Here is a 114,095-nt window from a genome sequence, read left to right as displayed (position 1 = left end):
GACCGGCGTCGACTACGCGCAGTTCGTGACTGTCGACAATGCACCGCCAAAGGGCGTCGAGGCCAAGGACAAGCAGATCTGCGTCGAAGGCCTCGAACACGGCCAGCATTACGACGTCACCTTCCGCGCCGGCCTGCCGGCGGCCATCGGCGAAGTGACCGCCGCTCCCGTGGTGCTGTCGATCTATGTGCAGGACCGCGCCCCGTCCGCCCGCTTCACCGGTGACAGTTTCGTGCTGCCGGCCGGCGCGCGCCGCGGCATTCCGGTCGTCACCGTCAACATGAACGCCGCCGAAATGAAGCTCTACCGCATCGGCGACCGCTCGCTGGCGCAGCTTCTGTCGGGCTACCAGTTCCTGCACCAGCTCGACGGCTATGACATTTCCAACATTTCCGAGCAGATGGGCGCGCCTGTCTGGCAGGGCAAGCTCGACATCGTCAACGACCTCAACAAGGAGGTCACCACCTCCTTCCCGGTCGACGAAGCGCTGCCGCAGCGCAAGCCCGGCGTCTATGTGCTGACCGCGCAGGCCGTCGACGGCAAGGGCGACGACTACAATTCGCTGGCCACGCAGTGGTTCGTCGTCTCCGACATCGGCCTGTCGACCTATACCGGCCAGGATGGGCTCAATGTCTTTGCCCGTTCGCTGGGCTCGGCCAAGCCGATAGCGGGCGCCGAATTGACGCTGGTTGCCCGCAACAACGAGATTCTCGGCACCGCGACATCGGATGCCGACGGCCACGCGGTCTTCAACCCCGGCCTGACGCGCGGCGACGGCGGCATGGTGCCCGCCGTGCTGATGGCCAAGCAGGGCGACAATGATTTCGTCTTCCTCGACATGTCCAAGGCCGGCTTCGACCTGTCGGACCGTGGCGTCACCGGGCGCGCGGCGCCCGGCGCGCTCGACGTCTATGCCTGGACCGAACGCGGCATCTACCGCGCCGGCGAGGATGTCCATGTCGCCGCCCTTGCCCGCGATGGCGCCGCCAAGGCGGTAGAGAACCTGCCGCTGACCTTCATCTTCTCGCGTCCCGACGGCGTCGAGGACCGCCGCATCGTCAGCGACGGCGCTTCGGTCGGCGGCCATGCCGTCGACCTGCCGCTCGAACCCAACGCCATGCGCGGCACCTGGTCGGCGTCGATTTACACCGATCCGAAGCAGCCGGCGGTCGCCAGCCAGATGTTCCTGGTCGAGGACTTCGTGCCGGATCGCATCGAATTCGACATGAAGGCCGACAAGCAGGAGATCGAGCGCGGCGAAACCGCCAACATCCACATTGACGGCCGCTTCCTCTATGGCGCGCCGGCGGCGGGCCTGGCGCTGGAAGGCGAGCTGACGCTGTCGACGGCGCGCGACTGGGACCGCTTCCCCAACTTCTCCTTCGGCCTCGCCGATGAGCAGTCGGCTGAGCCCACGGTGACGCCTCTGACCAACCTGCCGGTGGTCGGCGATGACGGCAAGGCGACCTTCCCTGTTACCGTCGATCAGTTGCCCTCGACCACCAAGCTGGTCAACGGCAAGGTGACGGTGCGCATGCGCGAAACCGGTGGCCGCGCCATCGAGCGCTCGCTCGACATCGGCATTCGCCCGCAAGGCCATATGATCGGCATCCGTCCGGACTTCGCCGACGAAGAAGTGCCGCAGGGCGGCACGGCCAAATTCAGTCTGATTGCGGTCGATCCGGCCGGCAAGCGCGAGGCGCTGAAAGGCGCGCAGTGGACGCTGGTCAAGGTCGAACGCAATTACCAGTGGTACCGCTCCAACAATTCGTGGAGCTACGAGCCGGTGACCTTCACCAAGTCGATCGCCAATGGCCAGATCGACCTCGGGGCCGATGGCGACGCCACCGTTTCCGTTCCCGTCGATTGGGGCCAATACCGGCTCGAGGTCGAAACCTCCGATCCCGAGGGACCGGCCACCAGTTATGAGTTCGACGCCGGCTGGTATGTCGCCTCGACCACCACCGAAACGCCTGACGGCCTCGAGATCGCTCTCGACAAGGACAATTATGCCGCGGGCGAAGTGGCCAAGCTGAAGGTCTCGCCGCATTTTGCCGGCGAACTTCTGATCAATATCGGTTCCGACAAGCTGTTGAAGACCATCACGGCCACCGTCCCGGCCGGCGGCAGCACCATCGACATTCCCGTCGGTGACGATTGGGGCGCCGGCGCCTATGTCACGGCAACCCTGTTCCGGCCGGGCGATGCGCAGGAGACGCGCATGCCGGCCCGCGCCATCGGCGTGAAATGGCTGAAGGTCGATCCGGGCACCAAGAAGCTAGCGGTCACGCTGACGCCGCCGGACAAGACGATGCCACGCCAGCAGCTGTCGGTCCCGGTTTCCGTGGCCGGCGTGCAGCCGGGCACCAACGCCTATGTCATGGTCGCCGCCGTCGATGTCGGCATCCTCAATCTGACCAACTACAAGGCGCCCGACCCAGAGAACTGGTTCTTCGGCCAGCGCATGCTGGGCATGGAGATCCGCGACATCTATGGCCGCCTGATCGACGGCTCGCTGGGCACCACCGGCAAGCTCAGGACCGGCGGCGACGGCGCCAACATGCAGGCGCAAGGTAGCCCGCCCACCGAAAAGCTGGTCGCCTTCTTCTCCGGCCCGGTCCAGCTCGACGCCGACGGCAAGGCACGGATCGACTTCGACATCCCGCAGTTCAACGGCACCGTGCGCGTCATGGCCGTCGCCTGGACCAAGGAAGCGGTCGGCCATGCCCAGTCGGATGTCATCGTGCGCGACCCGGTGGTCATCACCGCCGGCCTGCCGCGCTTCCTGGCGCCCGGCGACAATGCCGTGATGCGGCTTGACGTGGCCGACACCGACGGCCCGGCCGGCGACTATGCCTTCTCGATCGACACGACAGGCGACCTGTCGACGGGCGACAAGCCCCTGCCCCAAAAGCTGACGCTCGCCCAGGGCAAGCGCCAGACGCTGACCGTGCCGCTGATCGCCAAGACGCCGGGCAATGCCTCGCTCACCATCAAGCTGGCGCATGCCGACGGCACCAAGGTCGAACAGACGCTCTACGTGCCGGTGCGCCCGGCGCAATTGCCGGTCACCACGCGCCTTGTGGTCGACCTCAAGGGCAATGGCGGCGCGCTGCGCGTCGACAAGGAACTGCTGGCGGCAAGCCTGCTGGAAGGCGCTACCGTCAGCGTCGGCGTTTCGCAGGCGGCTGCCTTCGACGTGCCCTCGCTCCTGATGACGCTCGACCGCTACCCCTATGGTTGCGCCGAGCAGACCACCAGCCGCGCCATGCCGCTTCTCTATGTCAACGAGATGGCCTCGGGCGTCGGCATGGAAAGCGACCCCGACCTGCATGGCCGTATCCAGGATGCCATCTATAAGGTGCTGAGCTACCAGTCCTCGAGCGGCAGCTTCGGCCTGTGGGGCCCGGGCTCCGGCGATCTGTGGCTCGACGCCTATGTCAGCGAGTTCCTGACCAGGGCGCGCGAGCAGAAATACGACGTGCCGGCTCTTGCCATGAACCAGGCGCTGAGCAATCTGCAGAACTCGCTCGGCTACGACCAGAGCGTACAGGACCGCGGCAGCGAGATCGCCTACGCCCTCTACGTCCTGGCCCGCAACAAGAAGGCCTCGATCGGCGATCTGCGCTACTACGCCGACACCCAGCTCGAAGCCTTCTCGAGCCCGATGGCCGTTGCCCAGCTGGCTGCGAGCCTTGCGCTCTACGGCGACACCCAGCGCTCGGAGGCGACCTTCAAGACCGCGCTGCAGCTCGCCAAATCGAGCACCGACTACGACTGGTACCGCTCCGACTACGGTTCGGCGCTGCGTGACGGCGCGGCAATGCTGTCGCTGGCGGCGGAATCGAAGCCGGTTTCGTCGGTCGTGCCGGAGCTGATCAAGCTGGTGACCCGGCAACGCGCCGAAGTGCGCTGGACCAGCACCCAGGACGATTCCTGGATGCTGCTGGCGGCCCGCGCGCTGAAGGAAGGCAATGATTCGATCACGCTTTCCGTCAATGGCGCGCCGCATTCGGGTGGCTATTCCAACCAGGTCAACGGCTCCGAACTGGTCGAAAGCCCGCTCGAAATCGCCAACACCGGCAAGACCCCGCTGCAGGCCGTCGTCACCACCGTGGCGTCGCCGATCCAGCCACTGCCGGCCGGCGGTGACGGCTTCAGCATCAGCCGCACCTACTACAAGCTCGACGGCACCGAAGCCAATGTGACGGAGGCAACCCAGAACGAACGCTATGTCGTCGTGCTCAAGGTCACCGAGCAGAACAGCTGGCCGTCGCGCCTGCTGGTCACCGACCTGTTGCCGGCCGGCTTCGAGATAGACAATCCCGGCCTGGTCTCCAGCGCGCAGTTGACGAACTTCTCCTGGCTGGCGCAGACCGACGCGGCTCATCTCGAATTCCGCGACGACCGTTTCGTCGCGGCGTTCAACCCGGCCGACGGCGATCACGACCACAATCTGACGCTCGCCTATGTCGTGCGCGCGGTGACGCCGGGCACCTATGCCCATCCGGCGGCAACCGTGGAAGACATGTACCGGCCGCAATACTCGGCCCGCACCGCCACCGGCATGATGGAAATCAAGGCGCCGTAAGGTGCCTATCGTGGCGATCATGCAAATGGCGATGGCGCTAATGACAGCTTCCTCCTCCCCGTCACCATACGGGGAGGTGAGCCGTGGTCCGCGCAGCGGACGAAAAGCCAACTGCTTGGCTTTTCGAACGGCGAACGCCCGAAGGGCCGTCGTGCCGGCAGCCGGATGAGGGGCGGCGCCATGCTCTCGCAAAAATTGCTCCGTCGCGCAGCGATCGCCGCAGCTTCCTGCGCCGGCATTCTCGCGGTGTCCGTCGCCACCCTCTGGGAACTCGACCGCGCCTTCCCGCCGCCGCTGCCGGCGGAACTCACGGTCTCGACCGAAGTCCAGGACCGCGACGGCCAGCTGTTGCGCGCCTTCGCCACGCCGGACGGCTACTGGCGGCTCGAAACCCGGATCGACCAGGTCGACAAGCAGTTCGTCGACATGCTGGTCACCTATGAGGACAAACGCTTCTGGGACCATCAGGGCATCGACGTGCTGGCGCTTTGCCGCGCAGCCGGCCAGTTCGCCGCCAGCGGCCACATCGTCTCTGGCGGCTCGACCCTGTCGATGCAGCTGGCCCGTCTGATCGAGCCGCGCGAAAGCCGCAGCCTCGGCTCCAAGATCAAGCAGATGCTGCGCGCCATCCAGATCGAGCGGCGGCTCTCCAAGCGCGAGATCCTCGAACGCTATCTGACGCTGGCGCCCTATGGCGGCAACCTCGAAGGCGTGCGCGCCGCCTCGCTTGCCTATTTCGGCAAGGAGCCGAAGCGACTCACCGTTTCGGAAGCCGCCCTGCTCGTCGCGTTGCCCCAATTGCCGGAGAAGCGCCGGCCCGACCGCAACCTCGCAATCGCCCATGCCGCCCGTGACCGCGTACTGACCCGCATGGTCTCGTCCGGCCTGATCGGCGAACGCGAGGCCGCGCGCGCCGCCCTTGACGACGTGTCGGGCCTGCGCCGCGCCTTGCCGGCGCTTGCCCCGCACGCCGCCTATGCGATGCTGCCCAGGGCCGTTCCCGGCGAGCCGCTCAAGCTGACGATTCGCAAGAGCGTTCAGGAAGGACTGGAACAGGTGGCCAGGGACGCCGCGACCAAGCTCGGACCGCGTCTGTCCGTCGCCATGGTGCTGGCCGATTCCCGCACCGGCGACATTCTGGGCGAAGTCGGCTCGGCCAATTTCTTCGATGCCAGCCGCTCGGGCTGGATCGACATGACCAAGATCGTGCGCTCGCCCGGCTCGACGCTGAAACCGTTCATCTATGGCCTCGCCTTCGAACAGGGGCTGGTGGCGCAGGAAACGCTGATCGAGGACAGCCCGGTCGATTTCGGCGGCTACCGGCCCAAGAATTTCGACATGGGCTATCAGGGCGATGTCAGCGTCCGCCAGGCACTGCAATTGTCGCTCAACGTGCCGGCGATCCGCGTGCTCGATGCGGTCGGCCCGGCGCGGCTGACCGCGCGCTTCCGTCAGGCCGGCGTCAACCCGATCCTGCCGGTCAACGAGGCGCCGGGCCTGGCCATCGGCCTCGGCGGCGTTGGCGTCACGCTGCGCGATCTCGTCCAGCTCTATACGGGGCTGGCCAATGGCGGCAAGACGCACACGCTGCATGACGGCACCGAGCCGACGAATGCCGAGCGCACCACCGCCACCATCCTCAACGACCAGGCGAACTGGCAGATCATCGACATCTTGTCGGGGGTCAAGCCACCGGAAGGCGCCTTGCAGCGCGGCATCGCCTACAAGACCGGCACCTCCTACGGCTACCGCGACGCCTGGTCGGTCGGCTTCGACGGCCGCTACGTCTTAGGCGTCTGGGTCGGTCGCCCGGACGCCAGCGCCGTGCCGGGCCTTTCCGGCTATGTCTCGGCCGCTCCCATCCTGTTCGAGGGCTTTGTCCGCTCAGGCCTTGCGACCGTGCCGCTGCCGGGCAAGCCGCCCGGCGCCTTCACCCCCAAGCGCGAGGAGTTGCCGGTGACGCTAGCCCGCTTCGGCGCTGGCGCCGATGGCCTGGTGCAGGCGACACCGACCGAGCCCGCGCCGACGATCATCTTCCCGCCGGACGGCGCCCGCGTCGACCTCGCCACGAATTCCGCCGACGCCACGCCGCTGGTGCTCAAGCTGCAGGGCGGCCGTGCGCCGTTCCGCTGGCTTGCGAACGGCAAACCGCTGGTTGGCATCGACCGCCGCCGCACCGCGACCTGGCAACCGGACGGCACCGGTTACTCGACGCTGACCGTGATCGACGCGGCCGGGCGAGCGGCCAGCGTGAAAGTGTTCGTTGAATAGAGTGAGCCAGGCGATTCTGCGCGTTGGCTTTTATGCGCTGACGGTTGTCGCTTCCGTTCTGCCGGCACATGCCGAGGGCCTCCCCGCCGGCTTCGTCCGCCTCGTCGATATCGCCCCGTCCATCCGCCAGGACATCCGCTACGCCGGCGCGGACAATTTCCTGCACCGCAAGGTGACCGGCTACGACGCACCACTCTGCATCCTCACCTCGCAGGCGGCGCAAGCTCTTGCCGGCGTCCAGCAGGCAATCGCCGCTCGAGGCCTGACGCTGGTCGTCTTCGACTGCTACCGCCCTGCCCGTGCCGTCGCCGACATGGGCGACTGGACGCGACAAGGCGGGCCGCCCGATCCGCAATGGTATCCCGGGGTTCGGCGTGGCGACCTCATCGCCAAGGGCTATGTTGGTGAGTTGTCGACCCATTCGCGCGGTTCGACCGTCGATGTCGCGATTGCGCGGGCCGACGGCCCATCCGTCGCCAAACCCGCCTGCGGCGCCATCGATGCCGATACGCTCGACTTCGGCAGCGGTTTCGACTGTTTCGACCCGACGAGCGAGACGGCGCATCGCCCGCTCGGCAATGAAGCAACAGCAAACCGCAAGCTGCTCGTCGAGGCCATGCGTGCCGGCGGTTTCAAGAACTACGCGCGGGAATGGTGGCACTATACGCTCCGGCATGAGCCCCTTCCCACCCAGCGCTTCGATTTCCCGGTGAGCGCCGAGTGATTTGCCGGACCATGCGGCCTTGCCTCGGCACCGCGCATCCCTAGTTAGGACCTCGAATCCGCGCCGGGCGCCGGCGAGGAAAATATTTCCCGACGCGGCAGGAGATCGTCGAAGATTTTCTTCAGGAGGGCAAAAAAGGCAACATTCGATGCATCTAATTTCTATCAATTCGCTAGATTTGGCCCGGGTTCAACGGAGGCAGAAATGACCAAACCTCATTTCCGGAAACTGCTCGGCGCACTGGTCGCCACATCTGTCCAGTTCGGCACGCTCGGTTTCGCGTTTGCCGACACCACCATCCTCAACGTGTCCTATGATCCGACGCGTGAGCTCTACAAGGCCTATGACGAGGCCTTCGCCGCCCACTGGAAAGCCGAGACCGGCGAGGCGATCACCATCCAGCAATCGCATGGCGGATCGGGTGCCCAGGCCCGCGCCGTGATCGACGGCCTCGACGCCGATGTGGTGACGCTGGCGCTCGAGGGCGACATCAACGCAATCGTCTCCAAATCGAAGAAGATCAATCCCGACTGGCGCAAGAAATTCGAAAACAATTCAGCGCCTTACACCTCGACCATCATCTTCCTGGTCCGCAAGGGCAATCCCAAGGGAATCCACGACTGGAGCGACCTGGTCAAGGACGGCACCCAGGTGATCACACCCAATCCGAAGACCTCCGGTGGCGCCCGCTGGAACTATCTGGCCGCCTGGGCTTACGCCAACGCCCATGATGGCGGCGACGAAACCAAGACCAAGGAATTCGTCGGCAAGCTCTACGCCAATGCCCCGGTTCTCGACACCGGCGCGCGCGGCTCGACCGTCACCTTCGCGCAAAAGGGCATCGGCGACGTGCTGATCGGCTGGGAAAACGACGCCTATCTGGCGCTCGACGAATTCGGTGGCGACAATTTCGAGATCGTCTATCCGCCGACATCGATCCTGGCCGAGCCGCCGGTGGCTATCGTCGACGCCAACGTCGATGCCAAGGGCACGCGCAAGGTGGCCGAAGCCTATCTCGGCTGGCTCTATTCCAAGGAAGGCCAGACGATCATCGCCAAGAACCACTATCGTCCGGCCAAGCCCGAACTGGTGGCGCCGGCGGATCTGCCCAAGACCCCCGACATCAAGCTGATCTCCATCGACGATCCGCTTTTCGGCGGCTGGAAGAAGGCGCAGCCTTATCATTTCGGCGATGGTGGTATATTCGACCAGATCTACAAGCCGGCCCAGTGAGGTTGGGCAGAGCCCGAAGAAGCCCGTGAATGCGCTTCTTCGGCGACAATCTGGTTGAGTGAGAAGGGACGCTCTAGAACTCCATGACCACAGCACCCGCTCAGGCGGGGTGGCGATTCAGGCAGCCGAGTGTCATTCCAGGTTTCGGATTGACGCTCGGCTTCTCGCTTGCCTACCTCACCCTCATCATCCTCATCCCGCTGTCCGGGCTGATCTGGCGCTCGGCCTCGCTCGGCTGGGCTGAATTCTGGGCGATCGCCAGCGACCGCCGCACCATCAATGCGCTGGAAATCAGCTTCGGCACCGCCTTCCTCGCGGCGGCCGTCAATGTCGTCTTCGGCACGCTGGTCGCCTGGGTACTGGTGCGCTACCGCTTTCCCGGCCGCCGCATCGTCGACGCCATGGTCGATCTGCCCTTCGCCCTGCCAACCGCGGTCGCCGGCATTGCGCTCACCACGCTGTATGCGCCGAATGGCTGGATCGGCAAATTGCTGATGCCGCTCGGCGTCAAGGTTGCCTACACGCCGCTTGGCATCGTCGTGGCACTGGTCTTCATCGGCCTGCCCTTCGTCGTGCGCACGGTGCAGCCGATCATGGAGGAGATCGACAGGGAGGTGGAGGAAGCCGCCGCCACGCTTGGCGCCAACCGCTTCCAGATCATCACCCGCGTGCTGTTTCCAGGCCTGGCACCGGCCATCATCACCGGCTTCTCGCTGGCCTTCGCGCGCGGCGTCGGCGAATACGGCTCGGTCATCTTCATCGCCGGCAACCTGCCCTACAAATCCGAGATCGCGCCGCTGCTGATCGTCATCCGGCTGGAGGAATACAATTACCCGGCGGCGACCGCGATCGCGGCGATCATGCTGGCTCTATCGTTCGTCATGCTTCTGGTCGTCAATCTCGTGCAGACATGGAGCCGCAAGCGCTATGGCTGATCCCGAAATCAAATCCTACGAACCCTACCATGAGAGCCGCTCGGCGGCGGTGACGGAAAGCCGTCCCGCGCAAGCCGTGCTGATGGCGATCGCTTTTGTCTTCCTCGGCGTCTTCCTGCTCTTGCCGCTGATCATCGTCTTCCACGAGGCGCTGGCGAAAGGCATCAGTGCCTATACGCTGGCATTGGGCGAGCCGGACGCTCGCTCGGCCATCCGTCTGACGCTGCTTGTCGCAGCGATCTCTGTGCCGCTCAATGTCGTCTTCGGCATCTCCGCTGCATGGGCGATCGCCAAGTTCGAGTTCAAGGGCAAGGCGTTTCTCACCACGCTGATCGACCTGCCGTTCTCGGTCTCGCCGGTCATCTCGGGCTTGGTCTATGTGCTGCTGTTCGGCGCGCAAGGGTTGCTCGGTGAGTGGCTGAAGGCGCATGGCATCCAGATCCTGTTCGCCGTGCCTGGCATTGTGCTGGCCACCGTCTTCGTCACCTTCCCCTTCGTCGCCCGCGAACTGATCCCGCTGATGCAGGAACAGGGCAATGGCGACGAGGAGGCCGCCCTTTCGCTCGGCGCCAATGGCTGGCAGACCTTCTGGTATGTCACGTTGCCCAACGTCAAATGGGGCCTGCTCTACGGCGTACTGCTTTGCAACGCGCGCGCCATGGGCGAATTCGGTGCGGTGTCGGTGGTGTCGGGCCATATCAGAGGCCTGACCAACACCATGCCGCTGCATGTCGAAATCCTCTACAACGAGTACAATGCCGTCGGTGCTTTTGCCGTCGCTTCACTGCTTGCCGGGCTGGCGCTCGTCACGCTGGTCTTGAAAACACTGCTCGAGATGCGCTACGGCGCCGAACTCGCCGCGACGCGCGGACACTGACTAAATGCATGTCGCCCAAAAGTGGGAGCCGGTTTTGGGACAACGACATGCATCAACTACAAAGGGATTTGTATGGAAGTTCGCGTTGCCAACGTGCGCAAGGAGTTCGAGCGGTTTCCGGCGCTCCATGACGTGTCGCTCGACATCAAGTCGGGCGAGCTGATCGCCTTGCTGGGGCCGTCCGGCTCCGGCAAGACGACGCTGCTCAGGCTGATCGCCGGGCTGGAACGGCCGACGCGCGGCAAGATCTTCTTCGGCGACGAGGATGCTTCGCAGAAGTCGATCCAGGAGCGCAATGTCGGCTTCGTCTTCCAGCACTATGCGCTGTTCCGGCACATGACGGTGGCCGACAATATCGGCTTCGGCCTGAAAGTCCGGCACGGGTCCTCGCGGCCACCGGCGCAGGAAATCCGCCGCCGCGCCTCCGAGCTTCTCGACCTCGTCCAGCTTTCGGGGCTGGAAAAGCGCTATCCGGCACAGCTCTCCGGCGGCCAGCGCCAGCGTGTCGCGCTGGCGCGTGCCATGGCGATCGAACCCAAGGTGCTTTTGCTCGACGAACCGTTCGGCGCTCTCGATGCGCAGGTGCGCCGCGAACTGCGCCGCTGGCTGCGCGAGATCCATGACCGCACCGGCCACACCACCGTCTTCGTCACCCACGACCAGGAAGAGGCGCTGGAGCTTGCCGACCGCGTCGTGGTGATGAGCCAGGGCCGCATCGAACAGGTCGGCACCGCCGACGATATCTACGACACGCCGAACTCGCCCTTCGTCTACGGCTTCATCGGTGAATCGAGCTCACTTCCCGTCAAGGTCGAGAATGGCGAAATCTGGCTTGCCGACCGCCCGATCGGCCTGTCGGCGCCGCATGCGTCCGAGGGTGAGGCGACGCTGTATTTTCGCCCGCACGATGTCGAACTGCTCGACGGCTGCAGCGGCTGCATCGCCGGCACGGTCGCCGCCAGCCGCCGCGTCGCCGGCACCCGGCGCGTCGAACTCGAAATCGGCGGCGAGCGCCAGCGGGTCGAGATCGAACTGCCTGTCGGCCATCCCGCGGCCCAGAAGAGCCGGGTGGCGTTCCGTCCGGGGCGTTGGAAGCTGTTTCCGGCGGCGTGAGACCACGGCGACTTTGGTATGCCAAAGGGACATCTCGCCCGATGGCAGTGACCTAATCTTTCATCCGCTATACAGCATGACCCTCTTGAAAGAAAATCCTACGATCCACCTGTTCGGGCAACAGTTTTTCTAGCAACAAGACCCAGGCCCTCGCCTCGATGCCTCGCCCCGCCCCCTGCGCCACGGCTATGGTTAGCATACGCATTGCATCCGGAGCCTTTTTCATGAAGCGATTTTTCCTCGGCGTTGCCACTGTTGCCGGCCTGTTCCTCGCATCCTCCCAAGCCTGGTCGGCCGACAAGCTGCTCAACGCCTCCTATGACGTTGGCCGCGAACTGTTCGTCCAGGTCAACAAGGCCTTCGTCGCCGGACATCCGGGCGTGACCGTCGACCAGTCGCATGCCGGCACCTCGGCGCAGGCGCGCGCCATCGCCGAGGGCCTTGGCGCCGATGTCGTCACCTTCAACCAGGTCACCGATGTCGATTTCCTGGTCAAGAAAGGGCTCGTCTCCGCCGACTGGCAGAAGGATTTTCCCGACAATGCCTCGCCCTTCTATTCGCTGCCTTCGTTCCTTGTGCGCGCCGGCAATCCCAAGCACATCAAGGACTGGAACGATCTGGTGCGCGACGACGTGCAGGTGATCTTCCCCAACCCGAAGACCTCCGGCAATGCGCGCTACACCTATCTGGCGGCCACTGCCTACGCCAAAGAAGCCTTCAAGGGCGACGACGCCAAGGTGAAGGAGTTCATCACCAAGCTGTTCAACAACGTGCCGATCTTCGACACGGGTGGCCGCGCCGCGACCACCACCTTCGTGCAGCGCGAGATCGGCGACGTGCTGATCACCTTCGAATCCGAGACGCGCGGCATCCGCAAGGAGTACGGCGACGACAAGTTCGAGCAGGTGACGCCCTCGGTGAGCCTGCTCGCCGAATTCCCGGTGGCGATCGTCGACAAGGTCGCCGACCAGCACGGCACGCGCGAACTGGCCAAGACCTATCTCGATTTCCTCTACACGCCGCAGGGCCAGGACATCCTCGCCCAGAACGGCAACCGGGTGCGTGATGCGGCCGTCGCCGCCAAATACAAGGCCGATTTCCCACAGGTACGCCTGCTGACTGTGGAAGACGTCTTCGGCGGCTGGGACAAGATCCAGAAAGAGCATTTCGCCCCGGGCGGCCTGCTCGACCAGGCCTATGGCAGCCGCTGACGGGTTGCCTTATGGATTGAACAGATGAGGAAAGCCGGCAATGAGCCGGCTTTCTTCGTTTCTGCCATCCGCCGGGACGAATACGGCGCCATCCCGGCAAAACGTTACAAAGAATCAACGCGTTTGTGCCTAACGTGCCATTCGGCGTCTTGTTTTCGCGAAATATCATCGCGCGGCGAAACCGTCATTATTTGCACACAAACAGCCGCCAGATGCGGGGTGGTTGGGGCTTCAACGGGTTGACTCGGGCATGCTGACAAAAAAAGGCAAATACGGCCTCAAGGCCCTCGTGCATCTTTCCGGCTTGCCGGTCGGCCAATTGGCCTTCGTCAACGACATCGCGGTCGCCAACAACATCCCGAAGAAATTCCTCGACGCCATCCTGGGCGAGTTGCGCAATGCCGGCTTCGTCCAGAGCCGCAAAGGCAAGGAAGGCGGCTATCGCCTCGCCCGCCCTGCCTCCGAGATCAAGATCGGCCATGTCGTACGCGTGCTGGACGGCCCGCTGGCGCCGATACCCTGCGCCAGCCGCACGCAGTACCAGCGCTGCGAGGATTGCGACGAGGCGACCTGCCAGGTCCGGCACATGATGCTGGAAGTGCGCCAGGCGATTGCCGAGGTGCTCGATAACAGAAGCCTCGCCGCCATGCGCGATGCCGATAACGACGATTTCCCGGTCGAGCTGTCCTCGCAGATTTAGATCGACGGCCAGGGGCGGCGTTTGTCATCGTAAGATTCCATGATCGCCCATGGCGATGCCATGACAGGCGACGGGTACCGGCTCATGAATTGGCCAGCAGATGCATTGCGTCCGCGACGACATCGGCGACGGGACGCGTCGCGTCGATCGTCAGCGCCCGCTCATCGCTGCGCGGCGGCTCAAGGATGGCGAACTGGCTGTCGACCAGGCTTGCCGGCATGAAATGGCCCTTGCGGCTGGCGACCCGCTGCCTCGCCGTCGCCGGGTCGATCTCCAGATAGAGGAAGATGAGGTCGGGGCAAAAACCGCGCAGGCGCTCGCGGTAGCTGCGCTTCAGCGCCGAGCAGGCCGCGACCACGCCCTGCCCTTCGCCGATCGACGTCGCGATGCGCTCGCCGATGGCGTCGAGCCAGCCTTCGCGCAACTGGTCGGTGAGCGGCTCCCCGCTTGCCATGCGCGCCACATTCTCCGGCGGATGCAGCCTGTCGCCTTCAATGAAGACGGCATCCAGTCCGGCCGCCAGCGCGATGCCGACAGCCGACTTGCCGCAACCGGCGACACCCATCACCACGATGGCCGGGGGCGCCGCGCCGGGAACGCCCGCCGGCGCCTGTGCTGCTTCTTCGTCCACGGCTAGAGCATGATGCCGAAAAGTGTGAAGCGGTTTTCGGACGACATCATGCTCTATCTCCTTGATTTAGAGGCGGATTCAGATTTCGGGTCGATTCGGCCTGGAATCATCCGGCTCTAGCGGCTTGCCGGCGCGCGGCCGTAGAGCAGCAGCATGGCGACGATGACGACGCCATAGATGATCTGCCGCCCCGCCTCCGGCATCTGCATGACCGACAGGATGGATTGCAGCAGCGTGATCAGGATGACGCCGGCGACGGTGCCGAGATAGGAGCCGCGCCCGCCCAGGATCGAGGTGCCGCCAAGCACCACGGCGGCGATCGATGGCAGCAAATACGCATCGCCCATTGACTGCGCCGCCTTCGAGGCATAGCCGGCCAGCAGCACGCCGCCGAAGGCCGACAGCCCGCCGGAGACGGCGAAGGCGATCATCACCACGCGCCTTGTGTCAATGCCGGAGAGATACGCGGCGCGCTCGCGGTTGCCGATGCCGTAGACGGTGCGGCCAAAGCCGGTGCGGGTCAGCACGAAGACCATCGCGGCCCCGATCAGCGCCCAGATGATGACGGCGTTGGGAACGCCCGGAATGGCAAAGCCGGTGGCGAGGTAGCGCATCGCACCCGTGGCCGAATCCTGGGGCGAGAAGCCGCCGGTGTAGACCACCATCAGCCCTTGCGCGACGGCGTTGGTGGCGAGCGTGATGATCATCGAGGGAATGCGCAGATAGGCGACGCCGATGCCGTTGACGATGCCGATCAGCACGCCGCAGAAGATGCCGAACGGAATGGCCAGCGCCACGCCGAGCGGACCGTAGGCCGCCGCCGCGCAGGCCATCATCGCGCCCGCCGCAACCGACCATGGCACCGACAGGTCGATCTGGCCGAGCAGGATGACCAGCATCATGCCGGTGGCGATGACGCCGAGGAACGAGGCCACCTTCAATTGCTGCAGCAGATATTCAGGCGACAGGAAGCTTCTGGAATAGAGGCTGCCGAGGAACAGCAACAGCACGATGCAGGCGAACGCAGTCAGCACCGCCGGATCGGCGCGGCGGATGAATTTCGGCATGCGGCCGGCAATGCCGCCAAGCGTCGTTTCGCTCACAGGAACCACTCCAGCCGGTTGCGGACCCGAAACAGGGCGAAGGCGCCGAGGCTGACCGCGATCAGCAGGATAACGCCCTGGAACAGCGGCTGCCAGAGCGGATCGAAATCGAACACGAACAACAGATCGCCAATGGTGCGGAAGGCCAGCGCGCCGAAGATGGCGCCGATGGCGCTGCCCTTGCCGCCGAACAGCGAGACGCCGCCCAACACCACGGCGGCGATCGAAAACAGCGTGTAGGCGTTGCCGCTGGCATAGGCAGCATCGCCTGTATAGGTGAAGAAGGTCAGGAACAGCCCGCCGATCGCCGCCAGCAGCCCGGCCAGCGTGTAGGCGGCGAATTTGCCGCGCCTGATCGGCACGCCCGACATATAGGCCGCCGTCTCCGACGATCCTGCAGCGTAGGCAGCGCGGCCAAGCACCGAGCGGCTGAACGGCACCCAGATCAACAACACGATGGCGAACAGCACGACGAGGCTCGCCGGCACCACATCGAAGACGCGTCCGGTCATCGCATCGGCCAGATCCTCATTGACCGAGCCGCCCGGGAAGGGCCGCAGCAAAAGGCCGATGCCGTAATAGACGGCCCCGGTGGCGATGGTGGCGACGATCGGCTGCAGCCGGCCGTAGATGACGATGGCGCCGTTGACGGCGCCGCACAGAAGACCGACCGCCAGCACGGCGATGACGCCGAGCGTCGTCTGCATGGGCGTGCCCACCACTAGCCAGGAGGCCAGGCAGTTGGTCAGGAGAAAGATCATGCCGACGGATAGGTCGATGCCGGCGGTGATCACCACCAGCGTCTGCGCCATGGCGACGAAAGCGAGCAGCACGCCCTTGTTCGCCGCCGTCTGGACCACATTGGCGGTGAAGCCGGCCGGATGGTTCGAGGTGTAGATGATGAACATGACGATGAAGATGCCGAGCGCCAGCAGCGTTCCGCGCTGCTCCGCCAGCCAGTAGCGCCAATCCTTCACGCGCTTGCTCCCAGGCCCACCGGGCTCTCCTCGCCATGGATGTTGAGCGCGCTTGCAATCAGCGCCCGCTCGGTGATCTCGGCGCCGACCAGTTCGCGCTTGACCGCGCCGTCATAGAGCACCAGCACGCGGTCGCAGCAGCCGATCAGCTCGTCATAGTCGGTCGAATAGAACAGGATCGCGGCCCCGGCGTCCGCCAGCTTGCGCATCAGCTGATAGAGCTCCTGCTTGGTGCCGACATCGATGCCGCGCGTCGGATCGTTGAGCAGGATGATGCGCGGCTGGCGCATCAGCCATTTGGCGATGACCACCTTCTGCTGGTTGCCGCCCGACAGCGCGCCGACCGGGATATCGAGACCCGCCGTCTTGATCGCGAGCAGGCCGACCATGTCGTCGATCAGCCGCTGCTCGGCGGCGCGGTCGATGATGCCGCCTTTGGACAGCCGGTCGAGCGCGGCGAAGGACAGGTTCTCGCGCACTGTCATCGGCAGCATCAGTCCTTCGGTCTTGCGGTCTTCAGGAATGAGCGCCATCCCGATACGGTCCTCGCGGGCCGCCGCGGGACTGCTGATCGCCACCGGCTTGCCGTCGATCAGCACCTCGCCGGAAAGGCCGCGCAGCACACCGAAGAAGGCTAGCAGCAATTCGCGCTGGCCCTGGCCGTCGAGACCGCCGAGGCCGACCACCTCGCCTGCCCTGACGGTCAGCGAGATGTTGTGCAGCCGGTCGGTCCAGGAGAGCTTGCGGGCTTCAAGCCTGGGTGCGGCTGTAGCCGGCACGGCCGCCGGCTTGGGCGGGAAGATGTGACTGTATTCGCGGCCGATCATCAATTCGACCACCTCATTGTCGCTCTTGGAGCCGGCCTTGTAGCTGGCGACATTGCGGCCATTGCGGAACACCGTGCACTGATCGGCAAGTTCGGCGATCTCGTTCATGCGGTGCGAGATGTAGAGCAGTGCCAGCCCTTCCGCGCGCAGCCGCTTCAGGACGCCAAAAATCTTCGAGACATCCGCCGCCGTCAGCGCCGAGGTCGCCTCGTCGAGGATGAGAATGCGCGGCTTCCTGGCCAGCGCCTTGGCGATCTCGACCATCTGCCGGCGCGACAGCGGCAGATCCTTGACCAGCGCCAGCGGATGGATGTCGGCCGCGCCCGCTCGCGCCAGCGCCTCCTCGGCGATGCGTCGCTGTGCCCCGCGGTCGATCATGCCGAAGCGTTTGGGCGGATCGGAAATGACGATGTTGTCGGCGACGCTGAGATCTGGAACCAGCGACAGCTCCTGGAAGATGCAGACGATGCCTGCCTGGTTGGCGGCGGCCGGTGACAGGAAGGTCACCTCCCGGCCATCCAGCGTCATGCGGCCCTCATCAGGCGCCACGACACCGGCCATGACCTTGATCAATGTCGACTTGCCGGCGCCGTTTTCGCCAAGGATGGCGTGGATGCTGCCGGATGTGACGACAAGCTCCGCCTTTTCCAGAGCTCGCACGCCACCATAGCGCTTGGATATGCCTTCCATCCGGAAGAGCGGAACCGCACTGTCCATCGGCCCTCCCCGGGGCGCTTTGATCATCAGCATATCAAGTGACCGGCGCCGCGGGAGATCCCACGGCGCCGGGATTGCAGCTACTGGTCCGCCTTGGTCTGGCCCATGATTTCCTGCGCGGTGAAATTAATGCCGCAGGTCGGGAAGGAATTGCCGACGAAGAAATTATCGGATTGGTCGGGGAAGAAATCCTGACCTGCCTTGAAGTTCGGATCCTCGACGATGGCAAGCGGCAGCTTGACCGACTGCGGGACGACATTGCCTTCAAGCGCTGCGATCGCCGTCTTGATGGCAACCGCCACCTGCGCCGGACCGGTACCGGCTGACGAGCATTTCAACCCGTCGGCCGCGTGGGCCGCGCAGAACTTGCGGAAGCCGTTCTCGGTCTCGCCGCCGAACGGCACGAAGGGATGCTTGGCATCGATCATCGCCTGCACGATACCGGTGTCGCCGCCCTGCCCGGTAACGCCGTCGAAGGGGCCGTTGGTGGCGATCGCATCGGCCGAAGCTTTTTGCGCGACGCCGTCATCCCACTTGCCGACGACCTCGGTGACGGCCCATTTCTTGCCGGAGGCATCGAGAACCTCGTGGATGCCGTTGTGGCGATCAGTGTCGACCGAGGTCCCGGCAACGCCGCGCACTTCGAGGATCTTGCCGCCATTCGGCACATGGGAGATCAACCATTTGCCCCATAATTCGCCAAGACCCTTCTGGTCGACATTGACGTTGATGGCGTCCTTGGTGTCGAGAATGTTATCGAAGGCAACCAGCACGACGCCGGCTTCCTTGGCGCGCTTGATCACAGGCCCGAATGCGGTCGGGTTCTGCGCGTTGACGACGATCGCGTCATAACCGGAATCGATGAAGTTGTTGATCGCCGAAATCTGCGCCGGCACGTCCTCACCGGTCGAGACGACCTTGAATTCCTTCAGCTTCGCGGCGACGTCCTTCTGTGCCGCATAGGCCTTTGCGGTCTGCACCATCTGGATGCGCCAGGTGTTGGCGATATAGCCGTTGGCCAGCGCGATGCGGTACGGCCCGGCCTTCTTGGGGAACTTGAAGAATTGCGTGTCGGCTGCCCAGGGCGCGAAACAGTCAGGCTCGGCAGCCGGACCCTTGACGATTTCGGGACCCGCGGCAATCGCCGACGAGCTCAACATTACGAATGCAGTGGCGGCAACGATGCCACCGACGAGTGACTTGATCATCGATAATCCTCCCGATTGCAGTTCTGATTTGTTGCTTCAGTTTTATGCAATTCCCGCGTTTCCGGCAGGCCCTCCCGCCTTGCCCAGTCACGCCTGTCAGGTGCCAACGACCTTCGCGCCAACCTCCCCTTTGCCGTCCCCATCGACCGAAGAAAAACTATCATATTATACATAATAAACAAGCGTGAGCTGTTGCTTATGTATAATAAACAAGCGGAACACTTCGGACGCGAGGCTCGTTCTGAAAAATGGTAGCGCTACCATAGCGTTGTGTAAAGCGCCATTTGAGCGCCTTCTAAAAAGCGGGTTCAGCGGGCTGTACTCTCGCGGCGCTTGAGCTCGAAGCCGAGATCGACGACCCGCTCCTGTGGTCGGTCACCGGCGATCGCCGCCAGCGCCATGGCGACGGCCCGCCTGCCGATTTCGTAGCGGTAGGTGCGGATGCTGGTGATCGAGGGAAACGCCACCTGCATCATGTCGAGATCGTTGAAACCGACAATGCCGATGGTCTTGGGCACATCGATCGCGGCGCGATGGCACTCGAACAGCACGCCGAGCGCGATGTCGTCATTGTTGCAGAACACGCCGTCGAGCGTCGGCATCTTGGCCAGGGCATCGCGGAACAATTCGCGGCCGAGCGGCACGCTGGACAGCACCGGCGTGGTGGTGATCAGGCGCGGATCGAACAGTCCGGCCTTCTCCATCGCCGCGCGGTAGCCGGCAAGGCGTCGCTGCGAGCGCGGGTCCATGCGCGCACCGATGAAGCCGATGCGGCGATACCCCACCTCGATCAGGTGCTCGGTCGCCGTCCTGCCGCCGTCGAGATGCGAGAAGCCGACCATCATGTCGATGGGATCGGGCCCGGTCTCCATCACCTGCACCACCGGGCAGCCGGCATTCTCCAGAAGTTTTCGCGAGGTTGGCGTCTGGTCGATGCCGGCGACGATCAATGCTGCCGGCCGCTGCGAGCCGAACAGCTGCAAGAGTCGCTCCTCCTCGAGCCCGGAATAGTGGGTATTGCCAAGCTGGATGCGGAACGGACTGTCCGACAGGCTGTCATAGATGCCGCGCACCACCTCGGCGAAGACGTTGTTGGTGAGCGACGGCACCAGCACGCCGAACACCTCGGCACGCGCCGAAGCCAGCGCCCGCGCATTGGGGTCCGGCACATAGCCGAGTTCGTCGATGGCGGCCTGGATCTGGCGGCGCAGATCCTGGCTGACGCGCTCCGGCTCGCGCAGCGCCCGCGACACTGTGATGGCGCCGACGCCGGCCTTGCGCGCGACATCCGATATGGTCGGGCGGCCGCCGCCCCGGCGCGCGCGCGGCTTGATCAAGGCCACCGCCCGCGCATATGGGCGCCGAAGCGCGCCCGCAATACGATCATCTGAGCTGTCGCCATCTCACCGGCCCGTTGCCGCAACCCTTGGCCTCTGGGGTCGCGCAGCCCTTGCCCATTGTCAAGCCGAGGCGCGCCTCAGGCTGCCATGACGGCCCTGTGCCTTGCCTTCCACATGAACAGCCCTATCGCCACTATGTTCAGCAAATTCCAGGCGATGCCATTGAGGAAGGCTACGGCGTAGGAGCCGGTCAGGTCGTAGATCCAGCCCGACATCCAGCCGCCGATCGCCATGCCGAAGATCGTCGCCATCATGACGATGCCGATACGCTGGCCGGCCTCCTTGGCCGGCAGATATTCGCGCACGATGATCGCATAGCAGGGCACGATGCCGCCTTGCGACAGGCCGAACACCAGCGACACGACATAGAGCGAGGCGAGCCCGTCGAACGGAATATAGAACAGCAGCGACAGGCATTGCAGCACCGAACCGATGACCAGGGTCTTGGCGCCGCCGATACGATCGGCAATGAAGCCCGAGGCAAGCCGGCTGACGACGCCCGCCGCCATCATGATCGACAGCATGTCGGCGCCATGCGCAATGCCGTATCCAAGATCCATGCAATAGGCGACGATGTGCACCTGCGGCATCGACATCGCCACGCAGCAGCCAAGGCCGGCGATAACCAGCAGCGCCTGCAGCGCCGCCGGCGACATTGGAATCGGTTGCACAGACCGGCTTCCCGGCGACCCGGCGGCGGCAGCCTCCGGAGCGCCGCGCCGCAGCATCAGCACCAGCGGCACCATGGTGACCAGGCAGAAGATGCCGATGGCCGCATAGGTGAAGCGCCAGCCTTCCACCTTGATCAGCGTCGGCATGATGGTCGGCCAGAGCGCACCGGCGAGGTAATTGCCGGCCGCCGCCGCCGTTACCGCGACGCCGCGCCGGCGGTTGAACCAGTGCGAGATGTCGGCGATCAGCGGCCCGAAGATCACTGACGTGCCGACACCGATCAGCACACCCTGGGCAAGGGTGAATTGCAGGATCGAGGTCGAAAGTGCGGCAAGCAGGAGGCCGGCCGAGAGTGCTACGGAGGAAATCAGCGCCGGGATCCAATAGCCCATGCGATCGATGGCGCGGCCGACCAGCACATTGCCGGCGGCGAAGCCCACCATGGTCGCTGTGTAGGGCATGGATGCCGCGGCTCGGTCGACGCCGAACTCGGCCTGCACCGCAGGCAGCACCACCACGACGGCCCACATGCCGACCGCACCGATCGTCGCCAGCACCATCGAGATGGCCAGGCGCATCCAGGCGTAGGAACTGTCGATGCCGGGGCTCGGCCGGCTCAAGTCGGTTCGGGTCAAAGGCGTATCCTGTCGACGGTTACGAAAACCGGCTGCCGTTTGCGCCACTATCGGCGCATTCTCGGGACGCAGCAGCGCCACGGCGGGCAAATCCGTGGCTCCAGAGCGGACAAGAAAGCGGGAACCGACGCCGATGTCTGGAGTTTTCCGATCATCAAGCCGCAAAGGAGTCCCAGCCATGACCGCTGCCAGGCAGAAATGGTCGGCCGAGGTGACCGAGCACAGCGACGCCATGGATCTCGAGGATCACGTCTTCGAGTCCGACGATGCCAGGAAGATCGCCGCCTCGCTCAAACGGTCGGCCGAACACAGCCATCGCCGCAAGGCCGAACCTTTCCAATCCGCCATGTCGATGCTGAATTTCTACATCAACCGCGCCGGCAAGAACCTGCCCGCCACGCGCAGGCGAGTGCTTGAGCGCGCCAAGGACGAACTGCGCGTGGCCTTCGGGCGCGAGAAGGAAGATTAGCTCCGGCCTCGGGTGTGTTGAGATTCAGGTCAGGCCGAGCCGAGAAAAACTGCCGCTCGCAGGCCGGCGTCACCTGAATATCAACAACCTAGCGCGACTTGATCACGTTGTCGGTGTTGGCGAGCAGCTTGCGCACCGCGGCGCGCGCCGCGTCCGGGCGTTGCAGCCGGATGTTCTTCTCGATCGCCTCATGCAGCTTCTGCACGTGATTGAGGTCGTCGACCGCCCGTGTGGTGAAGGTGAAGAGATGGTCGAATGCCGACTCGATGAGCACGCCGAGCGGCACCAGGAGGTCGTTGCCGGAAGCCCGCAGGATGGCCAGGTGAAAACGCGTATCGGCGCGCGTGCGCTCCTGCAGGGTGGCCGCCTCCCCCATCTCGCGGCAGGCCTGGCTGATCTCGGCCATCTGCTCGTCGGTCCGACGCATGGCGGCGAAGGCGGTGGCTTCCGGTTCGATGATGTGGCGGAACTCCTGCACCGTCTTGAGGAACACCTCGCGGTCGGGCGACGTCGCGTACCAGGCGAGCACGTCGCGGTCGAGCAGGTTCCAGCGTTCCCTGGGCTCGACCCAGCTGCCGATCTTGGGGCGCGAGGCCAAGAGGCTCTTGGCCATCAGCATCTTGATCGCCTCGCGCACCGCCGACCGGCTGACGCTGAAGGTTTCCGACCATTTCGCCTCATTGGGCAGGATGGTGCCGGGCGGGTAGTCGCCGCGCACGATCCGCAGGCCAATTTCGCTGGCCAGCGACGTGTGCACGCTGGCGCCGGGAATGCGCGCCGCATCGGATCGGCGAACGCCGGGCTGGCGCTCGGCGGATGCCGGCTTTTTCGGCGCTCTTTCCTTGTTCGGCTTTGCGTCCCGCATGGACTTCAGAAAGGCCGGTTTGCGGAACCTGTCAAGCGCGGCGCGGGCGCTGGGCCGCAAAGCCCGCTTCTATGCACAACCCAGCCGCGATTTTATCCCCGTTCGGCCTATTTGACATATTTGCGCCAGCTATGCTCCGGACGGAAGTCGAGCATGTCGCGCGCCTTGCGATTGGAAAGCAGCGTCTCGTATTCGCCGAGTTCGGCCTTGACCGGCACATCAGGATAAAACCGCCGCAAAAGTTCGGCCGTCGGCAGGTCGGACGAAGTGTCGTCATTGGCTGCGTTGAACACCTGGTAGCCGAGCTCGTCCTTCTCGATGGCGCGCAGCGTGATCTGGCCGAGATCGCGCGCGTCGACATAGCTCCAGGCGATGCGCTTGCGGAAACCCGGATCGGCGAACCATTTCGGGAACAGCGAATATTCATGCGGCTCGATGACATTGCCGATGCGCAAGGCATAGATGTCGGTGCCATTGCGCTGCGCGAAGGCTCGCGCCGTCTTCTCGTTGACGACCTTGGACAGCGCATAGCTGTCCATTGGGTCGACGTCATACTCCTCGTCGAGCGGGAAATATTTGGGGTCGCGCGGCTCGTTGGCGAACACCAGGCCATAGGTCGTCTCCGAGGAGGCGACGATCACCTTGCGGATGCCGAGCTTCACCGCGGCCTCGATGACATTGTAGGTGCCCATCGCATTGATGCGGAACACTTCATTGTCCGGCGTGATCATGATGCGCGGGATGGCGGCGAAATGCACCACCGCATCCACCGGTTGCGGGCGCAGCGACGGGTCGAATTCGTGCAATCCCATATAGCTCGACAGCGCGTTGAACACCTGCCCGCTATCGGTGATGTCGGTGATCAGCGTGCGCACCTTGGGATTGTCGAGCGGCTTGGTGTCGATGTTGAGCACCTGACAGCCCTGTTCGACAAGATATTGCACGACATGACGCCCAGCCTTGCCGCTGCCGCCGGTGAACATGATCCGCTTCGTCATTCTGGTCTCCATGACAGGCTCTGGAATTGCCGTCTATTGTCAGACAATATTGCTTTCTGCAACCGCATATGGCTAAAACAGCGGCGCAATTATCGATAATCCGGAATAGGACGACGACATGAACACCACCACCGCGCGCGAAAAGATCGGCTTCATCGGCCTTGGCCTGATGGGGCACGGCATTGCCAAGAACATCGTCGACAAGGGCTATCCCCTGACATTCCTTGGCCGCAAGAACCGCAAGCCGGCAGAGGACCTTCTTGGCCGCGGCGCCAAGGAAGCGTCGACCTTGCACGATGTGGCAGTGGCGTCCGATATCGTCTTCATCTGCGTCACCGGTTCGCGCGAAGTGGAGGCCATCATCCGAGGCCCCGGCGGCCTCAAGGAAGGCTTGAAAAAAGGCTCGGTCGTTGTCGATTGTTCGACCTCGGACCCAGTCTCTACCGTGGCGCTTGCGGCCGAACTCAAGGCGCTGGGCATCGACTTTGTCGACGCGCCGCTGAGTCGCACGCCGAAAGAAGCCTGGGAAGGCACGCTCGACGCCATGGTCGGCGCACCCGACGCCGTCTTTGCAAGAGTCAAGCCGGTGATCGAGACCTGGGCCGGCCGCATCGTGCATATCGGTGACACCGGCGATGGCCACCGCATGAAGCTGCTCAACAATTTCATCTCGCTGGGCTACGCCGCCATCTATTCCGAGGCGCTGGCCCTGGCCGAAAAGGTCGGCATCTCGCCACCGCGTTTCGACAGCGTCATCCGCAATGGCCGCATGGATTGCGGCTTCTACCAGACCTTCATGCGATGGACACTGGAAGGCGACCGCGACGCCCACAAATTCACCATCGCCAACGCCTTCAAGGACCTGACCTATCTGGAATCGATGGCGGGTGCCGCCGGCATCGCCAACCCGCTCGGCAACGCCACCAAGAACTCCTTCGCCGGCGCCCATGCCACCGGCCCGGCCGAACAGTTCGTGCCGATGCTGGCGACCCATATCGGCAAGGTCAACGGCGTCGATCTGATGCCGACCAAGGATGGCAAGAAGCAGACGATCTAAGGCTGTAACTCTTTGTTTGACGCAATTCCCCAGGGAAAGCGCTATGCGCTTTTCCCGGGAAAACCGTTTCACACTTTTCCTGGAATTGCTCTAACGGCCGGACGGCTACCGCCGCCGGCTGCCGATCCCCTCATCGGTGTCGGCGAGCAGCTTGTGCACGGCATTGCGCGCCGCCGCCGGCCGTTGCAGGCGGATGTTCTTCTCGATCGCCTCGTGCAGTTTCTGCGCCCGGGTCTGGTCGCTGATCTGGCGTGTCGTGAAGACGAAGAGATGGTCGAGCGCGGACTCGATCAGCACGCCGAGCGGCACCAGAAGGTCGTTGCCCGAGGCCCGCAGGATGGCGAGGTGGAACCGCGTGTCGGCACGGATGCGTTCCGGCAGGTTCGCAGCCTCGCCCATCTCGCGGCAGGCCAGGCTGATCTCGGCCATCTGCTCGTCGCTGCGCCGCATGGCGGCAAAGGCGGATGCTTCCGGTTCGATGATATGGCGGAACTCCTGCACGGTGCGCAGGAAGGTTTCGCGGTCGGGTGCGGTCGCGTACCAGGCGAGCACGTCGCGGTCGAGCAGGTTCCAGCGCTCCTTCGGTTCGACCCAACTGCCGATCTTGGGACGTGATGCCAAAAGACTCTTGGCCATCAGCATTTTGATCGCCTCGCGCACCGCCGAGCGGCTGACGTTGAACGTCTCGGCCCATTTGGCCTCGTTGGGCAGGATGCTGCCGGGCGGATAGTCGCCGCGCACGATCCGCAGACCAATCTCGCTGGCGAGCGAGGCATGAACACTGGACCCGGGAAAGTGCGCCGCATCCGCCCTGCGCACGACCGCCGAATCGCGGCTGGCTTGCGCCTTGGCCCGGCTGGCTTGCTTCTTTGCCTTGTCCTGGGGCATCCACGTTCCAATACGGTCGACCGCCTGTCGCCCGGAGATACTCCGAACCCTGTGGCGCGCCGATCCCGTCACCGAAAAATCCAAACCACGGACGCGTCGAGGCCGGAGCCTGTTGCCCCTTGCCACGGCGTCTCGCTCAGGAATTGACGGGGCGCCCGGCAGGCGGGGGCCCCGGGGCGCAAGCCCTATTTCTGGATGCAGGTGTCGACCGTGTCCTTGGTGCACTCATCGAGGCCGGTGAAGACCGGATCGTCGACCTTCTTGCCCGTGATCAGGTCGATCATCACCGACGGCGCCTTGTAGCCCATTTCAAAGGGCCGCTGGCCGACCAGCGCGGTGACCAGGCCGTCCTTGGCGATCGCCACTTCGTCGCCGATCGTGTCGGCGGCGCCGATGACGAAGTCGTTCTTGGCCAGCCGGTCCTTCAGCGGTCCAACCAGGTCACGATAAGGCTGCGGCGCGCCGAACAGCGGCCAACCGCCCATGATGCCGAAGGCGTCGAGCTTGGGGTTGGCGGCGAGGATGTCCGTCATCGCCTGAACGCCCTTGGCGCCGTCGTCGTTGGTGAACACCGGGCAGCCGGCGACTTCCGTCCATCCGCCTTCACCGGCAAGTGTCGCGAGACCTTCCTTGCCCGTCAGAGCGTCGCGCATGCCTTGTGCGCGGCGCAGGATGTTGTCGGCAGCCGGATTGCCTTCGATCGTGCAGATCGTGCCGCCATTCGGCTTGGCCTTCTTGATGTACTCGCCGATCTTCTTGCCCATCAGATAGTTGTCGGTGCCGAGATAGGTCTTGCGAAGGGCTGCATCTTCCTTGGCAAGGTCGGCGTCGACGGTCATGATCGGGATCGACGGATTGGCGCTCTTGATCGTCTGCGCGATCAGCGGCGCGTTGGACGGCGAAATCGCCATCGCCACCGTGTCGGGCTTGCTCAGCATATCCTGGACGATCTGTGCCTCGCCAGCCTCGTCGGAAGTCGACGCCGGACCGGTGTAGAAGCACGCATATTCCGAACTCGCGTTCTCCTTGTTCCATTTCTCGCAGCCCTGATGGATGGCTTCGAAGAATGGATTGTCGAGACCTTTCACCACGATGACGAGCTGCTTCTTGGCCAAAGCCGGCCCGGCGCCCAGCGCCATGGCGGCGACGGCGGCGAGCAATACTGTTTTCCTCATGTCAGTCCTCCCTTGGAAACAGACGGACACGGCGTGCCCGCCATACAAATCGACCTGATGCGAGATGGCAGAGCCAACGCTCGTGCCGCCGTGCAAGGCCGATAAGCATTTTCAGATGCGACCGGACCGCCAACATGCCGGAACGGCCGATAACCTCCCACCGGTCCCGCCGCAACAATGGTTTGGGACCGGATATCTTTCTCCGACCGTCAACTAATAACGGCGCGGCGCCAACGTCAATTGCTATTTGTCCTACAAAACGGATTTTTCAGAGGCCCATGTCGCTATTCGTCTGACAAATAGCCCATTTCGACAATTGACGCCCGTGCGGGCATTCGCGTAAATGCCGAAGATCGTTGCTTCCGGGAGGAATGGGGAGCACGATATCGGAGCTGCGACCTGGAAAAGGCATGCAGCAAGACATGGGAGGCAACAGGCTGGTGGCGGTTCTCGAACTCACCAACATCTCGAAGCATTTTGGCGCCATCCAGGCTGTCAACGACGTGTCGCTGTCGATCGAACCCGGCCAGGTCGTCGGCCTGATGGGCGACAATGGCGCCGGCAAGTCGACGCTGGTCAAGATGATCGCCGGCAATTTCCATCCGAGCCATGGCACCATGCGCATGGACGACAAGGAATTGATCCTGAACAAGCCGGCGGAAGCCCGCCAGCACGGCATCGAGATCGTCCACCAGGATCTTGCGCTCTGCAACAATCTGACAGCGGCCGCCAATGTCTATCTCGGCCGCGAGTTGCGGCGCGGCGTCGGTCCATTCCGCATCCTCGACTATGCCGCGATGTACAAGCGCGCCGGCCAACTCTTCGCCGAGCTGAAGTCCGAGACCCGCCCGCGCGATCTCGTCAAGCAGATGTCGGGCGGCCAGCGCCAGGCGGTTGCGATCGCCCGCACAATGCTGTCGCAGGCCAAGATCGTGCTGATGGACGAACCGACGGCGGCGATCTCGGTCAGGCAAGTCGCCGAAGTGCTCAACCTGATCCGCCATCTGCGCGACCAGGGCATAGCGGTGGTGCTGATCAGCCACCGCATGCCCGACGTGTTCGACGTCGCCGACCGCGTCATCGTCATGCGGCGCGGACGCAAGGTCGCCGACAAGGCAATCGCGTCGAGCTCGCCCGAGGAGGTCACCGGGCTCATCACTGGCGCCATCGAGCAGGTCTCGTGAGCGCGGCTAATCCGGATTTCACCAGGCTGGCGTGCATCGCCGCCGGCAGGAAAGGTCGATAATGGCAGTCACCCTTGATCAGACGATCGCGCAGAAGCAGCACACTTTCCTGTCGCGGCTGTTCTCCACCCAGACCTTCTGGGTGGTGATCGCCGTCATCCTCGCCTGCATCTTCCTGTCGTTCGCCACCGACGCTTTCGCAACCTCGAAGAACCTCTACAACATCACCCGCAACATCACCTTCGTCGCCATCGTCGCGCTCGGCATGACCTTCGTCATCATCACCGGCGGCATCGATCTGTCGGTCGGCTCGGTACTGTGCCTGTCGTCGATGGTGCTGGCCGTCACCATGCATGCCGGCTATTCGATCGAAATCGGCATCCTGGCCTCGATCGCCACCGCGCTCGCCATCGGTGCCTTCAACGGCATCCTGACCGCCTATCTCGGCTTTCCACCTTTCGTGGTGACGCTCGGCATGCTGTCGATTGCCCGCAGCCTGGCCATGGTCGCCTCCAACAACACCGTCGTCTTCCAGTTCGGGCCGGACCATGACAAGCTGCTGGCGCTCGGCGGCGGCGCCTGGGTGTTCGGCATCGCCAATCCGGTGCTCTACATGATCCTTTTGGCGCTGATCACCGGCTTCATCCTGCGCTGGACCAAGTTCGGCCGGCACATCTTCGCCATTGGCGGCAACGAGCACGCGGCAACGCTGACCGGCGTCCCAGTGAAGCAGATCAAGGTAGCCGTCTACATGATATCGGCGCTGTCGGCGGGAATTGCCGGGATCATCCAGACCGGATGGCTCGGCGCCGTCACCACCAATCTCGGCACCGGCATGGAGCTGCAGGTCATCGCCGCCACCGTCATCGGCGGCGCCAACCTGGCCGGCGGCGTCGGCACCGCCTTCGGCGCCATTGTCGGCGCGGCCCTCATCGAGGTCATCCGCAACAGCCTTGGCCTGCTTGGCATCAATGCCTTCTGGCAAGGCACCTTCATCGGCGGCGCCATCCTGCTGGCGGTGCTGTTCGACCGCATCCGCAATTTCAGGCGCAACGACTGACATTTAAGTGCCTGTCCTTCTCCCTCATGGGAGAAGGACATTGCCAAGCGCTGTTCGTTCCGGTTCCTATCGCTCAGTCTGAAAATCAGCCGGAGCGAGCCACCACCGTTTGCCGCCAACAGCCTATGTCTTGACGGAAACAGGCAACCGGCAGCACAATCTCCAGGCAGGCGAAGGGAGGCCAGTCGTCTGCGGGAGGATATACCCATGACGGAAGCGATCAGGCTCTACTGGGGCCGGTTCGGACATGTTTCTGTCCTGAATGTCGCAAGCGACTTCGTCACCCATGCCCATGTCGAGGCGCATCTCATCATCTGGCTCGAAGGCACCGCCGGCGAGATGACCATCGGTCGCGAGACGGTAAGGCTCGGTCCCTGCACCGCCGCCGGCATCAATTCCTTCCAGCCGCACAGCCACGTCCTGTCGCAAAACGGGACGCCCGGTTTGTTCCTCGCCTTCTACATCGATCCCGATTGGGCGCGCCGTCGCCGCGACCTGCCCTCCTCCGCGCCGCTGTTTGCCCAGGCGGCGATCACGCTGGAGCCCTGGCTGCACCAGGCCGCCGCCAGCCTGCTCGACCATCTGACCGACAATGAAAGCGTCGACGATGTTGCCAATTACGAGATCGAGCGCTTCATTGATTCGGTGCTCGATGCCGCCGATGCGTCGGCGCCGCAGGAGGCGCGCATCCGCATCAACACCCTGCAGGATTTCCGCGTCCGCAAGGCCATCCAGCTGATGAAGGCCAATGTCTGCGAACGCATCTCCTTCGACGATGTGGCGCGCAGCGTCGGCCTGTCGCGGCCGCATTTCTTCGCCCTGTTCAAGGAACAGACCAATCTGACGCCCAACGTCTACTGGAACACGCTGCGCATGGAGGAAGCCGTGCGGCAGCTGCAATGGTCGCAGGAGCCGCTGATCTCGGTTGCCTGCAATCTCGGCTTCACCACGCAGGGCAATTTCTCGCGCTTTTTCCGCGACCATGTCGGCGTGCCGCCGACGCTTTATCGCGAGGCCGCGCGGGCAACCGCCTGAGCCTGCTTTTTCAGACTCCTTGATACGCGCACAAGACGCATTGATAAGCGTCAGCCAGGCCACCGCCCTACCCTTGCCCGACTATCGCATTCGCAAGGGAACGTCCTATGGCAAAAGTCACCATCTCGAGCGTCATCGACGCGCCGGTCGAAAAGGTCTGGTCGCGCATACGCGACTTCAACGGCCTGCCGGGCTGGCATCCGCGCATGGTCGAGAGCCATATCGAGGATGGCAAGGACGCCTCGACGATCGGCTGCGTGCGCAATTTCGAGCTGATCACCGGCGCGCGGCTGCGCGAAAAACTGCTCGACCTTTCCGATGAGAACTTCCTCGTCAGCTATTCCATCCTGGAAACGCCGCAGCCGCTGACCAACCACAAGGCGACGCTGCAGCTCAGGCGTGTCACCGATGGCGACCGCACCTATGCCGAATGGACCGCCAGCTTCGATGCAGCCCCCGAAGAAGCCGACAAGATCGCCGCCGGCATGGGGACCAACGTCTTCCAGGGCGGTTTCAACGCACTGAAGAGCCATTTTGCCGGCCAGAGCTGAACTGGGCTTCAGAACAGGAGCGTTCCATGGCGCTTGCCCTCCAGACTTTCCCGACCGTGAAGGACGCCAATGCGGCGCTGAAGGCGCCCGGCACCCGCTATCTCGGCGGCGGCACACTCGTGGTCCGCGCCGCCAATGAAGGCGATGTTTTGGTCTTCGGCCTTGTCAGATCGACCGACCCGGCGCTCACGGCCATCACGGTCGCCGACCGCAAGGTCCGCATCGGCGCATCGGTGACCATGGCGGTGATCGCCCGTCATCCCGAGCTCGCCATCCTTGCCAAGGCCGCGCGCGCCGTCGGCGGTCCGGCGATCCGCAACATGGCGACCGTCGGCGGCAATCTGTTCGCGCCGGCGCCCTATGGTGATTTCGCCGTGGCCTTGCTGGCGCTCGACGCCATGGTCGGCACCGAGGATGGCGAATTGCCGATCGAGACTTTTCTCGCCACGCGGGACGGCAGCCGCTCCATCGTCACGTCAGTCGGTTTCACACTGCCAAAGGCCGATGGCTTCCGTTTCCTGAAAGTGTCGCGGGTCAAGCCCAAAGGCGTTTCGGTGCTCAGCATCGCGGCCGTCCTGGAACAGGCCGCCGACGGCACCGTGTCCTCGGCGCGGATCGCGCTTGGCTGCATGGCGGACCGGCCAATGCGGGCCAAGGCGACGGAAAAGGCGCTCGAGGGAAAGAAACTCGACCAGAACGGCATCGCGGCAGCATTGGCCGCCGCCACCGAGGGCATTGCGCCGGTCACCGATCCGATCGCCAGCGCATGGTACCGCGCTGAAGTCCTGCCGGTCCATCTCGGCCGGCTGCTGCTGGCCTGAAATCACCGTTGGGGGGCGCGCGTCTGTCCGATCCGTCGGGCAGGCGCGCAAGGAGGAAACATGGCGAAGATCCCGGTTCAATTCACGCTCAACGGCTCCGAGAAAGCCGAATTCATCGACAGCGGCACGACGCTGCTCAACGCTCTGCGCGACAAGATCGGCGACACCTCGCCGAAGGGCGGCTGCCACCAAGGCACATGCGGCGCCTGCTCGGTCATCATCGACGGCGAACTCAGGCTGTCCTGCCTGACCTTGGCCGAAACCTGCAATGGCGCTGCCATCACCACGACATCGGGCCTCGCCGAAGGCGGCGTGCTGCATCCGCTGCAGCGCGCCTTCCTCGACACCTTCGCCACGCAATGCGGCTTCTGCACGCCGGGCATGATCATGGCCGCCAAGGTGCTGCTCGACCACACGCCAAACCCCAGCCGCGACGAGGTGGTGGAGGCGCTGTCCGGCAATATCTGCCGCTGCACCGGCTACGAGCCGATCATCCAGGCAGTGCTCACGGCGGCCCGTGCCAATTCGCAGAACGCGGCCTGAGGGACCAACGATGGAATTGCGCAAGAACTACTTCGCCGATGTCCGCAAGGACGATCTGCACGAAATCGGCCAGCCCCGGCCGCGTTCGGATTCGCCCGGCCATGTCACCGGCAAGACCGCCTTTTTCGCAGACCGCAGCTTTCCCGGCATGCTGCACCTGAAGATGGTGCGCAGCCCGCACCACCATGCCCGCATCCGCTCGATCGACACATCCGAGGCGGAGAAACATCCGGGGGTCGTCAAGGTACTGACCGCCAAGGACGTGCCGCACAATGTCTACACCATCCTGATCCTCATCCAGATCGGCCCTGAGGACGAGACGGTGCTGGCCGACGGCAAGGTGCGCTGGAAGGGCGAGGCCGTGGTGGCGGTGCTTGCCGAGACCGAGCGCGCCGCGCAGGAGGCCGCAGCCAAGATCAAGATCGACTACGAAGTGCTGCCGGCCGTCTTCGACATGGAGGAAGCGCTGAAGCCCGGCGCGCCGCTGGTCAACGAATATCACGGCCAGAACTATTACCTCTATGACAGCGGCGAGTGCCGCAAGGTGCGTTTCGGCGATGTCGAGGCGGGCTTTGCCGGCGCCGACCATATCCTGGAGCAGAGCTACCAATCCTCGCCGATCGAGCATGCGCCGACCGAGACCACCGGCTGCGTGGTGGCGCCCGAAGGCAATGACCGCTTCACCTGCTACACCAACACGCAGGCGATGTTCTTCACCCTCGACAACACCTCGATCATCCTGCAGATGCCGGGCAGCAAGCTGCATTTCGTCGGCGGCACGGTCGGCGGCGGTTTTGGCGGCAAGGTCGACGTCATCGTCGAGCCCATCGCCATCCTCGGCGCCAAGCTCACGGGCCGGCCGGTCTCCTTTGTCTACAGCCGTGAGGAGGAAATGCAGATATCCTCGCCCCGCGCGGCCGAAAAGGTCGTCATCAAGGACGGCGTGATGAAGGACGGCCGTATCGTCGCCCGAAAGGTCACCGGCTACACCGATGCCGGCGCCTATTCGCGCCACTCGCCCTATGGCGCGCAGAAGGGTGCCGGACACTATCCGGGCCCCTACACCATCCCCAATGTCTGGATCGACACCTATTGCGTCTACACCAACCGCACGCCGTCGTCGGCCATGCGCGGCTTCGGCGTCACCATCGGCGACTTCGCGCTGGAGGTGCAGATGGACAAGCTGGCGCGGCTGATCGGCATGGACCCGCTCGAATTCCGCTTCATCAACGCCTATCGCGACGGCGACATGAAGGCGCATCGCCAGCCGACGGAAGGGGCAGCGCTCATCGAGTGCATGCAGGAAGCCTCGCGCGCCGCCAACTGGCCGGTGGCGGAGAAATTCATGGCGATGTCCTCCTACAGGAAGGGAGCCTGATATGGCGATCCGGCGCGGGCGCGGCGTTGCCGCGATCAACTATCCCACCGGCATGAATCTCGGCGGCGACCCGACCCAGGCGCTGGTCCATTCGACGCCGACCGGCAATTTCATGGTGACGCTGTCCTCCGTCGATCTCGGCCAGGGCATGAAGCAGATCATGGCGCAGATCTGCGCCGAGACCATCGGCGTGCCGACCGACCGCGTCGTCGTCGACACCGCCGACACCGACACCGGCCCGCACTGCATGGGCACGTTCGCCTCGCGCGGCACGCACCGCGCCGGCAACGCCGTCATCCAGGCGGCCAGGGAAGCGCGCCAGGTGATGCTGGAAGTCGCTGCCGAGGAACTGGAGGTCAACGCCTCTGACCTCGAGACCGACGGCCAGGGCAACATACTGGTCAAGGGCGCACCGCAGAAATCGATCTCGATCTTCGATGTCGCGCTGTCGGCGCATTTCAAGCGCGGCCTGTCCATATCGGGCCGGGGCATGTTCCTGATCCCGCGCTCCTACCCGGACAAGGAGACCGGCGCGATGAAGCCGTCGACCTGCTACGCCCACGCCTGCACCGTGGCCGAAGTCGAGGTCGATGACGAGACCGGCGAAGTCACGGTTTTAACGGTCAAGAACGTGTTCGAGATCGGCCGCGCGCTGAACCCGAAAATGGTCGAGCAGCAGCTGGTCGGCGGTTCCTGGATGGGCATCAGCCACGCGCTCTATGAGACCACCGAGCCCTATTATCCCAACCGCGACCATGGCGGAACCGATTTCAACCAATACCTGATGCCGGGTCCCGGCGACCTCGCGCAGACCGAGATCATTGTGCTGGAGCGGCCGTCGGCGGACGGGCCTTACGGCGCCAAGGGTCCGGGGGAAATGTGCGCCAACCCGCAGATACCGGCGGTCGCCAATGCCGTCTTCGACGCGGTCGGCGTGCGCATCGACACGCTGCCGATCACGCCGGAACGCATCCTGCGCGCGCTCAAGGCGCAAGCGGCAAACTGACATGCCCGAGCTCAGCGCCGAGACTGTCGCGACCTCGCCGGAGGCGGTAGCGCAGCACCTTGCCGCCTCGTGCTACCTGGCCGACGACAGCCTTTCCACGGCCATCTTCCTGGCGATCCGGCTGGGCAAGCCCCTGCTGCTCGAAGGCGCGCCCGGCGTCGGCAAGACCGAAGCGGCCAAGGCGATCGGCGAGCTGCTCGGCCGCGATTTGGTGCGGCTGCAATGCTATGAGGGCATCGACGCCGCTCACGCGCTCTACGAATGGAACTACCAGCGCCAGCTGCTCGCCATCCGCCATGCCGGCGAGCATGAGATCGACATCTATGACGACCGTTTCCTGATCGCCCGCCCGCTCCTGCAGGTCTTGCGGGCACCGGAGCAGCGCGTGCTGCTGGTCGATGAGATCGACCGTTCCGACCATGAATTCGAGGCGCTGCTGCTGGAATTCCTCTCCGACTTCCAAATCAGCATTCCCGAGCGCGGCACCATCCGCGCCGCCGCCCAGCCGATCGTCATCCTGACCTCGAACCGCACCCGCGAACTCGCCGAAGCGCTGCGCCGCCGTTGCGTCTACCACTGGATCGGCTATCCCGAGGCCGAGCGTGAGGCCGCCATCATCATGCTGCGCGCCGGCGATGTCGCCGAGGCCACCGCGCGCGCCGTGGCGGCAGCCGTGCAGACCATCCGTGCCCGGCCGCTGGCCAAGCCGCCCGGTATCGCCGAAGCGGTCGAATGGGCCAACGCCGCCACCATTCTGGAAAAGGGCGGCAGCCCATGGCCCGAGGCCTTCCGCCGCGCCATCGGTGTGCTGATCAAGGACGAGGAAGATCTCTCCTACATCGCGCCCGAGCTTGGCCGCATCGTCGAGGAGGCGCTGGGGTGAGGGCGCTGCCTCGCCCGGCCGCGCCCTTCCTCGGCTTCGGCCGGCTGCTACGCCGCTACGGTTTCGCCGTCGCACCCGAACAAATCTCCGGCTTCATGCAAGCCGTGACATTACTTGGCCCACGCTCAATGTCTGACATCCACGAAGCCGCCCTTGCCACGCTGGCGCCGCCACCCGATCGCCGCGACGAATTCGAGGTCCACTTCCAGAGCCATTTCTACGGCAACACGTCAGCCGTGGTCGAAGGCGAAGCAGACGAGGAAACCCGCATCAAGGATGATGGCGGCGCCGACGATGAGCGGACCGAGGCCGAGCGTAGCCGGGAAGGCGGCGAGCTATCCTCGGCCCTGGAACAGTTGAGCACGCGCGACTTCCAGCGCGACGACGACAGGCTGACCGCCTTTCGCCGAAAACTGTCCTCCGCTTTGCCCGCCCGCCGCTCCTTCCGCACCGTGCGCACCCCTTCGCGTGGCAAGCTCGATCTGCGCCGCTCGCTCAGGGAAATCGTCAGCGCCGATGGCGACGTGCCCTCGCCGCTGCTGCGCCGCCGCCAGACCGTGCCGCGCAAGCTGCTGCTCTTGATCGACGTCTCCGGCTCGATGAAACTGCACACGGCGGACTATCTCAAGCTGGCGCATGCCGCCGTGCAAGGCGCCGGCCGCGCCGAGATATTCACCTTCGGCACGCGGCTCACCCGCATCACCTCGGCCCTGCGCATCCGTGACCGCGATCAGGCGCTGGCCCGCGCGGCAGCCCAGGTCGACGACTGGGACGGCGGCACCCGCATGGGGCCGACGTTGCTCGCCTTTCTCTCCGTGCCGCGCTTCTCGTCCTTCGCGCGTGGAGCAGCAGTCATCATCCTGTCCGACGCTCTGGAGCGCGGCGACCATGCCGAACTGGAGACCGCGATGCGCCGGCTGAGCGCCCGCGCCTTCCGGCTGTCGCTGGCCACGCCTTTGGCCGGCGACCCGCGCTTCCGGCCGGCAACGGCAGCGCTGCGCGCCATCCTGCCTGATCTCGACGATCTCATCGACGGCTCGTCGCTGACCAGCCTCACCGATTTCATCCTGTCGCTCGCCCGCCCTGCCCCCACGGCATCGACAATCTGGAAAAAGGTATCGTGATGCAGAAAGCCATCGACGCGCATTTCCACATCTGGCGCCAGAAGGATCAGCCCTGGCTGGTCGGGCCGATGGTGCCGCGCATCTTCGGCCCCTACGAGCCAATCCGTCGCGACTATCCGATCGGCGAATTCCTCGAGGACCAGAAAGCGTCAGGCGTCGAGAAAGCCGTCTATGTCCAGACCAACTGGGCCAAGGAGGATTTCGAGAAGGAAGTCGCCTTCCTGCAGACGACCGCTGACGAGACCGGCTGGCCGCATGCCATCGTCGGCTATGCCGACATGACGGTCGACGATGTCAGGCCTCAGATCGACCGGCTGATGCAATACAGGCTGCTGCGCGGCGTGCGCATGCAATTGCACTGGCACGGGACGCCGGCTTTCCGCTTTGCCGCCTCGGCGGATCAGGTCATCGACCCCAAGGTGCGGGCCAATGTCGCGAGGCTGAAGGATTACGGCCTGTCCTTCGACCTGCAGCTCTTCCCCGCCCAGATGAAGGACGGGCTGACGCTGGTCGGCGAGAACCCCGAGACCAACTTCATCCTCACCCATGCCGGCATGCTGACCGGCCCGGAGCCGGTAACCACCGAGGCCTGGAAGGCCGGACTTCGCACGCTTTCGGCCGCACCAAACCTCTATGCCAAGCTGTCCGGTCTCGGCACCTTCGTCCACCGCAACGACCCAGCGCTGATTGCCTATATCGTCGACAACGCCATCGATATTCTGGGTGCGGATCATCTGATGTTCGGCTCGAATTTCCCGATCGAGAAGCTCTGGACCAGCCATGCCGAGTTGATCAAGGCGCACCGCGATGCGGTGGCGAAACATGGTGCAGAAACCGAGGCCGGCATTTTCTGGAACACGGCCGAAAAGGTTTATCGGCCAGTGTAGCGCTCTCTTCCTTCTCCCCTTTGTTTGGATCGGGAAAATCGCACACCTGTTCGCGATGTCCCCGGTCCAAACACCCTTGCGGGAGAAAGGTGGCCTCGCGAAGCGAGATCGGATGAGGGGTGCTCCAGGGAACACCACGCCTCACTCCGCTGGAATACCCCTCATCCGTCTCGGCGCTGCGCGCCGATCCACCTTCCCCCACAAGGGGGAAGGAAGAAGCCGCCACACAACCCTTACTGCGTCGGCAACATGCCTTCGACGTCGCTTGCCGCGTCATAGAGCGCTTCCTTGGGTGAGGCCGACTGGTCGACGATGCGCGACAGATTGTCGACGATCGTCTGCGTGACCTTGACCCCATTGTGGCCCGGGAAGGCATACCATGGAACCATCAGCGGCATCTGGCTGAGCCCGGCCTGGAACAGCGGGTTCTTCTTGTAGAAATCGCCGAGATACTCGGGAGACTTCGCCGCCAGTTCGTTGTTGGGGACATAGCCGGTACCCGGCACCACGACGGAGGCGCCATAGGGGCCGGCGGCGAATTTCGCGAACTTCCAGGCGGCCTCCTGCTTGGCCGCGTCCTTGGTCAGGATGACCACGGCATTGCCGCCGGTCGGCAGATGGCCGTTGATCGGATCGATCAGCGGGATCTTGGCCGTGCGCAGGGTGAACTTGTCGCCGACATTCTTGATCGTGTTGACCAGCGCACCGGTGGTCTGGAATTCGAAGCCGACCTTGCCGGCCGCGAACGCCTGTTCGCCCGCCGGCTTGGTGAAGACCGGCATGCCGCCTTCCTTCACCATGCGCTCGAGGGTCTCCACCGCCTTCTCGCCTTCCGGCCCGTTGAAGGCGACCTTGCTTTCGTCCTCGTTCAGCATCTTGCCGCCGGCGCCGAACAGCAGCGCCGAGAACATCCAGTCATCGCCCTGCCAGCGGAAGTCGATGCCGTCGATGCCATTGCCGAGCGCCTTGATGTTGCCGCCGAGCGCGATGACCTCGTCCCAGGTCTTGGGCGGATTGTCCGGATCGCCGCCGGCCGCCTTCACCAGGTCGGCGTTGTAATACATGATCGGATTGGAGGTGGCGAAGGCGAGGCCAACCTGCTTGCCATTGACCTGCGCCAGTTTCAGAATCGTGTCGGAGAAGCCGAGCTCCGCCATATTGCCTTCCTTCTTGACCAGCGGGCCGAGATCGACCGCAACGTCGCGCTCATTGAGCATGCGCAGGCGGTTGAGGCCGATGAAGGTGATGTCGGGCATCTCGTCGGTGCCGGCCTGGCGAAGGATGGTCTGGATGCCCTCTTCATAGGTTGCCGACGGGCTGGCGAACTGGATCCTGATGTCGGGATTTTCCTCCATGAACTTCTTCGAGATCGTGTCCATCACGTTCTTGAAGAAGCCGGGCATCGGGTAGTGAACCGTCAGCGTCGTCTCGGCATAGGCGGGAAGGGCCGCCGCCAGTGACACCGCTGCTGCGGCAAAAATCCTAGAAATATGCTTCATCGTTCGTGCTCCTTGTTGGTCCGATCAGCCTTTGAGACCGGTCATGGTGATGCCCTCGACGAAGCGTTTCTGCGCGAGCAGGAAGGCGGCGACGAGAGGAAGGGTGATGATCAGCGTGGCGGCCATCAGCGCGCCGTAGTCGTCGCCGGCCTCGGCGGCGCGGAAATACATCAGGCCGAGCGGCGGCGTGGCGTAGGCCTGCTTGCTGACGACGATCAGCGGCCAATAGAGATCATTCCAGTGCGCAACGACGGAAAAGATCGCGAAGGCGGTGACCGCCGGCCAGGCATTGGGCACGATGACGCGCGCGACGATGCCGAGTTCGGACATGCCGTCGAGCCGCGCCGCGTGCAGCAGGTCGTCGGGCATGGCGCGGAAGAACTGCAGGAACATGAAGATCGCGAACACCGAAATGGTGAAGGGCGCGACCAGCGAGGTGTAGCTGTTCAAGAGCGACATCCTGTCGAAGGCGACATAGAGCGGCAGCGCCGTCGCATGGATCGGCACCAGCAGGCCGAGCATGACCAGCACCATCATCAGCCGCGCGGCGCGGAACTTCAGCTTGGCCATCGCATAGGCGCAAGGGATCGCCACCACGACCTGGAAGAAGAAGATCAGGCCGCACACGATGACACCGTTCCACAGCAGCGTCGCCATCGGCACCTTGGCAAACGCCTTGGCGAAATTCTCGGCGAAGTAGAAATGCTGCGGGATGAGCGCCAGCGACGAGGTGAAGATGTCGCTCTGCGTTTTGCCCGCGGTCGAGATCATGAAGATATAGGGCGCAAGGATCATCAGCGCGCCGAGCGAAAGCAGCGCGAAGCGGATGATGCGGCCGGCCGGGATGCTGTTCATGTGTAATGCACCCGCCGGTCGAGCACGCGGTATTGCAGAAGCATTAGCACGATCAGGATCGCCAGGAAGACGACCGTCATCGCCGAGGCGTAGCCGACGCGCAGATAGACGAAGCCTTCCTGGTAGATGGTGAAAAGCAGCACTTCGGAGGCCTTGTTGGGGCCGCCGTCGGTAAGCATCTTCACCGTTTCGAAGACTTTCACCGCATTGGTGATGCTGATGGTGACGACGAACAGCGTCGTTGGTCCGAGCATCGCCCAGGTGACCAGGAAAAACCGGTCGAGCGCCGATTTCGCGCCGTCGACATGGGCGGCGGCATAGAGCTCGCGCGGGATGGCCGTCAGGCCTGCCAGGAACAGCACCATGTTGAAGCCGACCGACTGCCAGATGCCGATGATCGACAGGCTGTAGAGCACGGTATTCGACGCGCCGAGCCAGTTCGGGCCGGGAATGCCGGCAAGCGAAAGCAGCGCGTTGAGCGGCCCGATCGTCGGGTGGAAGATGTATTGCCAGACGGTCGCCATGGCGACAATCAGCGAGGCGACCGGCAGGAAATAGACGGTGCGGAAGAAACCGCGCGCCCGCCCCTCGCCTTCGATCAGCAGGGCAACCCCCAGGCCAAGCACGATCGACACCGGCGCGACGATGGCCGTATAGACCGAGGTGTTCCACAGCGACCGGCGGAAGGTGCGGTCGTTCAGGAGATGCGCGTAGTTCTCGAAGCCGACGAAGCGAAACTTGCCGTAGCCGAGCTCGAAATCGGTGAAGCCGAGGAAGATGACGGCGGCCACCGGCAACAGCACGAACAGCAGCAACAGCACGATGGCCGGCGCCGCCAGCAGCCAGGCGGTCCGGTCTTCGCTGCGCGCACGCAGCGCCGCGGCGCTCGCGACATTGCCCGCCAGCGCGACGCTAGACAAAGGCCGGCTCCTGCCGCGCACCTGCCGCGACGCGCAGCCGCTTTCCTTCCGGCCCGAAGACCATCGCCTGCTCAGGGGCCAGGACGAGACCCACCTTCATTCCTGCGATCAGGTCCTTCGCCTTATGCGGTGCCAGCTTGGCGACGACGGCGTCGCCGGAGGTCTCGAGCCGGCAATGGGCAATGACTTCCGAGCCGAGGAACTCGAGCCGTTCGATCATCCCGGCAAGGCCGCTCCGGCCGCTGGGAGACAGTTTGACGAATTCCGGCCGGATGCCGAGGCTGACCGGGCCGTTCGCCACCTTCTCCAGCAAAGCCAGCCGGATGCCTTCGAAACCGACACGGCCGTTTTCGGCGAACGCCGGGATGATGTTGATCCTCGGCTGGCCGACGAAACGCGCGACCTCGATATGGGCGGGATCGTTGTAGATCATTTCCGGCGCGGCGAGCTGCAGCAGATTGCCGCCGATCATCACCGCCACCCGGTCGGCCATCGAAAGCGCCTCGGCCTGGTCGTGCGTCACATAGAGCGTCGGCACGCCGGCGCGGCGGTGCAGTTCGACGATCTCGCCGCGGGCATGGACGCGCAGATTGGCATCGAGGTTGGAGAGCGGCTCGTCCATCAGGAAGATGCTGGGATGGCGCACCATGGCACGCGCCAGCGCCACGCGCTGGCGCTGGCCGCCCGACATCTGCCCCGGCTTGCGGTCGAGCAGATGGTCGATCTTGAGCAAACCCGCCATCTCGCGGACATCGCGTGCGATGCCGGTGCGAATATCCTTTTGGCCGGGCAGCAGGGGGCCGACCAACGGCAGGCGCTGCGACCGGCTCAGCCGCTTCATGGCGAGCGGCACGGCGATGTTCTGCCCAGCCGTCAGATGCGGGTAGAGCGCGTAGGACTGGAACACCATGGCGATGTTGCGGTCGGCCGCGGCGACCGGCGACATGTCCTTGCCGCCGACGAAGATTTCGCCGCTGTCGGCATGGTCGAGCCCCGCCAGAATGCGCAGCAAGGTGCTCTTGCCGCATCCGGAAGGGCCGACGAGCGCGATGAATTCGCCGGCTTCGACATCGAGGCTAACGCCATTCAGAATGGCGTTGCCACCAAAGGATTTTTTCAGCCCGCGAAGCGACAGCGCGCTCATGACGCCACCCGCTTTCGAACCTTGTGCGCCTCGTGCGGATAGACCTCGGCCACCACGTCATCGAGGACGTAAGCCGTCATGCCGGGTATGGCGACAATCTCGCTGGCGACGGTGTCGCCGAATTGATGCCCGAGTTGATGGATGACGGCGCCAAGCAGCCGTTCGCCCGGCATGTCGCGCTCCATGTCACCGACCACGAAGGCGGCCGACGGCCCCCATACAAGCGACGTGCTTTCGTAGTGGCCTTGCCATGCCCGGTGCAGGTGGCCGCTTGCGAACAGCGCGACATCGTGCGCGGCGATCAGATCGTAGAGGCGCTGGCGCTGCGCCGGCCTGACGCTCCAGTAGCCGGTGTCGCCCTCGCCGGGCGCATCGACGAACAGCGGCTTGTGGGCGAAGAGGGCGATGCTCCGGCCGCCACGGCTTTCCAGCACGGTGCGCAGCCAGTCGAACTGCGCCTCGTCCTCCGCATCGTCGAAGCCCATCAGCAGGCTGTCGAGGCCGATGAGGCGCCATCTCCCTGCATCCTCCATCCAGTAGTCGTGCCCAACCAGCCGGCGCCAGCGCTCAAGGCGCCCGGCATTGACCGGCTGCAACGAACCCGGCAGGTGGCCGACATCGTGATTGCCGGGCACCAGCAGCATCGGCGTGGAGATTTCCCGCATCAGATCCATGCAGAAGGCGATATCGTCATCCTTGTCGGCACCGTCGACACTGAGGTCGCCGGTGTGGATGACAAGGTCGGCGCCGCTCTGCTCGATCCAGGCGGCGAGCGGTGCCCAATTGCCGTTGAAATGCGGCTTGGTCGGACCGAAATGGGTGTCTGTAATCTGAACGATTTTCATGCCGGCTCCACCATACGAGCCGCGCCCCAGGCAAGCGGTATCGCATGGGGCTTCCTTAGTGCCGTTCCATGTCACTTCCTTAACAGCGGCCGGGATAAACCGCGCAATTGCAGGCAACGGTCGTCGAAGAGGGCTGGAGGCACGCACCGCAACGTGGAAACCGAAAAGATTTCAGTCGCTTACCGCCGGTGCGCGACACATTGGCTGCGCTCACAATCTTGTGACGGCGCGCGAAAAGCTCACTTCACCTCGAATTGCGGATCGACCGGGATCTGCATCGCCGTCACCAGATGGTTGGTTTGGCCGGCGAGCCCGATGATCGAGATAAGTTCGCCATGCTGCGCGTCGGTCATGCCCTTGGCCCGGGCCGCCGCCGTATGCGAGTGGACGCAGTAGGAGCAACCATTGGCGGTCGACACCGCGATGTAGATCATTTCCTTGGTCAGCGGATCGATGGCGCTGTCCGCCACCATCACCGCCTTCAGCTGTTCCCACACCCGCTTCAGCGACGCCGGATCATTGGCCAGCCCGCGCCAGAAATTGTTGACGAAATCCGACTTGCGCGTCGCCCTGATATCGTCGAACACGGCCTTCACCGCCGGGATTTTTTCGACCTCGGGATCGCTGAGCAGTCTTGTGGTGGCCATGGCGTTTTTCCTTCGTTGAACCGATGGATCAGGTCGTCGAATCAGGTCTCGAGCAAAGGTGGCTAATCGGCTCTTCTGATTCAGTTTTCGACGTGCGCACCAGCCAGCATCCTAATGCACCGCCGCGTACATGATCTTCTCCTCCGTCGCCTCCGCCGGCGAAAACTCTTCGACGATGCGGCCCTGTCGGCACACCAGAATCCGGTCCGACAGGTTCATGATCTCCGGCAGGTAGGACGAGATGACGACGACGGCCAATCCCTCATCGGCCAGCCGATTGATGATCTGATGGATCTCGGCGATGGCGCCGACATCGACGCCACGCGTCGGCTCGTCGAAGATGACGATGCGCGGCTGCTGCACCAGCCCCTTGCCTATCACCACCTTCTGCTGGTTGCCGCCGGACAGTTCGACCACCCTGGCATTGTCGTTGATCGCCTTGATGTTGAGCGTCTTCGTCCATTGTGCCGACAGCTGCCGCATCTCCTGTTGGTTGATCACCCAGGCCTTTTCGCGGCCCGCGGCGAGCAGCCCCCCGAACAGGTTCTCGGCAATGCCCATCGTCTCGAAGATGCCTTCGCTCTTGCGGTCCTCGGTGACGTAGACGATGCCGTCGGCCACCGCCTCGCTCGGCACGAGATAGCGCACAGGCCGATCGTCGAGCTCGATCGCGCCGCCGCGCAGAAAATCGCGCTTGTAGATGCCCGACACGATCTTGAAGGTCTCGGTGCGGCCGGAACCGATCAGCCCGAACACGCCGGTGATCTGGCCTTCGAAGATCGAGAAGGAATTGTTGCGCACGACATTGCTCATCGAAATGTCCTGCACCGACAGCACCTTCTTGCCGGCCTTGCGCAGTCTGGCCTCGTCGCGCTGACGGTAGATCTGCCCCGACAATGTGCGCCCGACCATGGCCGCGACGATCTTGTCGCGGTCGAAGGTCGACGTGTGATCGGTGATGACCAGTTCTCCGTCGCGCAAAACGGTGATGCGATCGGCAATGGCAAGCGCCTCTTCCAGCGCGTGGCTGATGAAGACGATGGAGACGCCACTCGCCTTGAGCCGACGGATCAGCGCGAAGAAGTGGCGTTTTTCCTCCGGCGTCAGCGTCGCCGTCGGCTCGTCGAAAATGATGATCTCGGCATTGTGGTGGACAGCGCGCGCGATCTCGACCATCTGCCGCTTGGCCGCGCCCAGCGTCGCCACCATGGCGTTGGGATCGACGGGGAAATTCAGGGACTGCAGGAACTGCTGTGCTGAAATATACGTTCCGCGCAGCCGGTTGAGGAATTTCTCAGTGCCGAGATAGAGGTTTTGCGCCACCGTCATCGACGGCACCAGGCTGGTTTCCTGGAACACCATGGCGATGCCGGCCTCGAGAGCCGCGTGCGGCGACGCATAGGCGATCTCGCTGCCCTTGTGGAACATCTTGCCGGAGGTGGCGTCGACCACCCCTGCGATGATCTTGGTCAGCGTGGATTTGCCGGCGCCGTTCTCGCCGAGCAGCGCGTGGATCTCGCCCTTGCGCAAGTCGAAGCTGACATTCTTGACCGCGGGCACGCCGCGATAGTTCTTGGTGACGTTCTCCAGACGGACGATCGGTTCCATCAAAAACCTCCCGAAGCGAGGTCGACAGCCAGAACGCAGTCGCCGCCCTTGGAGGCGATGAACAGCCGGCCGGCCTTTTCCGTCACGCTGCAGATGCCGTGGCGTGTGCCGTTGGCGCGGCTGTGCAGGCTGAATTGCGGCTGCATCTCTGCGTCGAGCCTGACCACCAGGCCGTAGGAGCGGCTCGGCGACCACGGCTTGTGGATGCCCATGGTGCGGATGCCGCCGCACTGCAGCGGCTCGAGGAAGCTGCGGTTGGAGGCCAGCGCCGGCGCGATCCAGTAGGCCGGCGGCACCTGGTCGATCATATCCTGCCGGTAGTGCGTTTCCTGCAGAACGAATTCGATCAGCCGGTTGCGTGGTGCAAACAGCGCCAGCCAGGCGCCGCCATCGCCGGCCGGAGAAAGCCGCGCGGGATAGCCGGGCAGATGCGTCAGCACGGTTGAACGGCTGCCCGCAGCGCCGTCAAAGCGGATGAGCTGATGGCGCCAGCTTTCGCTGACCAGCACGTCACTGCCGATTAGGTGGAGCCCATGGGGAAAGGCGAGATCGCCGGCCACCTTGCGGAATTCGCGGCCCGTCGCGTCGCGTTTCCAAAGCGAACCGGACGCACCCTTCTTCATCAGATCGGCCGCCCATTGCGAGGGCGCATGTTCGGCCGAACCATTGGCCAGCCACAGCGTGCCGTCTTCGGCATAGGCAAGTGCTGTGATGCAGCTGAGATCAGCCGGCAGCGAAAGCTCCTTGCCTGATACCAGCAGCTTGCCGCTTTCCAGTGCCACCGTGAGTTCGCCCGATGGCGACCCGGCCAGAGCCGTGATGGGCGACGGAAAGGTCTCGATCACCTTGGGCTCGGCTCCGGCGGCAAGCGAATAGACTGCGTTGCCGCTGGAGGCGAGCAGCCGATCACCGGAGGCCAGTAGATTGTCAGGCTCGCTCAGCTCGGCAAACGACGATGCATCGTCCAGCCGCGTGTTGGGCCGGAAAGCGCCATCCAGCGGTGGGATGGTGACCGCCTTGCCGCGAAACATGTCCAGGATCGGAGCGAGGATCATGGCTTTGCTCCCCAATAGGAAGCCGGGCTGGTCCAGTTCGGATCGGCGCCTGAAATCCTGTAGCGGCCGACGCGGTTGTTGAGGATGCCGCCGACGAAGAGGTAGCCCTTGTGTTCGCGCATCGAGGTAACCATCGGATGCGCGGCGCCGGAAAGGTCGCCCAGAGCCTCGACGATGCCGCCCTTCTGGTTGAATTTCACCACGCCGCCGGTGTTGATGTTGGGAAACAGCCACTCGTCCTGCGGCAGCCGGCGCGTCATGCGCTTGCGCATGTCGGGATGGCGCAGCGACAGGTCGAAGCTCGGCGTGCGCATGCCGAGCCACGCCATCCAGTAATTGCCGTCGGAAGCGCGGTTGATGTTGTCGGGATAGCCCGGCATGTCGCGGATGACGCATTCGGCGGTGCCGGCCTTCGGCCCTTCCAGCCAGTAGCGATGCACGCGGCAGGCCCAGCTTTCGGCGAACAACAGCGATTTGCCGTCATGCGCCATGCACACGCCGTTGGTGTAGCGGTAGCCGTCGAGCAGGGTCTTCGTCGACCCGTCCCCGGGGTCGTAGACCAGCAGCCGCCCGGTGGCGCGGTTCTCGATCGAGTCAAGCGCCCAATCATGGGCGTCGTAGCGCTTGGTCGAGTCGGTGAAATAAATGCGCCCGTCGGGAGCGATGTCGCAATCGTTGGGATCGCGCAGCCGCGCATCGTCGACGATCGAGGTCCAGGAGCGCGCAGTCTCGGCCGACAGGCGTTTTACTTCCCGCTGCGGCGAGACGGAATAGAGCCCCATGGCGCCAACACAGCTGATCAGATTGCCTGACTTGTCGAAGGCCAGGCCCAGCGGGAAGCCGCCAATATGGGCGAACACTTCCGACCTGACATAGTCCGGCGCGAAGAAGCGGACGATCTCGCCATGGCGGGTGCCGCAATAGAGATGGTCGTCGCGGTCGAGGATGACATCCTCCGGCCCCTCCAGTTCGCCAAGCCCGATATGGTCGGCCGCCGACAGCCGGTTGTCGAGTTCGTAAGGCGTGCCGGAGCCCGGTACCGCCGACTGTGTCTCGCCCATCTTGAGGTAGACCGGCGCGACATAGACTTCGTTCAGCACCTTATGGCGGTTCTTCAGCCAGCGGATGTCGATGGTCACCGCCACCGCCAGCATGATGCCGAGCACCATCTGGTTGGTGCCGGTGCCGTAGCCCAGCCGGATCAGCCCGTTGGTCATGGTCAAGACGATGATGGCGCCCATCAACCCCTTGATCACCGAGCCGCGCCCGCCGCCCAGGCTGACGCCGCCGACCACCGCCGCCGTCAGCGCCATGATCTCGAGGTTGAGGCCGGTGCCCGGCCCTGCCCCGCTCAAACGGCAGGCGATGAGAAAACCGCCGATCGAAGCGCAGAAACCGGAGAAGACATAGGTCATGAACACGGTGCGGCGCACGCGGATGCCGGCATTGTGCGCCGAGCGCCGGGAGCCGCCGACCGCCAGCACATGCCAGCCCGGCCGCGAGCGCGTCAGCGCGATATGGGTGACGATGGCAAGGATGATGGCGAGCCACACCGAGACCGAGAGCCCCCAAAAGGTGCTGTCGCCGATGAAATCCAGCACATCCGAGGTAGCGGTCGAAAGCTGCACGTCGGCGGCGTAGGTGGTGACCAATATGTCGAACAGCGCCCGGCCGAAGATGAAGGTGACCAGCGTGGTGAGGAAGGCGCGCAGCCTGAGGTAGCCGACGAGGTAGCCGTTGATGGCGCCGAAGATCAGCCCGGTGGCGAGCGAGGCGGCCATCGCCAACCAGATCGACTGTTCCAGGATGAAGAAGACATAGACGGCGGAGAAGCAGGACAGCGCGAAGATCGAGCCGACCGACAGGTCGATGCCGCCGCCCAGCATCACCACCGTCATGCCGGTGACGACCATGGAGAATTCGCCGAGCTGGCGGGTTGATTCCTGCAGCGCGTTCAGCTTGAAGAAGCCCGGAATGATCGAGCCGAAACTCACCAATGTCACCACCAGCGCCAGGAAGGGAATGGCGTTGTCGGTCCAGCGTTTGGTCAGGATCTCGCCGACCAGATGGTCGGGCACGAGATTGTAGCGCCAGGATTGGAGGCGTTCGCGAAAGGACATTGGCTGCCGTGGCTCATGAGAAAGAGGTGGCCGAACTGATCCGGCCACCTCGTGGAGTCTGTTCGACCGCGTGGCTTATTTCGCCGCCGCTTCGGCCTGCAGCGCCTTCAGATCCCAGCAACTGTCGGGCTTGAGGTCGGCCTTGGTCGTCGCCTTCTCGAGCGTGTAGATGTAGGTGTGCGAGGTGCCGGCCGGCTGTCCGCTCTGCAGCAGGAACTTGATGATGGCGTTCATGTCGCCCGACTGGCGGGCAAGCTCGGTCATCACCACGGCGCCATAGGTGCCGTCGGCGAGCTTGTCGCAATCCGCGGCTTTTTCGCCACCGCCGGTGGTGACCAGGAACACCTTGCCGTCGAGCTTGGCGTCGCGGATCGCGGCGGATGCGCCGGTGGCGTCACCGTCCCAGAAATCGATGATCGAGCAGATGTCCGGGTTCTGCTGCAGCATCGTCGTCGTCACGTTGCGCGAGGTCGTCGCGTCCCAGTTGGAGTCGGGCTTGGCCACCACCTTGAAGTCGGGATGCTTGTCCAGCACCTTCATGATGCCGGCATACTGGTAGAGGCTGGAAGAGTTCGCCTGGTCGCCCTGCACCAGGCCGATTTTCTTCGACGAGTTTTCGCCGCAGCCCTTGATCGCCGCTTCGGCCTCGAGCTGGCCCAGCCGGTCCCAATCGCTGCCGACGAAGGCGTCGGCCGGGAAGTTGGCGGGATTGTCGACCAGAAGCACATAGGTGCCGGCGGCCTGCGCCTTCTTCATCAGCTTGGAATAGGAGTTGAGGTCCGGGGCGTGGATGATCAACACGTCGGGCCTGGTGTCCGACGAGATGGCGTCGGTGATCGCCTGCGCGCCGGCATCGACCACCCAGTTTGGATCGCGCGTCTCGAACGTGCCGCCCCAGGCCTCGACCTCCTTCTTCAGATAGTGCGCCCAGCCTTGCGCCAGATCGAAGCCCATCGCCAGCGGCACCAGCATGACGCGCTTACCCTTGAGCGCCTGTGCATAGGCCGCCGGACCCGGATCGTCGGCGGCGAAGGTCGGCGCCACGAAGGCGGTAACGGCGAGCGCCGTTGCGGCGGCCATAAGTGTCTTGATCAGTCTCATGTCACGTCCTCTGGTTCGGTTTTCATTGCCGGCCGATCGTCGCGATCGCGCCGGGTACCCCGAGCAAGATGGGCTAGCCCATCTGCTCTAAATGTCGCCTTGCTGCGCAGTCTGCTCGTCGCGCGGATTGATGATGCCGTCGACGATGATGGCCCCGAGCAGGATCGCCGCCTTGATCAGGTTCTGGTAGAGCAGCGGAATGTCGATGATGGTCATGGCGTTGAGCAGGATGCCGATCAGCGCCGCCCCCACCAGCACATTGCGCACCCCGCCTCGCCCGCCCGATAGTCCGATGCCGCCGATCACCGCCACCAGCACGATGTCGTAAAGCAGCGTCGAGTTGACGACGCGGGTGTTGATCGAATGCAGGCTGGCCGCCGTCAGCAGGCCGGCGATCAGCGCCACGAAGGCGGAGAGCACGTAGCGCAGCACCAGCATCGGCCGCACCGGAATGCCGATGTTGCGGGCGGCGACAGGATTGTCGCCGGCGAAATAGATGTAGCGCCCCCATTTGGTGTAGCGCAGGAACAGGAAGAACAGGAAAGCCAGGCCGGCAAAGACGAAAACCTCGATCGGGATATCGAGGAAGCGCAGGCCGCCAAGCAGTTCGACCCAATGGCCCTGCGGCACCGGCACGGCGTCCTGCGTGATCAGTTGCGAGCGGACATAGCCGAAGACGAATGAGCCGGTCGCCAGCGTCACGAAGATCGCCGGCACGTCGGCATAGGCGACGAGAAAGCCGTTGAGCAGGCCGATGGCGAGCACGCCGGCCAGCACGTAGGCGAAGGCCAGCCCGTCCGAGGTTCCGGTGTTGAGCAGTTGCAGATACCAGGCAACCGACATCGCCATGATCGCCACGGCCGACAGGTCGATGCCGCGCCCGATGATGACGACCGCCATCCCGAGCGCCAATATGCCCAGCACCGACACCGACCTGACGATGGCGACGAGGTTGTTGGGGTCGATGAAGCCCGGCAGGCCGATGGCAGCTGCAAGGAACAGCACCACTGCGATGGCAAAGACAATGCCTTCCTGATTCAGGCTCCTGAGATTTAGCCAGCCGATCGCATTCATGTCTGCATTCGCCCCGATGGCAGCGCTGCCATCCCGAAAGCAAAAGCTAATCGGCTCTGAGCTAGTTCGTCAAACGAATCCGCGTTCAGAACGCGGCCTTATGCCGAAATTCGCCGAGTGGACGCATCGATTGCCAAAACTGGCGCAATGCCCGGAAACTCCTGCATTTTTGGCAATCGATTTCGCCATCGCAGCCATTCGCGAAAGTGCCGCATCAAGGCGAAAGGATGAGGCGGAATTTATCTCCGCATCAGGCGAGAAAATCCGATTTTCAATTCCCCGGCGCGTGGCCGGAAACCTCGGCGCCCGCAGCTGGCGGCAGCACCAGAAAACGCAGCGCCGCCACCAGCCCGATGGTGCCGATCACGAAAAAGGCGATTCGAAAATCGACGAGGTCGAGCGACGGTTGCGCCCTGGCGATCTGCGACAGGTTGAGGATCGCCGCCGCCACGGCGACGCCGAACAGCATCGCCACCTGCTGCAGCATCGAGGACAACGTCGCCGCGGAGCTTCGCTGCGCGGCGTCGATATCGGCGAAGGCCAGCGTGTTGAGCGCGGTGAACTGCATCGAGCGCGACAGGCCGGCGATCAGCATCAGCGCCACCACCAGTGCCTGCGGCGTCTGCGGCGAGATCACCCCGCAAGCCATGATCGAGGCCGAGGCGATGATGCCGTTGACCACCATCACCGGGCGGAAACCGAAACGCCGCAGCGTCGGCGTCGTCACCGTCTTCATGCCGAGATTGCCGAGGAAATAGGCCAGGATCATCAGGCCGGCATCGACAGGCGAGAGGCCGAAGCCGAGCTGGAACAATAGCGGCAGCAGGAACGGCGTGGCGTTGATCGCCACCCGGAAGATGGTGCCAGCGGCAAGCGTCGAGATGGCGAAGGTCAACACCTTGAACGAGGAGAGGTCGAGCAGCGGATGCGGAGCGCGCCGCAGATGCCGCACCGCCAGCCAGCCGATGACGCCACCCGCCGTGATCAGCGCCGTGGTCGGCAGCACGCCATCCTCGGGATGCGCGATGCGCTCGAGACCGTAGAGCAGGCAGGCGAGCCCGAGCGACGTCAGGAAAAATCCCGGCCAGTCGAGCGGCTTCGGGTCCGCCTCGCGATCGCCCGGGATGAAGCGGGCGACCAGCGCCAACCCGATCAGCCCAAGCGGGATGTTGATGAAGAAATTCCAGTGCCAGGATAGATAGGTGGTGATGAAGCCGCCAAGCACCGGACCGACCACCGGCGCGAACAGCGCCGGCCAGGTGATCAGCGCGGTGGCGTTGAGCAGCTCGGATTTCGACGCATTGCGCAGGACGAGAATGCGGCCCACCGGCGTCATCAGCGCGCTACCCAGCCCCTGCACGGCACGTGCGGCAACGAATTCGGTCAGATTTTGCGAGAAACCGCAGGCGAGCGAGGCCAGCGTGAACAGCGCGATGGCCAAGAGGAAAATGTTGCGCGCGCCGAAACGGTCGGCGAGCCAGCCCGACAGCGGCACGAACACCGCCATGGTCAGCATGTAGACGGTGATGCCGATGCTCATCGCCACCGCCGGCACGTCGAAAGACTGGCCCATCTGCGGCAGCGAGGTCGAGATGATCGTCGAATCCAGCAGTTGCATGAAGAAGGCGATGGCAACGATTAGCGCCACGCGCCGTGCATTGGTGGCCGTTTCCGGCAAGGTCTCGGTCTCGGGAATGGCAGTCATTTCGGTCCGGTTTGAACAGCATTTAGCCGGCGGCGTCCAGACACGGCGCAACAAACTTTCGTGTCGCGTCGCGGCCTGCTATGGGATGCGCGGGTGATCGAGGAAAGTGCGTGCGCAAAATGAAGCCCATCTATATCGACTATCTCAATGCCCTCGACATTGAAGCGCTTGCCATGACCGATGGCGAAATCATCGCGGCGGTCGAGGCTGGCCTTGTCGCCCAGGGCAAGGGCCAGACGGTGATCGAGCCGCGCGTTCATCTCGAACCGGACCCATCCTTCCACGGCCATTTCAATGTCTTGCGCGGCTATGTGGCGCCGCTCGACACGGCGGGCGTGAAAATCGTCGGCGACTATGTCGACAACTATCTGCACGGCCTGCCCTCCGAATTCGGCATCCTCAATCTGTTCGATCCACGCACCGGCACGCCGCGCGCCATTCTCGACGCCACCGTCATTACCGACATGCGCACCGGTGCGGTCACCGCGATCGGCGCCAAGCATCTGGCGCGCAAGAATTCGAAGGTCCTGGCCCATGTCGGCGCGCGCGGCACCGCCTACTGGAACGTGCGGCTGCTCGACCATCTGTTCGACTTCGATGAAATCCGCGTCCATTCGCGCCGCCCGGAAAGCCGTGACGGCTTTGCCGCCAAGCTCTCCGCCCATCTCGGCAAGGCGGTCACGGCCGTAGCCGACTGGAAAAGCTGCGTCGAGGGCGCCGACATCGTCGTCGAGGCCTCACGGCTGCCGGAGCCACAACCGCTGCTCAAGACCGAATGGATCAAGCCCGGTGCGCTGGTCGTGCCCTATGGCACGATGAGCGCGGTGGAGCTGTCGCTGACCGACATCATGGAGAAGATGGTCGTCGACGATTGGGGCCAGTGCAAGGGCGGCAAGTTCGGCTCGCTACGCGCTCATGTCGAGACCGGGCGGCTCAGCGAGAAAACGCTGCATGCCGAGCTCGGCCAGATCGCCGCCGGCCTCAAGCCGGGCAGGCAGAGCGACGACGAGACCATCCTGTTCTGGCATCGCGGCCTGTCGCTCTCCGACATTGCGCTGGGCAAGGCGATGCTCGCCAAGGCAGGAGAAAGAGGCATCGGCCAGAGGCTGCGCTTCGCATGAGCGCGCTGGTCCTCACCGGAGCCGGCGTCAGCGTCGGTGATGTCGCCACCGTCGCCCGCCAGGCGCGCAAGGTAGAGATCGGAGCCGACATCATCGGCCGGCTGGACAAGGCGCGAAAAGTGCTCGACCAGGCCGCCGCCTCAGGCCAGCAGATCTACGGCCTGAACACCGGGCTTGGCGCCAATCTTGGCACCTCCGTCGAAGGCGACGCCAGCGCCTTCCAGCGCCAGCTGCTGCACGGCCGCAGCGGCGCGGTCGGTGAAACTCTGCCGGTAGAGGCCGTGCGGGCCACCATGGTCGCCCGCGCCTCGATGCTGTCGGCCGGCGGCTCCGGCCTGTCGCCCATGGTCTTCGTTGCTCTGGTCGACGCGCTCAATGCCGGCGTCCATCCGGTGATGCCGTCGCTCGGCTCGATCGGCGCCGGCGACCTCGTGCCGATGACCGCGCTTGCTCGCCTGCTGATCGGCGAAGGCGAAGCCGACTATCAGGGCCGGCGCATGCCGGCGGCCAAGGCGCTGATAATGGCGCGCCTCGCCCCGATCAGCCTGGCGCCCAAAGATGGATTGTCGCTGATCAACGCCTCGGCCGTCTCCGCCGGCAGCGGCGCCCTCGCGATCACGGATGCGCTGTCGGCGCTCGCCCAGCAGCAGCAGGCCGGCGCGCTGACCATGGAAGGTTTTGGCGCCAACCGCACCATCCTCGATCCGCGCCTGCAGATGGCGCGGCCGGCGGCCGGACAGCAGGAGGCGGCGAAGGCCTTGCACGACCTTCTCGCCCGCGACGAGATGCCGGTGCCCACGACCATTCAGGACCCGTTGTCGATCCGCTGCATGCCGTCGATCCACGGCGCGCTGATCGAGGCGATCGGCCAGGCAAAGAGTGCTGTCGAGATCGAACTCAACGCCGCCGCCGACAACCCGCTGGTGATCGGCGACGATGAACTGGTGATGTCGACCGGCAATTTCCACACGGCCTCACTCTCGCTTGCCTTCGAGACGCTCGGCCTGGCCATCGCGCAATGCGCCGCCGCCAGCGTTGCCCGCTTCATCCAGCTCACCGGTTCGGGCCGCAACGGCTTGACCAAATATCTGTCGCCCGTCGGCGGCGCCTCGGCCGGTTTCGTGCCGCTGCAGAAGACGGCGACATCGATCCTGGCCGCCATCCGCCACAAGGCCAATCCGGTGATGCTCGACTTCCTGCCCGTTTCGGAAGGCGTCGAGGACCATGCGACCCAGTCGCCCCTCGCCGTTTCGAAATGCGCCGGAATGATCGCGCTGTGGCGGCGGCTGATCGCCTTCGAATTGATGGCCGCCGCCCAGGCCGTCGACCTGCGTGAAGGGTTGACGCTGGCGCCGCGCACTGGCGCGATCTATGCGGCGGTGCGCGCGCATGTATCGATGCTGAAGGACGACCGGCCGCTGGGGATCGACGCCGAGGTGCTCCACGCCATGCTCACCGACGGAGCATGGAAAGGCGCTGCGGCGGTCAGCAAAGAAATCGAATAATCAGCTCTTTGCGTCTACCCTTTTCATGAACAGGCCGAGCTCGGCCGGGTCCATGCGCACGACGTGCCTGTCCTCGGGATAGGCGCCGCTGTTGACGTCGGCGACATATTCGGAGAACGCCGCCACCCGCTCCGCCTGCAGCCGGTCATACTCGGCGGCGAAATTGCGATAGACCTTGGAGTGACGCGGCATGTGGCCCCGGTTCTGGCCGAGAATGTCGTCGGCGAACAGATATTGCGCGTCGCAGCCGGTCCCCGCCCCCATCGACAGCATGATCAGCGAGGTGCGCTCGGAAATCGCCTTGGCCACCTCGACCGGCACCACTTCGATCTCGGCGCCGACAGCACCGGCGGCCTCCAGCTGTTTCACCGCCTCGAAAACCTGGATGGCTGTGTCGGCCGTCTTGCCGACCGCCTTGAAGCCGCCGGTCCAGGTGGCGCGCGACGGAATGAGGCCGACATGGCCGATGACGGGGATGGCATCGTCCGCCATGCGCTTGATGGTGGCGTAGCCGGCGCTGCAATAGACCGCGTCGGCGCTTGCCTTGTAGAGCCGGAAGGCCCAGCGCACGAAATCATCCGCCGTGCCGATCTCGAAGAAATTCTCGCCCGGCATGGTGAACAGGCTGGGCGCGGCATCGCGATATTGCGGGTTGAGCACCAATTCGGGTGGCACCGAGACGATATCGACCCCTGCCCGCTCGGCGGCCTCCGCCTCATCCAGGTTGAGCACGCGCAGCATGGTCAGCTGACGCTTGCCCTTCATCGCCCGCAGATCGGCGACGGTCGGTCTCTTTCGGCTCATTAAAGCGTCCCCTTTGTGATGCTGGATCGGTTGCCGCGCGTCAAATCTGGATCATCACCTTACCGGCCTCGATCTTCACCGGATAGGTCACGAGATTGACGCAGACCGGCGCGCCCTTGGCGGCACCTGTCTTGTAATTGAAGCGGCCATTGTGCTTGGGGCATTCGATGATGTCGTCCATCACCAACCCGTCGGCCAGATGCGCCTTCTCATGCGTGCAGTAGCCGTCGGTGGCGAAGAACTCGTCATCGGGCGAGCGGTAGACCGCGAAGGTGCGGCCGCCATGGTCGAAGCGGATGACATCCTCTTCCTCGACATCATCCACCGCGCACGCTTCAACCCAATCGGCCATCTCGGTCTCCTGCAAAATTCGCGATCGCTATTCGGCCGCAGCCGACATATCGACCTCGTGGAACTCGCCGCGATAGGGCCTGGCCGTCGGCGGCAGTTCGCGCTTGAGATAAGAATCCTCGTATTTCAGCTGCCTGAGCAGCACCGGCCAGACCTCGCGATAGGCATGCCACATCGACGGGTTCGGCTCCGGCAGGTCGTGTTTGATCAACTCATGCAGCCTGGGCAGCGCGTGATACGGCACCATCGGGAACATGTGATGTTCGACATGGTAGTTCATGTTCCAGTAGATGAAGCGGCTGATCGGGTTCATGTAGACGGTGCGGGTGTTGAGCCGGTGGTCGACGACATTGTCGGCCAGCCCAATATGCTGCAGCAGGCCGGTCGTCACCATGTGCCAGGTGCCGTAAAGGCGTGGCAGGCCGACCAGCACCAACGGGATCCATGACCCCAGCGCGATCGCGGAAGCGATCGTCGCAATGTACACGGCCATGTGCCAGCGGGCGGCGACGACAGCCTTGTGCTGTTCCATCTCGGGGATGTAGCTCTTCTCCTCCTCCGACAGGCTGCCGAAGGCCTGGCGCACCAGCGTCGGCAGCGAATAACGGAAATCGAGAATGCCGGTGAAGGCCAGCGCCGCCTTCAACAGGTCCGGCGGGCGCATGACCGCGATCTCGGCGTCGCGGCCGACGATGATGGTGTCGGTGTGGTGGCGGGCATGGCTCCAGCGCCATTGCACGGGATTGCGCATCAGCATGAAGGAGGCGATGTGGTAGACGACATCGTTCATCCAGCGCGTGCGGAAGGCCGTGCCATGGCCGCATTCGTGCCAGCGCGAGTCGCTCGACGAGCCGTAGAGCACGCCATAGACGAACAGGAACGGCACCACCCACCACGAGCCCCAGAACCAGACGATGCCAGCCGCCGAGCCGACGATGGCGGCGAGCCAGATGACGGTGTCGCGGATCGCCGGACCGTCCGAGCGCTGCATCAATTCCTTCATCGCCTTGCGCGGCACGTCGGTGTGATACCATTCAGCCGAGGCCAGGCCGGTCTCGATCGCCCTGCGCGTGCTTTCGCCGACCAGGCTGTAATCGCGCTTTTTTGCCATCGTCGTCACATCGACCTCCAATCGTCATGCACCGCTGGCAATCCGGTCCGCCGGCCGGAGGGCTTGCTTGGGACAAATGTTGCGCTCACGCCTTGCCCGCCAGGCTTGGGAAATTGCCGGAGGGCTGAGGATAATCCTGCTCGGGCTGGCGGGCGATGGCCGCGATCCTGCCTTCGGCCGCGGCAATCTCACCAGCACCGTCGAGCGCCCGGAACACTGTGTTATAGGCCCGGGCTTCGCCATGCTCCAGCCAGATCATCTCGCCGCGGTCGCGGGCGGCGAGATCGCCAAGCACATGATGGGTCGAAGGCTCGATGCCCAGCGCATACTGGCCGGCCTGGAAATTCTGCCATTGATAGGCGCAAGGCAATTGATCCTTGCGCGTCACCACTTCGAAGCCCAGGCCGAGCCGGTCGTTGACCACGGCAACAGGCACCTCGCCCTTTGCGTCGGCGCCCATCTCATGCTGCCACACCTGCTCGCTGAACCCCAATCGCGGTTCCGGCATGGTGCGGTAGCCGACCTTCTGCGCCTCGTAGCGCTCGCCGGCATGACCGGCCCACACCACGTCGCGGATTGGCGCCAGATAGCGCGAGCCCTGGTCGAGTAAGGGATGGCTGACATTGACATGGTAGAAATACATGTGCGGCGTGCGGTTGAAGCCATGGTTGACGACACGGTCGAAAAGCCGGACCTCGTTGCCGCCGACATCGGCCTCGATACGACGGATGAGATGCAGGTCCTCGCCGAACACCGCCGACTGCTGGACGATGCCTTCGGCCCACAGCACGCAGCGGTCGCCATCCCAGCTTTCGCCATAGCCGGTTAGCCGCGCCGGGATGGTGCCGACGCGACCGTGCAGCGAATGGATGATGGTTTTCTTGCCGGGGTAGTTGTAGTTTTCGGCCGGCACTTCTTCGCGGCCCAATATGTGGTCGAGGCCGCAGGTGACGAGCAGGCCGGAAAAGGAGCGCGCCCAGGCGAGCCCGCTTTCACCCTCATAGTCGTGCAGCCCGGGATGGCGGAAGCCGCTCGGGGAATGCCAGCCGATCGCCTGGCCCTTGAAGTCGCAATCGGCGATGTCGAGTGCGCGGTCGACCAGCGAGGTGAAGCGCAGGCCCGAGCCGGTGCGGAACTCCAACATGCGGATGCCGCGCTCCACGCCGTCGCCAAGCGTCATGAGCCGCACACCGGCGAATTGCGACAGCAGGCCGGAGCGCTCCGCCACCTGCCTTCGCGACAGCGTCTTGCCGTAAAGCTCTACCATGTCACGGCCGCTTCTTCACTGCACTGTCGTCCCTTCAATCGGCGGCACTAACGGCCTTCACAGACCGTTGGCGCGGAACTTCCCGTCGAGGAATTTCTTGGCGCGCGGCACGTCGTCTTCCGACAGATGCTCGATGATGACCGGGATGTTCGGGTGCTTTTCCGCCAGCCGCTTGAGGTAGAGGTCGTAGTTCAGCGAGCCGAGGCCAGGCGCCGGCAACTCGATCTCACCGACGCCCCGGAACGTGTGGCTTTCCATCGCATCGGCGTCGCCGATATCGGCGTGCTTCTCCGACTTGTCGTCGCCCGAGCGCTTGACGTCCTTGGCATGCGCGATCTTGATCTTGTCGGTCAGCGTGTCGAACACCTGGTTGAGGATCTGGTCCATCCTGTCGATGTTGTGCGTCTCGAAATAGTTGGTCGGGTCCATCAACAGGCCGAGGCCGGGATGGTCGACCTGCGCGAACATCTTCACCGTCTCCTCGACCGAGCCGACGACGTTGTTGACATAGGTTTCAAGCAGGAACACCGCGCCGTGGTCGTAAGCCGTCTGGGCGAGGTCCGCGATCACCTTGCGGCATTCCTCGAACCCCTCCTCGGTCTTGTTCTTGGGGTGATGCACCCAGTCGGACTCGGTGTTGTAGGTGCCGGTCTCCGAGATCACGTAAGGCGAGCCGAAATGGCGAGCGTTGCGGATGATCTCCTTGAGATAGCCCACGCGCTTGTCGCGCTCCGCTTTGTCGGGATGGATGATGTTGGTGTAGCCCGACACGCAGCAGACCGGCAAGTTGTGGTCGCGGAAAACATCACGCACCTTCTTGGCCTTGTCCTTGGTGATCTGCCCGGCCGACAGGTCGACATCCTTGAAGTGGAGGTCGAGCTGCACCGTGTTGAAACCAAGACCGCGGATCTTCTTCGCCGTCTCTTCGAGGCTGTACGGGAAATAGCCCGTAAAAATGCCTGCCTGCATCATGATCTTGAATTCCTCCCTGTAAGCGATTCAATTATCTGGTGTTTCAGTTGCGGTGATCAGATAGCGATTTCGGAAAGCTTGACCGTGCGCCTCGATGCCATCGAGCGGTAGCCTGCCTCGACGAGCGCCATGGTCTTGACGTTGTCGGCGACGGACAGCGCCGGCGGCGTACCGGTCTTCACCGCGTGCTGCAGCTGCTCCATGACGCCGATAAAGGCATGCGGGAACCACATCGTCTCCCAGCTTGGGCTGACCCATTCGCCGCCAGTGGTCTCGGCCGAAGCATAGGTCAACGTCGAGGCAGCGCCCGTCGGCCAGCCGATCGTGCCCTTGGCGACACCCTTGGTGCCATCGACGCGCCAGTTGATGTGCTGGTCGTCCTTGTAGCCTTCCTGGCGCGGACCGGACCAGACATCCTCCAGCGAAACCGCGAGCACGCCGGACGGGAAACGCAGCGTCGAGACGGTGATGCCATCCAGATGGTCGAATGTCGTGCGTGGGTCTTTCCGCGTGACTGTCGTGATCTCATCGGGATCGCCGAACAGGAAACGCAGCACGTCGAGATGGTGCACGCTCATATTGGCGAGGGTCAACCGGTCGTAATCCTCGAGAAACGTTTGCCAGTGCGGGATCGCGTGCATGTCGATCTGCGCGAAGACGATGTCGCCCAGCGCGCCGCTGTCGATAATCTGCTTCAGGACGCGCATCGACTGGTCGTAGCGCATGTTCTGATTGACCGAGACGACCTTGCCGGCCTTCGCCGCCTCGTCGCGCAGCTTGACGGCTTCCTCGACCGACAGCGCCAAGGGCTTCTGCGCCAGGATCGCCTTGATGTGCTTCTGCTTCAGCGCGTGGCGAATCAGCGCCGGCTGCAGGTCGGGCGGAAAGGCCAGGTCGATGATCTCGACGTTTGCATTCTCGATCAGCTGTTCCGGCGTGTCGTGCACGGTCGGGATCCCCCAGCGCGTGGCGACCTTTTGCGCATTCGGCCGCGTGCGCGAGGCGATCGCAACGACCGGAAACCCGGCCTCCTTGTAGGCGGCAAGATGGCACTCGGCCATGATCATGCCGGCGCCGACGCAGCCGATCCTGTATTCTTTCGTGCGGATCTTCACATCCGGCTCGAAGCCTTTGCCTGCCATGTCTTCCTCCCGAAATTCTGTCCTCGCGGCTGCAATCATCTCACCAGCGCGCCTCCGCTTTGCCCGAAATAATGCACGCGGGCGGGCTCGCAGAAAATCGCCACCATGGCGTCGGGCTTGATGTCGGGCTGGCCGCGCAACAGCGCCTTCAGCCGCGCCTGCCCGGCGGCGAGTGTCACGACGGTGTAACCACCAAGCGGCTCGACCTCGAACACCCGCGCCGGCCGGCCCTGGCCGCCATCCGCCCACGGCCTGACCTTGATATCCTCCGGCCTGAGCCCAATCTCGACGGCATCAACGGGGGCAGCCTTGTCGGCAATCCGGATTGTGCCTTCGGCGGCGTCGACGCCGCCCTCGCCCCGTGCGGATTTCAGTATATTCATCATGGGCGAACCGAGCAGCCGCGCCACATAGGTGCTCGCCGGACGGTCATAGATCTCGGCGGGCGCGCCGATCTGCCTGATCTTGCCATTGTCCAGTATGGCGATGCGGTCGGCGATCGACATCGCCTCTTCCTGGTCGTGGGTGACATAGATCAGCGTCTTGCCGAGCTCGCGCTGGATGCGCTTCAGCTCGACACGCGTCTCCTCGCGCAGCCGCGCATCGAGCGCCGAGATCGGGTCGTCCATCAGATAGGCGTTCGGGTCGCGCACAAGCGCACGCGCGATCGCCACGCGCTGCCGCTCGCCGCCCGAGAGCTGCGCCGGCGGCTTGTGCAGGATGTGGCCGATATGCAGCTTGGCCGCGACATCGGCCACCCGCCTTTCGATCTTTGCCTCGGCGACTTTGCGCTCGACCAGCGGGAAGCGGACATTGTCGCGCGCGCTCATATGCGGGAACAGCGCGAGGTTCTGGAACACCATCGCCACATTGCGATCGGCCGGCGACACCGCGTTGACCGGTCTGCCGCCGATCAGGATTTCGCCGGCGTCCGGCCTCTCCAGTCCAAGTACCAGGCGCAGCATCGTCGACTTGCCGGACAGTGGCGGCCCGAAGAAGCAGAAGAACTCGTTATCGTTGACGATGAACGAGGCATCGTCGACCGCGAGTGTGTTGCCGTAGCGCTTGGTCACATTGCGAAAAACGATGTCAGCCATCTCAACCCGCCTTCATCGCAACGCCGGAAGCCGCATCGAAGATACGCACGGACGAAGCCGCCGGCGCGACGACTGCGGTTTGCCCGATCGACAGCCCGACATCATTGTCGAACACCGCCTTCACGGCGCCATCGCCTTGGCCGAGATGGACGATGGTGCGCGCACCGATGCGCTCGACAAAGGTGACCGGCATGGCGAGCCCACGCCCGTCTTGCGCCAAAGCCACCTGCTCCGGCCGGAAGCCGTAGAGCATGTCGCCACGTGCACCGCGCAAGTATGCCGCCAATTCGTCCGGCAACGGCGGCGTGATGCCCAGCGGCCCGAGATCGATGACAAGGCCCCGATCGCTCTCCGCCGGCTTACCGTGGAGCAGGTTCATGCCCGGCGCGCCGATGAAGCGAGCGACGAAGACATTGGCCGGATTGTTGTAGACTTCGAGCGGCGTGCCGACCTGCTGCAGGACACCATGATCCATGACGGCGATACGATCGGCCATCGTCATCGCTTCGAGCTGGTCGTGGGTGACATAGACCATGGTCTGCCTGAACTGGCGCTGCAGCTGCTTCAGCTCGGTGCGCATGACAGCGCGGAAGGCCGCGTCGACATTGGAGAGCGGCTCGTCGAGCAGGAAGATCGCCGGCTCCATGATCGCCGAACGGCCGATCGCGACGCGCTGCAATATGTTGACGGACAGCCGGTCGGCCTTGCGGTCGAGCAGCGCCGTCAGTTGCAGCAGCTCGCCGATGGCGCCGACGCGGCGGTCGATCTCGGCTTTGGCGGCGCCCCGCATTCTCGGCCCATAGGCCAGGTTCTGGCGCACCGTCATATGGGTGAAGATGGCATAGTTCTGGAACACGAAGCCGACGCCACGCCGACCCATCGGCACGCCGGCCATATCGCGCTTGCCGAACATGATCCTGCCGCTGGTCGGCTCCTCCATGCCGGCGATCATGTTCATCGTCGTCGACTTGCCGCAACCGGATGGCCCGAGCAGCGCCATGAACTCGCCGTCTGCTATGTCGAGGTCCATGGTCTTCAGCGCAGTGAAGTCGCCGAATGTCTTGGTGAGGTTGCGCAGCTGGATCGCGCTCATGCCGCCACCTGCCTTGCCCGCGCCATACGCTTGATGGCGAACACGGCGACGATGGAGAGCACAATCAGGATGGCCAGCGCGATCGCCGCGACATAGCCCCAGATCAGGTCCTGCGTGGTGACCTTGTAGATGTAGACGGAGATCGTTTCGGTCGCGACGCCAGGGCCGCCGCCGGTCATGATGTAGAGCGTGTCGAATATCTTGAAGTTCTCGATCACGCGGATCGCCAGCGCGATGATGATGATGGTCTTCATCTTCGGCAGCGCGATGGTGACGAAGCGCTGCCATGGGTTGGCGCCAAGCAGCGTTGCCGCCTTGATCTGGTCCTCCGGCACGCCGACCAGGCCGGCAAGCAGGATGAGGAACATCAGCGGTGTCCACTGCCAGATATCGGCGATCATCACCGCGATCAGCGCAAGCGTGGGTTCCGACAGCCAGGCGATGGTGACTGATGTGCCCGTGATGGCGGACAGGATGTCGTTCACCGGGCCGCCTGACTGGAACAGCATGAAGAACATGTAGCCGGCCACCGCCGGCACCACCATCATCGGCATCAGCAGGATCGAATAGAAGATGCGCTTGCCGGGAAAATCGTCCGCGAACAGTGTTGCCAGTCCTAGGCCGAGGAGGAACTCCGCCGGCACGCAGACGATCATGACGAGCGCCGTGCGCTTCAGTGCGCTCCAGAAGCGGGCATCGGCGGCAAGGTCGGTGTAGTTGGCGAAACTGTTCCACATCTCCCAGGCATTCCACCAGCCGAGGCCCGAAAGCGGCGACCAGTCGGTGACGCTGATGTAGAGCTGCATCAAGAGCGGAAAGGCCGAGACGAACAACACCAGGATCTGCGCCGGCAGCGTCAGCCGGAAGCCCAGTCGCGCGCCCTCGTCGCGCAGGGCCGGCTTCGCACGGGCGGCACCCATTTCGTCCTCCGAAACAGTCACGGTCGCCGCGCTCATTGCTTGAGCGCCCCAAATGTCAGCCCGCGCACCAGATGGCGCTGGATGGCGATGCCCATGATAACCGGCGGCACGGCGGCGATCAGGCCGAGCGCTGCCTTGGCGCCATAGAGCTGGCCGGTCATCGAGGACGATAGCGAAGCCATATAGACCGGGATCGTCACCCATTCGCGCGTCGTCAAAAGCAGCGCGATCAGATAGTCCGACCAATTGAGGATGAAGACAAACAGGGCAGCGCTAGCGAGCGGCGCACGCATCATCGGCAGCGTGATGCGGGTGAAGACGCGCAGCCGCGAGCAGCCCTCGACCAGCGCCGCCTCCTCGATCTCGCGCGGCATGTCGTCGAAGAACGTCTTCATCAGCCAGAAGGCGAACGGCAAGGTGACGATGCCGTAGATCAGCGCCAGCCCCCACCAGCTGTCGGTAAAATTCAGGAAGGCCCACATGATCATCACCGGGATCATCACCGCCATCGGCGGAAACAACCGCAACTGGATCAGCGCCAGCGGCAGGTTCTGCCCCGAGCCGAAGCGCGACAGGCCATAAGCAGCAGCCGTGCCCGCCGACATGGCGATGGCCGTGCCGAACACCGCCGACAGCAGCGACGACAGGATCGGTTTCAGCGCCGTGCGGTCGAGCGCCACGATCAGGCTGTTGGTGGATTCGCCGAAGACGAACTGGAAATTGCTGAGTGTCGGGTTCTTCGGCCACCATCTCAGGTCGGCGCCGGTCGCCGACCATTCGGCGATCGGCTTGAAGGCCATTGACACCATCCACAGGATCGGCACCAGCGTCACCGCCATCGCCGCGAGGATCGCGGCATAACGAAATATCTCGAAAGGAACGGAACGCTTCATCTGGCTGCTTTTGCTGGTGGCGTTGAGTGCGGAGGGGAAGAGCTTTCGCCCCTCCCCTCCGGCTCGATCCAGGGAAACGGATCAGCTGATCGGATCGAGAACGGTCGGCCAGGCCTCCTTGTTGGTCCTGATGGCTTCGAGCAATTTGTCCTCGCCGATGCGCCGGGCGATCTTCTTCCACTCGGTCTCGGTGTCGGCCATTGCCTGTTCAGCGGTCTTGGCCTTGGTCAGCGAGGCCATGAGATTTTCGTCCAGCGCATTGTGGAAGGCGGTGGCGCCGGGATAGTTGATGGTCGGCACCGTGCGGGCGACCGTCTCGCGCACCACGTCCATGTGGTAGGCGTGGTAGGTCTGCCGCACCAGCGGATCGGAGAAATCGGACAGCCGGAACGGATCCAGATAACCGCCGGGATTGGCGCTCATCCAGGCGTAGATGCGGGCGGAGCCCAGCCATTGCAGCAGAAGGTAGGCGACCTCCTGGTTTTTCGACTGCGACGAGACCATGCCGGTCAGCGAGAACCACAGAACGGAGCGGCTGATCAGCTTGCCGTCGATCTCGCGGCCGGGCGGCAGCATCGAGCCGATCTTGCCGGTGACAGCCGAATCCTTGTTGCCGGGATTGTCGAGGAATTTCGGCAGGTTGGAAAAGGCACAGGTCATCGCCGCACCGCCCTTGGCAAAATTGCCGTACTGCTCCGGCCAACCCCACGAGATCGCATCCGGCGAGTGATGGGCGAGCGAGCCGACATATTCGTTGGTGGCGGCGATGCCATGCTCGGAATTGATCAGCGGCTTGCCGTCGTCACCGAACAGGAACTGGTTGGGCGAAGCCATCGAAACATAGCGCTGGTACCAGTTGGTATAGCCCCAGCCCTGGTTGCGCAGGTCGGTCGAGCCGAACAGGCCCTTGTCCGGGCGCTGGAAGAAGGCGGCGATGTCGCCATGCTGCTTCCAGGTCTTTGGCGGCGCCAGATCGTAGCCGTATTTGTCCTTGAACGCCTTCTGCTCGGCTGCGTCGCCGAACAGGTCGCTGCGGTAGACCCAGGTCTGGAAGTCCCCGTCCAGCGACACGCCATAGTTCGAGCCGCGATATTTGTTGAGCAGTGATACGCCCTTGGCTCCGTCGACATAGCCAGTCTTGGGATCATCCCACTCAGGCTTGTACTGGGCGACGAAGTCGTCGAGCTTGGCGATGCCGCCGGTCTCGGCGAGATCGCCGAGGCGGTTCCATTCGGTCGAATAGATGTCATAGGCCCCACCCTTGGTGGAGATATCCTGCATCGTCTTGGTGAATTCCTGGCCGTTCGGCAGGCCGACGATCTCGATCGGAATGCCGGTTTCCTTTTCCCACAGTTCCTTGATCGACGGCGCGCCGGCCGGGAAAGGCTGCGTGAGCTGGCCGATCGAGCCGTCCGACAGGCCGAGCACGATCTTGGCAGGTGCCTTGCCCGCGCCCTTCAGCGACTTGGCCGCCTCGATGGCACGGCCTTCAGGCGTGTCGGCGCCGTATTGGTAACGCTCGGCGCCCTCGAAGCCGGTCGGGCCGCCGATCATGCCAGGCGCCAGCGCGTCGGCCGCAAAGGCGCGGCCGGGACGAATGAATTGCGGCGCGATACCGGCCGCTGCCACGAACGCCGCCAACTTTCCTCCGGACGCCAGCAATCGGCGCCGCGATATGCGGATCAGATCAGACATTGGAATTCCTCCCTCAGGGCTCCATGTTTCCTCCACGAGCCCATGAGGGATATTGACGGCAGGATCGGAAGACTGTCAACATCATAAATAATCAAAACACCTCATAATATCGCAATGAGGCGAGGAAATGCGTCATATCAAGGTTCATATACCGCTCCTGATGCCTCGATTTGATGGGAAATGCGCCTTCCCATTCCGGAATAGCCGTGCCGGGCGACCTGATTTAGCCCGACGGCTTGCGCATCGGCCAAGGCCGGATACATCATTTCCCATCAGAATCGCCGACGGCAGACAGCCGGCATTGCGTGATCTTGATGCGTTGAGGAGATGAAAGACGTGCGTTCCACCCTGACCGACATAGCCCGGGAAGCCGGCGTTTCCGCCGCCACCGTCGATCGCGTGCTCAACAACCGTCCCGGCGTGCGGACGCGCACACGCGAGATCGTGCTCGAAATGGCGCAGCGTCTCGGTTACATAGCCGAAGGCCCGAACGGAGCAGCGCCCCGGCCCTCGCCCGGCGAGGTCATCCGGCTAGACTTCGCGCTGCCGGCCGGCACCAATTCCTTCATCAAGATGCTGCACCGACACATCGAGGCGCAGGCCTTGGCGCGCCCGGATCTCGATGTCCACATCGCCACCATAGAGGGTTTCAACCCCGACCGGCTCGCCCGCCTGCTGCAGGAATTGCGCGGACAGACGCAAGGCGTCGGCGTCATCGCGCTCGACCATCCGACGGTGCGTGAGGCGATCCGCTCGCTATCGGCCAACGACGTCAAGGTGGTGACCATCGCCTCCGACATCCTGCATGTGCCGAGGGTCGCGTATATCGGCATCGACAACCGCGCCGCCGGGCGGCTGGCCGGCTATCTGCTCAACCGTTTCATGGGGCCGGAGCGCCCCGGCAAGGTGGCGCTGTTTGCAGGCTCGCTTTCCTATCGCGGCCATGAGGAACGCGAGATGGGATTCCGGCACATATTGACCGAGGAATCCCCCAATCTCGAGATCGTCGAGATGCGCGAAATGCTCGATGATCGCGAAAAGGCTTATTCTGAAGCATCAGCACTGCTGGACCGGCACCCCGATCTCGCCGCGATCTACAATGTCGGCGCCGGCAACACCGGCATCGCCCGCGCGCTCAAGGAACGCGGCCGTGCGCAATCGATGGTCTTCCTCGGCCATGAGGTGACGGACGGCACCAAGGACCTTCTGCTCGACGGCACGCTGGATGCGGTCATCGACCAGAACCCGCGCGTCGAGGCGCGTGAGGCGCTCAACACTCTGACCCAGGCGGTCCGGGGACTACCCTATGAGCTGCACCAGCCAAGGCTGCAGGTGATCTTCAAAGAAAACATCCCGGAGATTTGAGCGGCTAGCTTTCTGTTTTAGCCCTTATGACCGCCTGGCCATCCGTGCCAGTGCGGATGGCTAACCGATCACCGGAAACGATCCCACCACTATCACATACCACCAGCGGCATACTTTTCCCGTACAGAAACTCCGCTACGATCGCCCCCACCGCCAGGATCGGATCCGGCCGCTCCAGAAGAATGCCAGCCGGCGCCGTACCCCGGCGGATCGCTTCGGCCAGGACGGAGGATGAGGAGGACGACCCTCGCCCGCTTGGCATGACCAGTATCCTGCCGGCGACATTCTGGCCCAATCCAGGATGCGAATGGTCGATGATTTCCCCCGTCTCGGCGTCGATGCCACCCCAGAAACTGAGCGGCTGCGAGAACACCAAAGCCGGGCCATCGGCCTCACCGGCGAGTTGGAAAGTGCCCAGCCTATCGGCCGCGTCCTTTGCAACGGGCTGCGTCATGAGGCACCCCGCACGACATGTCCGGCCGCTGCGGAGCGGATGCAATCCCTCATCTCGGCGAAGGCTACGGTCACGCCGATATTGCCCGGTGCGTAATGCGCCCATTTGCCGGAATTGGTCATCACCACGCCGTCGAGCCGCTCGAGGATGGAGGTGACATAGGTGCACGTGTCGGCGACCGGGATCAGGCCGAATGCCTCCATGCCGGCCAGCGCGCCTTCCTCCTGCAACCGCGTCAGCGTCGCGCGTCCAGTGTTGACATAGATAGGGATGCCCTTGCCCGGCGCTGCCTCGCGCAGCATCGGCAACAGGCGCGTCCATTCCTCATGCGAGAAATGCGGCGTGCCCAGCGACACTGCGGCAAGTGGCGCCCCGTCGGCCACTCCGGACAAGCTGGACAACGCATGATCGATATCTGCCCGGGTGATGCGGATCGTCTCATCCGGCGCGTGGCCGTGAAACGCTTCGTCGAGCATGTTGGCCTCCGGCGTGATGCCGACCGCATGGAACAACGCCACGGCACCGGTCGTCGCGGCCGCCGCGCCAAGCGCCTTGAGCTGATCCTCGTCGCGCGGCCGCGGCAGGCCGGCAATGACCGGAATGCGGTCGCCACTGACTTGTCCGACGATCAGCCCGACGCCGACGAACAGGCTGTCGCTCGGTTCGGCTTCAACGATGTCCAGCTCGAACAGGATGCGGCCGCGCCGGTTTTCGCTGAGATGCAGGCCCCAGGCCGGTGCGCGCCCGGTCATGGCGCAGCACAAATCGATGAAGTCGCCATAGCGGTTGGTGCGCGCGCCGATCACCGAATTGGCGAAGACGATGGCATTGGATTCGCCCCAGGCGATCTGTTGGCCGAATTCAGGCCGGAACCGGGTCTGGTAGGGCGCGCAAGTGAAGGTCGCCTGGCAGCCAAGCTCCAGATGCGCCTTCATCAGCCGCCGCGCCGGCACCTCTTCCGCCGCCGGCATCTTCACCATGCCCGGATGGATGAGGTCGAACGAGCCGACATTGAGCGTCGTCGGCACCTGCACGCGCCCGCCGCCCTCGACCAGCCGTTCGACGAAATCCAGCCCGGCCTTGCCGTGATAGAGACAGCCGTCGATATGGGCACCGCTGATGTCGAGCAGGCCGCATGCGCCGATGGCGTTGGAGAACGCGACGAGGATTTTCATGGCGGCGGCTGCCGACGGGCCTTGCTCGCCGTCGAGCATGGATCGGTCACGCGCCATCAATTCCAGCGTCATCGGAATGCTCCGGACTTATGCCCGGCTATGCTGTTCCCTATTGTCCCCCGTCTGGCAAGAGCCGGAGCGAGGATCAGGTCGCAGCAATCAGCACCGTGCTTTCCGGCGACCAGCGCAGCACCACATCCTGCCCTTCCGCCAGCCTGTCGGCGCCGGTGTTCTGCACGATCACCTTCAGTGTCTGGCCGGCACGCTCGACGAAATAGGTGCTGTTGTTGCCGGCGAAGATGCGTTTGGAAACCTGGCCCTTCAGCATGTTCGCATCGCTATCCACAGCCCCGGCATCGGTGCCGATCCGGATGCGCTCGGGCCGCACGGCGCAGCTCGCCTTGGCGCCGGCGGCAAGCGTCGCACCCGCGCCCGCGGCAATCGCCGTACCATCCTGCAGGCGGATGCCGTTGCCGGTCGTATCGCCGCGAAAAATGTTGGCGTCGCCGAGAAAGGTGGCGGCGAATTCGCTTTTCGGCCGATCGTAGATCTCCTCCGGCGGCCCCTCCTGCACCAGCCTGCCGTCGCGCAATATGCCGATGCGATCGCTCATCGTCAGCGCCTCTTCCTGGTCGTGGGTGACGAAGATGGTGGTGATGCCGATCTCGCGCTGGATGCGCTTCAACTCGATCTGCATGTCGACGCGCAGCGCCTTGTCGAGCGCGCCGAGCGGCTCGTCGAGCAGCAGCACGCGCGGCTTGGTGACGATGGCGCGCGCCAGCGCCACGCGCTGGCGCTGGCCGCCGGAGAGCTGGTGCGGCCGGCGGCCGCCGAGCTTGCCCAACTGCACAAGGTCGAGCGCGCGCTGCACTTCGGTCGCAATCACCGCCTTGGCCTCGCCCCGCACCGAAAGGCCGAAGGCGACATTGTCGGCGACGCTCATATTGGGGAACAGTGCATAGTTCTGGAACACCATGCCGATGCGTCGCTTCTCGACCGGCACCCGCTCCACGCTCTCGCCGCCGATGGAAATGCGGCCGGAGTCAGGAAAATCGAAGCCGGCGATCTGCCTGAGCAACGTGGTCTTGCCGCTGCCCGACGGACCGAGCAGCGCATAGAAGCCGCCATCGGCGAAGTCGATGGAGACATCGTCCAGCGCCTTGTGCGCGCCAAAACTGCGCGAGACATCAGATACCTGCACGCCGGCCATTATTTCTCTCCGCCGAATTTGAAGAAGCGCGCCGTGAGCAGCATCAGCGCCATCGACACGACAATGATGATGGTCGAGACAGCATTGATCTCGGGCGTGAACCCTTTGCGGATCGCGGCATAGATCTCGACCGGCAGCGTCGTCTGGCCGGGCGTCGACAGGAAGTAGGACACGACGAACTGGTCGAACGACACGGCAAAGGCAAACAACCCGCCGGCGATGACGCCCGGCATGATCCAGGGCAGCGTGACACGAACTGTGACCTGCCACTGATTGGCGCCGAGCGAGCGCGCCGCCTCCTCCAGTTCCGGCGCGAAGGTCTGCAGCCGCGCCGAGACGACGACGATGACATAGGGCAACGCCAGCGCGACATGGCCGAGCAGAATGGCGAACAGGCCGCGTCCGATGCCGACGCCGAAGAAGAAGATCAGCATCGCCGTGCCGGTAATCAGCCAGGGAATGGCGATCGGCGGGAAGAGCAGCACCTGCAGGACCTTCTTGCCGCGAAATTCGTAGCGGAAGAGCGCCAGCGACGCCGCCGAGCCGAGCACCACGCTGATAATGGTGGTGAGGATTGCGATCTCCAGGCTGTTCCAGGTCGCGGCAATCAGCTGGTCGTTCTGCCACAGCGAGGCGTACCATTCGGTCGTCCATTCGAACGGCAGCTGGTAGAAGGGCGAGACGTTGAACGACATCAGCGCCATGATGATGATGGGAAGATAGAGGAAGGCGAGCAGCAGCCCGATGTACAGCCGGCCAAGTCCTTCCAGGATGCGGGTCGTCGCCATCACGCAGCCCTCCGCAGCACCGGCGAGGCGATCGCCAGGATGACCAGCACGACGGCGAGCAGGATGAAGGATAATGCCGCCCCCAGCGGCCAGTTGAACACGGCGACGAACTGGTCCTCGATCATGGTGCCGTAGAACGTGCCGGTGCGCCCGCCGAGGATGCGCGGCTCCATGAACGAGCCGACGACGGGGACAAATATGAGCGCGGCACCGGCCACTAGGCCCGGCATCGACAACGGAATGATCACCCGCTTCAGCACTTGCAGCCGCGTGGCGCCGAGCGAGCGCCCGGCCTCGATCAGCGAGTCGTCGATTGCCTGCAAGGTGAGATAACAGGTCAGCACCATGTAGGGCACATAGGAGTGCACTAGCCCGATGATGACGGCCGGATAGGAATACATCAGATCGATGTTGATCTTGAACGGCAGCACGGCGTTCAGCGCCGTATCGAGGATGCCGCCTTCGCGCAAAACCATCGCCCAGGAGAAGATGCGCACCAGCCCGTTCGACCAGAACGGCAGGATGACGAGCAAGAAGATCGCTTCGCGGCTGCGCCCCTTCAGCACCTTGGCGAGCACGTAAGCGGCGGGATAGCCGATGACGATGCACCACAGCGTCACTTCGAGGCCGAGGCGCAGCGAGGCGAGCAGCAGCGTGAGATAAAGGCTCTGCGAGAAGAAGGCGGCATAGTTGCCGAGCGTGAAAGCCCAGGGCTTTCCCGACAGCGGCAAGTCGGTCATGAAGGAGAAGAAGACCATGGCCGACAGCGGCAGGAAGATCGCCACCGTCAGCCAGATATAGGCCGGCGCCAGCAGCGGCAGAGCCGATCTCAACCCGCTGCGCGATGCGGTCGCGCTTTGTGCCGCCATGCCACCCTCCTCCCCAGGATTGAAAGGACCAGCCGGCGCGAACCGCCGGCTGGTTCGGACGTGCGTTTTATTTCACGTCGACCTTGAGCTGCTGCCAGAGCGCCAGATAGGCCTCGCGCTGGGCATCGGTGATCGGCGCCTGGAACTGGATGCGCTTGGCGACCTCTGGATCGCCCATCACCTTGCGGTTGAAGGCATCCTGAGGCAGCGCCGCCACGGCCTTGGTGTTGGCGGACACAGGGGCGCCGACTTTGGTGACCCATTCGACGTAGAATTTCGGGTCGATCATCCAGTTGATGAAGGCCTGCGCGCCCTCGACATTCTTGGAGCCGACAGGAATGGAGAAGGCATCCAGCCAGGCGACGGCGCCCTCCTGCGGAATGACCAGCGAAACCGGCAGCTTGAAATGCGTCTTGGCGCGATCGGCCGATCCGCTCCAATAGGTGCCGATGTCGATCTGGTTGGAGGCGACCATCTGGTTCCAGTCGTTCTCCGAGCTCCAGAACGTCTTGATCTGCGGCATCAGCGAGGTGAGCTTCGTCTTGACCGCATCCATATCCTTGATGTCGTTTATGTTCTGACCGGTAGCGATAGCGCCGAACTGCACCGCCTCGACGGCGTCGTCGCGAATGACGACGCGGCCCTTGTGCTTGGGATCCCACATTTCGGCGATCGACGTCGGCGGCTTGTCGAAGGATTTTTCATTGATGGCGAGCGCGGTCAGGCCCCACACCCATGGCACGCCATAGACCTTGCCGTCATGGTCGAGCATCGGCGAACCGGCCTTATCCTTGCTGATGTCGGCATAGTTCGGCAATTTCGACGTATCGATCGGCTGGATCAGTTTTTCCGCCATCGCCTGGTCGTTGAAGGCGGCGTTGATCATGACCACGTCATAAAGCCCCGGATTGGTCCGGATCTTGGTCAGCATTTCCTGTTCGGAATTGAAGAAGTCGTTGACGACCTTGTTGCCGGTCGCCTTCTCGAAGGCGGCGACCGCCCAGGGCTCGTCGGCGCCGTAGCCTTTCCAGTTGAGCACATGCACTTCGGCGGCATTGGCGGCCAGCGTGAGTGCGGTGGTGAAAACGGCAGTCGCCGTCAGCAGGGCAGTCAATCTTGGCATGCGCATGTCGGTTCCTCTCATTGTTTGCCCGCTTGGCGGGGCTTGTCAGGCTGTCTGATGGGCCTTCTGGTTCTGGCCCGGCGCGCCGGTCGCGGCGGCCTGGCTCAGGAAAGTCTGGATTTCCGCATCGGTCGGCGCCGATGAGCCGCCATGGCGGGTGACCGAAATGGCCGCCGCTGCATTGGCGTAACGCCCCGCCTCGAAGGGCGGCGTACCGCGCGCCAACGCACTGATGAAAGCGCCGATATGGGTGTCGCCGGCGCCGTTGGTGTCGACTGCCGTGACCTTGAAGCCGGTAATGGTCTGCGCCATGCCGTCGGCCAGCCTGATATGGCAGCCCTTGGCCGCCGAGCGGATGACGACGCCGGCGGCCCGGGGGCAATGGTCGGCGAGCAGCCGCGCCGCCAGGCTCTCGACGTCACCGGAGCCGGCAATGTCGGCGGCCTCCGCCGCGTTGCAGCTGAGCCAGGTGGTGCGGGCAAGCACCCGCGACAGGATCAGGCGCGGAATGTCCGAAATGATCGGCGTCGGGTCAAAGACGAACGGCGTTTGCGCAGGAAGCGCCTCGATCCAGTCTGTGAGCGCGTCGCGGCTTCCCGCATAGCTCAGCGTATAGCCAGAGGTGAACACCCAATCGTCCGGCGCCGCCGATACGGGCGCCATCATGTCGAGGGTGAGCACACTTTCTGCCCCCGGCCACGAGACGAAAGTGCGCTCGGCATCGCTCGAGATCATGGCGACGCAATTGCCGCTGTCCATCGCAAGCGATGGCGGCGTCAGTGTCTCGATGCCTTCTGCGGCGAAGGCGGCGCGCAGGAAATCGCCGTTCGGCCCGCTGCCGAGCTGGCCGCCGAACACCACTGTCATGCCGGTGCGGGAGGCCGCGACCATCATGTTGAAGCCGCCGCCGGCGACCTGGGCAAAGCTCGATGCCGTCTTCTCTGTACCCGGCGCGGGCAAGGCGTCGATGCGGTAGACATAGTCGACCACCGCGCTGCCGATATGGACGAGGCGCCCGCTCATTCGGCCGCGTCCTTGCCGAACCCGGTCTTGGCCACCCTTGCCGCCACGAGATCGGCGGCAAGCGCACGCACCTCTGACATGTCGATGCCGACAAGCCGGGCAATATGCTGCTGCGGCAACAGTGAAAAGCCGGTGCAGGCGCCGGCCATACCGGCCGCGATGGCGCCGATCGTGTCGGTGTCGCCGCCGAGATTGGCGCTGATCACAGCCGCTTGCCAGGGATCGCCCCCGGCGACTTCCAGCACAGCGAAGGCGGCCGGAACCGATTCCTGGCTGGCAACGCCGGTGCCGACCAGGTCGGTGATCAGCCGGATCGCATCCCCCGCCACTTTGCCGCGCACCAGATCCTGCGCCCAGACGATACGCGAGGCGATGTCGCCGCCGGTCACCCAATGGCCAAGTGTCGCCCCTCGCCTCGCCGCCGCGACGGCACTGTCGGAGGCGGCGCGCCAGTCACCGCCGGAAACGCCACGGCTGACGGCCGCCGCGACCGCTGCGGCCGAGGCTATGGCGATCGAGGTGTTGTGCGTGGCGCGGCAGGTCTCGGCCACCTTGGCGACGAACGCGTCGAGTGGCTCCAGCGGCATCATGATGCCGACAGGCGCGATGCGCATGGCAGCCCCATTGGTGTCGCCGCTGCGCCCCGCTTCCTCGGCCGGCACGCCCTTGTTGATGGCGTCGATGGCGCGCTTGGTCGACGGCCCCAGCAGATCGTAGCTGCCGCGCGCCTTGACCTCGCGCTCCCAGTCGAGCAGCGCGTTGACCCAGCGCGTGTGGTCGAAGCGCTCGCCTGAAACTACCAGGATGCGGCCGAGCAGCAGCGCCTGTTCGGTATCGTCGGTAATTGTGCCGGCCAATAATCCCTTCGACACGGGATGCTCGGCGAAGGGCGCGACGAAATCGTCGACACGGCCGTAGAGCTCGGCGATGCGCGCCGGCGACAGGAGCTGCGTCGGCATGCCGAGCGCGTCTCCCAGCGCCCCGCCGACAAGCGCGCCCATGGCGCGATCAAGCGTGTCCGGCATCGCTCAGAACCTCATATGCAGCGCGAAATGCGCCGGATTGAGCAGGCTGGTGACATATTCGATCGGCCGGTCGTCGGCCGCGCGCGTCAGCCGCCGCCCGCGCAGGAAGGGCGTGCCTTGCGGGCAACCCAGGATGGCCGCGTCCTCGGCGTTGAGCATCTCGATGCCGACCCATTCCTCGCCATGGTCGGGGATGAGGCCGGCGCCGCGCAGCGTCTGGTGCAGCGATCCTTCGCGCAGGCCGCGCAGCGGCACATCCTCAAGCTCCGGCGACAGCGGCAGGCGGCTGCGCTCGATCGAAATCGCGTGGCCATCGCTGGCATTGGTGCGCACACGGTCGACGGCGATGAAGAAGGGGCTTTCGATCTCCAGCAAGGCAGCGAGATCGGCGTCTTCGATGATCTCCAGCCGCAGCGTCCTCGTTTCGGCATTGGCGCCGGCATTGGCCAGCGCCCGCGACCAGCCGATCGCGTCGTCGACCGGCTTGCCGTCGAAGGTGACGAAGGAGCCGATGCCGACCTTGGTGGTGATCAGCCCACGGCTGGACAGTTCCTCGAGGCCCTTGCGGACCGTATTGCGGCTGACGGAGAAGCGCTGGACGAGCTCGTTCTCGCTTTGCAGGCGGTCGCCGAAGCCGAGCACGCCGGAGCGGATTTCATGTTCCAGAACGGTCGCGATCTGCTCGGGCTTGCCCGTTCCGGGAGACAGTTGAACCATGCGCCGCTTCATATGCATACCTGTTCAATGAACCTGTATAGTCCTGTTCAATATATGGCTGTAAGCCTCCTGTCAATGCGATGCCGAGACCCCAGGCAGCGACTGGAAATTGCCTGTTTCGGACAATGGCGTCAGCAAGATCGCCAATGACGTGCCGCGCAAGGGCTCCGGCTTCGTCGAGGCGTTGGTTAGACAGCTGGAAGCCCGGGTGGAACCATCAGCGACACCGACGGCACAAGCGTCTCCCCGGCAAAATGCCCGCTCCGGGATACCGGGGCGGGCCTTGGAGGAGGATGAAGGGGGGGACCCTCTCCTCTTGTTTCCACGGGGGGTGTGGACCGAAATCACCATACGCCAGTCCCGCGTGACGGCGGATCACAAGCCGGCTGGCTTGCATCACAATCCGGTGCGCCTCGGCCCCGACATGGTCACGGGATTGCGATCATCCCGGCGGCTTGTAAGCCCGCTAGATGCGCCCTAGTACGACGAGGATGATGATGATCAGCAGCACAAGCCCGAGCCCGCCGCCGCCATAGTAGCCGGTTCCATAGAACGGCCCGCCGCCGAGCCCGCTAAAGCCGCCAAGCAGCGCGAGGACAAGAAGGATGATGAGTATCGTGCCTAAGGTCATGGTTCCCGCTCCCGTGGGCGCTGGTGCGCCGGTTTCGAACACCGTCATTTGCAGTGTTTCGAAAATGAGAACGTTCGAGCCGCCTTACCGTTCCGCCCCTAATGTTCGCCGGCGAAGGAAGGATCCGATATCCCGATAGATACAGGGTAGGAATTGACAGCGCCAGACACGCGGAAGCCCGCCCGAGAGACGGGCTTCCGAACGGCCGGAGGTCAGACCGTCAAAAAGGTTCACGCCGATTGCGCACGTCCATTCCTGGCGCCCCTGGCTTCAGCGGCGGGCGATCAACCGGCAGAGCTGACGCAGGTCGCGATCATAACTGCCCTCGCTGCTGAGCACGTCGACGCAGCGCTTCTTCATACGCGCCACCTGGCTGTTGGACATCTGGGCTACGACACCCGGCAGGCTCGGATGATTGGGATTGCTCGCGTACGAGAGATTGCTCGGGCTGGACGGATTGCTTGGATTGGTTCCGCCACCAATGCCGACGCGCGGACCGGCATGGCGACCGACCGATCGCGGACCCCAGCCTCTTCAATCGACAATCCTGCCCTCAGAACAGGCGGTAGAACAGCCTGTAGCGCACACGTTCCATGTAAGCGCGATACTCCGGTTCGGCGGCCAAAAGGGCCTCCTCGCGCAGGATGCGATACAGCTGCATGTAGGTGATGACCGCATAGACAGCGAGGTTGTGGAAGGAAAAGGCCGACAGCAGATAGAGCACATGGCCGGCGAGGTAGCCGGCATAGATCGGGTGCCGCACAATCCGGTAGGCGCCGCCCGTCATCACACCGCGATTGCCAGGCAGGATGGCAAAGGAACGGCCAAGCGATATCTTGCCCCAGATGACGAACAACAGCGCAACAAACTGCAGCGGCGCGGCGAAATAGACCGGAACAAGCGCTATGCCAGGCTGGAGGCTGATCAACGCGACACCGAAACTGGCGGTCACGGAGACGACGACCGTAAGCGGATTCCAGTCACGCGTCACCGGACGCCGCGACAGAAGCAGCCAGGTGAAAGTGAGGATCTCGGAAATCGCCACCAGCGCGGCGTTGATCCGGGTCGGGTCCTCCACGAGCTGGGACATGCCGCGATAGACGAACAGCCCCGCGCAGGCCAGGGCACAGAGGCGAAAAAAGCCTTCGCGCAGATCGACCAGTATGTCACGCTTTCGCGCCGCGGAGAAAAATCCGCCCTCATTATTATGCGAAAACGCTTCACTTTTTGACGTGAGCAACGCAAACACCCCGATGATCCCTCGAAGCGACCATTGCACGCAACCATTGCCGGGGGGTTAACCGGGACGATCGGATCGGCATCAAACGGGACAACTCCTGCGAAAGCATGCGGGTGCGGGACGCCCCCCGCATGCGAACCTAACGGAACAGGCCGTCCGCTACCGGGTGATGCTTGTCCAGCCTCATCCCAAATTCAGATTTACGAAATACTTCGTGAAATCAGGGCGCTGCGTCAGGATCTTACCATCAGCGTCGCGCAAGATTCCCGCTTTGAAGAGATAGTCGCCGATGGCGTCCATCTTGGCCGGATCCATCGTGCCGATGGCGCCGTTCTTCGCGCGCAGATAATGCCCGTCGATCAGCGCCTTCAGCGACGCCTCGATCAACGCCGGATTGGTCAAGGCATCCTTGTTGGCGGCGATCAGCAGCGCTGCGGCTTCGGCTGGATGATCGACGGTGAACTGATAACCGCGCCCCGTTGCCTGAATAAAAGCCGACGCCAGTGCCGGGTTTGCTTCGAGATAGGCTTCGCTCGAGGAGATCAGCGTCGTATGCTCGTCGGGCACGCCGTAGTCGGCATAGACGAAGCTGCGCTGCTTGATGCCTTTGAGTTCGGCCTCGACGCCCTCCCAGGTCGAGACCTCGAGCGTGAAGTCGACAGAGCCATTGGCCAGCGCTTCATAGGCGGAAGTGCCGAGCGTCACCGTTTCGAAATTGCCCTTGCCGCCGTCGTGGCGGATGATGGTCGAGATCAGTGCGTTTTCCCAGGCGCTGCCGAAACCGCCATAGGTCAGGCCGTCAAGGTCCTTCGGACTTTTGATCTCGCTGCGCGCCGCATTGAAGACCACGCGGCCGGTCTCCGACTGCACCACGGCGTAGACGGCCTTCAAGTCGGCCCCGGCGGTCTTCTGGGTGAACAGGCTGATGGTGCCGTTGATGCCGAAATCGGCAACGCGGTTGGCGACGAGCGTGCCGGCGCCGGTATTACTGTAGGGCAAAATGTCGACCTCGAGGCCGGCCTCGCGGTAAAATCCCTTGTCGCGGGCGACGAACAGCCCGATGTGGTTGGTGTTGACAGTCCAGTCCAGCGCGACGGTGATTTTTTGCGTCGCGGCGAAGACACGGCTCGCTCCGGCGATCAGCGGAAGACCGCTGGCAAGGGTGAGCAGCAAAGCCTGCCGGCGTGTCAGATCAGTCATGGTCATGTCCTTTGGATGGTTGGGGGTTGAGCAAGATGTCGAGGATCTCGGCCTCGAGTGCGCCGGCCTGTTGCGCGGTGGCGCCGGTCGGATCGCGCGGACGCGGCAAGGGCACCGTGATCTCGCGCAACACACGGGCCGGGCGCGCCGACAGCACATAGATGCGGTCGGACAGGAACACCGCCTCGCGCACATCGTGGGTGATCAGCAGCGCCGTCCAGCGATGATGCCGCCACATCTGCTCGAGCCAGCGCTGCATGGCCGCGCGGGTCAGTGCGTCGAGCGCGCCAAACGGCTCGTCGAGCAAAAGCATGTCGCGCTCCTGCACCACGGTGCGCAAAAGCGCCGCGCGCTGGCGCATGCCGCCGGAAAGCTGTGCCGGAAAATGCCGCTCGAAGCCGGCGAGCCCGAACTCGGCAAGCAGCGGCGCGACCCGCGCACGCGCCGCCTGGCGTCCGACGCCTTGCACTTCCAGCCCGAGTGTCGTGTTGTCGAGGATGCGCCGCCACGGCATCAGGGCGTCGCGCTGCGGCATGAATGCGAAATGCCGGCCATGGTCGTCGAGCGGCGTGTCGTCGAACAACATCTCGCCTTCGCCATGCTCGGCACCCGTCAGAAGCTGGAACAGCGTCGACTTGCCGGCACCCGAAGGCCCAAGGATCGAGACGAATTCGCCGGCACCGACGCTGAGCGAAATGTCGGCGAGCACGTCGAGGCCGCCAAACGCCTTGCGCACATGCCGCAATTCGAGCCGGCTCATCGCCCCGGCCCCTTCCCTGCCGGCTGGCGGTCGATCCGTTCCCAGGGCATGGCGAGGCGCTGCAAGAGCGCCGTCAGCCCAAACAGGATCAGCGTGAGTGCGGCACTGACGCCGACCGCGGCCAGCACCAGATCGGGGCGGAAATTGTTCTTGGCGTTGAGCATGTAGATGCCTAGTCCCTTGGCCGCACCGGCATATTCGGCGAAGATGGCGCCGACCACGGCATAGGTGATGGATATCCGCAGGCCGGCGAAGAAATACGGCAGTGCCGAAGGCAGCCGCGCCAGCACGAAGACACGCCAGCACCCTGCCCCCATGGCGCGCAGCATCTGACCGATCTCCACCTCGGTCGCCTCGTAGCCCTGCACCAGAGCCACCAGCATCGGGAAGAAGGTGACCAGCGCCACCAGCATGATCTTTGGCGTCAAACCGAAGCCGAACCACAGCACCACCAGCGGCGCGATGGCCACCAGCGGCAAGGTCTGGCTGACGATGAAGACAGGAAACAGCGCCCGCCGCAGCGGCTGGAAGAAGTCGACCAGCATAGACAGCGCGAAAGCGGCGCCGAGCGAGCAGGCAAAGCCGATCAGCGTGGCGCGGATGGTGGGAATGGCGTTGTCGATCAGCGCCTCGCGATTGAGCATTGCCTGTTCGAAGACGCGCGACGGCGCCGGCAGGATCGTCGGTTTGATGCCGGAATAATTTGCGTAGAGTTCCCAGGCCACGAGCAGCAACCCGACCGACATCACGGCCGGTGCTGCCTTGGCGAAGAGACCCGCGAGCTGCCGCGGGCGGCTTGACGACGATGAGACCACGAGAGGATAACCTTGACGGCCGCGCGACGAAGGCGCGTTCTGTTCAGACAGCGGTGGGGCTGTTGGCGGAAACCGTGACGTCAAGGGTTACGTGGCCGGCGCCCGGCCCGAAGCGGCAGAAGGCTTCATTCAGCGCCGAAAAGATCGCGCCGGTATCGCCGCGCAGTTTGGTGCAGAAGTTCTTGGAGCGATCGTAGACGCCGGACCGTTTCAGGAAATCGATGCAGCCATAGATCTCATCCATGTGGTCGCCGGTGCCCATCACATAGAGCGAGAATTGCGCCGCCGCCGGCTGGCCGGTGGCAGCAGCATTGCGCACGGCGGTGATGGCGGCTTCCTTGCGCGGCCCGAGCGGCCCGACAGGCCCGCCAAACGCGTCGGAGCGGCAGATCGGATCGTCCGGCTCGCCGGGACAGCCGCGCGAAATGGCGGCCGACAGCACGCAATGCTTGCCGCTCCGCGCCGCCGCCACGAACAGGTCGCGCAGCGCCGGGAACAACACTTCGGGTGGCCCGACCAGCAAGGTCGAGATGTCGTCGGTCTCGATACGGAGCCTGTCCCGGTAGGGGTCGAGCGCGCCGAGCGCGCCCAAGATGACACCGACGAAATCGTCGGCCATGGGATAAAGGGAAATCTGTGCGCCTGAAAACATCGCCCGCCTCGCTCCGCTGGTATTACCCAGATCAGCTTCTAGGGTCTGTGGGCTTGCCGCCCCCGTCTCAGCCCCGACCGTACGGAGCACCCCTGTGGATGAGCGCGTTAAAGCACCATTCGAACGGAAGGGAAAGCCGTTTTTTCAGCGCACCGGGCCAAAAGCGTTGCACCAGCAACACCGCAAACGGCATGGATGGGTCCGGCGGCAGCGGCCGGTCAGTGACTGTAGACCCGAGCACGCCGGCTTCGCCCGATACGGTCGATCCGGCAATTACCAACAGCACGACCATCGCGCCGGGCGACATGAACTCCGATGCGGATCGCAATTGCCCGACCAATCCGCAAGGCGCGCAGTCCGATGCCAACGGCAACGCGACGGCCCCCACCGTGAACGACAACAACTGCGGCAAGTAAGTGATTGCCCAAACTGAAAAAGCCGCCGGACATCCAGCGGCTTTTCGATATCATTCCCAACGATGCGTTTGCCCAATCGTTAGGATGCGGCCTTCTCGCGAACCGGCAGCTTCCAGCCCGGCCTGACGAAGTGGCAGGTGTAGCCGTTTGGATATTTCTCCAGATAGTCCTGATGTTCGGGCTCGGCATCCCAGAAGGCACCGGCCGGCGCGACTTCCGTGACGACCTTGCCTGGCCACAGGCCGGAGGCATCGACATCGGCAATGGTATCTTCGGCGACGCGCTTCTGCTCGTCGCTCGTATAGTAGATCGCCGAACGGTAGCTCAACCCGACATCATTGCCCTGGCGGTTGCGCGTCGTCGGGTCGTGGATCTGGAAAAAGCGCTCCAGCAGCGTGCGATAGCTGATCACGGCCGGATCGAAATTGATCTCGATGGCTTCGGCATGGGTGCCGTGGTTGCGATAGGTGGCGTTGGGCACATCGCCGCCACTATAGCCGACGCGCGTGGAGATGACGCCGGGATAGCGCCGTATCAGATCCTGCATGCCCCAGAAACAGCCACCGGCAAGCACTGCGCGTTCGGTCGAAGTCGCCATGTCACGTCTCCTCAAAAAGCAATTCCAGCTCATGCGAGCGTTTCCCGCCCGGAATTGCGCAGATAAAATTGGATTTCCCAATAGATGGGCATTGTCGTCCGCTTCGTCCAGTCGCGTGGAAACAACGCGGCCATGAACGAACGATATCACGACGCGATCGGGGATCGAACCGTTTCAGTTGGGCGGATACTGGGTCGGGCTGTCGACGGCAAGCTGCGGATAGAGCGTGCCCGGCGGAATGGCAGCAAAGCTGATTGCCAAAGGCGGCGCCGTGCGCGACCAATTGAAAAGAACGGTCTTGACCGGGAGGTTGCCCAGCCATGTCCGCAACTGCGGCGGCACGCCATGTCCTCGCCAAACCATCAGCATGCCGTGGTCGCGCAAGCGCTGCCTGGTGATCCAGGGCGCCAACCGGGTGTCAAGATCGGTGAAGATCGACGGCTTGTCATAGGCATTGAGGCCAGCCAGCAAGGCCACCTGGGTATCGCCGCCGACAATGTCGAGCCGGCCGGGCGCCGCCGCGTGCCAGACCGCCTCGGCCTCGTCCGCGATCGGCTCCGCCGGCCAGCAGACGGCGTCCAAGCGCCCCCGCACATTGCAGCCCGTCCAGCGCAGCGCAGCATAGGCGCCCGACACGGTGACGATGCAGAGGAACGCGCAGATCGCCAGCCTTCGCATCTCGATGGCGCCGAGCCGGTGGCCGAGGAAGGCCAGCACCGTGACACCGACAAGATTGTACATCGGCGCGCCCCAGGACTCGCCGGTGCCAATGAACAACGAGGCCACCATGATCAGGGTCCCCGGGCCGAGCCCCATCCACACGAGATAGACCAGAATGCTGCGCTCGACGGGCACTTCGGGGGCGGGCGAGCGCCGCAGCAGGCCTGATATCGCCAGCACCAGAAGAAGGCCGGAGAGTCCGGCCATCTGGACACCTATGTAATAAAGGCGCGCCCGGTGTTCGGCCACCCATTGGTCGCGGGCGGCGAAATAGGTCAGCGGCAGGAAATCGATGCGGTAGAGCGCGATGGCCAGCGGTGTGGCAACGGCGAGAAAAACGGCAAGGCCAAGCCATGGCCAGGGCGTCGCCAGCCGGCTGCGCGCGCGTGCGTCGCGCAACAGCCAGAGCGCGCCGAAGGCAAGCAGCAGGCCGGTAGAGAACTTGGCATAGAGCCCGACGCCCGACACCAGTCCAAGCGCCAGCCACCAGCCCGGCCCGCCGCCACGGCCGGCGCGCCAGAGCAGCCAGCAGATGGCCGCCCAGAACGGCATCTGCGCGTAGTCATGATTGAATTGCGGGGTCGGCCAGCCGAAGAAATAGAGCGACGGCATCAAAAGCACGGCGGCCAGCGCACGGCTTTGCCCGAGCATGTCGCGGGCCAGCAGGTAGACCAGGACGAAGGTCGACGAGATCGTCAGCTGGGCAACCAGATATTGCGGCCAGCGGAACGATCCGGTCAGAAGATGGCTGGTTTCGAGCAGCCAGCCTGGAAGCTGTGGGTGCTTGTAGGTCAACAGCACCCATTCGCGGCCCCACATGAAACCTTCCACCACGTCGCCGGGCGGGGCGGGATCGATCAGTGCCGGCACCGCCGTCCAGCACAGGATCTGCACCAGGCACAAAAGCGCCAGCAAATACCAGGGATGGCGGAGCAGGCCGGGCCATACCGATGACGAGTCGAGGCCGGCGGAAGTCAGCCCCGCCGGCGCCCAACCATCCATGGAGTCGTTTATTCCCACCATGCGGCGCTTAAATCACATCGTCCGGTTTGCCGAACAGTCCCCATAATCAAAGCTTACAAAAAAGTATACTTGCAAGCCATTGCAAAACCAAGATTGGGCAGGAATTTCGGCGCTCCGCTGCCCTCCCCGGCAGAACAGCCGCCCATTTGGTCCTGTCTGAACATCCCTGATATCGATGCGTCACCACCATGCCGTCATCCACCATCGCGCGCTCGACTTCTGGCTGGCACGTGCGGCTGTCCTCGTCATCATCTGTTTGCAGCTCCTGGTGATCAACGATCTTTCGTTCGGCCCGCGCTGGCTGGCGCCGGCGCTGGAGGCCGCCTTGCTCGTGCCCCTGTCCGTCGCCACCGCCTGGACACAGGTCGCCAGCCAGAAAGCGCTCGAGGAGGAGCACTGGTATCTGGTCGGCCGGTTTCGCGTCATCATCCGCAGGACGGCGCTGGTGATGACCGGCGTCGTCAGCGTCATGAATTGTGGTTCGCTGGTGTTCCTGGTGCGCGCCCTGCTGGCGGGCCATGCCGGCTCCAGCGGCCAGACGCTGCTGATCGACGCGCTCAACATCTGGGTCACCAACGTCATCGTCTTTGCCTTGTGGTTCTGGAGCACGGACCGCGGCGGGCCGCCGACATGCGGCCTCGTCAATCGCGCCCATTCCGACTTCCTGTTCCCGCAAATGACCTTGAACGACCGCGAGATCCGCGACTGGCTGCCGGGCTTCGTCGATTATTTCTTCCTCGCCTTCACCAATGCGACGGCATTTTCGCCGACCGACACCTTGCCGCTGTCGCAGCGCGCCAAGCTTTTGATGATGGCCGAGTCGATGATATCGCTGCTGACGATCGCACTGGTCGCCGCCCGCGCAGTCAACATCCTCGCCTAGGCCCAGAAACGCGAAAATAGCCCGCCCGGCGAACCGGAGCGGGCTATCGGATGGTTTGCGCCCAAAGCTGGAGCGCGAGGTCGACGATCTCACCCTCAATCCGCGCCGAGATCGCGTTCGAAAACCACCTGGTCGCGCAGCGGAATGCCGTTCACAAGCAAGCCTTCGGGGTAACCGGTCGATGGCCCGAAGGCATCCTGCACGATGCGAGACATTCGAAAGCCCTGTCTTTGGTAAAATCGCAAATTGCCGATATCGGCCGCCGCGGTCGACACGATCAGGCGCCGGCCGTAACGCTCGCGGCAGCGGGTGACGGCCGCCGCAACAAGGGCACGCCCCAGCCCCTCGCTCTGTCTTGCCGGACGGACCGCCAGGCTCTTGAGCTCGAAGACACCGCCCTCGCCTGTCTCGATGAGCTGCACGTGGCCGATGATCCTGTTGCCCTCTCGCGCGACCAGCACCTCGCCCTCATCGATATAGCTGGAAACCTGCGTGGGGGAATCGTCGGCAAGGGCAAACAGCGGCAGCAATATTTCGCGGTCCCCATCATATCGTTCAATCTGCATCCGTAACCCCGGGCTGGATCAACGCCGCCGTGAGTTCGGCAACCTTTCATCGGGATATAGCAGTGGCCGGGCGGGCGCCACAAACGCAAAAAGCCCGCCTCGGCGCGGGCCGAGGCGGGCATTGGCTCGATCGAGCCGTCAGGCGCGAATTCTCGGACGCACGGCAAGCCTTCGTAGGCAGGAATGAACGTGAAGATACTGGCCGTCGATCGCGCCCCGCCGCGTGCAATCCGTCACCCAAACCAGCCAAACGTAAGGCTAACCACCAAGACCGCGATGAGGATTGAGAGCGGCACCGCCATGAACAGCCCAGCCTCTAATAATCGGGTTTCCTTGTCACTGAACATTAGGCCCTGCCTCAACAAGCTTCGCTCAGATAGAAGCTGCGAAGCCTGTTTCCGTTCCGAATACCGGCGACATGCGATCCACGAGCGATTTGGCTCAACATGGTTGCCTGGAGATCGAAATCAGTTCGGTTTCCCCAATGATGCCGGCCATGCATTTTGCAATGATACGGGAGGCCAGCGCATCATTCGATTGGTGCCCCATTCCGGCCCAACAAAGGCGGTTTCGGGAGCGATTTCAGCGGAGGCTAATTGAATCGCGGTTTTTCAAGGAGCGAGCAGCTGTCGAAAAACCCGCCGGCCGCAGCCAGCGCGCCTCGCCCTTCCTTCGTTCGCACGTTTCGCTGATATGAGCAGGGGTGCAAATATCTTCACCAGTCGGCGCTGCCATCTCAAGGCCCTGCCGGTCAGGCCCAGTGGCCTTCCGCTGCCAGTCCCCACTAGCAACCAAGCCGCTGGGCCGCAGGCATGATTTGCGCCACATATGCGGCATGAAGGCGCTGAACAGAAGGTGTTGCTCGATGCTCCGGACAGACAATGGCGCGGCACTGAGGCTTTCAGATTTTGCCGATCCCAACGATGCAGTAATTGCCGCAATCGAGCTCTATGGGCCGGAAGCGCAGACCGCAGCGGCCTACTGCGCCATGGAAGCACACTTCGCCGGGCGACTGGCCGATTTCCGCCTCTGGTGCGAGGTCTTTCGCGTCTTCAAAACCAGATTCCATTGAGAGGCACATATATCGGGCTGCGCAGCCATCAGCGCGTTCTCGCAGTGCAGCCTGCCGCACGAAGCAACCATCGGAAATACGGAAGCCCGCTTCGGCGGCCTTTCAGTCTTCCGTCGCCGACTTGAACTTCTGCACGATCACCTCGAACAGAATATCCGAAATCCACATCGCGCAGACGCCGATGAGAAACGCCGCCGCCAACGTCGTCGTGTCGTCATTGGCCAGCGGCAGGCCCGTGGCGCGGGAATACTGGACCACCGGCAACGTCAGATAGGCCGCGGCAAGCGCGCCGCAGATCGGCGAAGCCACCATTTCGCGCAGCTTGTAGCGGTGCCGCGACAAAGCGCGCAGGACACCGCCGGCCAGACCGGCGACGACGACCGGTCCCTTGATGCCGAGCAGGTCGAAGAGATCGTGCATCATTTCATCGCCCTCGCGGCATCCGGCGCCGAAAATGACCAGCCGGCAAGCAGTATGGCCGCGTCCAGCGGAAGTGCGACGACCGTCATGGCTTCCACCCGCACAGTTTTTCGCCCTTACGGTTGTGCGCCAGCAGCGCCTTGACTTCGGCGTCCGACAACGCGTCGACCGCGGTCGCCGACAGGCGCAGCGGGCTGGACACCGCGCAGAATCCGCCCTTGACCGTGGTACAGCCGGCCATCACGGCCAGCACGGATACAAGCATCAATCCTTTGCCCATGATTTGAGCTCCTTTCGCGCGGTGGCGGCAGGCAGCGCGCCGATATCGTTCTGGACCTGGCCGGCGATGTCGTGTGCCGCGGCTTCGGCGGCGGCCTGCCGGGCACGCTCGCTGCGCTCGCCGGCAAGCCGCTGGCGAACACCCCAGCCGAGCGCCGCGAGGATCGCCGCACCGATCCCGAGAAGGGTCGGATTGCCGAGCAGGAATGTGAGAAGCGCACTCATTGGTTCGGCTCATCCTTGACCAGATAGCCGATGGCAAAGACCGCGATCGGCAGAAGCGTGGCCCATGTCTCGGCGTCGTACCAGGACGGCCAGAAATTGCGCACGAAGACGCCGCAGACCGACATGGCCGCGGCGGCGATGGTCGCCGCCGTCAGCTTGTTGGTCGGGCGGATGGTCGGTTGGGTGATGGTGGCCATGGTCAGAAGATCCCCTGCAGGGCGACGGCGATGCGATGCCAGGCTGCATAGGCGACGAGCAGGCAGGCGGCGATGAGCCCGCCCGCCTTGGCGGCAGCCGGAATCCCGGGACCGCCCGGCGCGGGCGACGCCGGCACGGGCTTGGTACCGGCGGGCGTTTCAGCTGCGAGCGGCGCCGGCTGGGGAACCGGCGCCGGCATCGCGAGCCGTACGGAGGCGGGCGCCGTCGCAGCGGCCGACATCAGCAGGGCCTGGGCTCGCACTGACCCGACGCGATCGGACCAGCCGCGCCCGAATGTCGCCCAGGTCGGCAATCGCCTGAGAAACGCCAGCCGCGCATCGCAAAGCTGGTCGATGACGACGCCAGCCGGCTTTGTCTTGACGGCCGCCAGCGTCGCCGGGCCGATGCGCCCGTCCTGCGGGACGCCCACGCTCGCCTGCAGGTATTTCGCCGCCCTGCCCGGTCCGCTGTTCACCGCGAAATCGAACACGGCTAAGTCGACGCCATCAGGCAGTTCGGCGCCGAGCACGGCATCCCAGTAGAAGCGCCGATAGACGGTCGCGACCTGGTCGTCGCCGATCTTCTTCAGATCGGCCTTGCCGGCATCGGCCTTCACATAGCGGCGAAAATTCGCCAGCGTCACGCCCTTCATCGTGGCGCCGCCCGGATCGGCCGGATTGTCCGACCAACCGCCCTCGGATTTCAAGACGAGCGCCAGCGCCCGCGCGAAGTTGCAGTCCATGGAGGTTCCTTTCCGCCCTTGCGGGCAGGTTGTTTGTTTCGGATTAGCTATGACTAACGGCCCCAGACGCGGCCGATGCGATGGCGAGGGACAATGACGAACTGCCGGATGAAATCCGGCTGGACCTCAGCGGGCCTGCCGCCGACAACGATGGGCCAACGGGGAACTCAATCTATCCCAACAAGCCATCGGCAAAAGCCAGCGCCAGCATTCAGGTAAGGCCTCGCGGGCATCCGAGATCAACACACATGTGACGGCGAAAGGTTGGTGGTTGTTGATGGCGTGTGGATTGTGACGAACAGCGGCGATCAGGGCGATGCTGATGTGGTTCTCAACGCACTGGAAGGCGAACTAGGCGAAATGTTCACGCTAAATAAGACTGAGCGGATAACCGCCGGGGTTGCGGCCGCCTTAGCCGTCTTGGTGTTTTTCGTTTCGATGTCTCTCCGTGATGACCACCAAGGCATCAGCAAGGACGGCGAGCGGCACTACTACACCCCTAGCGACTATGTCCAAACGGGATGATGGCGCGGAAATCAAGGATACCGTAATGGCCCGCTGGACCGGCACCGCCTGGGAGTATCGGAAAATGAAACCGGACGAGGCCGACCACTACCCCGACTTGATTGGGGCCGCTCCTGCATCTTGGTGGGAGTAATCTACAACCAGAGATGCACTCGGCGCGATAGAAGGCTTTCTCACTGTGCCGGCCAGCCGAGCAACCCATTTCGATTTGTAAATGGGACGTTCGATCAGACGGTAGCTTGCCACGCCCAAGGCAATCGCTATCGGAATTGATACGAGCCTTAAAGGCAGGCCACCAGCGATCCCCAACTTCACCCACACGGCAGCCATCACTGCGAACAGCATCTGGTGCCATAAGTACAGGGAATAAGAGGCGTCCCCCAGTTTGACCAACGCCTTGGGAAACGTCCACCTCTGCCGGATTTCTAAGGCAATAAGCCCATAGGCGATGAAGGCGCTCGGCAGCCCGATGCACAGGGTGCGCCACATGGATGGCGCGGCATACCCACCATTTTGGCTCAGAACATACGCACCGAAGAGAAGCCCGCACACCCCAGCGACCACCGATGAAAATGCGTAGCCAGCGATCTTCCGCTCAGCCATCAACGCAACCACGATGCCGAAAAAGAACTCCAAAACGACCGGGATAGAGAAGTAGATCGCCGGTACGACGTAGTACGAATGCCAGCTAATTCCGGCGGCCCATATAGCGAAAACAATCGCGAACCAAGCAGCCAGCACGATCAGAACTCGGCGCGGGAAAAGCAAGATTGCCAGCGCGCAAACGCTGTAGAAAATCATCTCGTATTGAAGCGTCCACGCTGCCAGGATTCGGTTGTTCGGTTGGGCGATGAGCAGGAACAGTTTCCACCAAGGCTTTTGCGCCAAATCCGCCGGGGCAAGCGAAACCGTGGTTGTCAAAAGCACTATCGAGGCGACGGCAAACGCCACCCAATAGACCGGGTAAATCCGGAATACCCGCTTCACCGCGAACTCCCTGAACGCGCGCCACCGTCCAACGACGGCGGCTTTCTTGGCGATTCTGGCGGCGGACAAGAAAACCACGAAGCCAGAGATCACAAAGAAAACGTCGACGCCGCCAGGTCCCACGGCGTTGATAACGGGCTGCACCCACGGCGAATAATAAAAATGGGCGCATACAACCATCAAAGCCGCGACGGCGCGGAGCCCCTGGATGTTCTGATAGAGCATCGCGGCTGGATAGCAGCGAATGAGTTAGGCGGCAATGGCACGCCGCCTAAGTCGGATCGATCTCGACGGTGCACTGATGAGTTGCAACCGCGCCTGTCGCGGAGTTCACCACCCGCACGGACAGGCTTGCGCCAGCCGCCACGGCTACCATGTTCAGGGTATCAGCCCCGACAAGGACCGCCGCCCCGGTTACGCATGTAAGGATCGTCGCTACGCCGTTCACCATCAGCGTATAGGTGTAGGACTGTCCAGCGCCAGGCACCACGCTAGCCAGACACCGCAGGTTCTTGGCAACGCCAGCGTAGGGGATCGTGATCGCCGACGAGAGCGCGGCCGCCGCAGCGTAGGAGCCGAGGTAGGCTGTCGCAGCCGCCGCCACCGTGCCGCCGACAGAGGTCAGCGCGAGCATGGTCTTGACGCCGCTGGTACGCTTGGGAGACGACAGGCCATATGCGGCCCTTGCGCATGCGTGCGCGATCTTGGTGCGCGCGCTTCGGGTTTCGTGAATGTTGTCCAGAACGTTGAGGTCGACGCGGTTTTGATCCGCGTTCCATGTCAAGTATCGGGCGATTGTCGGCCCAAGTATCTTGCCCGCGTCAACGATCGCCACAGCCTTGCCAGCGTCCCGGTATGTAGCGACCACGCGGCGGATGACCTCACGATAGACCGGCACGGCCGAGCTACCACCCGAGTTTTGCCCCAAGCCGCCGTAGGTCACCGCGTTGGCGCGATCGTAGAACGCCGGGGTAAGAAGGACCGTCACCTTTGCTCCGGCGATAAGCGCCTGATCAAGCATCAGGGCGAAGTTGGTGGCGAAGGTTGAAGACGCCGTGCCGACCTGTGTGTCGTTGGTACCGAGACTAATGAACACGTCCGTATAGCCGGTCATGACTTGCGCCAGGATGGCCGTAAGCTGATCGGCAAGGGTAGCGCCAGCCAGCGCAATATTCTTGCTGCTCTCCCATTGCGTGCCCATCGAGCCCTGCATGATCCGCGCGATGTCACGCGGCCAGCCGATCATTATGTCGTCCATCTTGCTATCGCCGACGAACAGCGCGCGGACAGGACGCGGAGCCAGCCGTGTCGGGTTACGGGTCTTGATGATGTTCTGAAAGTTGGACACTTGCGCGCCGGCCGTAGGGCGGTAAACGCCGGGACCGATGTACAGCGCAGGCTTAGCCAGTTCGCCACTGGCGATGATCACGCCATTCATACCAATGGCGTACTTGGTCGGTGTCAGCATATCGACGGTCATCGACGCCCTGGTGAGCGTGTACCCGGCTTCCGTCTGCGCCGCGAGGCCATCGCCGAAAGAGAACACAGAGGTTTCCGTGAAGGTAGCGGCGGCGGTAAGCTTCTTGTGGACCATGTCGCCGCCGACTGGCGCATAGACAGCGTGATAGCCGCCCTCATAGGCCAGCACGACATACCCGGTATCTGCGGCATTGTAGCCGCATACCCATGAGTATTGGCACCCCGGCTCGGGCACGATCCCGGCAAAGATCAGAGTGGTAAGGTCCGCCGTCGACCAGTCGATGTTAATGAGGTTGGTGGCCTTGGAGATGCCGGTTGCCGTCGCCGAGGTGGTGTTGCCGTTCGGCCAGGCAAATTTCAACATCGTGGCGGTGTTCATGTCCACCACGGTCGGTTCGTCATAAGCCACGTCGCCATCGGTGAGGAAGTCGAACTTGTCCACCGGCTCGGCGTGATGCTGGAAGGTGGTCAGAAGGACTGTGCTGTTGAACAGCAGTTCGCCTGTCCCGACTACGGTCACGGCGGGGTCGTTGGCAACTTTCTGGGCTTGCGTCCTGTCGTTGTAGACGTTCGGACCTGTGAAGGTAGGATTGCTGGACGCATCGATTTTAAGGCCAGTGAAATCGCCGGTCGTAGCGAAGTAGAAAACGCCCAGCGCCTTCCTGAGCATGACGAGCGTTTCGACGCTGCCCAACGTCGCCTTGGCAAGTGCCCACGCGGCGTCATTGTCGGTCACGCCATCGTCAATGAAATCGAATTCCGTCGAGTAACGCTCTGTCCCGATATGGCCCAGGGACGCCAGGGAAAAGGTGATATCGCTGGTCCCAATGACTGGCTCGAAGGCCTCGAAGGTGTAGACAAAGCTTTCCGAAGTGGCCCCCTGCTGCACACGTACAGTCGTTCCCTTCTGCATCGTCCTGCTGGTGCGCGCGTCGGCGGCGCGGAACCACTGGCCTTCGCTCGCCGTATAGATGCCGTTCGCGCGGGCATCGGCCTGGTTCTTCACCAGCACGCGATCGCCCACTTCGGTGGCGACGCCATCGATGGTCTGCAGTCCATGGAGGGCAATGTTGGCCGTGGTCGCCAGGCGCACGGGTTCGCGCTCACCGGTCAACAGGCGAACGGCGGCAGTTGCAGGTCGAGCCATGAGGCTTGCTCCATAAAAAAGCCCCGCGAAAGCGAGGCTTGAGGATTTCGGGTCGGTTGAAGGGCTGGCAATGGGCGGACGGTACGGTCGCGTCAGCCAACTTCGCCAACCGTTATCGTTGATCTCCGGGTTTCTCGTCCCGCGAGCGTTCGCGCCTTTCGAAGTAACGATAGAAGTAACGATAGAAGTAAATTCGCTGAGCTCCTCAGCCACCCCTGAGATTTACAGGCGTGCCCGGCGGCAACCCTTTTACCTTCGCTATGACCTGGCCCAGAATGTGCCAATAAACCTCGAGATCCGACAACTCCTGGTTCGAGATGTCATCTTCTCCACCCAGGAATAGTGGCTTCTTGTGGCCAATGCATTGGTCATAGCCCGGTTGTACCCGCCAGCCGCCAGCCAATCCTCCAAATATATGTTGGCAGACAGCGCCGCGTCAGGATCTTCTATGACCAAGACGTCATGGAAAGTCTCGATATTGTTAGGTATTTCAAGCGCTTCGGCCGTACCTGGCTCAAACAGCACCACGCCAGGCTGGCCTTGCTCAAGTCTCTGGCTGTCTACTGCAAACGCGGAGCCCTGCCAATCGTAGCCAAAGCATGTGATGCGCCCATTGGTTTCCGGGAACGCCAAGCTGATCCTCGCATTCCAGACTGGCACGTCCTGTAGGCGGATAATCCGGTACAAACCTTGCTGGAAGGAAGCGCCTCCAAAACTACGCAGCAGCTCGTTCAGCCCAGGGATCCCAGTATCCACGGCAGGCGTGCCCGGGTCCGCCGCAACCCGGCTTTCGATGGGAAAATTCTGTCGGAATGTCTCGAACACGATGGCTCTCCAATCGTGACTTTATTTATGACAGTTCCAATGGGTAGATGTTTTATTTGATTCCATATCTGCGCGCCCACGCTTCGGTTGACGCCCGAATCCAAGATCGCAAAGTTGGACAGCTGGTGAAGGCCCCCCAATTGCAGGTCGATGACGTGATCAATATCGTGGCCGAATGGGATTAGAAATCCGGCGGCTTTGAAAATTTTCCGCGCGGATCTCCCCTTGCGAACGGCTTGGCTAGCCACGGTTACAGCTTCCGTCAACATCTTCACTTTGAGGTCTGCGGCGGCCCGCTGCGCGGCATTCCAATGAGGCATGTAGGTTACATGCAAGTCTTGGCCGACCGAGGCCGGGCTAGTTGCATGGCGCCGCCGATCGCCGATCCCTGCGGGTATTGCGGCGCGTTGCCGGTATCGAGCCGGCGCTGGGCAATGGAAAGCGGGATGACGTGGACCATTTTAGTAGAGCCCCGAATAGCCGCCGGCTATGGCCGCGCTCGCCCGGGGCGAAAGTGTCGAACCGCCGAACGTCACAGCCTTGGTCGGGTCGTAGATCTTGGAGAGGCCGCCAACGAGTGCGCCGCCGGCGTTGAAGATCGACGCCGTCACCGCCTGCTTGCCGGAGAAGCGCGAAATGGCGGCCTGGCTGTTGAGGTTGTTCTGCCGCAGCTTCGAACTGTACTGGATCGCGTCGAGGTCGACCTGGCCCTGCCTGGCGTTGGCGGCCAGCACCTCGGCCGGCGAGCCTGATATGCCGACGCCGGAGGCGCCGGCCTGGGCGCGCGCCTGGGCCTGCAGCAGGTCCTGCTTGTGGCGTTCCTGGCTCTGCTCGAAGGCGGAACTTTGCGCCTCGGCCTGCGCCTGCTGCTCATAGGCCTTGGCCTGGTAGTCGGCCATCTGCTTCGACTGCTGGCCTTCGACCAGCGCGCCGCCGGCCGACAGGGCGGTGCCCGCCAGTCCAAGAAGGGCAAGTGTGCACATGGCTCAGCCTCGTTCGCTCAGAGAGGGGTTGCGGGAATGAATTTGCTTTTGACGCCGTCCACCGGCGGGCCGAGCGGTGGGCGCGGGTCGAGCGCGCCGCCGGGGCTCAGGAAGGACAGAAGCAGCCTGTCGGCCTGCAGCGCCGGCCGGCTGAGCCGGGCGGGTGCAGCCGCGCGCGCCCCCCTCATGGCGGTGCGGCGGGTGGTGGTCAGGTTCACCTTCAGCTCGCTGACGCCGACGGCGTCGAACAGGCCATTGGCGGTGGCGATGCCGCGGGCGAGCGCATCGGCCTCGAACAGTTCCTGGCGCAACTGCTCGACCAGCCGGTGCACGCCGCGCCAGCGCTCACTGAGCCTTGCCGCCCTGGCCTTGATCTCCTCGCCGAGCGCTGCGATGTCGGCGCGGGCTTCGCCGCGCGCCGCTTCCGCGCGGCGCTTGCCGGCGGCGTCGATGGTTTTTTCCAGGAGCGCGATGGCGTCATTGCAGTCGTCGAGCGCGGCACGCGCGGCCGCCAGGTCGCCATCGCCGAACACCGCGCGGTCCTCGGCTTCAGCCAGTGCGCTTTTGCGGGCGAACGCGTCGTTGAGGTCGGTGTCGAGCAAGGCGATGACGGCTGCGAATTCGGCAGCCGTCCGCGCCCTGCCGAGGGTTTCGGCATGGGGGGATGTCATTGGGGAGTGTCCTTTTGGGGAGAGAGGCGGTCCGCGAAGCTGCCGATCTCCCCCCTTGTGGGGGAGATGCCCGGCAGGGCAGAGGGGGGCGTGAAGGATCGCGGCGTCGCCCAGCTGGAGATTATGAAATCAGAGCTGGATCGGCGGCCGTTTCGTCTGGCGGCGTGCAGGCAAAATCCGGATAGGCCGGCGGGACAGCGCCCCCCTCTGGCCTGCCGGCCATCTCCCCCACAAAAGGGGGGAGATCGGCAGCTTCCACGCCTCACTTTACGGCTCGGCGTCGAACACTGGCGTGAAGGCGCGGATCGTGCAGGGCGTCGGGTTGACGTGGCGGATGCGTACCTTACCCTGCCCTTCCCAGCTGTCGTCGATCGGCACCTCGACATTGCCGGTGAACAGCGTTGCCCGCCCATCCGGCGCGACGATCGAGGGCATGCGCACCGGTTCCCACCGGCCGCGCATGAAGGACTGCACCTCAAGACCCGTCGTGTCGGTCTCGAGCAGCGACAGGATCGTTTTCGCCACCTTCTTGCGGCGCCCGATGATGGAGCCGTCCTTGCCGCCGACATCGAGCTCCAGCGTGTCGGCGCCCGCCGCATAGGGCAGGCCGAGCTGCCATTTGCCGGCCGAGCCGCCAGGCAGCGTCACCGTGCCGCCGCCGCTGACGATGAGCCCGCGATAGACCTTGCCGTCGGCCAGAACATCGACGGCCTGGCCGGCAAGATGCGCCGCGCCGCCCACCGTGGCCACCGCGGCGCCCGTATAGGTCAGCCCGCAATCGACCTCGAAGGCGTCAGCGACGGCGCCATATTCGAACGGGGCGGTCTTGATCTCGATATAGCGCCTGGTCACGCCGCCAATGGTGCGCTTGACGACCAGCCAGAGGTCGTCATTGCCGTCCTGACCCGGCGTCACCGTGGCACTTTCAACGACCGCCCAATTTGAATCATCGGGACCAGTCCCGCCAAAAGCGCCGCCCAGGCGATGCCGGTGCATGCCTCTGACTTCCTGCGACGGCTGGTGCGTATAGCCGCCGAGCTCGCCATTATCGAGCGGGAACCACAGCAGCGGGTCGGGATCGGTCTGGAAAGCGAGCTCGACCACGCCCTGCTTGGGAATATGTTCGGAAATCTGGCCGACATCGTCCGAGCTGAAACGGCTCTGCGCCGTCTGCGTCAGCTCGGCGATCGATTTGCGCGAGCGCGTGACATAGAGGAACGACTGGCCGGCATCGACAGGGCGGATGCGGGCACAGCCAAAGGTGCGCGAGCGCCGGTTCTTGAACGAGGACGGCGTCAGCGCCTCGTCGATGCCTGATCCCGAAAGCGCGCGCACGCCGCCCGACGTGCCGATCAGCAGCGCGCCGTCGGAATCGGCGATCCAGGCGATGTCGTTGGCCTGGCCGCCGCCGGCCTGAATGAACTCCAGCGCATCATCGTCCTTCTCGCCCAGCGCGAAATTGTCGAAGTCGCCGGTAGCCGAGGCGTAGACCGAGAACTTCCGGCTGAAGGCCAGGCGTTCCTCGTAGAGCGAACCGCTCTCGACATATTTGCCGGGCACGAAGGTGCCGAGCCGCCAGCGGGTGATCGGCGACAGGTCGGGCAGCGCATGACCGTAAAGCCTGATCTGAACAACGGTGGTGCTGCTGCGGCCGGTAATCTTGGCCCAGCGCCAGACGTTCTCACTCCCGAGAAGCCGGATGGACCGGCCAACATCCGACGTTTGAAACCCGGTGCCGCTGTTGATGCCGGCCGTCGATGAGGCTGTCAGATTGAATGGCGTCATCGTATCGCCGTTCTCTGCCAACGCTATCTCGGCAATGCTGCTGTTCAAGGCGTCGCCGCCACCACCACCGGAAAACGCAAACCTGTAATATTCGTAGGTGGTGGTGTTCTGGAAATCGTAGAAGCGGACTTCCGAGCCGGACCAGCCAGTCTGCCCAGCCCGTCCATCCAGGGCAACGTAGTTTACGCCATCGTTTGACCCCGTAAGCGTCCACTGCGTCGGCGTGTCGCCTGTTGCCGCGACGTTGCTTGATGCCGCGATCCAGTATGCATTCACAGCCCTGCCTTGCCCCGCGGGGAATTGATACTGGATGAACCCGCTGCTGTGGGTCGTGAACACGACTTCCTGGGCGATACTGCGATCGAACACCGTCCATGTGCTGGTGCCGGTGCCATCATCCGTAACGGTGCCGCTCGGAGCCGTGGCGGAGGTCATCCTGGGCGTGGCGTGGCCGGTACTGGCCGGGGTCAGCGTGGTCGGGGTGGTGTTGATTTCGTCGTAGGGGCCATCGAGAAACGCGAAGTCCGTCAGGGTCCATGCCGTGTGCGCGGTCCGCGTCAGAACCTTGGGCGCGTAGTCTTTGTGCACGATCCACATCTGGTCGGCCGACTGGACATAGGCGAGTTTGAACAGGTCCGCCTCCAGATAGGGCGATGCGACCTCGACCGTGCCGACGCGCGCGCCATAGGCGTAGACGCGGATGTAGAGGTCGCCGAATTCGAGCACGTAGGCCTGGTCGGCCGAGAAGATGAACGGGATCAGCCGCGTCTTCTTGGCTGAAATCTTGACCTCGCCGGCGAAATAGGTGCCGCCGCGCTTGCGGATACCGCCATGCGGCAAGGTGACGAAATTCTCGCATCGGGCCAGCGCGGCCCGATAGAAATCGAGCGAGGCGCGGGCGTGCAGGCGCGGCGAGATTTCGCCACGCGTGAAGACATCCTGGACGGGATAGAGCGTCGTCATCAGCGGAAATCCCTCAAAGCATGTCGCATGCCCACGGGCCTGACCCGAGGGTGTGAAGCGGTTTGGGGCAACGACATGCATAAAATCAAAGACGAAAGTCGCCGCGCTGGCTGGACCAGGAGGCGGCATAGAAGCGGCCACCACGCTGGATGGCGTTGGCATTGAGCGCGGCGTCCAGCGCCCGGTCATAGGCCGAGCGGGCAATGTCGATCATGCCGGACTTGTGCGTCAGCGGATGCGCGACCTTGATGGCGAGCGCCGCCACCAGCACCTCGGTGAACAGCGCGTCCCAATCATTGGGATCGGTGAGGTTGGCGACATAGCGGATGGTCAGCGGACCCGGCTGGTCGCAGTAGATCAGACCCGCCTCCTGGCGCCACGAGATCGGCACGCCGTCCGGCTCGCCATTGTGGGTCAAGGGCAGCGGCCGCAGGCAGTCGGCCGGCAATTCATAGGCGAAGGACAGGCCGCACGCGTTGCCGCCGGTATCCGACCCCACCACCGTGGCGCGCAGGATCGAAAACACCCAGGCATATTTGGTCAGTTCGGCTTCGCACGTCAGGTCGAAATGCAGGTTCAACAGGCGTGCCGCCTTGACGTCCTGATCGAGACTGTCGATCGGCGCCTCGTCGAGAACGGCCAGCGCCATATTGGCGATATCGAGCGGGGTGATGGCCATTGTGTCAGGCCTCCATTGGTTTTCAGGTCGGGAAGTCGCGACCCTTTGCGCGAAGGAATGCAGTCCGGACGAGATCAGCGATGGGCGGGAGCGCGAACGCCCCCGCCCCTCGCCTGCGACCAATCAGGCCTCAGTTGTCTTCAGCGCGATGAAGGTCATGTTCTTGACGCTCGAGGCGGTGCGGTCCCAGTTCGCCGCCAGTGCCAGTTCGGCATCGGTGGCGAATTCGCCGGCCGAGGAGGCATCGAGGAAGCGGGTGCCCGGCACATGCGGCACGAAATGCCGGCGGCCGACCATTTCGGTCACGCCGCCGCCATGGCCCTGGCGCGGTTTGCGGTCGAACTCCAGCGGCCCGCCTTCGGTGTTGACCGGCAGCTCGTTCCACAGGATCGCCTTGTCCTTGAACATGAAGGCGGTGTAGACGCCCGCGACCACCGGAATGTCATCGTCGACCACGGCCCGCAGCCCCATGTAATAGGGGATCAGCGGCCCGCCCTGCTCGGAGGACGGCACATAGTCGATGAGGTCGGCGAGCTTCAGCGCCTTCATCTGCTTGGAGTGCATCCAGATCGTCTTGAACTTGTCCGCGCGGTCGCCCATCAGATAGGCGGCCTCGATGATGTCGGTGTCGACGATGGAGGCGCCCGTGGTGCGCACCAGGTCGCCGCCGTCATTGGCGATGTTGTCGGCGACCACGCCTTTCAGGATGCCGAGCAGGGTCAGCTTGTTGGCGCGCTGCCAGTACTCGGTCTGCCGCTTGACGATAAGCTTCTGCGGATCGTCGCCCGCCAGGATCGAGGTCAGGTCCGGAACGCCCCACGCCTGGGCGCGGACATTGCGGGCGGCGACCTCGCGGCGCGAGCCGATCTTCTTCATCTCGATGGAATCGGCCGGGTCGTCATTGACCGGCTCGGACGGGTCGTTGCCGAGATCCTTCCAGCCGGGCATGTCGACGGAGCGGCCGCCCATCGACAGTTTGGACGAGATAGCCGGGTCGGAGAACAGGATTCCGGCCTGGTAGATCTCGAGCGACTGCACATGTTCCTCGAAAGCGTATTGCGCATAGACGGACGGTACGATCGCGTCCGCGATGCGGGTGTAGGCATCTGCCATTTTTCTCTTCCTTCAGGTTGGGTTTGGCGGTGACACCCCCTCACCCAGCCTCCGCTTCGCTCGGCTGACCTCTCCCGGTGGGGAGAGGAGACCTGAGACGGCGGTGCCAGCCTCTCCTCCCCACCGGGGAGAAGGTGGCCGCGCAGCGGCCGGATGAGGGGGTTCGGATACGGCTGACCTCTCAGAGAGGGTTGTTGGGCATCCAGAGGTCCGGATTCTCTCCGGCCTCGCGGGCCAGCCGCCTTGCGCGGGCGGGGTCGCTTTTGACGAGGGCTGAAATGGCCGTCAGGTTGCGTTCGCCGGCGGCGTTGCGCTTGAATGGATTGCCTCCGCTCGAATGTGCGCCACCGTCGATCGTGTCCTCCCTGAACATCGCCTCGCCGATGGCGTGGAAGGCCTTGGCGATCTGCGGATCGGTCAGCGCCCCGTCAGGCAGAAGGATGCCCTTCGCCTTGTAGGCGTCGACCAGGCCGAGCTTCTTCATCGCCCGGTTGGCGACCTCGAGCTTCTGGCGAAAGCCGTCGCTGTCGGTCGGCCCCCAGTCCCGCACAAGGTCGTCATGGGTGGCTTCCACCGAGCGGGCGAGCGCGATGTCTTGCCGCGCGGCCTGCTCGGCCATGTAGCCGACGAACTTGTCGTGATAGGCCTGTGCGATCTTCGGGCTTGCACCCGCTTCGACCGCCCAGGCCTTGGACGCATTGGCGAGCTCGTCCGAATAGGCAAAGTTTTCCGGCAGGCCTTCCGGCCGGCGGTATTCGACCTTTTCCGACGAGGTGACCGGACGCAAGGCCTCGGGCAGCCGGGCATGAAAACGCTCCCAGTCCTCTCGCGATGCGTCCGGGCCGGGGACGCGCAGGCTCTCACCCTGCTGCCGCTCCAGTTCCGCATAGGATGTGAAAACCCTGTCGAGGCTTTCAGGCTTGGTCCAGCCCTTGGCTTCAGCGAGCTTGCGGTTGCCTTCGGAAAGACCGTCAAACCAACTTTGGCCGACAGGCGCGGCGGACCCGTTTTCCGCGCCTGCCGGTGGCCGTACTGGGTTGCCCGCCGGCAGCGCGCGCGCCGCCACGGACCCGGCGTCTGCCAGATCTGTCATGTGATGTTTCCTTTGTTGAGATTCGAAGACGGGATGGCGCCGGGCGGCGAAGCTGCCGATCTCCTCCCCGTGGGGGAGATTGGGTGTTGTCAGCACCTAGACATTATCGCCCCAGTTCTCCCACAGCAGCGTAATCGTGCCGGTCACCGCGATCGTCCCGTCGGCATCGATATCCGTGCCGGTGGCGAAGGCCAGGTTGAGATAGAGGTCGACCGGCGTCACGGTGCCATCCAGCGTCGCGGCGGCGGCGATGTCGGCGCTCGAGGCGGTCGAAAGCGCGGCGCCCGCGCCATCCAGCGTGCGTGCCGTCGCGGCCAGCACATTGACCATGGTTCCGGCCAGCGTCGCGCTCGACGCCGCCGCCGAACCGAGCGACCAGGTCAGTGCGGCATTGTCGTTGATGGTCGAGGCGCGGGTGGTCAGCACGGCGAACTGCAGCCGCGCCGTGCCGCCCTTGATGCGCACCTTGCCGTCGGTGAAGTCGAAGATCTTCTGGCTGGCATAGGCCAGCGCATCGGTGATCGGCACCTGCATGCCGGCGAAGGTGAACACGGTGCGGAAAGCACCGCCCTGCCCCGTGGTCACGGCCTTCAGGCCGAGTTTTGGCGGGGCAAGGCCGGCCTCGCGGGCGGCGGCACGAACATGCGTCCGGGGAAGACCTCGGGTCATGGCATTTCTCCATTGTTTCAGTGGGGGCAAGCGGTGGTGCGCGCAGCGCGCGGGAAGGGCCAGGCTTGGCCTCGGCCGAGCCGTGTCAGGCTGAATCATTTTGACAAGGCCGAGAGCTAGCGCCTTGTTCGAAAGGGATGTTTTGCGCTCCCGGTCCATCAACGCCCGAGAAACCATGTCTTATATCGTGAGCGTCCGTGCCCCCGTTCCGCCGCAATGCGACCGCACGGGACGATCGATAGGGATTTCAGACTTTTAAGGGAGACCTCGCATGACCTTTCACAAAGCCATAGCCGCCGTTCTGATGACCGCGGCACTTGCCGGCTGCCAGTCGCAGACCGAAGGCCAGCAGCGGGCCACCACCGGTGCGCTCATCGGCGGCGCCGGCGGGGCTCTCGTCGGCCAGGCGATCGGCGGCAACACCAAGAGCACGGTCATCGGCGCGGCCAGCGGCGCGCTGCTTGGCGCCGTCGTCGGCTCGGCCACCACCCCGCAGCGCCGCGGCGAGGAAATGTGCCGCTACCAGGACCGCTACGGCCGCATCTACACCGCGCCTTGCGACGACCGCTACTACAACGGCAATTACTGATCCTCGGCTGCCTTCTCCCCGTTCACGGGGAGAAGGTCCCGGCAGGGGGATGAGGGGAGCGCCAAGGCCTGAAAAGCTGGCGCTCCGGAACGCTCAAGCCGCGAAATTATTGTCCACGAACATCTCGGCAAATTGCTGGGGCGTGAGCGTCACATTATTGTCGCGGGCGATTTTGAGATTCCTTGCCCACATATCCCGGATTGCCTCCGGCATCGTGTCAGGCATGTGCATTGCCTGTGCAATTGCATCGTCCCATTGTCCATCGCCACCATAGATGGCCTGGAGTTTGGGGCTCATCGCCTTCAGGGCATCTTCCGATTCCCGAGAGAGTTCTCCAATCGCCTTAAGCACATAAAGCTCAAGAAGCCTGAGCAGTGGCTTTCCTTCATAACGTGGATCGTTCGCCATTTTCCCTCTCACGCATCGTAGGTGGCATAATAAATGAGCCTTTCACAAATGGCCGAAAGACTGGGCTTTTCTTCCAACGATGCGACCCATGCCTCGGTGAATTCGATCGCGATGAATATTTCGATGAAATATGTAAGCCCCGCTTTCGCGGCCGCCTTCGGAGGGACCGTGCTATCGTCGGGTGCGGTCGCAACCATTGCATTGGAATCCTCGGTCCAAGGTTCCGCCACATAAATCGTGTCATCCTCGTCAAAGTCCGACAGCCTCCCAACGATATCCAACAACTTCATTATTTTCCCCACAAAGAAAATCCTCCTCGACGATTCGGGTGCAATGCTTTCTGGAAGATAGTCCCAGGATCGTGCTGGGATCTAGGGACGAGTTGCATGACACCGGCCTTCGTATCGTGATGCCAAGTGTAGCCCGGGGGCGCTCTGCGGGGAACGAGTCCCCTCTTTGTCCGCTGAAGGTTAATTCCCGCTTCCTGCAGAATTTTTGCGAAATCCGGCTCTCTTTCCATTAGAACCAACAGGGCTTCGTTGGCTGCCTGGAAATGGCGCGGGCGCGAAACATTCGGGTACAATGCAGGATCGAGCCTTGTCTCGAACACCACACTATAAAACTGGCCGGTTGGACCTGGACTTGCGCCAGCACCTGCACCTTCTCCGACAAGTTCGGGTCCAGGGTTGGGTAAATCGTCTGCGCCTTTGTAAAGGTCAGCTCCTTCAGAAAGAAACTCCTCTGCCGAATTGGCGAGCTTGCCATTGCCGCCGCGAACAAGTGCCTCGGCTCCTTCAGCTAGGTCGTCGGACCGCCTCAAGACGTGCCCGAGCTCTTTAACCAAAGGCCCGACAACTTTGCCGGCCTGGTTCAGCCCAACAGACGCTAGTGTCTCAGCAGGAATTACTCCTGCGGCATTGAGCACCACGTCGCCGTAGTTGCCATACATCAAGGATGCGGTAGCCTTATCGGCCGCTACCATGGGCGTAATACCAAGCAGCGAAATGCCCTGCTCGCCGGCTCCCTCGGAGCCAACCAGCACTCGAGCCAGATTACGCCGCACGCTGCTTGGCTTACTATCGCCGGCGATAAGGTAGCCAAGCTTATCTTGAGGGGTAGGAATGTAATTCGTGGCTTCTACATTCGAGTCCCGCAGATTCAACTCGGCCGCTTTGCTCAGGTCGAGCAGTATTTTGGGGTCGACTATCCAATCGCTACGTGTTCGATCAGCTAGGCTTCTCTCTGTCTGAGCTGCACTCGTCCGAATTAGGTGGTCTAGCATTGCCTTTTGGGCAGCTTCGGTAGGGAGCGCAGCAAAGATGTTGTTTAGGGTGTGATCTTGCGGCGCGGTTCCATTTTTGAGTCCGTCAACCACGCCTTCCGCCACGGAATTGGGCAGCGGTTGTATCCTCTCGAAGCCCAGTTGCTGCTGAGCGGCGATCGAGCCAATAATCGCCCTCTGATAGTTTTCCGGCGTCGAAAGATTGTTCCAAGCCGCATCAAGATTCGCGAACGTCTTGCGGACATAACCGCCCGGATCGCCCCGCCTCTCTTTGAGCGTGAGGTCGGCGGCCGTGGCTATGGCGTCATGACGCGCGCTGTCCTCTTCCGGCGTCCCACTATCGGTCTTGGGTGAGGGCTCTTTGACCAAGGCCCGCACGGCCTCGTTCGAACTGCCGCGCATGCCGTGGAACTGGCGAGCGACATCCATCGCTTGGTCGAAAGCCCGGAAGCGCCTAATACCGTCGGTAGCACCGTAGGCGGCGACAAACTGCTCCGGAGTAGGAGTTGGGCCTGAATACGTTCCGGTTTCCCTGATGGCGGCCGGTGCGTTCTGTTCGGCCAGGTTGATGCCGGTGCGCATTTCGACTTGCCGGGCGGCGTCGGCGGCCAGGGCTTTCTGGGCTAGGGCCGGCCGATCTTGAGGCGGAATATCGTCCCGGAAAGCCGGAGCCACTCGCTGGTCTGGCGTGAGCTTGCCAACGCGATCGCCGGTCGCGGCAGAGGCCTCCGAGTTGCCCGAGGCAAGAACCCAGGTGATCTGAGAAACGCCGGAGGCATCGCCCCCCGAAGACTCTCCCGGCGCCCCTGCCCCAAACATCTCCAGCGCGCGCTTCGGATCCTTGGCGATCAGCGCCTCGAACCGCGCCTTCGCCGCGGTGCCGAACCAGTCCTTCACCTTCTGTTGTCTGATCCCCGGGTCGAGGCCCATCTTGTCGATCAGGCCGAGCCCCTGCTGGCGGGCCGCTTCGAAGGTGGCGTGATCGTCGGGGTTGGCGTTGCCGATGGCGATGGCGCTGGTCTTCAGCGCCGTGTCGACCTCGGCCTGCTCGTAGTCTCGACGCCGCTGAAGCTGCCGTGCCGCCATGCGCCGCCCGCCGGTTAGACGCATCGGCTCCTTCTGCCCGGCAAAAGCGGCGCGCTGGCTCTCGGGCATGTTTGGCAAGGCAGCGGCGAACAGCTTGTCGAACAGTCCGGTCTTGACCACCTGGCCGGTGTAGGGATCGACCTGGCCGTACATGGCCTCATGCAGGCCGGCACCATCGGCCGGCGCGTTGGCCGTCACCTCGTCTTCCGCCTGGGCGATCTGTGCGCCGAACCGGCGGCGCGCCAGCTCGGCGTCGAACGCCTCCTGCTGGTCCTTCATCTGCTGGTAGCGCTCGGCAGCAGCGGAAAGCTGATCGCCCAGCCCTTGCATGGCGCCGCCGACCGGCGATCCCTGGGGATATTGCGGCGCGTTGCCGGTATCGAGCCGGCGCTGGGCAATGGAAAGCGGGATGACGTGGACCATCTAGGTGTTCCCTGCCTGGCTGACTTCGAACAAAGGCGCGCGGCGCCGGCGATCGCGGCACGGCCGGCTCGCACCCGCTGCGTTGTCGCGTTCGCGGTTTGTCGGATCGATTTCTTTGGAAAAATCCTGCAGCAGCGGTGCTGGCTCTGCGGGGTCAAAGGACCTCGTCGGCGGCGCTACCACGCCGCGGAATCGCGGCGGCGATTAGCCCCCTTCTCCCCGTTCAACTGGGAAAGGTCCTGGAAGGGAAGTCCGAAGGACGGGCAGGGCCAAGTCTCGACAAGCTGGCGCTGCCCCTCGCCTGCCTGCCGGCGTTCGTCGTTCGAAAAGCCAAGCAGTTGGCTCTTCCGTCCGCTGTGCGGGACCACTCCTCAACTCTCCGTAGACGGAGCGAGGAGCGCAGCTTCGCGGGCTCCGCCTACCCTTCCGCCCGCGCCGCCCTCTCCAGCGCCGCCAGCTGCGTCTCGTCCAGCGTCAGGAACCCCATAATGTGCTGCACCACTTCGGCTCGGGCATTGCTGAGCGCGCTGTGCAGCTCGAAGCCTTCGGGCGTCCTGGTCCGCGCCATCCACTCGCCATAGGACGGCCGCCGGTAGTAGCCGACGGTCGCCGCGAGGTCGGCCAGCACCATCTCGCCGTCCTCGCCGGAAAACACGCGCAGATACGCCTTGGTCAGCGCGTCCCGCGCCTTGGCCGGCCCGCCGGCCTGGCCGGCGCGGGCGAAGCGTTTGCCGCTCATGCACCGCCTCCCGCCGGCCCCTGGCCAGCCGGTGTGGCTTGCCCGCCCTGCCCGGCGCCGCCCGCGCCCTGCAGCATGTTCTGCAGGCCGTCGAGCAGGCCGCTGTCGCGCGCCTGCACCGCCGCCGGCACCACATCCTTGGCCGCCTTGCCCGCGCTGGCGATCGCCGCCATGCCGGCCTGCGCCTGCTGGGCCTTGGCGCGCGCATCGCGCAGACCGTCGACCTCCTCCTTGCGCCGAAAGATGCGCTGCGGGCTGCGGCCGGCGCTCTGCACGATCTTGATCGCCTCGTCGCTGTCGATATTGTCCATCACATCCGGATCGAACTGCGCCATCTGCATGGCCGTCGTCACCACCTGGATGGTGTCGCGCGCCTCGGCCGAGCGGCGCAGCACGTCGAGCGGGCCGGTGAAGGTCGGCCGCACCGTTTTGCCGGCCAGGCTTTCCGGCGGCACGAAGCGGCTGTCCTCGTCGTAAAGCCCCTTGTCGACGAGAATGCCGAGCTCGCGGTCGAGATTGGCGGCGAAGCCGGCCTGGATGATCGAGCCGGAAGGCCCGAGCAGCGCGCCCTTCTCCTCCTGGCGGATCAGCGCTTCGGTCGCCGTCATCTGCGGGTTCTGCACCAGCGTCTGGAACAGGTTGACGAACATCATGTCGCGGATCTCGTCGGCGCGGCTTTGCGCGTAGTTGAAGGCATAGGTCGGGTTCTGCCCGGTGGTGATCGGCGCAATCAGCGGCCGGCCATTGTCGTCGATGAGGCCCGGATAATTCTCGCCGGGATTGAGCACCGGCACATAGTCGAGCCTGGCCTTCGAGGCGGTCGCCGGATCGGTGATCTGCTGCAGCGCGCGCAGCCCGGAGCGGCGCACGGCGTTTTCCTCCCGTACGGTCGTCAGCGCCTCGATGGCGGGCGAAATGCCATAGGGGTCGCCCTCATAACGGCGCCAGTTGAAGGTCGACACCGGAAAAGTGCGGAACCCGCTTTCCCTGGCAATTTCCTCTTCGTCCTCGATGACGTGGTAGGAGGCGAACGCCGTGTCGAGATACTGGTACTGCTCGCCCAGCCGATACATCTTGCGCTCGTCGCGCGGCTGGATGCACTGGACCAGCGAGATCCTGGTCTCGCATTTGACCGGATCGTCGACCAGCACCTTGATGCGCGCCGGCAGTTTTTCATAGCCGAGCAGCTGCGCCGCCTGCCGCGCCGTGCGCTCGTAGCGGCGATGGAAGATGTCGACCTGGCCCCAGCGGTTGCGACTGAGATACCCTTCGACCACCGGGATCGAGGCATAGTGGATCAGCGTGTTGCCGAACCCTTCCTCGGCGTAGAGATAGGCCGGGCCATAGCGCACGACATTGCGCAGGCAGGCCTGCGTGGCGGGGACAAAGTTCGAATTGGCGGAGTAGCGCAGCGAGAACAGGAAGTCGCGCAAGGCTTCCGCCCATTCCTTCTCCTCGTCGGTCTCCTCGTCGTTCATCGCCGCCGTCGACAGCCCATGCCATTTTTCCGACTGCGGGATGATCAGGCTTTCGAGCCCGGCAGCCAGCCGGTTGGCGGCCGAGTTGATGGTGTTGGCGTAGACGCGGCTGCCGCGCCGCTCCTGCCGCTCGGCCTGCGAGTCTGGCCCGCTGCTCCGGCGCCCGTTCCAGACATCGGGCGCGTCGGGGTCGCAGAACTCCGCCACCTGCTCCCACACGGCCTCATACTGGCTGCGCTCGGTCTCGAGCTCGGATTGGCGGGACAGGATATCGCGGGCGCGGGAATCGGTCATCGGATGGCCTCGCTTGGTAAGAAAGGAATTGGGGTGCATGGAAGGGCGCAGCGCCGAAGCTGCCAATCTCCCCCACGAGGGGGGAGATCGGCTGTGCTGTCATCTTTTGCCCATTTGCCTGGGCTAGGCTGTTTTCACGGCGGGCTTTGGAGGAGGTCGATCTGATGACGACAAGCCTTGCCGGCACCCTGAAAAACCGCGGCAAACAGGTGGCCAAACGCCTGCTCGGCTATGATTCCCGCAACTGGCTGCGCATCCGCCAGATCGAGGCGTTCACGCTCTTTCTCGAAGCCGGCAACCGCAAGGCCGCCGACGTCATCGAGATCTCGCCGGGGTGGAACCGCTATTGGCGGGCGATGTGCCCCAACTACCGCTCGGTCGATTTCCCCGCCTTCGACATCTGCAAGGACCGCACCGAGGAACAATATTCGATCGTCATCGCCGACCAGGTGCTGGAACACGTCCAGCGGCCGCACGCGGCGGTGCAAAACATCCACGCCATGACCAGGTCTGGCGGCTGGGCGATGGTGGCGACGCCCTTCCTGTTCCGGGTCCATGCCCGGCCGCACGACTACAACAGGTGGACGCCCGCCGGCCTCAAGCAGCTGATGGTCGAGGGCGGTTTTGCCGAAGCCAACGTCAAGGTCCATGGCTGGGGCAACAAGGCCTGCGCCAGGGCCCATATCGGCGGCCCCGTGCGCGCCTACGGCCTGTGGCGCGACCTCAGCAATGACGAGGAATACCCGCTGATGGTCTGGGCGTTTGCCAGGAAGGGGTGAGCGGTGGATCTGCCGATCTCCCCACCCGTGGGGGAGATGGCCGGCAGGCCAGAGGGGGGCGTGAAGGAACGCCGACGGTCGGCTCTTGCTAGCAGGCAACCTGCCAAAGTGTAGTTCGCAATCGCTCGACAGGTCGGCGGGACAGCGCCCCCCTCTGCCCTGCCGGGCATCTCCCCCACACGGGGGGAGATTGGCCAATCACCGCCGCTTCACCAGCCGCGCGTGCCGGCGCCAGTACTACCAGTCCAGCACGCGCCGGCGAAAGCTTCGCTTCATCGCGGTCATGGTCAAAGCCCCAGGAGCACGCGGCGCTGGCCGGTGAGGCTTGACGGCGCGAGGTCGGTCTTGACGGTGCTCTGCGTGCCCTGGCGCTGTTCGAGCTCAGCCCGCAAGGCCGCCTCGCGCGCCTGCACATCCTTGTCCTGCACGGTCGGCGCCGGAGGCAGCGGCTTCAGTTCCGGTGGTTTTTGAAACAGACACATGGTTCCAGCCTTCTCTTGTCCAGTCGTAAAGGAAGAAATCTTCGCCGTTGCGGCCGTAGCCCGGCAGCAGGCAGCGTTGCGTGGCGCCCAGCCGGCCAAGCCAGCGCAGCGCCAGGTGATTGGCGGCGAGCGCGCGGGCCTCGACCCGCCAGGCGCCGCGCGCCGCGACCTCAGGCCCAAGCACGGCATGAAAGAATTCGGTGATCCCGGGCACGCAGCGCTTCATGCGGCGCGTGCCCCAGCTCCAGGCGATCCACAGCCCGCCGCGCTGCTCGGCCGCGCCGAACCCGACCTCCGGATTGCCGTCGAGCTCGGCGACATAGGCAAACCCCTGCAGCGCCGTGAGCGCCAAGAGCGCCGGCGACCAGTCATCAAGCTGGCAGTCGATCTCGGCCCGGTCCTCGGGACGCAGGTTCGCGGCGATGTAGGACAGATCGCGCAGCGTGGCGGGGATGATGCGGATGGGCATGGATGGACTTCCTCCGCGGGAAGCAAAGTCATCGTCAAGCGAGAAGCGCCGGCGATCCCAGCTTCGTCATTCCAAGGCGAAGCCAGGAGCGAAGCGACGCAGGCCTCTGGAACTGCTCCGCGGCCCAGGAACCCATTCCGTGACATCAAGGCGTTGCGACGGTGCAAAGGTGCCGCGTTCCCCTGGCGATCATCGCGGCATGTATCCGCACCGACCATCGCCAAAAAACAAAACCCGCCGAACCGGCGGGTCGTTGGCGCAAATCAGCACCATGGACAAAATGTACCATTGCTGCCCTCACGCCGTCAATTGGCTTAAGGAAAAAATTCCTATTCAGAGCTGTTTCGAGCCGTCGCCGCGACAACCAAGGCAACGATCCCGTTACTGTTCGTAGGGTTCGACCACCGCAAACGGTATTCCCAAGGATTCCAGCATATCAAGAACGCGTTTCGAGATGACGAGACGGAAGGGTGTCGCGATCCCGAAATCGTCGCGGCCAGCCTTCCCATTTACTTTCAGCCAGACGAAAGGTGGTAGCTGCAGCCCGGGTTGATCCTCCTGACACTCTTCCGAGATAGTCACTTCGGCCTCGGCGAACGTCGCGCCTGAAAAGCCCCTCTCCTGCAGTGCCTGCTGGGTTTCCTGAGTGACGAGGAAACAGGGGAATGTCGCAACGATCACATCACCGAACCAGCCCTCTACCACATAGTGAAGCCTGGTCACGATTGGCGGGTGCTCGCTCCGGTCGAGAACGGTGTTTTCGCCAATCCCGCCAGCGACGTTCGGCCGTATTTTAAAGTATTGCATCGCCCACCTATTGGGAATTACGGTGACAGTGCACCATTTCCATGTCCCAGTCTCGAGGTTCATAGATGCGGTCGAAAAAAGTGCGCTGTCACCGTAATCCGAATGAGGACGAGCAATGTGTTAATCCTCCTGGAAGGCACGAGATTAGAGCGGACGCATCAATGGCTGGGTCGGGTGGTGAACGCATATCTCGCAAGCTCGCGGCGCTGGCGGCCAAACTCCGCTGAGGCCGGCGGGCTGTCGAATGCGACTGCACGAAAATCGAGAATACTCACTGAGGGATGAGGCAATGGACGAAGATCATACGAAACGCCTGATCTTTGAATTCCTGAGGAAGCACACCTTGGCGGTCATTGCGACATGCCACCGCAACGGAACGCCGGAGGCGGCTACGGTCGACTTCTCGGTGCGGGACAATCTTGAGATCGTGTTCGACACTTTCAAAGACACACGGAAGTTCAGCAATCTCGCGGAGCGTCCCGGCGTCGCGTTCGTTGTCGGATGGAACGACAACATCACGGTTCAATACGAGGGTGAGGCAACAAGGGTTCCTGCCGCGGATATCGAACAATACCAAGAAGCCCATCTCAACAGCGTTCCGGCCGAAAGGGAGTTCATCGAGAGAGGAGCAGTGATGTTCAAAGCAACCCCGCGGTGGATTCGATATTCCGATTTCAACAAGGAGCCTCCCGAGCTGATCGAGATTCAATTCTGACAGACGCAACGGCTTCGGGTCGCCGTCCGAGGGCATTTTCCAGCTCTCAGTCCCAAACCTCGCTCCAGTCACATGGACGCGGTCGTTAAAATGCCCACGAAAGTGCCGCGCCCTACCGATCCGCCCGCGCCGCCTTCTCCAGCGCGGCCTTACGCTGAATTTCGATAGTTCGATTCCAGAAGCGCACCGCTTCAAAATGCTCTTGTCTGGTCAACCAGATCTTGTTCTCCAAACTGACCGGATCACCACCAACCGCAATCGGTTTGACCTCGAACAGTTCTATGCCCTTGGAGCGCGAATTTGTGTCTTGGACGCTCATTTCCAGTCCTCCAGCCTGGCAAATAGATCGGCGAGGTCTCGCGCTATCGTCTCGGCGGATTGCCGTTCCAAAAATATAAACGGGATGCGCACGATTGGCATTTCCACATCGTCGGTGTCGAAGCCATAGGCTTCCCCTCCTCCGTTCGATGTGAACAAGAGGATGCCTGGCGCATATTTTTCAACCTCGTATTCTCGATTGAAATCAGCCAACTCTTCGGCTTTGAAAAGAATTATATAGCTGTCGCCGATGAAGCCTTCACCTCCATTATGCTCTTTAAGGAAATTGGTGTAATCCTTGGGCAGCGTCACTCCCAAGCTTGCTGACAGACCATCGACAACTGCGGCATCGGCCGGTGTATTGAGCTGTCCCTCTGTCAAACTATATCCCACTGCTATCTTCCTAGGTCTCGAGGCAACTCATTCCACCACGGCGTAGCCTGTTGTCTATGAACTTCGCAAGGCAGAACGATCTTTGTTGGAGGTGTCGATTGGCTTGCCGCCAAACTTTACCGGAGAGCCCGGTCAGCGTTGCGTCGCCGCGACAACAAAGGCGCGATTCCGTTATTGCTCGTAAGGTTCGACCACTGCAAACGGTATTCCCAATGATTCCAACAAATCAAGAATACGTTTCGAAATAACGAGGCGATTATTTGCTGCAATCCCGAAGTCGTCGCGGCCAGCCTTCCCATTCACTTGCAGCCAGACGAAAGATGGAAGTTCCTGTCCAGGTTGATATTCATGAAACTCTTCGGATGTTGTCACTTCGGCTTCAGCAAACGTCGCACCTGAAAAGCCTATCTGCTGCAATTCACGCTGGGTTTCTTCGGTGACGAGGTAACACGGGAACGTCGTAACGAGCACATCACCGGCCCAGCCCTCTACCACGTAGTGGAGCTTGGTCACAATCGGCGGATGGACACTGGGGTCCAAAACGGTGTTTCTGCCAAGTCCGCCAGCCACATCAGGTCTGATATAGAAATACTGCATTATCCACCTATTGGAGGGTTGAACAGATGTCCGTATTTTTTGTCGATATACTCAACATAGTCCAGCACCTGCTGACGAGTGGGCTGAGGATGTGACGCATAAAATTCGTCCCACTCGAACCGGAAAATTTTATTGTGCAAAAGGTTGTCCAAGCTCCTAGGAATTCCACGCAGATTCTGAAGCGAGTGCATCTCCTCTTCGGTCACGAGCCCGAGATATCTGTTCAAGATTTGCTGCTCAGCTGCGTGGTGGACCACCACTTCACCCTCCAGTTTCGGGTTCGCGTCGAGAAACGTTTTGCGGTAATTTTTTGAGAGAGCCCTGCCAAACGATGCTCCTGGATACCTTACCTTAGAAGGGTCTCTTGCGATCGACTTAATGATCTGAAGAAGCTCAGCCTTATCAGGTTTGGCGCCTGTGCTCACGCGGTAGGCGGCATCCTCTGCTGCTTTGAGCAGAGACTTCGTCTCGACAGCCTGGCGCGCCACCGTCCCTTCAGCGGAGAGGTCCGGTGCTGCGCGCGAACCGCTGGCTGCAAACTCCTCCAGCGGCCTGGCAAACTTGCCAGTCCCGCCGCGGACTAAGGCCAAGCCTTTTGCAACAGCTTCGCCGACTGCCTCTAACGCTAGGCGCCCGTCGGCAACCGCTCCCGAGCCGGGGGTAGCCGGCAGTTGCTCAAGGAAGCCCCAAGGGGAATCGCGCAGATCCTGGAGACCGACTGGGGTTCGCCAGGCGGCGCTGATGGAAGCCGTCCTGTCGCAGTAGTGATGATCGGGTCGACCTGTGTCGGAGCAGAAAGGCCAGCTTGATCCAATTGCCGGAAGAGAGTTTCGCGAACACCCAGATCGAGCGTCGCGCCCAGAAGATCACGCAGGGTGATGTCCTTCTGAGCCCGCGGCACGTTATTGTTGCCAAACTTATCAGCTAAGCTTTCGACAACGGCCCTCGGTAGGGGTTGAGGGGTCTCGATACCTAGTTGCCTCTGGGCTGCAACAGAGACGGCGACGGCCCATTTGTATGACGCCGGATCGCTGGTCCCCGACTTCTTGTCTGGACTCGCCGCCGCTTTCCACGCGGCGTCAACATTGGGGAAAACCTCGCGAACATAGCCAGCAGGGTCCGCCCGCCTCATGCTTAGAGTCTTGACGGCAGCAGCAGCCGTGACCTGATACCCTGCCTGCTCCTCCTTCGAACTGCCCGGCCCAGGCTCGGCATCGCGTAGCGCTGCGTGGATAGCCTGGTTAGGCATCGTTCGCATGTCGAAGGCTTGACGCCCGACATCAATCTTTCGGGCAAAATCCCGGTAGTGCTTGCCGCCCTCCTGGGTGCCATAAACGCCGGCGAAGTCCGCGGGGCCGGGCATGTTGCCGGAATAGCTGCCGGTCTTGGCGATTGCGCCCAGGGCGTTCTGCGAAGCGAGGGCGATGTTGGTGCGCGCCTCGATCAGTTGCGCCGTAGTCGCGACATGTGCGTGGGCGATCAGCTGCTGAACGTCATCTGGAGACAGGTCGGCGAGGCGGCCGGGCGCCGGAGCATTGCCCCCAAACGCCTTTTCCTCATCAGGCGTTTTCTTGCCAAGGTGGTCGTCGGAAGGTTTGCTCGAAGACTCTCCCGGCGCCCCTGCCCCAAACATCTCCAGCGCACGCTTTGGGTCCCTGGCGATCAGCGCATCGAAACGCGCCTTCGCCGCGGTGCCGAACCAGTCCTTCACCTTCTGTTGCCTGATCCCCGGGTCGAGGCCCATCTTGTCGATCAGGTCGAGCCCCTGCTGGCGGGCCGCTTCGAAGGTGGCGTGATCGTCGGGGTTGGCGTTGCCGATGGCGATGGCGCTGGTC

110 protein-coding genes, 1 pseudogene and 1 riboswitch (1 of these 112 running past the window's edge) are annotated in these 114,095 nt (G+C 63.6%); of the genes and pseudogenes, 32 read left to right on the top strand and 79 right to left on the bottom strand.

From position 1 onward, the window contains the following. From FJV83_RS10605 to FJV83_RS10565, 9 genes are all read left to right on the top strand, one after another. Positions 1–4,591, top strand: partial view of an alpha-2-macroglobulin family protein gene (locus tag FJV83_RS10605; protein WP_142887143.1) — the 3' portion only. 908 nt of this gene lie to the left of the window's left edge; only the last 4,591 of its 5,499 coding nucleotides appear in the window; its start codon lies beyond the left edge, outside the window; it ends in the stop codon at positions 4,589–4,591. Between the two features lie 180 nt (positions 4,592–4,771). After that, on the top strand, positions 4,772–6,862 hold the full coding sequence (gene pbpC / locus FJV83_RS10600; protein ID WP_245318174.1) for a penicillin-binding protein 1C: 2,091 nt from the start codon (positions 4,772–4,774) through the stop codon (positions 6,860–6,862). Further along, a complete protein-coding gene (locus tag FJV83_RS10595) occupies positions 6,855–7,586 on the top strand; it encodes a M15 family metallopeptidase (protein WP_095773867.1) in 732 nt (243 codons plus the stop codon). Before pbpC ends, FJV83_RS10595 begins: the two co-directional genes overlap by 8 nt. A 204-nt stretch (positions 7,587–7,790) precedes the next feature. Further along, a complete protein-coding gene (locus FJV83_RS10590; protein WP_142887144.1) occupies positions 7,791–8,819 on the top strand; it encodes a sulfate ABC transporter substrate-binding protein in 1,029 nt (342 codons plus the stop codon). A gap of 83 nt (positions 8,820–8,902) precedes the next feature. Then, on the top strand, positions 8,903–9,754 hold the full coding sequence (cysT, locus tag FJV83_RS10585) for a sulfate ABC transporter permease subunit CysT (protein ID WP_095787685.1): 852 nt from the start codon (positions 8,903–8,905) through the stop codon (positions 9,752–9,754). After that, positions 9,747–10,631, top strand: coding sequence for a sulfate ABC transporter permease subunit CysW (cysW, locus tag FJV83_RS10580; protein WP_095773864.1), 885 nt, complete (start codon positions 9,747–9,749; stop codon positions 10,629–10,631). Before cysT ends, cysW begins: the two co-directional genes overlap by 8 nt. Positions 10,632–10,703: 72 nt before the next feature. Then, complete coding sequence (locus tag FJV83_RS10575; RefSeq protein WP_142877806.1) at positions 10,704–11,744, top strand: sulfate/molybdate ABC transporter ATP-binding protein; 1,041 nt, start codon at positions 10,704–10,706, stop codon at positions 11,742–11,744. Between the two features lie 224 nt (positions 11,745–11,968). Next, entirely contained in the window at positions 11,969–12,955 is a 987-nt protein-coding gene (locus FJV83_RS10570; RefSeq protein WP_095773863.1) for a sulfate ABC transporter substrate-binding protein, read from the top strand. Between the two features lie 250 nt (positions 12,956–13,205). Next, positions 13,206–13,655, top strand: coding sequence for an Rrf2 family transcriptional regulator (locus tag FJV83_RS10565; protein WP_095773862.1), 450 nt, complete (start codon positions 13,206–13,208; stop codon positions 13,653–13,655). A gap of 82 nt (positions 13,656–13,737) precedes the next feature. Here FJV83_RS10565 and FJV83_RS10560 read toward each other — a convergent pair whose 3' ends face one another. The 7 genes from FJV83_RS10560 to FJV83_RS10530 all read right to left on the bottom strand — a co-directional run bounded on the left by FJV83_RS10560 (position 13,738) and on the right by FJV83_RS10530 (position 21,825). Continuing rightward, the gene (locus tag FJV83_RS10560) at positions 13,738–14,286 is read right to left on the bottom strand and encodes a gluconokinase (RefSeq protein ID WP_095773861.1); all 549 of its coding nucleotides are present in this window, start codon (positions 14,284–14,286) and stop codon (positions 13,738–13,740) included. Positions 14,287–14,402: 116 nt separating this feature from the next. Continuing rightward, positions 14,403–15,389 carry an ABC transporter permease gene (locus FJV83_RS10555; RefSeq protein WP_095790759.1) on the bottom strand — a complete coding sequence of 329 codons (987 nt, stop codon included), beginning with the start codon at positions 15,387–15,389 and terminating at the stop codon, positions 14,403–14,405. Next, positions 15,386–16,366: an ABC transporter permease gene (locus FJV83_RS10550; protein WP_095773859.1), complete on the bottom strand. Its 981-nt coding sequence runs from the start codon at positions 16,364–16,366 to the stop codon at positions 15,386–15,388. Before FJV83_RS10550 ends, FJV83_RS10555 begins: the two co-directional genes overlap by 4 nt. Beyond that, a complete protein-coding gene (locus tag FJV83_RS10545) occupies positions 16,363–17,910 on the bottom strand; it encodes a sugar ABC transporter ATP-binding protein (protein WP_095787681.1) in 1,548 nt (515 codons plus the stop codon). Before FJV83_RS10545 ends, FJV83_RS10550 begins: the two co-directional genes overlap by 4 nt. 80 nt (positions 17,911–17,990) lie before the next feature. Beyond that, on the bottom strand, positions 17,991–19,118 hold the full coding sequence (locus FJV83_RS10540; RefSeq protein WP_095773858.1) for a sugar ABC transporter substrate-binding protein: 1,128 nt from the start codon (positions 19,116–19,118) through the stop codon (positions 17,991–17,993). A gap of 308 nt (positions 19,119–19,426) precedes the next feature. Further along, entirely contained in the window at positions 19,427–20,455 is a 1,029-nt protein-coding gene (locus tag FJV83_RS10535; RefSeq protein WP_142887145.1) for a LacI family DNA-binding transcriptional regulator, read from the bottom strand. A 140-nt stretch (positions 20,456–20,595) separates the two neighbouring features. Then, a complete protein-coding gene (locus tag FJV83_RS10530; protein ID WP_142887146.1) occupies positions 20,596–21,825 on the bottom strand; it encodes an MFS transporter in 1,230 nt (409 codons plus the stop codon). Positions 21,826–22,003: 178 nt separating this feature from the next. Here FJV83_RS10530 and FJV83_RS10525 point away from each other — a divergent pair, with 178 nt between their 5' ends. Then, positions 22,004–22,294: a DUF3175 domain-containing protein gene (locus FJV83_RS10525; protein ID WP_179296478.1), complete on the top strand. Its 291-nt coding sequence runs from the start codon at positions 22,004–22,006 to the stop codon at positions 22,292–22,294. A gap of 88 nt (positions 22,295–22,382) precedes the next feature. Here FJV83_RS10525 and FJV83_RS10520 read toward each other — a convergent pair whose 3' ends face one another. Together FJV83_RS10520 and FJV83_RS10515 are read right to left on the bottom strand one after the other, a co-directional pair. Then, positions 22,383–23,159, bottom strand: a complete 777-nt coding sequence (locus tag FJV83_RS10520; RefSeq protein WP_095774025.1) for a FadR/GntR family transcriptional regulator — start codon at positions 23,157–23,159, stop codon at positions 22,383–22,385. 107 nt (positions 23,160–23,266) lie between these two features. Beyond that, complete coding sequence (locus tag FJV83_RS10515; RefSeq protein ID WP_142887147.1) at positions 23,267–24,157, bottom strand: NAD(P)-dependent oxidoreductase; 891 nt, start codon at positions 24,155–24,157, stop codon at positions 23,267–23,269. A 118-nt stretch (positions 24,158–24,275) separates the two neighbouring features. On the opposite strand from FJV83_RS10515, the gene FJV83_RS10510 reads away from it, so the two are divergent. Continuing rightward, positions 24,276–25,214: an NAD(P)-dependent oxidoreductase gene (locus FJV83_RS10510; RefSeq protein WP_095773855.1), complete on the top strand. Its 939-nt coding sequence runs from the start codon at positions 24,276–24,278 to the stop codon at positions 25,212–25,214. 105 nt (positions 25,215–25,319) lie between these two features. Here the strand turns inward: FJV83_RS10510 and FJV83_RS10505 are convergent, their stop codons facing one another. Beyond that, entirely contained in the window at positions 25,320–26,102 is a 783-nt protein-coding gene (locus FJV83_RS10505) for a FadR/GntR family transcriptional regulator (protein WP_142887148.1), read from the bottom strand. A 185-nt stretch (positions 26,103–26,287) separates the two neighbouring features. Continuing rightward, positions 26,288–27,277, bottom strand: coding sequence for a sugar-binding protein (locus FJV83_RS10500; RefSeq protein WP_095773853.1), 990 nt, complete (start codon positions 27,275–27,277; stop codon positions 26,288–26,290). Between the two features lie 440 nt (positions 27,278–27,717). Here FJV83_RS10500 and FJV83_RS10495 point away from each other — a divergent pair, with 440 nt between their 5' ends. The 11 genes from FJV83_RS10495 to FJV83_RS10445 all read left to right on the top strand — a co-directional run bounded on the left by FJV83_RS10495 (position 27,718) and on the right by FJV83_RS10445 (position 37,749). Further along, positions 27,718–28,461 (top strand): ATP-binding cassette domain-containing protein, encoded by a 744-nt coding sequence (locus FJV83_RS10495; protein WP_027047043.1) that lies wholly within the window; start codon positions 27,718–27,720, stop codon positions 28,459–28,461. A gap of 61 nt (positions 28,462–28,522) precedes the next feature. Beyond that, positions 28,523–29,521 carry an ABC transporter permease gene (locus FJV83_RS10490; protein ID WP_095773852.1) on the top strand — a complete coding sequence of 333 codons (999 nt, stop codon included), beginning with the start codon at positions 28,523–28,525 and terminating at the stop codon, positions 29,519–29,521. A gap of 207 nt (positions 29,522–29,728) precedes the next feature. Continuing rightward, positions 29,729–30,556 (top strand): AraC family transcriptional regulator, encoded by an 828-nt coding sequence (locus FJV83_RS10485; protein ID WP_142887149.1) that lies wholly within the window; start codon positions 29,729–29,731, stop codon positions 30,554–30,556. A gap of 107 nt (positions 30,557–30,663) precedes the next feature. Then, complete coding sequence (locus FJV83_RS10480) at positions 30,664–31,107, top strand: SRPBCC family protein (RefSeq protein ID WP_095773850.1); 444 nt, start codon at positions 30,664–30,666, stop codon at positions 31,105–31,107. A 26-nt stretch (positions 31,108–31,133) separates the two neighbouring features. After that, positions 31,134–31,928 carry an FAD binding domain-containing protein gene (locus FJV83_RS10475; RefSeq protein ID WP_142887150.1) on the top strand — a complete coding sequence of 265 codons (795 nt, stop codon included), beginning with the start codon at positions 31,134–31,136 and terminating at the stop codon, positions 31,926–31,928. A 60-nt stretch (positions 31,929–31,988) separates the two neighbouring features. Continuing rightward, positions 31,989–32,471, top strand: a complete 483-nt coding sequence (locus FJV83_RS10470) for a (2Fe-2S)-binding protein (protein WP_095773848.1) — start codon at positions 31,989–31,991, stop codon at positions 32,469–32,471. A gap of 10 nt (positions 32,472–32,481) precedes the next feature. Next, a complete protein-coding gene (locus tag FJV83_RS37535; protein ID WP_095787673.1) occupies positions 32,482–33,849 on the top strand; it encodes a xanthine dehydrogenase family protein molybdopterin-binding subunit in 1,368 nt (455 codons plus the stop codon). Between the two features lies 1 nt (position 33,850). Continuing rightward, positions 33,851–34,855 (top strand): molybdopterin cofactor-binding domain-containing protein, encoded by a 1,005-nt coding sequence (locus FJV83_RS37530; protein WP_142887151.1) that lies wholly within the window; start codon positions 33,851–33,853, stop codon positions 34,853–34,855. Between the two features lies 1 nt (position 34,856). Then, positions 34,857–35,738 (top strand): MoxR family ATPase, encoded by an 882-nt coding sequence (locus tag FJV83_RS10455; RefSeq protein WP_142887152.1) that lies wholly within the window; start codon positions 34,857–34,859, stop codon positions 35,736–35,738. A 5-nt stretch (positions 35,739–35,743) separates the two neighbouring features. Continuing rightward, positions 35,744–36,862 carry a VWA domain-containing protein gene (locus FJV83_RS10450; protein ID WP_185973472.1) on the top strand — a complete coding sequence of 373 codons (1,119 nt, stop codon included), beginning with the start codon at positions 35,744–35,746 and terminating at the stop codon, positions 36,860–36,862. Then, positions 36,862–37,749, top strand: coding sequence for an amidohydrolase (locus FJV83_RS10445; RefSeq protein ID WP_185973471.1), 888 nt, complete (start codon positions 36,862–36,864; stop codon positions 37,747–37,749). Before FJV83_RS10450 ends, FJV83_RS10445 begins: the two co-directional genes overlap by 1 nt. 233 nt (positions 37,750–37,982) lie before the next feature. Here the strand turns inward: FJV83_RS10445 and FJV83_RS10440 are convergent, their stop codons facing one another. From FJV83_RS10440 to FJV83_RS10385, 12 genes are all read right to left on the bottom strand, one after another. Continuing rightward, positions 37,983–39,248 (bottom strand): ABC transporter substrate-binding protein, encoded by a 1,266-nt coding sequence (locus tag FJV83_RS10440; RefSeq protein WP_095787669.1) that lies wholly within the window; start codon positions 39,246–39,248, stop codon positions 37,983–37,985. A 24-nt stretch (positions 39,249–39,272) separates the two neighbouring features. Beyond that, complete coding sequence (locus tag FJV83_RS10435) at positions 39,273–40,103, bottom strand: carbohydrate ABC transporter permease (protein ID WP_095773841.1); 831 nt, start codon at positions 40,101–40,103, stop codon at positions 39,273–39,275. After that, entirely contained in the window at positions 40,100–41,023 is a 924-nt protein-coding gene (locus tag FJV83_RS10430) for a sugar ABC transporter permease (RefSeq protein WP_142887154.1), read from the bottom strand. The genes FJV83_RS10435 and FJV83_RS10430 overlap by 4 nt, the downstream gene beginning before the upstream one ends. After that, the gene (locus tag FJV83_RS10425; RefSeq protein WP_142887155.1) at positions 41,016–42,167 is read right to left on the bottom strand and encodes an ABC transporter ATP-binding protein; all 1,152 of its coding nucleotides are present in this window, start codon (positions 42,165–42,167) and stop codon (positions 41,016–41,018) included. Before FJV83_RS10425 ends, FJV83_RS10430 begins: the two co-directional genes overlap by 8 nt. Next, positions 42,164–43,012, bottom strand: coding sequence for a metallophosphoesterase (locus tag FJV83_RS10420; protein ID WP_142887156.1), 849 nt, complete (start codon positions 43,010–43,012; stop codon positions 42,164–42,166). Before FJV83_RS10420 ends, FJV83_RS10425 begins: the two co-directional genes overlap by 4 nt. A 239-nt stretch (positions 43,013–43,251) precedes the next feature. Next, positions 43,252–43,659: a carboxymuconolactone decarboxylase family protein gene (locus tag FJV83_RS10415; protein WP_142887157.1), complete on the bottom strand. Its 408-nt coding sequence runs from the start codon at positions 43,657–43,659 to the stop codon at positions 43,252–43,254. A 111-nt stretch (positions 43,660–43,770) separates the two neighbouring features. Further along, positions 43,771–45,267, bottom strand: coding sequence for a sugar ABC transporter ATP-binding protein (locus tag FJV83_RS10410; RefSeq protein ID WP_142887158.1), 1,497 nt, complete (start codon positions 45,265–45,267; stop codon positions 43,771–43,773). After that, entirely contained in the window at positions 45,267–46,322 is a 1,056-nt protein-coding gene (locus FJV83_RS10405; RefSeq protein ID WP_142887159.1) for a hypothetical protein, read from the bottom strand. The genes FJV83_RS10410 and FJV83_RS10405 overlap by 1 nt, the downstream gene beginning before the upstream one ends. After that, positions 46,319–48,442 carry an SMP-30/gluconolactonase/LRE family protein gene (locus FJV83_RS10400; RefSeq protein ID WP_142887160.1) on the bottom strand — a complete coding sequence of 708 codons (2,124 nt, stop codon included), beginning with the start codon at positions 48,440–48,442 and terminating at the stop codon, positions 46,319–46,321. The genes FJV83_RS10405 and FJV83_RS10400 overlap by 4 nt, the downstream gene beginning before the upstream one ends. Positions 48,443–48,517: 75 nt before the next feature. Then, a complete protein-coding gene (locus FJV83_RS10395) occupies positions 48,518–49,543 on the bottom strand; it encodes a sugar ABC transporter substrate-binding protein (protein ID WP_095773833.1) in 1,026 nt (341 codons plus the stop codon). A gap of 87 nt (positions 49,544–49,630) precedes the next feature. Then, positions 49,631–50,617 carry an ABC transporter permease gene (locus FJV83_RS10390; RefSeq protein ID WP_142887161.1) on the bottom strand — a complete coding sequence of 329 codons (987 nt, stop codon included), beginning with the start codon at positions 50,615–50,617 and terminating at the stop codon, positions 49,631–49,633. A 271-nt stretch (positions 50,618–50,888) separates the two neighbouring features. Then, entirely contained in the window at positions 50,889–52,322 is a 1,434-nt protein-coding gene (locus tag FJV83_RS10385) for a DHA2 family efflux MFS transporter permease subunit (protein WP_095790742.1), read from the bottom strand. Between the two features lie 119 nt (positions 52,323–52,441). Here FJV83_RS10385 and FJV83_RS10380 point away from each other — a divergent pair, with 119 nt between their 5' ends. Continuing rightward, the gene (locus tag FJV83_RS10380) at positions 52,442–53,443 is read left to right on the top strand and encodes an ornithine cyclodeaminase family protein (protein WP_142887162.1); all 1,002 of its coding nucleotides are present in this window, start codon (positions 52,442–52,444) and stop codon (positions 53,441–53,443) included. After that, positions 53,440–54,948 (top strand): histidine ammonia-lyase, encoded by a 1,509-nt coding sequence (gene hutH, locus FJV83_RS10375; RefSeq protein ID WP_142887163.1) that lies wholly within the window; start codon positions 53,440–53,442, stop codon positions 54,946–54,948. Before FJV83_RS10380 ends, hutH begins: the two co-directional genes overlap by 4 nt. Here the strand turns inward: hutH and FJV83_RS10370 are convergent, their stop codons facing one another. The 11 genes from FJV83_RS10370 to FJV83_RS10320 form a co-directional block, all read right to left on the bottom strand. Beyond that, a complete protein-coding gene (locus FJV83_RS10370; protein WP_142887164.1) occupies positions 54,949–55,752 on the bottom strand; it encodes a 3-methyl-2-oxobutanoate hydroxymethyltransferase in 804 nt (267 codons plus the stop codon). Positions 55,753–55,792: 40 nt separating this feature from the next. Continuing rightward, positions 55,793–56,104 carry a MocE family 2Fe-2S type ferredoxin gene (locus FJV83_RS10365; RefSeq protein WP_095787828.1) on the bottom strand — a complete coding sequence of 104 codons (312 nt, stop codon included), beginning with the start codon at positions 56,102–56,104 and terminating at the stop codon, positions 55,793–55,795. 27 nt (positions 56,105–56,131) lie between these two features. Then, positions 56,132–57,214 carry a fatty acid desaturase family protein gene (locus FJV83_RS10360; protein ID WP_095774023.1) on the bottom strand — a complete coding sequence of 361 codons (1,083 nt, stop codon included), beginning with the start codon at positions 57,212–57,214 and terminating at the stop codon, positions 56,132–56,134. A gap of 85 nt (positions 57,215–57,299) precedes the next feature. Further along, positions 57,300–58,481, bottom strand: coding sequence for an aldose 1-epimerase family protein (locus tag FJV83_RS10355; RefSeq protein ID WP_095773826.1), 1,182 nt, complete (start codon positions 58,479–58,481; stop codon positions 57,300–57,302). Between the two features lie 57 nt (positions 58,482–58,538). After that, positions 58,539–59,453, bottom strand: a complete 915-nt coding sequence (locus tag FJV83_RS10350) for a sugar phosphate isomerase/epimerase (RefSeq protein WP_095773825.1) — start codon at positions 59,451–59,453, stop codon at positions 58,539–58,541. 56 nt (positions 59,454–59,509) lie between these two features. After that, on the bottom strand, positions 59,510–60,595 hold the full coding sequence (locus FJV83_RS10345; protein ID WP_142886649.1) for a Gfo/Idh/MocA family oxidoreductase: 1,086 nt from the start codon (positions 60,593–60,595) through the stop codon (positions 59,510–59,512). Positions 60,596–60,630: 35 nt separating this feature from the next. Continuing rightward, positions 60,631–61,692: an ABC transporter ATP-binding protein gene (locus FJV83_RS10340; RefSeq protein ID WP_142886650.1), complete on the bottom strand. Its 1,062-nt coding sequence runs from the start codon at positions 61,690–61,692 to the stop codon at positions 60,631–60,633. 1 nt (position 61,693) lies between these two features. Beyond that, positions 61,694–62,785 (bottom strand): ABC transporter ATP-binding protein, encoded by a 1,092-nt coding sequence (locus tag FJV83_RS10335; RefSeq protein WP_142886651.1) that lies wholly within the window; start codon positions 62,783–62,785, stop codon positions 61,694–61,696. Beyond that, entirely contained in the window at positions 62,782–63,741 is a 960-nt protein-coding gene (locus tag FJV83_RS10330) for a sugar ABC transporter permease (RefSeq protein WP_142886652.1), read from the bottom strand. The genes FJV83_RS10335 and FJV83_RS10330 overlap by 4 nt, the downstream gene beginning before the upstream one ends. Then, entirely contained in the window at positions 63,738–64,598 is an 861-nt protein-coding gene (locus tag FJV83_RS10325; RefSeq protein WP_095773820.1) for a carbohydrate ABC transporter permease, read from the bottom strand. The genes FJV83_RS10330 and FJV83_RS10325 overlap by 4 nt, the downstream gene beginning before the upstream one ends. Before the next feature lie 81 nt (positions 64,599–64,679). Continuing rightward, entirely contained in the window at positions 64,680–66,293 is a 1,614-nt protein-coding gene (locus FJV83_RS10320) for an extracellular solute-binding protein (RefSeq protein ID WP_142886653.1), read from the bottom strand. Positions 66,294–66,629: 336 nt separating this feature from the next. Here FJV83_RS10320 and FJV83_RS10315 point away from each other — a divergent pair, with 336 nt between their 5' ends. Beyond that, the gene (locus tag FJV83_RS10315; protein WP_095774022.1) at positions 66,630–67,658 is read left to right on the top strand and encodes a LacI family DNA-binding transcriptional regulator; all 1,029 of its coding nucleotides are present in this window, start codon (positions 66,630–66,632) and stop codon (positions 67,656–67,658) included. 4 nt (positions 67,659–67,662) lie between these two features. Here FJV83_RS10315 and FJV83_RS10310 read toward each other — a convergent pair whose 3' ends face one another. The 15 genes from FJV83_RS10310 to FJV83_RS10230 all read right to left on the bottom strand — a co-directional run bounded on the left by FJV83_RS10310 (position 67,663) and on the right by FJV83_RS10230 (position 81,340). Further along, the gene (locus FJV83_RS10310) at positions 67,663–68,112 is read right to left on the bottom strand and encodes a DUF126 domain-containing protein (RefSeq protein ID WP_095790735.1); all 450 of its coding nucleotides are present in this window, start codon (positions 68,110–68,112) and stop codon (positions 67,663–67,665) included. Next, entirely contained in the window at positions 68,109–69,359 is a 1,251-nt protein-coding gene (locus tag FJV83_RS10305; protein WP_142886654.1) for an aconitase X, read from the bottom strand. Before FJV83_RS10305 ends, FJV83_RS10310 begins: the two co-directional genes overlap by 4 nt. Positions 69,360–69,432: 73 nt before the next feature. After that, positions 69,433–70,497, bottom strand: coding sequence for an ABC transporter ATP-binding protein (locus tag FJV83_RS10300; protein ID WP_142886655.1), 1,065 nt, complete (start codon positions 70,495–70,497; stop codon positions 69,433–69,435). Next, positions 70,497–71,285 carry an ABC transporter permease gene (locus FJV83_RS10295; RefSeq protein WP_142886656.1) on the bottom strand — a complete coding sequence of 263 codons (789 nt, stop codon included), beginning with the start codon at positions 71,283–71,285 and terminating at the stop codon, positions 70,497–70,499. Before FJV83_RS10295 ends, FJV83_RS10300 begins: the two co-directional genes overlap by 1 nt. Beyond that, positions 71,285–72,154: an ABC transporter permease gene (locus FJV83_RS10290; RefSeq protein WP_142886657.1), complete on the bottom strand. Its 870-nt coding sequence runs from the start codon at positions 72,152–72,154 to the stop codon at positions 71,285–71,287. Before FJV83_RS10290 ends, FJV83_RS10295 begins: the two co-directional genes overlap by 1 nt. Before the next feature lie 67 nt (positions 72,155–72,221). Next, a complete protein-coding gene (locus FJV83_RS10285) occupies positions 72,222–73,283 on the bottom strand; it encodes an ABC transporter substrate-binding protein (RefSeq protein WP_095773813.1) in 1,062 nt (353 codons plus the stop codon). A gap of 39 nt (positions 73,284–73,322) precedes the next feature. Further along, positions 73,323–74,300 carry a PfkB family carbohydrate kinase gene (locus FJV83_RS10280; protein WP_142878194.1) on the bottom strand — a complete coding sequence of 326 codons (978 nt, stop codon included), beginning with the start codon at positions 74,298–74,300 and terminating at the stop codon, positions 73,323–73,325. Continuing rightward, entirely contained in the window at positions 74,297–75,325 is a 1,029-nt protein-coding gene (locus FJV83_RS10275; RefSeq protein ID WP_142886658.1) for an ADP-ribosylglycohydrolase family protein, read from the bottom strand. Before FJV83_RS10275 ends, FJV83_RS10280 begins: the two co-directional genes overlap by 4 nt. A gap of 3 nt (positions 75,326–75,328) precedes the next feature. After that, a complete protein-coding gene (locus tag FJV83_RS10270; RefSeq protein ID WP_095774021.1) occupies positions 75,329–76,054 on the bottom strand; it encodes a GntR family transcriptional regulator in 726 nt (241 codons plus the stop codon). 454 nt (positions 76,055–76,508) lie between these two features. Further along, a complete protein-coding gene (locus FJV83_RS10260) occupies positions 76,509–76,673 on the bottom strand; it encodes a DUF3309 family protein (protein ID WP_095774020.1) in 165 nt (54 codons plus the stop codon). Between the two features lie 553 nt (positions 76,674–77,226). After that, the gene (locus FJV83_RS10250; protein ID WP_245437620.1) at positions 77,227–77,763 is read right to left on the bottom strand and encodes an isoprenylcysteine carboxylmethyltransferase family protein; all 537 of its coding nucleotides are present in this window, start codon (positions 77,761–77,763) and stop codon (positions 77,227–77,229) included. A gap of 333 nt (positions 77,764–78,096) precedes the next feature. Continuing rightward, positions 78,097–79,113, bottom strand: coding sequence for an ABC transporter substrate-binding protein (locus FJV83_RS10245; protein ID WP_142886659.1), 1,017 nt, complete (start codon positions 79,111–79,113; stop codon positions 78,097–78,099). Continuing rightward, a complete protein-coding gene (locus FJV83_RS10240; protein WP_095787648.1) occupies positions 79,106–79,873 on the bottom strand; it encodes an ABC transporter ATP-binding protein in 768 nt (255 codons plus the stop codon). The genes FJV83_RS10245 and FJV83_RS10240 overlap by 8 nt, the downstream gene beginning before the upstream one ends. Further along, positions 79,870–80,688: an ABC transporter permease gene (locus tag FJV83_RS10235; RefSeq protein ID WP_185973433.1), complete on the bottom strand. Its 819-nt coding sequence runs from the start codon at positions 80,686–80,688 to the stop codon at positions 79,870–79,872. The genes FJV83_RS10240 and FJV83_RS10235 overlap by 4 nt, the downstream gene beginning before the upstream one ends. Before the next feature lie 43 nt (positions 80,689–80,731). After that, positions 80,732–81,340, bottom strand: a complete 609-nt coding sequence (locus FJV83_RS10230; RefSeq protein ID WP_142886660.1) for a YkoF family thiamine/hydroxymethylpyrimidine-binding protein — start codon at positions 81,338–81,340, stop codon at positions 80,732–80,734. Further along, positions 81,331–81,444: riboswitch (TPP riboswitch) on the bottom strand. (Overlaps the previous gene by 10 nt.) Between FJV83_RS10230 and FJV83_RS10225 the strand changes: the two genes are divergently transcribed. Next, a complete protein-coding gene (locus FJV83_RS10225) occupies positions 81,439–81,756 on the top strand; it encodes a hypothetical protein (protein WP_348645171.1) in 318 nt (105 codons plus the stop codon). (Overlaps the previous riboswitch by 6 nt.) Positions 81,757–81,835: 79 nt before the next feature. Here FJV83_RS10225 and msrA read toward each other — a convergent pair whose 3' ends face one another. Together msrA and FJV83_RS10215 are read right to left on the bottom strand one after the other, a co-directional pair. Further along, a complete protein-coding gene (gene msrA, locus FJV83_RS10220; protein ID WP_095790728.1) occupies positions 81,836–82,354 on the bottom strand; it encodes a peptide-methionine (S)-S-oxide reductase MsrA in 519 nt (172 codons plus the stop codon). A 174-nt stretch (positions 82,355–82,528) separates the two neighbouring features. Then, complete coding sequence (locus FJV83_RS10215) at positions 82,529–84,076, bottom strand: glycosyltransferase family 39 protein (RefSeq protein ID WP_142886661.1); 1,548 nt, start codon at positions 84,074–84,076, stop codon at positions 82,529–82,531. A gap of 196 nt (positions 84,077–84,272) precedes the next feature. On the opposite strand from FJV83_RS10215, the gene FJV83_RS10210 reads away from it, so the two are divergent. Beyond that, on the top strand, positions 84,273–84,980 hold the full coding sequence (locus tag FJV83_RS10210; RefSeq protein ID WP_095787645.1) for a hypothetical protein: 708 nt from the start codon (positions 84,273–84,275) through the stop codon (positions 84,978–84,980). Positions 84,981–85,075: 95 nt separating this feature from the next. Here the strand turns inward: FJV83_RS10210 and FJV83_RS10205 are convergent, their stop codons facing one another. After that, on the bottom strand, positions 85,076–85,546 hold the full coding sequence (locus tag FJV83_RS10205; protein WP_095773804.1) for a GNAT family N-acetyltransferase: 471 nt from the start codon (positions 85,544–85,546) through the stop codon (positions 85,076–85,078). Between the two features lie 835 nt (positions 85,547–86,381). Between FJV83_RS10205 and FJV83_RS10200 the strand changes: the two genes are divergently transcribed. Next, positions 86,382–86,618, top strand: a complete 237-nt coding sequence (locus tag FJV83_RS10200) for a hypothetical protein (RefSeq protein ID WP_095203861.1) — start codon at positions 86,382–86,384, stop codon at positions 86,616–86,618. Positions 86,619–86,720: 102 nt separating this feature from the next. Here the strand turns inward: FJV83_RS10200 and FJV83_RS10195 are convergent, their stop codons facing one another. The 5 genes from FJV83_RS10195 to FJV83_RS10175 form a co-directional block, all read right to left on the bottom strand. Beyond that, the gene (locus FJV83_RS10195; protein WP_142886733.1) at positions 86,721–87,038 is read right to left on the bottom strand and encodes a hypothetical protein; all 318 of its coding nucleotides are present in this window, start codon (positions 87,036–87,038) and stop codon (positions 86,721–86,723) included. 85 nt (positions 87,039–87,123) lie between these two features. Further along, positions 87,124–87,318: a hypothetical protein gene (locus FJV83_RS10190; protein WP_142886662.1), complete on the bottom strand. Its 195-nt coding sequence runs from the start codon at positions 87,316–87,318 to the stop codon at positions 87,124–87,126. Beyond that, entirely contained in the window at positions 87,303–87,542 is a 240-nt protein-coding gene (locus FJV83_RS10185) for an ABC transporter permease (RefSeq protein ID WP_142886663.1), read from the bottom strand. The genes FJV83_RS10190 and FJV83_RS10185 overlap by 16 nt, the downstream gene beginning before the upstream one ends. Further along, positions 87,539–87,739 carry a hypothetical protein gene (locus tag FJV83_RS10180; protein ID WP_142886664.1) on the bottom strand — a complete coding sequence of 67 codons (201 nt, stop codon included), beginning with the start codon at positions 87,737–87,739 and terminating at the stop codon, positions 87,539–87,541. The genes FJV83_RS10185 and FJV83_RS10180 overlap by 4 nt, the downstream gene beginning before the upstream one ends. A gap of 2 nt (positions 87,740–87,741) precedes the next feature. After that, positions 87,742–88,482 (bottom strand): glycosyl hydrolase 108 family protein, encoded by a 741-nt coding sequence (locus FJV83_RS10175; RefSeq protein WP_142886665.1) that lies wholly within the window; start codon positions 88,480–88,482, stop codon positions 87,742–87,744. Between the two features lie 264 nt (positions 88,483–88,746). Between FJV83_RS10175 and FJV83_RS10170 the strand changes: the two genes are divergently transcribed. Further along, on the top strand, positions 88,747–89,007 hold the full coding sequence (locus FJV83_RS10170) for a hypothetical protein (protein WP_142886666.1): 261 nt from the start codon (positions 88,747–88,749) through the stop codon (positions 89,005–89,007). Positions 89,008–89,094: 87 nt separating this feature from the next. On the opposite strand, the gene FJV83_RS10165 is transcribed toward FJV83_RS10170, so the two are convergent. From FJV83_RS10165 to FJV83_RS10120, 10 genes are all read right to left on the bottom strand, one after another. Further along, positions 89,095–90,219 carry an acyltransferase gene (locus tag FJV83_RS10165; protein WP_142886667.1) on the bottom strand — a complete coding sequence of 375 codons (1,125 nt, stop codon included), beginning with the start codon at positions 90,217–90,219 and terminating at the stop codon, positions 89,095–89,097. A gap of 46 nt (positions 90,220–90,265) precedes the next feature. Then, entirely contained in the window at positions 90,266–92,620 is a 2,355-nt protein-coding gene (locus FJV83_RS10160; RefSeq protein WP_142886668.1) for a hypothetical protein, read from the bottom strand. Positions 92,621–92,825: 205 nt separating this feature from the next. After that, positions 92,826–93,023, bottom strand: coding sequence for a T6SS immunity protein Tdi1 domain-containing protein (locus FJV83_RS36940; protein WP_246691846.1), 198 nt, complete (start codon positions 93,021–93,023; stop codon positions 92,826–92,828). 883 nt (positions 93,024–93,906) lie between these two features. Beyond that, on the bottom strand, positions 93,907–94,428 hold the full coding sequence (locus FJV83_RS10150) for a hypothetical protein (RefSeq protein WP_246691845.1): 522 nt from the start codon (positions 94,426–94,428) through the stop codon (positions 93,907–93,909). Positions 94,429–94,445: 17 nt separating this feature from the next. After that, the gene (locus FJV83_RS10145; protein WP_142886669.1) at positions 94,446–95,099 is read right to left on the bottom strand and encodes a hypothetical protein; all 654 of its coding nucleotides are present in this window, start codon (positions 95,097–95,099) and stop codon (positions 94,446–94,448) included. Positions 95,100–95,366: 267 nt separating this feature from the next. Continuing rightward, entirely contained in the window at positions 95,367–97,847 is a 2,481-nt protein-coding gene (locus FJV83_RS10140) for a hypothetical protein (RefSeq protein WP_142886670.1), read from the bottom strand. An 85-nt stretch (positions 97,848–97,932) separates the two neighbouring features. Further along, positions 97,933–98,526 carry a hypothetical protein gene (locus FJV83_RS10135; RefSeq protein WP_142886671.1) on the bottom strand — a complete coding sequence of 198 codons (594 nt, stop codon included), beginning with the start codon at positions 98,524–98,526 and terminating at the stop codon, positions 97,933–97,935. Positions 98,527–98,649: 123 nt separating this feature from the next. Then, positions 98,650–99,639 carry a Coat protein gene (locus FJV83_RS10130; RefSeq protein ID WP_142886672.1) on the bottom strand — a complete coding sequence of 330 codons (990 nt, stop codon included), beginning with the start codon at positions 99,637–99,639 and terminating at the stop codon, positions 98,650–98,652. Positions 99,640–99,820: 181 nt separating this feature from the next. Then, positions 99,821–100,732, bottom strand: coding sequence for a hypothetical protein (locus FJV83_RS10125; RefSeq protein ID WP_142886673.1), 912 nt, complete (start codon positions 100,730–100,732; stop codon positions 99,821–99,823). Between the two features lie 96 nt (positions 100,733–100,828). Continuing rightward, a complete protein-coding gene (locus tag FJV83_RS10120) occupies positions 100,829–101,401 on the bottom strand; it encodes a hypothetical protein (protein ID WP_142886674.1) in 573 nt (190 codons plus the stop codon). Positions 101,402–101,672: 271 nt separating this feature from the next. On the opposite strand from FJV83_RS10120, the gene FJV83_RS10115 reads away from it, so the two are divergent. Further along, a complete protein-coding gene (locus FJV83_RS10115; RefSeq protein WP_056570230.1) occupies positions 101,673–101,990 on the top strand; it encodes a YMGG-like glycine zipper-containing protein in 318 nt (105 codons plus the stop codon). Between the two features lie 93 nt (positions 101,991–102,083). On the opposite strand, the gene FJV83_RS10110 is transcribed toward FJV83_RS10115, so the two are convergent. The 5 genes from FJV83_RS10110 to FJV83_RS10090 form a co-directional block, all read right to left on the bottom strand. After that, positions 102,084–102,398, bottom strand: coding sequence for a hypothetical protein (locus FJV83_RS10110; RefSeq protein ID WP_142886675.1), 315 nt, complete (start codon positions 102,396–102,398; stop codon positions 102,084–102,086). 8 nt (positions 102,399–102,406) lie between these two features. Beyond that, positions 102,407–102,688: a hypothetical protein gene (locus FJV83_RS10105; protein WP_140891901.1), complete on the bottom strand. Its 282-nt coding sequence runs from the start codon at positions 102,686–102,688 to the stop codon at positions 102,407–102,409. Then, positions 102,688–105,189, bottom strand: a complete 2,502-nt coding sequence (locus FJV83_RS36395; protein WP_142886676.1) for an HNH endonuclease — start codon at positions 105,187–105,189, stop codon at positions 102,688–102,690. Before FJV83_RS36395 ends, FJV83_RS10105 begins: the two co-directional genes overlap by 1 nt. A gap of 418 nt (positions 105,190–105,607) precedes the next feature. Beyond that, on the bottom strand, positions 105,608–105,928 hold the full coding sequence (locus tag FJV83_RS10095; RefSeq protein ID WP_142886677.1) for a hypothetical protein: 321 nt from the start codon (positions 105,926–105,928) through the stop codon (positions 105,608–105,610). Next, a complete protein-coding gene (locus FJV83_RS10090; protein ID WP_246691844.1) occupies positions 105,925–107,700 on the bottom strand; it encodes a portal protein in 1,776 nt (591 codons plus the stop codon). The genes FJV83_RS10095 and FJV83_RS10090 overlap by 4 nt, the downstream gene beginning before the upstream one ends. Positions 107,701–107,864: 164 nt before the next feature. Here FJV83_RS10090 and FJV83_RS10085 point away from each other — a divergent pair, with 164 nt between their 5' ends. After that, positions 107,865–108,479, top strand: coding sequence for a methyltransferase domain-containing protein (locus FJV83_RS10085; protein WP_142886678.1), 615 nt, complete (start codon positions 107,865–107,867; stop codon positions 108,477–108,479). Positions 108,480–108,860: 381 nt separating this feature from the next. On the opposite strand, the gene FJV83_RS10080 is transcribed toward FJV83_RS10085, so the two are convergent. Further along, positions 108,861–109,430 (bottom strand): hypothetical protein, encoded by a 570-nt coding sequence (locus FJV83_RS10080; protein WP_142886679.1) that lies wholly within the window; start codon positions 109,428–109,430, stop codon positions 108,861–108,863. A 381-nt stretch (positions 109,431–109,811) separates the two neighbouring features. After that, the gene (locus FJV83_RS10075) at positions 109,812–110,237 is read right to left on the bottom strand and encodes a hypothetical protein (RefSeq protein WP_142886680.1); all 426 of its coding nucleotides are present in this window, start codon (positions 110,235–110,237) and stop codon (positions 109,812–109,814) included. Positions 110,238–110,526: 289 nt separating this feature from the next. On the opposite strand from FJV83_RS10075, the gene FJV83_RS10070 reads away from it, so the two are divergent. Then, on the top strand, positions 110,527–110,952 hold the full coding sequence (locus FJV83_RS10070) for a pyridoxamine 5'-phosphate oxidase family protein (protein WP_142886681.1): 426 nt from the start codon (positions 110,527–110,529) through the stop codon (positions 110,950–110,952). Between the two features lie 112 nt (positions 110,953–111,064). On the opposite strand, the gene FJV83_RS10065 is transcribed toward FJV83_RS10070, so the two are convergent. The 5 genes and pseudogenes from FJV83_RS10065 to FJV83_RS36390 all read right to left on the bottom strand — a co-directional run. Next, entirely contained in the window at positions 111,065–111,271 is a 207-nt protein-coding gene (locus tag FJV83_RS10065) for a hypothetical protein (protein ID WP_142886682.1), read from the bottom strand. Continuing rightward, entirely contained in the window at positions 111,268–111,651 is a 384-nt protein-coding gene (locus FJV83_RS10060) for an SMI1/KNR4 family protein (protein WP_246691843.1), read from the bottom strand. The genes FJV83_RS10065 and FJV83_RS10060 overlap by 4 nt, the downstream gene beginning before the upstream one ends. Before the next feature lie 183 nt (positions 111,652–111,834). Further along, a complete protein-coding gene (locus FJV83_RS10055; RefSeq protein ID WP_142886684.1) occupies positions 111,835–112,260 on the bottom strand; it encodes a hypothetical protein in 426 nt (141 codons plus the stop codon). Beyond that, positions 112,260–112,850: a hypothetical protein gene (locus tag FJV83_RS10050; RefSeq protein ID WP_142886685.1), complete on the bottom strand. Its 591-nt coding sequence runs from the start codon at positions 112,848–112,850 to the stop codon at positions 112,260–112,262. Before FJV83_RS10050 ends, FJV83_RS10055 begins: the two co-directional genes overlap by 1 nt. 35 nt (positions 112,851–112,885) lie before the next feature. Then, positions 112,886–114,095: pseudogene (locus FJV83_RS36390) on the bottom strand (hypothetical protein); the annotation flags it as partial.

The sequence above is a fragment of the Mesorhizobium sp. WSM4307 genome, from assembly GCF_007003945.1.
Lineage (GTDB): Bacteria > Pseudomonadota > Alphaproteobacteria > Rhizobiales > Rhizobiaceae > Mesorhizobium.
This window is presented reverse-complemented; position numbering and strand designations above follow the sequence as displayed.

Bases quoted from the DNA above. Each gene is read 5' to 3' on its own strand.
- FJV83_RS10270 (WP_095774021.1), bottom strand. From the start codon at position 76,054: ATGAAGCGGCGCATGGTTCAACTGTCTCCCGGAACGGGCAAGCCCGAG.
- FJV83_RS10055 (WP_142886684.1), bottom strand. From the start codon at position 112,260: ATGCAGTATTTCTATATCAGACCTGATGTGGCTGGCGGACTTGGCAGA.
- FJV83_RS36395 (WP_142886676.1), bottom strand. From the start codon at position 105,189: ATGGTCCACGTCATCCCGCTTTCCATTGCCCAGCGCCGGCTCGATACC.
- FJV83_RS10410 (WP_142887158.1), bottom strand. From the start codon at position 45,267: ATGGAACCGATCGTCCGTCTGGAGAACGTCACCAAGAACTATCGCGGC.
- FJV83_RS10105 (WP_140891901.1), bottom strand. From the start codon at position 102,688: ATGAAGTTGTTGGATATCGTTGGGAGGCTGTCGGACTTTGACGAGGAT.
- FJV83_RS10370 (WP_142887164.1), bottom strand. From the start codon at position 55,752: ATGAGCCGAAAGAGACCGACCGTCGCCGATCTGCGGGCGATGAAGGGC.
- FJV83_RS10520 (WP_095774025.1), bottom strand. From the start codon at position 23,159: ATGCGGGACGCAAAGCCGAACAAGGAAAGAGCGCCGAAAAAGCCGGCA.
- FJV83_RS10510 (WP_095773855.1), top strand. From the start codon at position 24,276: ATGAACACCACCACCGCGCGCGAAAAGATCGGCTTCATCGGCCTTGGC.
- FJV83_RS10095 (WP_142886677.1), bottom strand. From the start codon at position 105,928: ATGAGCGGCAAACGCTTCGCCCGCGCCGGCCAGGCCGGCGGGCCGGCC.
- FJV83_RS10115 (WP_056570230.1), top strand. From the start codon at position 101,673: ATGACCTTTCACAAAGCCATAGCCGCCGTTCTGATGACCGCGGCACTT.
- FJV83_RS10200 (WP_095203861.1), top strand. From the start codon at position 86,382: ATGAAGGCGCTGAACAGAAGGTGTTGCTCGATGCTCCGGACAGACAAT.
- FJV83_RS10380 (WP_142887162.1), top strand. From the start codon at position 52,442: ATGAAGCCCATCTATATCGACTATCTCAATGCCCTCGACATTGAAGCG.
- FJV83_RS10385 (WP_095790742.1), bottom strand. From the start codon at position 52,322: ATGACTGCCATTCCCGAGACCGAGACCTTGCCGGAAACGGCCACCAAT.
- FJV83_RS10285 (WP_095773813.1), bottom strand. From the start codon at position 73,283: ATGCGCATGCCAAGATTGACTGCCCTGCTGACGGCGACTGCCGTTTTC.
- FJV83_RS10300 (WP_142886655.1), bottom strand. From the start codon at position 70,497: ATGGCCGGCGTGCAGGTATCTGATGTCTCGCGCAGTTTTGGCGCGCAC.
- FJV83_RS10350 (WP_095773825.1), bottom strand. From the start codon at position 59,453: ATGATGCAGGCAGGCATTTTTACGGGCTATTTCCCGTACAGCCTCGAA.
- FJV83_RS10150 (WP_246691845.1), bottom strand. From the start codon at position 94,428: ATGTGCACACTTGCCCTTCTTGGACTGGCGGGCACCGCCCTGTCGGCC.
- FJV83_RS10205 (WP_095773804.1), bottom strand. From the start codon at position 85,546: ATGCAGATTGAACGATATGATGGGGACCGCGAAATATTGCTGCCGCTG.
- FJV83_RS10145 (WP_142886669.1), bottom strand. From the start codon at position 95,099: ATGACATCCCCCCATGCCGAAACCCTCGGCAGGGCGCGGACGGCTGCC.
- FJV83_RS10355 (WP_095773826.1), bottom strand. From the start codon at position 58,481: ATGGTAGAGCTTTACGGCAAGACGCTGTCGCGAAGGCAGGTGGCGGAG.
- FJV83_RS10540 (WP_095773858.1), bottom strand. From the start codon at position 19,118: ATGATCAAGTCACTCGTCGGTGGCATCGTTGCCGCCACTGCATTCGTA.
- FJV83_RS10230 (WP_142886660.1), bottom strand. From the start codon at position 81,340: ATGTTTTCAGGCGCACAGATTTCCCTTTATCCCATGGCCGACGATTTC.
- FJV83_RS10395 (WP_095773833.1), bottom strand. From the start codon at position 49,543: ATGAGACTGATCAAGACACTTATGGCCGCCGCAACGGCGCTCGCCGTT.
- FJV83_RS10165 (WP_142886667.1), bottom strand. From the start codon at position 90,219: ATGCTCTATCAGAACATCCAGGGGCTCCGCGCCGTCGCGGCTTTGATG.
- msrA (WP_095790728.1), bottom strand. From the start codon at position 82,354: ATGGCGACTTCGACCGAACGCGCAGTGCTTGCCGGTGGCTGTTTCTGG.
- FJV83_RS10210 (WP_095787645.1), top strand. From the start codon at position 84,273: ATGCGTCACCACCATGCCGTCATCCACCATCGCGCGCTCGACTTCTGG.
- hutH (WP_142887163.1), top strand. From the start codon at position 53,440: ATGAGCGCGCTGGTCCTCACCGGAGCCGGCGTCAGCGTCGGTGATGTC.
- FJV83_RS10515 (WP_142887147.1), bottom strand. From the start codon at position 24,157: ATGACGAAGCGGATCATGTTCACCGGCGGCAGCGGCAAGGCTGGGCGT.
- FJV83_RS10545 (WP_095787681.1), bottom strand. From the start codon at position 17,910: ATGGACAGTGCGGTTCCGCTCTTCCGGATGGAAGGCATATCCAAGCGC.
- FJV83_RS10290 (WP_142886657.1), bottom strand. From the start codon at position 72,154: ATGGCGGCACAAAGCGCGACCGCATCGCGCAGCGGGTTGAGATCGGCT.
- FJV83_RS10130 (WP_142886672.1), bottom strand. From the start codon at position 99,639: ATGGCAGATGCCTACACCCGCATCGCGGACGCGATCGTACCGTCCGTC.
- FJV83_RS10490 (WP_095773852.1), top strand. From the start codon at position 28,523: ATGGCAGTCACCCTTGATCAGACGATCGCGCAGAAGCAGCACACTTTC.
- FJV83_RS10475 (WP_142887150.1), top strand. From the start codon at position 31,134: ATGGCGCTTGCCCTCCAGACTTTCCCGACCGTGAAGGACGCCAATGCG.
- FJV83_RS10125 (WP_142886673.1), bottom strand. From the start codon at position 100,732: ATGACAGATCTGGCAGACGCCGGGTCCGTGGCGGCGCGCGCGCTGCCG.
- FJV83_RS10415 (WP_142887157.1), bottom strand. From the start codon at position 43,659: ATGGCCACCACAAGACTGCTCAGCGATCCCGAGGTCGAAAAAATCCCG.
- FJV83_RS37530 (WP_142887151.1), top strand. From the start codon at position 33,851: ATGGCGATCCGGCGCGGGCGCGGCGTTGCCGCGATCAACTATCCCACC.
- FJV83_RS10360 (WP_095774023.1), bottom strand. From the start codon at position 57,214: ATGGCAAAAAAGCGCGATTACAGCCTGGTCGGCGAAAGCACGCGCAGG.
- FJV83_RS10570 (WP_095773863.1), top strand. From the start codon at position 11,969: ATGAAGCGATTTTTCCTCGGCGTTGCCACTGTTGCCGGCCTGTTCCTC.
- FJV83_RS10345 (WP_142886649.1), bottom strand. From the start codon at position 60,595: ATGGCAGGCAAAGGCTTCGAGCCGGATGTGAAGATCCGCACGAAAGAA.
- FJV83_RS10195 (WP_142886733.1), bottom strand. From the start codon at position 87,038: ATGCACGATCTCTTCGACCTGCTCGGCATCAAGGGACCGGTCGTCGTC.
- FJV83_RS10485 (WP_142887149.1), top strand. From the start codon at position 29,729: ATGACGGAAGCGATCAGGCTCTACTGGGGCCGGTTCGGACATGTTTCT.
- FJV83_RS10500 (WP_095773853.1), bottom strand. From the start codon at position 27,277: ATGAGGAAAACAGTATTGCTCGCCGCCGTCGCCGCCATGGCGCTGGGC.
- FJV83_RS10400 (WP_142887160.1), bottom strand. From the start codon at position 48,442: ATGTCCTTTCGCGAACGCCTCCAATCCTGGCGCTACAATCTCGTGCCC.
- FJV83_RS10335 (WP_142886651.1), bottom strand. From the start codon at position 62,785: ATGAGCGCGATCCAGCTGCGCAACCTCACCAAGACATTCGGCGACTTC.
- FJV83_RS10260 (WP_095774020.1), bottom strand. From the start codon at position 76,673: ATGACCTTAGGCACGATACTCATCATCCTTCTTGTCCTCGCGCTGCTT.
- FJV83_RS10275 (WP_142886658.1), bottom strand. From the start codon at position 75,325: ATGCCGGACACGCTTGATCGCGCCATGGGCGCGCTTGTCGGCGGGGCG.
- FJV83_RS10075 (WP_142886680.1), bottom strand. From the start codon at position 110,237: ATGCAATACTTTAAAATACGGCCGAACGTCGCTGGCGGGATTGGCGAA.
- FJV83_RS10310 (WP_095790735.1), bottom strand. From the start codon at position 68,112: ATGACGCAGCCCGTTGCAAAGGACGCGGCCGATAGGCTGGGCACTTTC.
- FJV83_RS10185 (WP_142886663.1), bottom strand. From the start codon at position 87,542: ATGAGTGCGCTTCTCACATTCCTGCTCGGCAATCCGACCCTTCTCGGG.
- FJV83_RS10280 (WP_142878194.1), bottom strand. From the start codon at position 74,300: ATGAGCGGGCGCCTCGTCCATATCGGCAGCGCGGTGGTCGACTATGTC.
- FJV83_RS10440 (WP_095787669.1), bottom strand. From the start codon at position 39,248: ATGAAGCATATTTCTAGGATTTTTGCCGCAGCAGCGGTGTCACTGGCG.
- FJV83_RS10575 (WP_142877806.1), top strand. From the start codon at position 10,704: ATGGAAGTTCGCGTTGCCAACGTGCGCAAGGAGTTCGAGCGGTTTCCG.
- FJV83_RS10120 (WP_142886674.1), bottom strand. From the start codon at position 101,401: ATGACCCGAGGTCTTCCCCGGACGCATGTTCGTGCCGCCGCCCGCGAG.
- pbpC (WP_245318174.1), top strand. From the start codon at position 4,772: ATGCTCTCGCAAAAATTGCTCCGTCGCGCAGCGATCGCCGCAGCTTCC.
- FJV83_RS10365 (WP_095787828.1), bottom strand. From the start codon at position 56,104: ATGGCCGATTGGGTTGAAGCGTGCGCGGTGGATGATGTCGAGGAAGAG.
- FJV83_RS10175 (WP_142886665.1), bottom strand. From the start codon at position 88,482: ATGGACTGCAACTTCGCGCGGGCGCTGGCGCTCGTCTTGAAATCCGAG.
- FJV83_RS10160 (WP_142886668.1), bottom strand. From the start codon at position 92,620: ATGGCTCGACCTGCAACTGCCGCCGTTCGCCTGTTGACCGGTGAGCGC.
- FJV83_RS10330 (WP_142886652.1), bottom strand. From the start codon at position 63,741: ATGAGCGCGGCGACCGTGACTGTTTCGGAGGACGAAATGGGTGCCGCC.
- FJV83_RS10390 (WP_142887161.1), bottom strand. From the start codon at position 50,617: ATGAATGCGATCGGCTGGCTAAATCTCAGGAGCCTGAATCAGGAAGGC.
- cysT (WP_095787685.1), top strand. From the start codon at position 8,903: ATGACCACAGCACCCGCTCAGGCGGGGTGGCGATTCAGGCAGCCGAGT.
- FJV83_RS10340 (WP_142886650.1), bottom strand. From the start codon at position 61,692: ATGGCTGACATCGTTTTTCGCAATGTGACCAAGCGCTACGGCAACACA.
- FJV83_RS10435 (WP_095773841.1), bottom strand. From the start codon at position 40,103: ATGAACAGCATCCCGGCCGGCCGCATCATCCGCTTCGCGCTGCTTTCG.
- FJV83_RS10590 (WP_142887144.1), top strand. From the start codon at position 7,791: ATGACCAAACCTCATTTCCGGAAACTGCTCGGCGCACTGGTCGCCACA.
- FJV83_RS10080 (WP_142886679.1), bottom strand. From the start codon at position 109,430: ATGCCCATCCGCATCATCCCCGCCACGCTGCGCGATCTGTCCTACATC.
- FJV83_RS10225 (WP_348645171.1), top strand. From the start codon at position 81,439: ATGAGCGCGTTAAAGCACCATTCGAACGGAAGGGAAAGCCGTTTTTTC.
- FJV83_RS10240 (WP_095787648.1), bottom strand. From the start codon at position 79,873: ATGAGCCGGCTCGAATTGCGGCATGTGCGCAAGGCGTTTGGCGGCCTC.
- FJV83_RS10455 (WP_142887152.1), top strand. From the start codon at position 34,857: ATGCCCGAGCTCAGCGCCGAGACTGTCGCGACCTCGCCGGAGGCGGTA.
- FJV83_RS10470 (WP_095773848.1), top strand. From the start codon at position 31,989: ATGGCGAAGATCCCGGTTCAATTCACGCTCAACGGCTCCGAGAAAGCC.
- FJV83_RS10110 (WP_142886675.1), bottom strand. From the start codon at position 102,398: ATGGCGAACGATCCACGTTATGAAGGAAAGCCACTGCTCAGGCTTCTT.
- FJV83_RS10505 (WP_142887148.1), bottom strand. From the start codon at position 26,102: ATGCCCCAGGACAAGGCAAAGAAGCAAGCCAGCCGGGCCAAGGCGCAA.
- FJV83_RS10070 (WP_142886681.1), top strand. From the start codon at position 110,527: ATGGACGAAGATCATACGAAACGCCTGATCTTTGAATTCCTGAGGAAG.
- FJV83_RS10425 (WP_142887155.1), bottom strand. From the start codon at position 42,167: ATGAGCGCGCTGTCGCTTCGCGGGCTGAAAAAATCCTTTGGTGGCAAC.
- FJV83_RS10565 (WP_095773862.1), top strand. From the start codon at position 13,206: ATGCTGACAAAAAAAGGCAAATACGGCCTCAAGGCCCTCGTGCATCTT.
- FJV83_RS10420 (WP_142887156.1), bottom strand. From the start codon at position 43,012: ATGAAAATCGTTCAGATTACAGACACCCATTTCGGTCCGACCAAGCCG.
- FJV83_RS10065 (WP_142886682.1), bottom strand. From the start codon at position 111,271: ATGAGCGTCCAAGACACAAATTCGCGCTCCAAGGGCATAGAACTGTTC.
- FJV83_RS10245 (WP_142886659.1), bottom strand. From the start codon at position 79,113: ATGACTGATCTGACACGCCGGCAGGCTTTGCTGCTCACCCTTGCCAGC.
- FJV83_RS10090 (WP_246691844.1), bottom strand. From the start codon at position 107,700: ATGACCGATTCCCGCGCCCGCGATATCCTGTCCCGCCAATCCGAGCTC.
- FJV83_RS10140 (WP_142886670.1), bottom strand. From the start codon at position 97,847: ATGACGACGCTCTATCCCGTCCAGGATGTCTTCACGCGTGGCGAAATC.
- FJV83_RS10190 (WP_142886662.1), bottom strand. From the start codon at position 87,318: ATGGGCAAAGGATTGATGCTTGTATCCGTGCTGGCCGTGATGGCCGGC.
- FJV83_RS10250 (WP_245437620.1), bottom strand. From the start codon at position 77,763: ATGTCCCAGCTCGTGGAGGACCCGACCCGGATCAACGCCGCGCTGGTG.
- FJV83_RS10320 (WP_142886653.1), bottom strand. From the start codon at position 66,293: ATGTCTGATCTGATCCGCATATCGCGGCGCCGATTGCTGGCGTCCGGA.
- FJV83_RS10085 (WP_142886678.1), top strand. From the start codon at position 107,865: ATGACGACAAGCCTTGCCGGCACCCTGAAAAACCGCGGCAAACAGGTG.
- FJV83_RS10525 (WP_179296478.1), top strand. From the start codon at position 22,004: ATGACCGCTGCCAGGCAGAAATGGTCGGCCGAGGTGACCGAGCACAGC.
- FJV83_RS37535 (WP_095787673.1), top strand. From the start codon at position 32,482: ATGGAATTGCGCAAGAACTACTTCGCCGATGTCCGCAAGGACGATCTG.
- FJV83_RS10445 (WP_185973471.1), top strand. From the start codon at position 36,862: ATGCAGAAAGCCATCGACGCGCATTTCCACATCTGGCGCCAGAAGGAT.
- FJV83_RS10325 (WP_095773820.1), bottom strand. From the start codon at position 64,598: ATGAAGCGTTCCGTTCCTTTCGAGATATTTCGTTATGCCGCGATCCTC.
- FJV83_RS10305 (WP_142886654.1), bottom strand. From the start codon at position 69,359: ATGACGCTGGAATTGATGGCGCGTGACCGATCCATGCTCGACGGCGAG.
- FJV83_RS10480 (WP_095773850.1), top strand. From the start codon at position 30,664: ATGGCAAAAGTCACCATCTCGAGCGTCATCGACGCGCCGGTCGAAAAG.
- FJV83_RS10215 (WP_142886661.1), bottom strand. From the start codon at position 84,076: ATGGATGGTTGGGCGCCGGCGGGGCTGACTTCCGCCGGCCTCGACTCG.
- cysW (WP_095773864.1), top strand. From the start codon at position 9,747: ATGGCTGATCCCGAAATCAAATCCTACGAACCCTACCATGAGAGCCGC.
- FJV83_RS10135 (WP_142886671.1), bottom strand. From the start codon at position 98,526: ATGGCCATCACCCCGCTCGATATCGCCAATATGGCGCTGGCCGTTCTC.
- FJV83_RS10295 (WP_142886656.1), bottom strand. From the start codon at position 71,285: ATGGCGACGACCCGCATCCTGGAAGGACTTGGCCGGCTGTACATCGGG.
- FJV83_RS10405 (WP_142887159.1), bottom strand. From the start codon at position 46,322: ATGATCCTCGCTCCGATCCTGGACATGTTTCGCGGCAAGGCGGTCACC.
- FJV83_RS10180 (WP_142886664.1), bottom strand. From the start codon at position 87,739: ATGGCCACCATCACCCAACCGACCATCCGCCCGACCAACAAGCTGACG.